Source organism: Paludibaculum fermentans (genome assembly GCF_015277775.1).
Taxonomy (GTDB): Bacteria; Acidobacteriota; Terriglobia; order Bryobacterales; family Bryobacteraceae; genus Paludibaculum; species Paludibaculum fermentans.
On sequence record NZ_CP063849.1, the window covers coordinates 3,861,993 to 3,977,335 of the forward strand.

General features: G+C 64.0%; 85 protein-coding genes and 2 pseudogenes (2 of these 87 cut by a window edge). 49 read left to right on the plus strand and 38 right to left on the minus strand.

Features of this window, described 5'->3' with window-relative positions; genetic code table 11:
• The 7 genes from IRI77_RS15115 to IRI77_RS15145 all read left to right on the plus strand — a co-directional run.
• Positions 1-454, plus strand: partial view of an enolase C-terminal domain-like protein gene (locus tag IRI77_RS15115; protein WP_194452876.1) — the 3' end only. The gene continues 881 nt to the left of window position 1, outside the view; the window shows 454 of its 1,335 coding nt (coding positions 882-1,335); its start codon lies beyond the left edge, outside the window; its stop codon occupies positions 452-454.
• 61 nt (positions 455-515) lie between these two features.
• Complete coding sequence (locus IRI77_RS15120) at positions 516-1,544, plus strand: class I SAM-dependent methyltransferase (protein WP_194452877.1); 1,029 nt, start codon at positions 516-518, stop codon at positions 1,542-1,544.
• Positions 1,545-1,593: 49 nt separating this feature from the next.
• Positions 1,594-2,475, plus strand: coding sequence for a phosphotriesterase family protein (locus IRI77_RS15125; protein ID WP_194452878.1), 882 nt, complete (start codon positions 1,594-1,596; stop codon positions 2,473-2,475).
• A gap of 54 nt (positions 2,476-2,529) precedes the next feature.
• Positions 2,530-3,093 carry a GyrI-like domain-containing protein gene (locus IRI77_RS15130; protein ID WP_194452879.1) on the plus strand — a complete coding sequence of 188 codons (564 nt, stop codon included), beginning with the start codon at positions 2,530-2,532 and terminating at the stop codon, positions 3,091-3,093.
• Positions 3,090-3,869, plus strand: a complete 780-nt coding sequence (locus IRI77_RS15135) for an AraC family transcriptional regulator (protein ID WP_194452880.1) — start codon at positions 3,090-3,092, stop codon at positions 3,867-3,869. The genes IRI77_RS15130 and IRI77_RS15135 overlap by 4 nt, the downstream gene beginning before the upstream one ends.
• A gap of 64 nt (positions 3,870-3,933) precedes the next feature.
• Positions 3,934-5,949 (plus strand): alpha-ketoacid dehydrogenase subunit alpha/beta, encoded by a 2,016-nt coding sequence (locus IRI77_RS15140; protein WP_194452881.1) that lies wholly within the window; start codon positions 3,934-3,936, stop codon positions 5,947-5,949.
• Between the two features lie 73 nt (positions 5,950-6,022).
• Entirely contained in the window at positions 6,023-8,482 is a 2,460-nt protein-coding gene (locus IRI77_RS15145) for a glycoside hydrolase family 127 protein (RefSeq protein ID WP_194452882.1), read from the plus strand.
• Positions 8,483-8,505: 23 nt separating this feature from the next.
• Here IRI77_RS15145 and IRI77_RS15150 read toward each other — a convergent pair whose 3' ends face one another.
• Positions 8,506-10,551, minus strand: coding sequence for an alpha/beta hydrolase domain-containing protein (locus IRI77_RS15150; RefSeq protein WP_194452883.1), 2,046 nt, complete (start codon positions 10,549-10,551; stop codon positions 8,506-8,508).
• A gap of 76 nt (positions 10,552-10,627) precedes the next feature.
• Between IRI77_RS15150 and IRI77_RS15155 the strand changes: the two genes are divergently transcribed.
• From IRI77_RS15155 to IRI77_RS15190, 8 genes are all read left to right on the plus strand, one after another.
• Complete coding sequence (locus IRI77_RS15155) at positions 10,628-11,560, plus strand: LysR family transcriptional regulator (protein ID WP_194452884.1); 933 nt, start codon at positions 10,628-10,630, stop codon at positions 11,558-11,560.
• A gap of 114 nt (positions 11,561-11,674) precedes the next feature.
• Positions 11,675-13,054, plus strand: coding sequence for an acyclic terpene utilization AtuA family protein (locus IRI77_RS15160; RefSeq protein ID WP_194452885.1), 1,380 nt, complete (start codon positions 11,675-11,677; stop codon positions 13,052-13,054).
• Positions 13,047-13,364, plus strand: a complete 318-nt coding sequence (locus IRI77_RS15165; protein WP_194452886.1) for an AtuA-related protein — start codon at positions 13,047-13,049, stop codon at positions 13,362-13,364. The genes IRI77_RS15160 and IRI77_RS15165 overlap by 8 nt, the downstream gene beginning before the upstream one ends.
• Before the next feature lie 20 nt (positions 13,365-13,384).
• Entirely contained in the window at positions 13,385-14,638 is a 1,254-nt protein-coding gene (locus tag IRI77_RS15170) for a CaiB/BaiF CoA transferase family protein (protein WP_194452887.1), read from the plus strand.
• Positions 14,638-15,936 carry a CitMHS family transporter gene (locus tag IRI77_RS15175; protein WP_194452888.1) on the plus strand — a complete coding sequence of 433 codons (1,299 nt, stop codon included), beginning with the start codon at positions 14,638-14,640 and terminating at the stop codon, positions 15,934-15,936. The genes IRI77_RS15170 and IRI77_RS15175 overlap by 1 nt, the downstream gene beginning before the upstream one ends.
• A gap of 163 nt (positions 15,937-16,099) precedes the next feature.
• Complete coding sequence (gene bglX, locus IRI77_RS15180) at positions 16,100-18,379, plus strand: beta-glucosidase BglX (RefSeq protein WP_194452889.1); 2,280 nt, start codon at positions 16,100-16,102, stop codon at positions 18,377-18,379.
• A gap of 38 nt (positions 18,380-18,417) precedes the next feature.
• Positions 18,418-19,977: a carboxylesterase/lipase family protein gene (locus tag IRI77_RS15185; RefSeq protein ID WP_194452890.1), complete on the plus strand. Its 1,560-nt coding sequence runs from the start codon at positions 18,418-18,420 to the stop codon at positions 19,975-19,977.
• Between the two features lie 34 nt (positions 19,978-20,011).
• Positions 20,012-21,610, plus strand: a complete 1,599-nt coding sequence (locus IRI77_RS15190; protein ID WP_228486750.1) for a glycosyl hydrolase family 79 N-terminal domain-containing protein — start codon at positions 20,012-20,014, stop codon at positions 21,608-21,610.
• Here IRI77_RS15190 and IRI77_RS15195 read toward each other — a convergent pair.
• From IRI77_RS15195 to IRI77_RS15210, 4 genes are all read right to left on the minus strand, one after another.
• Positions 21,607-22,440 carry an FRG domain-containing protein gene (locus IRI77_RS15195; protein WP_194452891.1) on the minus strand — a complete coding sequence of 278 codons (834 nt, stop codon included), beginning with the start codon at positions 22,438-22,440 and terminating at the stop codon, positions 21,607-21,609. The genes IRI77_RS15190 and IRI77_RS15195 overlap by 4 nt on opposite strands.
• Positions 22,441-22,714: 274 nt before the next feature.
• Positions 22,715-23,167 carry a DUF6496 domain-containing protein gene (locus IRI77_RS15200; protein WP_194452892.1) on the minus strand — a complete coding sequence of 151 codons (453 nt, stop codon included), beginning with the start codon at positions 23,165-23,167 and terminating at the stop codon, positions 22,715-22,717.
• Positions 23,168-23,169: 2 nt separating this feature from the next.
• Positions 23,170-23,598, minus strand: a complete 429-nt coding sequence (locus IRI77_RS15205; RefSeq protein WP_194452893.1) for a PRC-barrel domain-containing protein — start codon at positions 23,596-23,598, stop codon at positions 23,170-23,172.
• Between the two features lie 372 nt (positions 23,599-23,970).
• Entirely contained in the window at positions 23,971-26,418 is a 2,448-nt protein-coding gene (locus IRI77_RS15210) for an ABC transporter permease (protein WP_194452894.1), read from the minus strand.
• 232 nt (positions 26,419-26,650) lie between these two features.
• Between IRI77_RS15210 and IRI77_RS15215 the strand changes: the two genes are divergently transcribed.
• Positions 26,651-27,547 (plus strand): amidohydrolase family protein, encoded by an 897-nt coding sequence (locus tag IRI77_RS15215; protein WP_194452895.1) that lies wholly within the window; start codon positions 26,651-26,653, stop codon positions 27,545-27,547.
• A gap of 7 nt (positions 27,548-27,554) precedes the next feature.
• Here IRI77_RS15215 and IRI77_RS15220 read toward each other — a convergent pair whose 3' ends face one another.
• Both IRI77_RS15220 and IRI77_RS15225 read right to left on the minus strand, forming a co-directional pair.
• Positions 27,555-30,383, minus strand: a complete 2,829-nt coding sequence (locus IRI77_RS15220) for a M16 family metallopeptidase (RefSeq protein WP_194452896.1) — start codon at positions 30,381-30,383, stop codon at positions 27,555-27,557.
• Positions 30,384-30,570: 187 nt separating this feature from the next.
• Positions 30,571-31,236, minus strand: coding sequence for a hypothetical protein (locus tag IRI77_RS15225; RefSeq protein ID WP_194452897.1), 666 nt, complete (start codon positions 31,234-31,236; stop codon positions 30,571-30,573).
• 758 nt (positions 31,237-31,994) lie between these two features.
• On the opposite strand from IRI77_RS15225, the gene IRI77_RS15230 reads away from it, so the two are divergent.
• On the plus strand, positions 31,995-32,249 hold the full coding sequence (locus IRI77_RS15230) for a type II toxin-antitoxin system RelB/DinJ family antitoxin (RefSeq protein ID WP_228486751.1): 255 nt from the start codon (positions 31,995-31,997) through the stop codon (positions 32,247-32,249).
• Positions 32,250-32,252: 3 nt separating this feature from the next.
• The gene (locus IRI77_RS15235; RefSeq protein WP_194452898.1) at positions 32,253-32,519 is read left to right on the plus strand and encodes a type II toxin-antitoxin system YafQ family toxin; all 267 of its coding nucleotides are present in this window, start codon (positions 32,253-32,255) and stop codon (positions 32,517-32,519) included.
• 134 nt (positions 32,520-32,653) lie between these two features.
• Here the strand turns inward: IRI77_RS15235 and IRI77_RS15240 are convergent, their stop codons facing one another.
• Positions 32,654-35,137 (minus strand): erythromycin esterase family protein, encoded by a 2,484-nt coding sequence (locus IRI77_RS15240; RefSeq protein WP_194452899.1) that lies wholly within the window; start codon positions 35,135-35,137, stop codon positions 32,654-32,656.
• Positions 35,138-35,740: 603 nt separating this feature from the next.
• Between IRI77_RS15240 and IRI77_RS15245 the strand changes: the two genes are divergently transcribed.
• From IRI77_RS15245 to IRI77_RS15290, 10 genes are all read left to right on the plus strand, one after another.
• Positions 35,741-36,811 carry an IS110 family RNA-guided transposase gene (locus tag IRI77_RS15245; RefSeq protein WP_194452900.1) on the plus strand — a complete coding sequence of 357 codons (1,071 nt, stop codon included), beginning with the start codon at positions 35,741-35,743 and terminating at the stop codon, positions 36,809-36,811.
• An 833-nt stretch (positions 36,812-37,644) separates the two neighbouring features.
• The gene (locus IRI77_RS15250; RefSeq protein WP_194452901.1) at positions 37,645-39,345 is read left to right on the plus strand and encodes a carboxypeptidase-like regulatory domain-containing protein; all 1,701 of its coding nucleotides are present in this window, start codon (positions 37,645-37,647) and stop codon (positions 39,343-39,345) included.
• A gap of 265 nt (positions 39,346-39,610) precedes the next feature.
• Entirely contained in the window at positions 39,611-39,769 is a 159-nt protein-coding gene (locus IRI77_RS15255; protein WP_194452902.1) for a hypothetical protein, read from the plus strand.
• Positions 39,770-40,253: 484 nt separating this feature from the next.
• On the plus strand, positions 40,254-40,991 hold the full coding sequence (locus tag IRI77_RS15260) for a hypothetical protein (protein ID WP_194452903.1): 738 nt from the start codon (positions 40,254-40,256) through the stop codon (positions 40,989-40,991).
• 69 nt (positions 40,992-41,060) lie between these two features.
• Positions 41,061-42,179, plus strand: a complete 1,119-nt coding sequence (locus IRI77_RS15265) for an RNA ligase RtcB family protein (RefSeq protein WP_194452904.1) — start codon at positions 41,061-41,063, stop codon at positions 42,177-42,179.
• Positions 42,176-42,805 carry a peptide chain release factor H gene (prfH, locus tag IRI77_RS15270; protein ID WP_194452905.1) on the plus strand — a complete coding sequence of 210 codons (630 nt, stop codon included), beginning with the start codon at positions 42,176-42,178 and terminating at the stop codon, positions 42,803-42,805. Before IRI77_RS15265 ends, prfH begins: the two co-directional genes overlap by 4 nt.
• 927 nt (positions 42,806-43,732) lie before the next feature.
• Positions 43,733-47,548, plus strand: a complete 3,816-nt coding sequence (locus IRI77_RS15275; RefSeq protein WP_194452906.1) for a VWA domain-containing protein — start codon at positions 43,733-43,735, stop codon at positions 47,546-47,548.
• A gap of 95 nt (positions 47,549-47,643) precedes the next feature.
• Entirely contained in the window at positions 47,644-47,985 is a 342-nt protein-coding gene (locus IRI77_RS15280) for an ArsR/SmtB family transcription factor (RefSeq protein ID WP_194452907.1), read from the plus strand.
• Positions 47,982-48,488 carry an SRPBCC family protein gene (locus IRI77_RS15285; protein ID WP_194452908.1) on the plus strand — a complete coding sequence of 169 codons (507 nt, stop codon included), beginning with the start codon at positions 47,982-47,984 and terminating at the stop codon, positions 48,486-48,488. Before IRI77_RS15280 ends, IRI77_RS15285 begins: the two co-directional genes overlap by 4 nt.
• A gap of 463 nt (positions 48,489-48,951) precedes the next feature.
• On the plus strand, positions 48,952-50,313 hold the full coding sequence (locus IRI77_RS15290) for a histidine-type phosphatase (protein WP_194452909.1): 1,362 nt from the start codon (positions 48,952-48,954) through the stop codon (positions 50,311-50,313).
• A gap of 74 nt (positions 50,314-50,387) precedes the next feature.
• On the opposite strand, the gene IRI77_RS15295 is transcribed toward IRI77_RS15290, so the two are convergent.
• Entirely contained in the window at positions 50,388-50,639 is a 252-nt protein-coding gene (locus IRI77_RS15295; RefSeq protein WP_194452910.1) for a hypothetical protein, read from the minus strand.
• A 117-nt stretch (positions 50,640-50,756) separates the two neighbouring features.
• On the opposite strand from IRI77_RS15295, the gene IRI77_RS15300 reads away from it, so the two are divergent.
• Positions 50,757-51,431, plus strand: a complete 675-nt coding sequence (locus IRI77_RS15300; RefSeq protein ID WP_194452911.1) for a hypothetical protein — start codon at positions 50,757-50,759, stop codon at positions 51,429-51,431.
• 90 nt (positions 51,432-51,521) lie between these two features.
• On the opposite strand, the gene IRI77_RS15305 is transcribed toward IRI77_RS15300, so the two are convergent.
• Positions 51,522-52,514 (minus strand): sugar phosphate isomerase/epimerase family protein, encoded by a 993-nt coding sequence (locus IRI77_RS15305; RefSeq protein ID WP_194452912.1) that lies wholly within the window; start codon positions 52,512-52,514, stop codon positions 51,522-51,524.
• A 172-nt stretch (positions 52,515-52,686) separates the two neighbouring features.
• Here IRI77_RS15305 and IRI77_RS15310 point away from each other — a divergent pair, with 172 nt between their 5' ends.
• Genes IRI77_RS15310 through IRI77_RS15325 form a run of 4 tightly spaced genes read left to right on the plus strand, consistent with a single transcriptional unit; the run spans position 52,687 to position 56,360 of the window.
• Entirely contained in the window at positions 52,687-53,502 is an 816-nt protein-coding gene (locus IRI77_RS15310) for an IclR family transcriptional regulator (protein ID WP_194452913.1), read from the plus strand.
• Positions 53,486-54,331 carry a GNAT family N-acetyltransferase gene (locus tag IRI77_RS15315; protein WP_194452914.1) on the plus strand — a complete coding sequence of 282 codons (846 nt, stop codon included), beginning with the start codon at positions 53,486-53,488 and terminating at the stop codon, positions 54,329-54,331. The genes IRI77_RS15310 and IRI77_RS15315 overlap by 17 nt, the downstream gene beginning before the upstream one ends.
• Before the next feature lie 8 nt (positions 54,332-54,339).
• The gene (locus tag IRI77_RS15320; RefSeq protein WP_194452915.1) at positions 54,340-55,335 is read left to right on the plus strand and encodes an NAD-dependent epimerase/dehydratase family protein; all 996 of its coding nucleotides are present in this window, start codon (positions 54,340-54,342) and stop codon (positions 55,333-55,335) included.
• Entirely contained in the window at positions 55,335-56,360 is a 1,026-nt protein-coding gene (locus IRI77_RS15325; RefSeq protein WP_194452916.1) for a dihydrodipicolinate synthase family protein, read from the plus strand. Before IRI77_RS15320 ends, IRI77_RS15325 begins: the two co-directional genes overlap by 1 nt.
• A gap of 380 nt (positions 56,361-56,740) precedes the next feature.
• Here the strand turns inward: IRI77_RS15325 and IRI77_RS15330 are convergent, their stop codons facing one another.
• The 7 genes and pseudogenes from IRI77_RS15330 to IRI77_RS15360 all read right to left on the minus strand — a co-directional run bounded on the left by IRI77_RS15330 (position 56,741) and on the right by IRI77_RS15360 (position 63,253).
• A complete protein-coding gene (locus tag IRI77_RS15330; RefSeq protein ID WP_228486752.1) occupies positions 56,741-57,409 on the minus strand; it encodes a nitroreductase family protein in 669 nt (222 codons plus the stop codon).
• A 108-nt stretch (positions 57,410-57,517) separates the two neighbouring features.
• The gene (locus IRI77_RS15335; RefSeq protein ID WP_194452917.1) at positions 57,518-58,456 is read right to left on the minus strand and encodes a phosphatidate cytidylyltransferase; all 939 of its coding nucleotides are present in this window, start codon (positions 58,454-58,456) and stop codon (positions 57,518-57,520) included.
• Positions 58,453-59,067, minus strand: coding sequence for a lysophospholipid acyltransferase family protein (locus IRI77_RS15340; RefSeq protein WP_194452918.1), 615 nt, complete (start codon positions 59,065-59,067; stop codon positions 58,453-58,455). Before IRI77_RS15340 ends, IRI77_RS15335 begins: the two co-directional genes overlap by 4 nt.
• Positions 59,057-59,485, minus strand: coding sequence for a hypothetical protein (locus tag IRI77_RS15345; protein WP_194452919.1), 429 nt, complete (start codon positions 59,483-59,485; stop codon positions 59,057-59,059). Before IRI77_RS15345 ends, IRI77_RS15340 begins: the two co-directional genes overlap by 11 nt.
• Positions 59,482-60,843 (minus strand): phosphatase PAP2/dual specificity phosphatase family protein, encoded by a 1,362-nt coding sequence (locus IRI77_RS15350; RefSeq protein WP_194452920.1) that lies wholly within the window; start codon positions 60,841-60,843, stop codon positions 59,482-59,484. The genes IRI77_RS15345 and IRI77_RS15350 overlap by 4 nt, the downstream gene beginning before the upstream one ends.
• Positions 60,840-62,608, minus strand: a pseudogene (locus IRI77_RS15355) (bifunctional alpha/beta hydrolase/class I SAM-dependent methyltransferase). Before IRI77_RS15355 ends, IRI77_RS15350 begins: the two are co-directional and overlap by 4 nt.
• Positions 62,609-62,617: 9 nt before the next feature.
• Positions 62,618-63,253 carry a CDP-alcohol phosphatidyltransferase family protein gene (locus IRI77_RS15360; RefSeq protein ID WP_194452921.1) on the minus strand — a complete coding sequence of 212 codons (636 nt, stop codon included), beginning with the start codon at positions 63,251-63,253 and terminating at the stop codon, positions 62,618-62,620.
• A gap of 235 nt (positions 63,254-63,488) precedes the next feature.
• On the opposite strand from IRI77_RS15360, the gene IRI77_RS15365 reads away from it, so the two are divergent.
• Positions 63,489-63,686 (plus strand): hypothetical protein, encoded by a 198-nt coding sequence (locus IRI77_RS15365; RefSeq protein WP_194452922.1) that lies wholly within the window; start codon positions 63,489-63,491, stop codon positions 63,684-63,686.
• Positions 63,687-63,753: 67 nt separating this feature from the next.
• Here the strand turns inward: IRI77_RS15365 and IRI77_RS15370 are convergent, their stop codons facing one another.
• The 3 genes from IRI77_RS15370 to IRI77_RS15380 all read right to left on the minus strand — a co-directional run bounded on the left by IRI77_RS15370 (position 63,754) and on the right by IRI77_RS15380 (position 67,822).
• The gene (locus tag IRI77_RS15370) at positions 63,754-66,006 is read right to left on the minus strand and encodes a DUF4339 domain-containing protein (protein WP_194452923.1); all 2,253 of its coding nucleotides are present in this window, start codon (positions 66,004-66,006) and stop codon (positions 63,754-63,756) included.
• Positions 66,007-66,185: 179 nt separating this feature from the next.
• Complete coding sequence (locus IRI77_RS15375; protein WP_194452924.1) at positions 66,186-66,704, minus strand: GNAT family N-acetyltransferase; 519 nt, start codon at positions 66,702-66,704, stop codon at positions 66,186-66,188.
• Between the two features lie 95 nt (positions 66,705-66,799).
• Complete coding sequence (locus IRI77_RS15380) at positions 66,800-67,822, minus strand: DNA glycosylase AlkZ-like family protein (protein ID WP_194452925.1); 1,023 nt, start codon at positions 67,820-67,822, stop codon at positions 66,800-66,802.
• Positions 67,823-67,893: 71 nt separating this feature from the next.
• On the opposite strand from IRI77_RS15380, the gene IRI77_RS15385 reads away from it, so the two are divergent.
• The 4 genes from IRI77_RS15385 (at position 67,894) to IRI77_RS15400 (ending at position 71,948) form a co-directional block, all read left to right on the plus strand.
• Positions 67,894-69,798, plus strand: a complete 1,905-nt coding sequence (locus IRI77_RS15385) for a tetratricopeptide repeat protein (protein ID WP_194452926.1) — start codon at positions 67,894-67,896, stop codon at positions 69,796-69,798.
• A 140-nt stretch (positions 69,799-69,938) separates the two neighbouring features.
• The gene (locus IRI77_RS15390) at positions 69,939-70,736 is read left to right on the plus strand and encodes a hypothetical protein (RefSeq protein ID WP_194452927.1); all 798 of its coding nucleotides are present in this window, start codon (positions 69,939-69,941) and stop codon (positions 70,734-70,736) included.
• A gap of 86 nt (positions 70,737-70,822) precedes the next feature.
• Positions 70,823-71,494 carry a methyltransferase family protein gene (locus IRI77_RS15395; RefSeq protein ID WP_194452928.1) on the plus strand — a complete coding sequence of 224 codons (672 nt, stop codon included), beginning with the start codon at positions 70,823-70,825 and terminating at the stop codon, positions 71,492-71,494.
• A 100-nt stretch (positions 71,495-71,594) separates the two neighbouring features.
• On the plus strand, positions 71,595-71,948 hold the full coding sequence (locus tag IRI77_RS15400) for a hypothetical protein (RefSeq protein ID WP_194452929.1): 354 nt from the start codon (positions 71,595-71,597) through the stop codon (positions 71,946-71,948).
• 9 nt (positions 71,949-71,957) lie between these two features.
• On the opposite strand, the gene IRI77_RS15405 is transcribed toward IRI77_RS15400, so the two are convergent.
• A complete protein-coding gene (locus tag IRI77_RS15405) occupies positions 71,958-73,391 on the minus strand; it encodes a serine hydrolase domain-containing protein (RefSeq protein WP_228486754.1) in 1,434 nt (477 codons plus the stop codon).
• Between the two features lie 53 nt (positions 73,392-73,444).
• Positions 73,445-74,356 carry a LysR family transcriptional regulator gene (locus IRI77_RS15410; protein ID WP_194452930.1) on the minus strand — a complete coding sequence of 304 codons (912 nt, stop codon included), beginning with the start codon at positions 74,354-74,356 and terminating at the stop codon, positions 73,445-73,447.
• A gap of 71 nt (positions 74,357-74,427) precedes the next feature.
• Here IRI77_RS15410 and katG point away from each other — a divergent pair, with 71 nt between their 5' ends.
• Both katG and IRI77_RS15420 read left to right on the plus strand, forming a co-directional pair.
• Complete coding sequence (gene katG, locus IRI77_RS15415) at positions 74,428-76,641, plus strand: catalase/peroxidase HPI (RefSeq protein WP_194452931.1); 2,214 nt, start codon at positions 74,428-74,430, stop codon at positions 76,639-76,641.
• A 161-nt stretch (positions 76,642-76,802) separates the two neighbouring features.
• Positions 76,803-78,149: a carotenoid oxygenase family protein gene (locus tag IRI77_RS15420; RefSeq protein WP_194452932.1), complete on the plus strand. Its 1,347-nt coding sequence runs from the start codon at positions 76,803-76,805 to the stop codon at positions 78,147-78,149.
• A gap of 1,405 nt (positions 78,150-79,554) precedes the next feature.
• Here IRI77_RS15420 and IRI77_RS15425 read toward each other — a convergent pair.
• From IRI77_RS15425 to IRI77_RS15460, 8 genes are all read right to left on the minus strand, one after another.
• Positions 79,555-80,034 carry a hypothetical protein gene (locus tag IRI77_RS15425; protein WP_194452933.1) on the minus strand — a complete coding sequence of 160 codons (480 nt, stop codon included), beginning with the start codon at positions 80,032-80,034 and terminating at the stop codon, positions 79,555-79,557.
• A 722-nt stretch (positions 80,035-80,756) separates the two neighbouring features.
• On the minus strand, positions 80,757-81,134 hold the full coding sequence (locus IRI77_RS15430; protein ID WP_194452934.1) for a type II toxin-antitoxin system VapC family toxin: 378 nt from the start codon (positions 81,132-81,134) through the stop codon (positions 80,757-80,759).
• Entirely contained in the window at positions 81,131-81,388 is a 258-nt protein-coding gene (locus IRI77_RS15435; RefSeq protein WP_194452935.1) for a ribbon-helix-helix protein, CopG family, read from the minus strand. The genes IRI77_RS15430 and IRI77_RS15435 overlap by 4 nt, the downstream gene beginning before the upstream one ends.
• Positions 81,389-81,700: 312 nt before the next feature.
• On the minus strand, positions 81,701-83,311 hold the full coding sequence (locus IRI77_RS15440; RefSeq protein WP_194452936.1) for a restriction endonuclease: 1,611 nt from the start codon (positions 83,309-83,311) through the stop codon (positions 81,701-81,703).
• Between the two features lie 56 nt (positions 83,312-83,367).
• Complete coding sequence (locus IRI77_RS15445; protein ID WP_194452937.1) at positions 83,368-84,420, minus strand: TIR domain-containing protein; 1,053 nt, start codon at positions 84,418-84,420, stop codon at positions 83,368-83,370.
• A 69-nt stretch (positions 84,421-84,489) separates the two neighbouring features.
• Complete coding sequence (locus tag IRI77_RS15450; protein WP_194452938.1) at positions 84,490-85,518, minus strand: hypothetical protein; 1,029 nt, start codon at positions 85,516-85,518, stop codon at positions 84,490-84,492.
• 206 nt (positions 85,519-85,724) lie between these two features.
• Positions 85,725-86,354: a hypothetical protein gene (locus tag IRI77_RS15455; RefSeq protein WP_194452939.1), complete on the minus strand. Its 630-nt coding sequence runs from the start codon at positions 86,352-86,354 to the stop codon at positions 85,725-85,727.
• A 222-nt stretch (positions 86,355-86,576) separates the two neighbouring features.
• Positions 86,577-87,602 (minus strand): DUF4365 domain-containing protein, encoded by a 1,026-nt coding sequence (locus IRI77_RS15460; RefSeq protein WP_194452940.1) that lies wholly within the window; start codon positions 87,600-87,602, stop codon positions 86,577-86,579.
• Positions 87,603-88,315: 713 nt separating this feature from the next.
• Between IRI77_RS15460 and IRI77_RS15465 the strand changes: the two genes are divergently transcribed.
• Positions 88,316-89,179: a hypothetical protein gene (locus IRI77_RS15465; RefSeq protein WP_194452941.1), complete on the plus strand. Its 864-nt coding sequence runs from the start codon at positions 88,316-88,318 to the stop codon at positions 89,177-89,179.
• A gap of 517 nt (positions 89,180-89,696) precedes the next feature.
• Complete coding sequence (locus IRI77_RS15470; RefSeq protein WP_194452942.1) at positions 89,697-89,981, plus strand: hypothetical protein; 285 nt, start codon at positions 89,697-89,699, stop codon at positions 89,979-89,981.
• Between the two features lie 1,372 nt (positions 89,982-91,353).
• Here the strand turns inward: IRI77_RS15470 and IRI77_RS15475 are convergent.
• The 3 genes from IRI77_RS15475 to IRI77_RS15485 form a co-directional block, all read right to left on the minus strand.
• Positions 91,354-92,016 carry a hypothetical protein gene (locus IRI77_RS15475; protein WP_194452943.1) on the minus strand — a complete coding sequence of 221 codons (663 nt, stop codon included), beginning with the start codon at positions 92,014-92,016 and terminating at the stop codon, positions 91,354-91,356.
• A 33-nt stretch (positions 92,017-92,049) separates the two neighbouring features.
• Positions 92,050-92,859, minus strand: a complete 810-nt coding sequence (locus IRI77_RS15480) for a terminase large subunit domain-containing protein (RefSeq protein WP_194452944.1) — start codon at positions 92,857-92,859, stop codon at positions 92,050-92,052.
• Between the two features lie 489 nt (positions 92,860-93,348).
• A complete protein-coding gene (locus IRI77_RS15485) occupies positions 93,349-94,395 on the minus strand; it encodes a M91 family zinc metallopeptidase (RefSeq protein WP_194452945.1) in 1,047 nt (348 codons plus the stop codon).
• Positions 94,396-95,096: 701 nt separating this feature from the next.
• On the opposite strand from IRI77_RS15485, the gene IRI77_RS15490 reads away from it, so the two are divergent.
• Together IRI77_RS15490 and rsmG are read left to right on the plus strand one after the other, a co-directional pair.
• On the plus strand, positions 95,097-96,074 hold the full coding sequence (locus IRI77_RS15490) for a VWA domain-containing protein (RefSeq protein ID WP_194452946.1): 978 nt from the start codon (positions 95,097-95,099) through the stop codon (positions 96,072-96,074).
• 160 nt (positions 96,075-96,234) lie between these two features.
• Positions 96,235-96,873: a 16S rRNA (guanine(527)-N(7))-methyltransferase RsmG gene (rsmG, locus tag IRI77_RS15495; protein ID WP_194452947.1), complete on the plus strand. Its 639-nt coding sequence runs from the start codon at positions 96,235-96,237 to the stop codon at positions 96,871-96,873.
• Between the two features lie 171 nt (positions 96,874-97,044).
• On the opposite strand, the gene IRI77_RS15500 is transcribed toward rsmG, so the two are convergent.
• Positions 97,045-98,445 carry a hypothetical protein gene (locus IRI77_RS15500; protein ID WP_194452948.1) on the minus strand — a complete coding sequence of 467 codons (1,401 nt, stop codon included), beginning with the start codon at positions 98,443-98,445 and terminating at the stop codon, positions 97,045-97,047.
• Positions 98,446-98,506: 61 nt separating this feature from the next.
• Between IRI77_RS15500 and IRI77_RS15505 the strand changes: the two genes are divergently transcribed.
• Positions 98,507-100,720 (plus strand): ABC transporter permease, encoded by a 2,214-nt coding sequence (locus IRI77_RS15505; protein WP_194452949.1) that lies wholly within the window; start codon positions 98,507-98,509, stop codon positions 100,718-100,720.
• Positions 100,721-100,722: 2 nt separating this feature from the next.
• On the opposite strand, the gene IRI77_RS15510 is transcribed toward IRI77_RS15505, so the two are convergent.
• Entirely contained in the window at positions 100,723-103,713 is a 2,991-nt protein-coding gene (locus IRI77_RS15510; protein WP_194452950.1) for an FG-GAP-like repeat-containing protein, read from the minus strand.
• A gap of 142 nt (positions 103,714-103,855) precedes the next feature.
• Between IRI77_RS15510 and IRI77_RS15515 the strand changes: the two genes are divergently transcribed.
• Positions 103,856-105,280: a glycoside hydrolase family 140 protein gene (locus IRI77_RS15515; protein WP_194452951.1), complete on the plus strand. Its 1,425-nt coding sequence runs from the start codon at positions 103,856-103,858 to the stop codon at positions 105,278-105,280.
• Positions 105,281-105,315: 35 nt separating this feature from the next.
• On the opposite strand, the pseudogene IRI77_RS38050 reads toward IRI77_RS15515, so the two are convergent.
• Positions 105,316-106,410, minus strand: a pseudogene (locus IRI77_RS38050) (PepSY-associated TM helix domain-containing protein); the annotation flags it as partial.
• Between the two features lie 2 nt (positions 106,411-106,412).
• Positions 106,413-109,088 carry a TonB-dependent receptor gene (locus tag IRI77_RS15520; RefSeq protein WP_194452952.1) on the minus strand — a complete coding sequence of 892 codons (2,676 nt, stop codon included), beginning with the start codon at positions 109,086-109,088 and terminating at the stop codon, positions 106,413-106,415.
• A gap of 237 nt (positions 109,089-109,325) precedes the next feature.
• On the opposite strand from IRI77_RS15520, the gene dgoD reads away from it, so the two are divergent.
• The 3 genes from dgoD to IRI77_RS15535 all read left to right on the plus strand — a co-directional run bounded on the left by dgoD (position 109,326) and on the right by IRI77_RS15535 (position 113,276).
• The gene (gene dgoD / locus IRI77_RS15525; protein WP_194452953.1) at positions 109,326-110,507 is read left to right on the plus strand and encodes a galactonate dehydratase; all 1,182 of its coding nucleotides are present in this window, start codon (positions 109,326-109,328) and stop codon (positions 110,505-110,507) included.
• A gap of 85 nt (positions 110,508-110,592) precedes the next feature.
• Positions 110,593-111,810 carry a Gfo/Idh/MocA family protein gene (locus IRI77_RS15530; protein WP_194452954.1) on the plus strand — a complete coding sequence of 406 codons (1,218 nt, stop codon included), beginning with the start codon at positions 110,593-110,595 and terminating at the stop codon, positions 111,808-111,810.
• 47 nt (positions 111,811-111,857) lie between these two features.
• Entirely contained in the window at positions 111,858-113,276 is a 1,419-nt protein-coding gene (locus IRI77_RS15535) for a hypothetical protein (protein WP_194452955.1), read from the plus strand.
• A 29-nt stretch (positions 113,277-113,305) separates the two neighbouring features.
• Here the strand turns inward: IRI77_RS15535 and IRI77_RS15540 are convergent, their stop codons facing one another.
• Positions 113,306-115,343, minus strand: partial view of a heavy metal translocating P-type ATPase gene (locus IRI77_RS15540; RefSeq protein ID WP_194452956.1) — the 3' portion only. The gene runs 299 nt beyond the window's last position; the window shows 2,038 of its 2,337 coding nt (coding positions 300-2,337); the start codon falls outside the window, past its right edge; its stop codon occupies positions 113,306-113,308.

Below are 115,343 nucleotides of genomic sequence, written 5' to 3' on the forward strand. Positions count from 1 at the left end.
ACTGTTCAACAGTCCGCACGAATGGACGCCGCTGATCGCGGAGCGGCTCATTGACTTCATCCGGATCCACGTCACGCAGGCCGGCGGCCTGACGCCTTGCCGCAAGATTGCGGCGATGGGCGAGATGATGGGCGTCAAGACGGCCTGGCACGGTCCGGGCGACGTGTCCCCCATCGGCCACGCGGCGAACATCACACTCGACCTGGTTTGCCAAAACTTCGGCATCCAGGAAAGCTATGAGTTCCCCGAGCGGGTGAAGGAAGTCTTCTCGGGCTGCCCCGAGATCCGCAACGGCTACTACTACATCACCGAGGCGCCCGGCTGGGGCATCGAAGTGAATGAAGCAGCCGCCAAGAAGTATCCCTTCGGGTACGGCGAACGCGGCGAACGGCAGAAGATGAACGGCGGTTGGGGCGAAGTCCGGCGGCGCGACGGAACCGTTATCAAACAGTAAAGATTTCTTGGAAACCAGGGGATCCGTGGCGCTATCCTGTCCTCAATAGAGGAGGCTTGCCATGCAACCTGGGATTGCCATGGATCCCGCCCCCAATCCGGGGCTGATTTTCGAGAACCTGAATGCGCACCAACGTTCCGCCGCGTTGCGCACCGCAATCGAACTGGATTTGTTCCGCGCGGTCGGACAGGGTCCAGCCGACGCACTCACCCTGGCCGCACGCTGCTCGGCGTCGCCGCGTGGCACGCGCATCCTCTGCGACTTCCTGGTGATCATGGGCCTGCTGCAGAAGGCCGACGGGATTTACAGCCATACGCCTACCAGCGCGTTGTTCCTGGATCCCAATTCGCCGACGTCGCTCCATTCCACAGCCCGCTTCCTGGGACTGTCCGAGATGAAGGCCTCGTACGACAATCTCACGGAGATCGTACGTAGCGGACGAACGACCCTGCCAGGCGAAGGCAGCGTCGAACCGGACAATCCGATCTGGGTGGAGTTTGCGCACAGCATGGCGCCGATGATGGCGCCACTGGCCGGGCCGCTGGGCACCGTTGTCCTGAACGGACGCACTGGACCTTTGCGGATTCTCGATATTGCCGCGGGCCACGGACTATTCGGCATCGAGATCGCGAAAAGGCATCCCGAGGCGAAGATTGTCGCCTGCGACTGGCCCAAGGTGCTCGACGTAGCGGAGGAGAATGCGCGGAAGGCCGGCGTGGCCCACCAGTTTGAACGGCTGCCGGGCAGCGCATTCGACGTGGACTTCGGCGGACCGTATGATGCCGTTCTCCTCACCAATTTCCTGCATCACTTCGACACCCCCACGTGTACGGAGTTGCTGAAGAAGGTGCGGGCGGCGCTCAAGCCGGGCGGCCTCTCCGCGACGCTGGAGTTCGTTCCGAATGAGGATCGGGTGACTCCGCCGATGCCGGCGGCGTTCAGCATGGTCATGCTGATCTCCACGCCGGGCGGAGACGCCTATACGTTTAGAGAGTACGAGGCCATGCACCGGGCCGCGGGTTTCACCCAGATCGAGGCGCACCCCGTGCCGCACTCGCCGCACACGGTGGTCACAGGGATCGCACGATAGGCGATACAATCGCCGCATGCGCCGGCGAGAGTTCATTATGGGGGCCGTGATGGCACAATCCGGGCCAACGGTCCCCGGCAATGTGTTGGTCCACGAACACATTCTGGTTGATTTCATTGGAGCCGCGAAGGCGTCGCCGTCGCGATATGACGCGGACGAGGTGTTCCGACTCGCCAAGCCGAAGCTCGAGGAGCTGAAGCAATTCGGCTGCGTGCGGCTGCATGAGTGTACGCCCAACTATCTGGGCCGGGACGGGCGGCTTTGCGCGCGACTGCAGGAGGCCTCCGGCATCGAGATCTGGACCAACACGGGCATCTACGGGGCCGCGAACCGTTCGGGTGTGCCGGAGTTCGCGAAACAGGAATCCGCTCGTGAGCTGGCGAAGCGCTATGTGGCGGAGTGGAAGGGCGGGATCAACGGGCTGAAGCCGCGGTTCATCAAGACGGCGGTGAACGGCTACCCTCTGGAGCCGCTCGACCGGAAACTTGTGGAGGCGGCAGCGATCGCGTGCCTGGAGACCGGACTGCCGATCGCCTCGCATACGAATGGCGGCGGACCGGCGGCCGAAGCTCAACTGGAGATCCTGGCAGGCCTGCATTGCCCGGCCTCGAAGTTCATCTGGGTGCACGCCCACAGCGAGAAGGATCACAAGTTCCACGAAGCCGTGGCGCGGGCGGGCGCCTGGGTGGAGTTCGACGGCATCAGCGAATCCTCGGCGCAGTGGCATCGTGAATGTGTCGAGTGGATGCAGGGCCGCGGCTTGCTCCGGCAGGTGTTGATCTCGCAGGATGCCGGCTGGTATCACGTGGGCGAGAAGGGCGGAGGCGACTACCGGGGCTACACGTATCTGTACAGCGGCTTTCTGCCCCTGCTGCCGTCTCCCTACTGGCGCACGCTGCTGGTCGAAAACCCTGGCCGGGCGTTTGCCTGAGTAGTTCGCAAGAACGGTCAAGACTCCGGCAACGGGAAGCCGTATCGTAGGTGCATGGCTAAGCTGAATTGCTCTAAAAAGCCCACAATCGTCGAGATTCCAGCCACGCACTATCTCTCCATTGCCGGTCACGGTCAACCGGGCGGACCGGAGTTCCAGGACGCTATCGGCGCTTTGTACCCCATGGTGTACACGATCAAGATGACCCGTAAGTTCAGCGGGCGGGAGACGTTTCCGGTGGCGCCGCTGGAGAGTGTCTACACGGCTATCACCGACTGGCAACTACTGATGCCGGTGCCGGCTGCGATCGGTAAACAGGAGGTGCGGCAGACCGCCGCCCAACTCATCGGGAAAGGCAAAACGGAGACCGTCCAGCGGGTCGAACTGGTCACCCGCAGGGAAGGCCGCTGCCTGCAGGCGCTTCACGTTGGTCCTTACGACCAGGTGGCGGAGACGATTGCCGTGCTGAAACAGCATGCGGATGCGAACGGACTGGAACTGGTAGGCCCGCACCACGAGATCTACCTGTCGGACCCGCGGCGAACCGCTCCTGAGAAGCTCAAGACCGTGGTCCGCTATCCGGTGAAGAAGGCCTCGGCGCCGGTCCAGCTTGCATGAGCTACCAACAGCGGGTACTGCGCGTGATGCGCTACATCGAAGACCACCTCGACGAGGAGCTGTCACTGGATCATCTGGCCGGGGTGGCCTGCTTCTCGCCCTTCCACTTCCACCGCATCTTCCGCGGGATGACCGGCGAACCGGTGAAGGAGCACGTCCGGAGGCTGCGGTTGGAGCGCGCGGCCGGCCGGCTGCAGCAGGGCGCCGGGCCCATCATCGACATCGCCCTGGAGGCGGGCTATGAAAGCCACGAGGGCTTCACGCGCGCGTTTCATGCCCGCTATGGCGAGTCGCCGGCCGAGTTCCGGGAGGCCCAGTCCGTGCACTTGCTGCGCTTGCCGGCGCGCTGGGCCGTTGCCGCCCGCCACACGGGGCCCTACGCCGAAGTGGGCGAAGCGTGGCAGCGCCTGTTCGCGCTGGCGGGCCCGGCGCGGCTGCTGGGTCCGGGGCTGGAATACTTCGGCATCGTTCACGACGATCCGGACGCCACCGAACCGGCCGCGCAGCGCTACGACGCCGCCTTGAAGGTAAAGCCAGGCACGGCGCCGCCTGCCGGACTGGATGTGGTCGAACTGCCGGAGCGGGAATTTGCCGTCCTGCGGCACTCCGGTCCCTACCATCTGTTGGGACTGACCTACGCCCGGCTGTGCGGCGAATGGCTGCCCCAAAGCGGCCGCGAAGCCGCCTGGACCGCCTCGATTGAGTATTACCGCAATGATCCGCGCAGCACGCCGCCCGAGCGTTTGATTACCGATATCTACCTACCGCTGGAGTAGTCCGGCGGGGCTTTGTGACATAAGTCCTATCGCCGGGATACGAATCTGGACAAACTTAGGCTGTATGGCAGCCAGAGCAGATTCCCTCCCCGTGATCGTCCCCCACGACGTCACCCTTGAACTCTACCGGCGTATGCTCACTGTGTCGCTGGTGGAAGCTCGGCTGAAGGTCTTCGCCAAACAGGGCAAGTGCACCTTCCAGGCCTCGACGAGAGGCCACGAGAAGCTGCAGATCGGCATGACCATGCTGCTGCGGCCGGGCCACGACTGGTTCTTCCCCTACTACCGGTCGAAGGCGCTGGCGATTGGCCTGGGCGTGCCGCTGAAGGACATCTTCCTGGCGATGCTGAGCCGGAGCGGCGATCCGAGTTCGAACGGCCGCAACATGCCGGAGCACTTCAGTGATCCCGCTCTCCATCTGGTTGCCCAGACTGCGGTTACCGGCAGCCAGTATCTGCCGGCGGTCGGGCTGGCTCGATCCCTGCAGCTCGACGGCTCCGACCAGGTGGTGCACGTCTCCTCGGGCGAAGGCGCTACGAGCGAGGGCGAGTTCTTCGAGGCCCTCAACTGGGCTTCCCGCGAGAGCCTGCCGGTCGTCTTCACGGTGCAGAACAACGGCTTTGCGATCAGTACCCGCCAGCAAGTGCAGACCGGCTCCACGGTGCGGCAGATCGCACGCGGCTTTGGCGTGCGCACCTTCCACATCGACGGCACATGGTATGAGGACATGTACCGCGACCTGCCCCCAGCCATTCAACAGGTACGCGACGGCGCGGGTCCGATCCTGATTGAAGCAGACGTGGTCCGGCTGGATCCGCATTCCTCCTCCGACGATCACCGGAAGTACCGCGGCGAAGTAGAACTGGCGGCGGTTCAGGAGAGGGATCCGATCCAGCGCACGGAGCTCTATCTCTTGCGTCATGGGGTCATTACCCGGGAAGAGATCGACCGGCAACGCGAAGCCGTCCGCGCGGAGGTGGACAAAGCCGCCCTGGAAGCCGATGCCGCGCCGCAACCAACCGGGGACGACCTGATGGCGCACATCTATTCGCCGGTCCCCACCCCGATAGCCGCTCCACCCCAGCCGATTTCGGCGGAGCCGGTCACAATGATCGATGCCATCAACCACGCGTTGCGCGAAGAGATGGCGGCCAATCCCCGGGTCGTTATGTTTGGCGAGGACATTGCCGACCCGAAGGGCGGCGTCTTCGGAGTGACGCGCGGGCTGGCCGGCGCCTTTCCGGGCCGGGTGGAGAACGCTCCGCTGGCCGAAGCCAGCATCATTGGCGTAGCGAGCGGCATGGCCATGCGCGGCTTCGTGCCCGTGGTGGAGATCCAGTTCGCGGATTATATCTGGCCGGCCATGATGCAGTTGCGCAACGAGGTCCCGACGGTCCGCTGGCGCAGCCAGGGCCAGTGGTCCAATCCGATGGTGGTGCGCGTGGCGGCGGGCGGATATATCAAGGGCGGCCCCTGGCACTCGGCCTGTATCGAGGCGACCTTCGCTCACATTCCCGGTTGGCGCGTGGTGTTCCCCAGTTCGGCCGACGACGCGAAGGGCCTGCTGAAGACGGCCATGCGATGCGGCGACCCGGTACTCTTCCTGGAGCACAAAGGGCTCTACCGGAAGATGCAGGCGAAGGCCCTGGAGCCGGATGCCAACTACGCCATCCCCTTCGGCCAGGGGCGGATCCGCAGGAAAGGCAGTGACCTGACGATCGTCACCTGGGGCAGTACGGTCTACCAGGCGCTGGAACTGGCCCGGCAGATGGAGAGCGAGGGCGTGTCGCTCGAGGTGGTGGACCTGCGGACCATCGCCCCATTCGACGAGGAGATGGTCTATCGCAGCGTCCGCAAGACCAGCCGCGTGGTCGTGGCTCACGAGGATTCGCTCACCGGCGGATTCGGCGGCGAGATCGTGGCGCGCATCGCCCAGAACGTGCTGGATTCGCTGGATGCGCCGGTGGTGAGAGTCGCGGCCAAAGACACATTTGTGCCTTCCGCCGCCAACCTCGAACTGATGGCGCTGCCGAGTGTCCAGGACCTTCGGGATGCGGTGGAGAAAGTGCTGCGCTACTGACGGCGGACCACAGGCTTGGCCGCCCGTGAATGCGGTCGAATTGCGTGTAAGCTGATTCTGGAGGCGCCCAGGCATGAAAGGTAAAACGTCCGGAAAAGGCATCACACGCAGGACTCTTCTCAGCGACGCGGGCAGGACCGCGGTGGCAGGTGCGGTCCTCGCCCCACTCCTGAATACCGCCATTATCTCGTGCGCGTCGGCCGCCGATGCTCCGGCGCTGAACATTGAAGCCGGCCTCGACCGGGTCACGATCCTGCCAGGCAAGACGTACCTGCGCGGCTGGGCCGGCTATGGCCCCGTTCCGCATCCGGGCCGGCCGGTCCGGCGGGGCGCCCCTCCTCCAGCCGCACCGACGGGTCCGCCGGTGACGATTGCCTGGAGCAAGGATTCGGGTCCGGGATCCATCTCGTTTGCCGATCCCAAGGCGCCGATCACCACAGCAACCTTCACGACACCCGGAGCCTACGTCCTAAAACTGACAGCCAACAACGGCCAGGCGCAGTCCATCTCCACCCTGCACGTACTGGTGGAGACGCCGCCTCCGGCGCAGCAGTTGGGCGCTGTCTATACCCGCAACTTCAAGATCTCCAGCCCGCTGTGGAACGCGCGAGCGAAGGCGCTGATCGTCAACTGGATTCCGCACTGCATCGATCAGATCAACCGCACCGACATCCAGGTAGGGCCTGGCGGAATCGACAATTTCGTGGAGGCCGGCAAGGCCTTGCGCGGTGAGCCGCACGGCCTGCACAAGGGCTATGTGTTCTCGAACGCCTGGGTCCACCAGACCGTGGAAGCGATGAGCATCGCCCTGATGGTGGACCCGCAGGGAGACGCCGAAATCCTCGCGGCGCACCGCAAGATGCGCGCCACGCTCGACGACTGGATTCCCAAGATCCTCGCCGCTCAGGAGCCGGACGGGTACCTGCAGACCGCGTTCACGCTGTCGAGGGAAGGCCGCGACGGCAAGGTGGTCGACACAACAGGCTACAAGCATTGGGACCCGGCGCATCGAGGCGACCACGAAGGCTACGTCGCCGGCTACTTCCTGGAATCGGCCATCAACCACTACCTGATGACGGAGCGGAAGGACGCCCGTTTGTACAATGCCGCCAAGAAACTGGCAGACTGCTGGTACAACAATCTGGGCCCCGCTCCGAAGAAACCGTGGTTCGACGGGCATCAGCAGATCGAGCAGGGCCTGGTCCGCTTTGGCCGCTTTGTGAACGACATGGAGGGCGGCGGCAAGGGCGACAACTACATCCAACTCGCGAAGTACCTCTTGGATTCGCGCTATGCCACGGCAACCGGTCCGCGCGAGCAGCAGGAGTACGACCAGAGCCACCTGCCGGTGACCCAGCAGTATGAGGCCGTGGGCCATGCGGTGCGCGCGGCCTACACTTACTCGGGTATGGCGGATGTAGCCGTGGAGACACACGATCCCGATTACCAGAGCGCGGTGAAGTCGCTGTGGCACAACCTGGTGAACCGCAAGTATTACCTGACGGGCGGCATCGGCAGCGGCGAGACCGATGAGGGCTTCGGCCCCAACTATTCGCTGCGGAACCAGGGCTACTGCGAAGCGTGCTCCAGTTGCGGAGCGATCTTCTTCCACTGGAAGATGCACCTGGCCTATCACGAAGCGAAGTATGTCGACGTCTATGAAGACACGCTGTACAACGCCCTGCTGGGCTCAGTCGATCTCTCGGGCAAGTACTTCTACTACGACAATCCGCTCGACGAAGTGGTGCCCAGATACGCGTGGCACGTCTGCCCCTGCTGTGTCGGCAACATCCCGCGCACGCTGCTGATGCTGCCCACATGGACGTATTCAAGGACCCCCGATTCCGTCTACGTCAATCTCTTCGTCGGCAGCACCATTGTTTTGGAGAAGGTCGCCGGCACCGATGTGGAGATGGTGCAGGAAACCAACTATCCGTGGAGCGGCAAGGTGGCCATCACGGTGAATCCCAAGGAGTCGAAGCAGTTCAGTGTGCGCATCCGGATGCCCGACCGGGGCGTGAGCGAATTGTACAAGCCCTCACCGGACTCGAACGGAATCACCTCGATCCTGGTGAATGGCAAGGCGGTGAAAGCCTCGAAGGAGAAGGGCTATGCGGTGATCGCCCGGACCTGGAAGGCGGGCGACCGGATCGAACTGGAGCTACCTCTCAAACCCCAGCGCGTCAAGGCTATCGAGAAGATCGAGGCCACGCGCGGCAAGGTGGCGCTTCGCTACGGACCGCTCATCTACAACATCGAGCGGGATGACCAGGACATCACAAAGAAGCTGGGCCCGGCGTCGCCGCTCACTCCGGAGTGGAAGGGCGACATGCTTGGCGGGATTGTCGTACTGAACGGGAAGTTCGCCGACGGCAGCCCGATGCTGGCGATCCCGAACTTCGCCCGCAAGAACAGGGAGCCCGGCTTGCCGCTGCCTCCAGAGGAGCCCCGGCCCGATGCGAGCGGACGCCGGCCGCAACCGCCGGAGCCTACGTCCATCGTGTGGATCAGGGAGGAATCCGGCAAAGCCTGAGCAGCAGACCGCACCCCACCGACTCATTGCCGGACGTTGCTCGCCGCCGCCTCCCGGATCAGCCGGTCCGCGTCCTCCTTGAGGAGGAATCGGTCGCGGACCAGCCGGGAGGCCGCCGCACGCACGGCCTCGACAAACGACTCATGCGTGGGATAGCGCTCTTCCAGCGATGGGCGCGGATCTCCGGAGGCCGACCGCTCCGCACGAGTCGCGGCAAACGGAACGAAGCCACCCACAAAGCCGCAGCCCCGTCCCTGGTAGAAGCCGGCCGCGGTCACGTTCCAGCCCAGGTACGTACCCAGCGGCGCCTGATGCTGCAAAGATGGCACGCCGCCCACCTCGTTTCCATCCGCATCCACCCTGGGCACCAGTCCCGGAATGATCTGCTTCCTGGCTGGAGGTTGAACGGCAATCACTCCCGAGAGGTCGTTGTAGTTGAACTGCGAGCCGAAGTCATAGTCGTAGAACGTGTTGAGCAACTGGTCTGGCAAGGGACGCCCGGGGATCGCAGGAAAGCCCATGGCCCCGTGCTCGGCGCGCACGAGTTGTCCCTGGTCCAGCCTTGGATAGCGGCTGGGCGGAGGCTCAACCTCCTTGGTCACCCACTCTACCAGGGCGTCGAGCAGGGCGCGCATCGAGTCCGACTGTGGATTGGGATTCTCGGGCAGCACACAGCGCCCACCGCCAGGCGGGATCGAGACATTGAACCCGCCTCGACCTCCACCATGCGTCGTGCCCGGGAAGTAATAACGCCGTACCTGCGGAGGCAGAGGAATGTCCGCCTTCGCTGCCGTGCCTACCAGCCCCGGCGACATCTTCAGGCCCCAGAATTCGGCCGAACCGAATGTCTCGAAGATTTTCGGACACGTCGCCGAGAGACTGCACCGGTGAAGCAGTCCATCGGTCTTCCGGCCGCGCACCGGATCCGGCGTATCCGCCCACCACAGCACAGCCTCGCTGCCCGGCTCAAACATTCCGGCCGACCCTCCGGGCACCGCGAAGCGGAAATTCATCGGAGTCTGGCGGGCGGCGATGTGATCATCCGCGCCGTCCCAGACCCGCCGGCCCTGCTCGTCCTGGTTGAAGCCCAGATGGATAAACGACTTCACAAAGTTGCCCGACTGTGAGATGCCCAGCGACACTACGTTCCGGATCCGGCCGGCCATCGGATTTGCCGTGCCGGCCCCATCTATGGTTTCGCGGCGGAAGAACGAAACCGTATCGCGCGTGGCCGCGAAGCCGATGCCGAGAACCAGCGGGTCCTTCGCGGTGTAGGTAAGTTCGTAGAGCTGGCCGGGCTCAAACCCCTGCTTCAGGCAGAGAAAGCCGGGATCCGGCACTCCGGGAAACGGCTGTGCCGCGCAGTTCGAGAAGGCCCACTCCGTAGGCGCGAGCGGGATCACTGCCCCTTCTTCCGAAGCTCGTTTCGTCAGCAGCGCCTTCGAGGTATCCAGGCTGGCGGCAAGGTAAGGACGCCGCGGCATCTGCCCCGTCACCGGCATGCTGGCCGTGCCGGCCGGCAGGTCGCTGAAGCGCGCCAGCACCGGACCGGTAATGCTGGATCCGTCGGGGTTCTTCGCCACCGGCACAAGCAGGCTCTGCACGCCGGCTCTGGGGAGGACGTCGCCCTGCCAGCCGCTGGCCAGGATGGCGTGCCCGCGGCGGAAGAGAAAACCATCGCCGGGTTCCCCGCCCTGCAGCGCGCCCAGCAACAGGCGGCTGCCGCGATTCGGAACGTCGTAGATCAGGACCCCGCTCGCCTTGGCCGGGTCGATGGGTTGGAGCAGCGTGAAGGTAGCGGAGTACTCCACCATCCCCCGCGCATTGCGCGGCGCGAACTGGAGGTCGGTGATGATCGCGTTCCTTGGGTCCGACGGATCCAACTCGCCGAAGACGTGCCCCGAGAGGCGCTCATAGGGCCCGGCGCCGAAGTCCCTGCCTCCGTAGGCCGGTGATTCCCGCTCTTCGACGGAGATGCGGACGATCTTGGCGGCGGCCTGTGGGCCCAGCGCCAGCAGGAATAGGGCAAACGCCAGGGTCTCGAACCACAAACGCAGGAATCGCAGCATCCCCGCACAGTATCTCAGCGGGGCTGATGAGGCAATTGAATAATTCAGATTGCAGTAATAATGTACGCTGATGGCCATGACGAATCTCAACCTCCGTCACTTTGAAGCGTTCGCCGCCATCGCCGCCGCCGGCAACTTCACCCGCGCGGCCCAGGCACTGCACGTCTCGCAGCCCGCCTTGACCGTGCAGATCCGCCAACTGGAGGAGACGATTGGGGTTCGCCTGCTCGATCGCAACACACGTTCCGTCAAACTGACGCGCATCGGCCAGCAACTGTCCCCGGTGATCCAGCGCCTGCTGCGGGAGATCGACTCGGTGATCCTCAACGCCCGGGAGCTCGCCACAGGCGACCGGGGCTCAGTCAGCGTCACCGGCCTGCCTTCCGTCTGTTCGACCATCCTGCCGCGGATCATCGCGGAGTTCCGCCAGCAACAACCGGGCATCACCGTCTCGCTGCGCGATGCCGTCGCCCAGGTGGTGCTGGCGCAGGTCAAGAACGAAGAGGTGGACTTCGGCATCGGCAGCTTCGCCGATGCCGAGCCGGCCATTCAGGTGGTCCCGCTGTTCAACGACCAGATGCGGGTCGTCTTCCCGCCCGGCTCGCCGCTGGGGAAGCGACGGTCCATCCAATTGAAGCAGCTCATCACCGAACCGATGATCCTCATGAGCCAGCAGAGCAGCGTGCGCATCCTGGTGGATCGCGCCTTCCAGTCGATGGGCCATTTTCCCGTGCCGGCCTATGAGGCGACCTACATGTCCACCGCAATCGGCATGGTGAAAGCGGGACTGGGCATCACCTTCCTGCCGACCTCCGCGTTCGAAGCCTCCGAGTTGGGCGGACTGGGCTCACGCATCCTCAAGGAACCGGGCCTCACGAGACGGATCGTCGCCATCCAGAAGTCGGGCCGCACCCTGTCTCCCGCGGCTACGGCCTTCCTGAGAGCCCTGATCGCCGGCTGCAAGGCGCTGCGGCCGGCGCCGCGAATTCGCCACGTGGATTCCGAGTGATTCATAACACAACCGGATCACTGGGATAGGAATAATTCAATTGTTATAAAGCCACGCCCGCACTATGGTGGAGCTTATGCGTTTTCGACGCGGCCACGACACCGAGTGTGGGCAATGACCGGCGCGGACACGATCCGTGTGGCCAACGCCCAGGGATTCTGGGGCGACTCGCTGGAGGCTCCCCTGCTGCAGATGCGGCAGGGCCCCATCGACTACCTGACTCTCGACTACCTGGCCGAGGTCACGATGTCCATCCTGCAGAAGCAACGCGCGCGGGACGGAAACGCGGGATACGCCCGTGATTTTGTCGAAATGATCGGGCGCGGCGCTCGCGATATCGTCGAGCGCGGCATCAAGGTGGTGGCCAACGCCGGAGGGGTCCATCCAATAGCCTGTGCGGAGGCCGCCGCCTTGGCGTTACAGCGGGCCGGCGTTTCCAACGGCGTGAAGATCGGAGTGGTGCTGGGTGACGACATCTTGCCCCGCTTGGATGAACTGCTCGACCGCGGAGTGCCCCTGTGCAACATGGACACCGGCGAACCCCTCGCGGTCATCCGTTCCCGGGTGCAGAGCGCGAATGTCTACCTGGGGGCGGCGCCCATCGCGGAGGCACTGGGCCGCGGGGCGCAAATCGTGATCACCGGCCGTTGCGCCGACGCAGCGCTGACGCTGGGTCCAGCCATCCACGAGTTCGGCTGGCGGATGGACGACTGGGCCCGCCTCGCCGCCGGCACCGTGGCCGGACACGCGATTGAATGCGGGACGCAGTCTACCGGCGGCAACTGCCAGTACGACTGGGAGTCCATTCCCGAGTTCGACAACATCGGCTACCCCATCGCGGAGATCGGGCGAGAGGGCGGCGTGGTCATCACCAAGCACCAGGGCACTGGCGGCAGGGTGAACGTGCCGGGCGTCACTGAGCAGTTGCTCTATGAGATTGGCGACCCCAGTACCTACATCACGCCCGATGTGATTGCCGACTTCACCTCCATCGACCTTGAACAGGACGGAACCGATCGCGTCCGCCTCAGCGGCGCGGCCGGGCGCCCAGCGACTGACTTCTCCAAGGTCTCCATCAGTTACACCAGCGGGTTCCGGGCCATCGGCCTGCTGGTCTACGGCTGGCCCGACGCAGCCAGAAAGGCACGCAAAGCGGAGGAGATCCTGCGCGCCAGGCTGGACCATCTCGGCCTCACCTTTGATGCCATCCACGCCGAATACATCGGAGCCAACGCCTGCCACGGCGATGCGCTGTCCGGCCCCTCCCATCCGGATACGCCGGAAGTCGCCTTGCGCGTCGGCGTGCGCGGCAAGGATCGCAAAGCAGTGGAGCGCTTCACACGGGAGATCGCACCCCTGGCGCTGAACGGACCGCCCGTTGTAACGTATGTCGGCGGCCGGCCCAAGGTGGAAGAGGTTGTCGCTTACTGGCCGGCGCTGATTCCGAAAGCGGAAGTCTCCTGGAACGTCGTCATGAAGGAAGTCCATGCCTAGAGTGCGCCTGTTGGAGGTGGCCCACGCCCGCTCAGGCGATAAGGGCGACTGTACAAATATCGGCCTGATCGCACTGCGGCCGGAGCTTTACCCACTGCTCGTCGAACAGGTCACCGCCGATCGCGTGAAGGAGCACTTCCGTGAGTTGTGCAAAGGGCGGGTCGATCGCTTTGAGTTGCCCAAGTTGCACGCGTTGAACTTCCTGCTGCATCAGTCCCTGGACGGAGGCGGCACCGTTTCCCTGCGGACCGATGCCCAGGGGAAAACGTATAGCGCCGCCCTGCTGCGAATGGAGATCGATGTCCCGTAACCAGGAGTCCCTGTTTAGCCATGCCCGATAATCCGGCCACTCCGCCCCTCGCCGCGCTGCAGGGCATTCGCGTGCTCGATTTTTCCCACGCCCTGGCCGGCCCGTACTGCACTTTGCTTCTGGCCGATTTCGGCGCGGAAGTCTACAAATTGGAGAGCCCGTCCGGCGGCGACATGGGCCGCGGTTGGGGGCCGCCCTTCGCAGGCACAGACTCGTCCTTCTTCTTCGGCCTGAACCGGGGCAAACGCGGCATCTCCATCGATCTCAAACGCCCGGAGGGCCTGGAACTCTGCCGCCGGCTGATCGACAGGATGGATGTCCTGATTGAGAATTTCCGGCCCGGCACGATGGACCGGCTCGGCCTCGGCTACGCGGCCGTTGCCCTTCGCAACCCTCGCCTGGTCTACTGCTCCATCTCCGGCTACGGCCAGGCCGGCCCGTCCCGCGACGAAGCCGCCATGGACCTGATCGTGGAGTGCTCCAGCGGCTTCCTGAGCATCACAGGCACCGAAGACGGGGAGCAGGTGCGCAGCGGCTACGCCGTCGCCGATATCAATGCCGGGCTGTTCTCGGTCATCGGGATCCTGATGGCCTTGAGAGCCCGGGAACAGACAGGCCGCGGCCAGTATGTCGATGTCTCGATGCTGGACTCAATGATCTCGGCCATGAGTTCGAACTACATGTCGTTCCTGGGTTCAGGCAAGATCCCCGCGCCCTTGGGCAGCGGATTCCCGACAGTTGTGCCTTACCGCGTGTTCCAGGCCAAGGATCGCGCCTTCTCCATTGCGGTCGGCAGCCCCAAGCTTTGGAGTGCTTTCTGCCAGGTCATCGGCCGGCAGGATCTGGAGTGTCATCCAGACTACTCCACGAATGCGCGCCGGGTGGACAACCGGCATGCCCTGGAAGCGATCCTGGCGGCCATCTTTCTCCAACAGGACGCCGCACACTGGGTCGCCCTGCTGCATTCAGTCGGGATCCCCTGCTCCCCCGTTCGCAATTTCCTGGAGGTGTCCCAGGATCCCCAGGCGGCCCTGCGCGGCATGTTTCCTGTCGTGGAATGCCCGAAGGCGGGCGCTCACCGCGTGACGGGTCCACCAGTCAAGTTGTCGGCGACACCGGCGCGCGTAAGCGAACCCGCTCCGGGCCTGGGCGAGCACAGCGCCGCGGTCCTGGCTGAAGTTCTCGGGCTGTCCCAGGGCGAGATTGAGGCCCTCGCCGCCAGTCACATCATTTGGCCTGCGTGCCCGGACGGCTCGCCGGAAGCGCACCCCTGATGCTTGCGCTGGCAGGCCTGCTCACCATCCTCGTTCTGCTCGCGCTGATTATCAGCAAGCGCATGTCGCCCCTGGTGGCATTGATTCTCGTTCCGGTGGGTGCGGCGCTAGTGAGCGGATTTGGCCTGCAGACCGGCTCCTTCATCCTGAAGGGCATCCAGAATGTCGCACCCGTTGCCGGCATGTTCCTGTTCGCGATCCTGTATTTCGGGATCATGACCGACGCCGGAATGATCGACCCGCTCATCGATCGCATCCTGCAAGTGGTCGGCAGCCGGCCGGCGCTCATCGTGCCTGGCACCGCGCTGCTGGCGCTGCTCGTCCACCTGGATGGCTCGGGCGCGGTGACCTTCCTCGTCACGATTCCCGTGATGCTTCCGCTTTACGAACGAGTGGGCATCGACCGGCGGATTCTCGCCTGTGCCGCTTCGCTCGCGGCAGGCGTCAATTTTCTCCCCTGGACCGGTCCCACCTTGCGTGCCTCCGCGGCGCTGCACGTGCCGGTAACAGATCTCTTCAATCCGCTGATTCCCGTCCAACTCGTTGGCCTGCTCTACGTCTTCGTGACCGCCTGGATTCTGGGAGTCAGGGAGGAGCGGCGCCTCCACATCGACTCAACAGTAGCCGGGGTGCTCGTCCTGCGTCGTGAACTCACCCTGGAGGAGCAGGCCCTGCGGCGGCCGGGCAAAGTCTGGCTGAATGCGGGCCTCACCGTGATCCTGATCGGGATCATGATCAGTGGAATCCTGCCACCGGTCGTGGTCTTTATGATCGGAGCCGCGATCGCCCTGGTCCTGAACTACCCGGGCATCGAAGTCCAACGCGTCCGTGTGGAAGCCCATGCGAAGACGGCATTCATGATGGCGGGGATTCTGTTCGCGGCGGGCGTTTTCACGGGCATCCTGAAGGAATCGGGCATGCTCACGGAAATGGCGAAGTTCTCCATCCGGCTGGTCTCGGCCGAGATGGCGAGGCACATCCCCGTCGTGCTGGGGGTCCTCTCCATGCCGCTGAGCCTGCTCTTCGACCCGGATTCGTTCTACTTCGGTGTGATGCCGGTGATTGCGGACGCCGGCAGGATGCTGGGTGTCGCTCCAGTGCACGTGGCGCAGGCCTCGCTGCTGGGGCAGATGACAACGGGTTTCCCGGTGAGCCCCCTGACGCCGGCCACTTTCCTCATCGTTGGTTTGGCCGGGGTAGATCTAGCGGAACACCAGCGATTCACGGCGCCCCTGCTGTTGGGCGCGTCGGTCCTGATGACTCTGGCGTGCCTCGTGTTCGGAGTCTTTCCTCTCTGACACAGGGGGAGGCGGATGGATTGTTTCGCCTCGGTTATTACTGTTATTCGATTGATTCAATTGCCGGAGCAACCTCCGGAGAGTATTATCGGAACGCGCACGCGCACACAGCCCGGCCGGGACGCCGGCGGTAACCGGTTCAACGTAGATCTGGAGCAGTCATATGAAGTACTTCGTCGCAGGAATCGCCCTGATGGCCGCAAGCCTGGCCTTCATGGCGCAGGCACAACCGGCCGGAAGGCCGAACGTCACCGCCAAGGCCGACGCTCTACTGGGACGCATGACGCTGGAAGAAAAGATCGGCCAGCTCGCCCAGATTGGGGGCATTGCCTTTGTACCCGGCTCGCCGAAGCCCGAGGATGCCATTCGCAAGGGACAGGCCGGATCCATCCTGTGGATCTCGAAACCGGGGGATATCAACCGGCTCCAGAAAGTCGCGATGGAAGAGACGCGTCTACACATCCCGCTGATCTTCGGGCTTGATGTCATCCATGGCTTCAAGACGCTGTTTCCGATGCCATTGGCGCTGGCTGCCTCCTGGGACGCCTCACTGATCGAACGGGTGCATGGAGTGGCCGCCAAAGAGGCGCGGGCTTCAGGCATCACCTGGACCTTCGCGCCGATGCTGGACATTGCCCGAGATCCGCGCTGGGGCCGCATGATCGAGGGCGCGGGTGAGGATCCATTCCTCGGCGCGATGGTGGCCCGTGCACAAGTGCGTGGATTCCAGGGGAACGACCTGACCAGCCAGGATCACATCCTGGCCTGCGCGAAGCACTTTGCTGGATATGGCGCGGCGGATGGGGGCCGTGATTACGACTCCTCGTACATCTCCGACTCTGAACTCTGGAACGTCTATTTCCCGCCCTTCAAAGCAGCGCTGGATGCGGGCGTCTCCACCTTCATGAGCGCCTACATGGATCTCAATGACGTACCGGCCACGGGCAATTCCTTCCTGCTGCAGGATGTGTTGCGGAAGACCTGGAAGTTCCAGGGGTTTGTGGTGAGCGACGCCAATTCGATTGGCGACCTGGTAACGCACGGCTTTGCCCGCGACCGCAAGGACGCAGCCTTCCGCGCGTTCACCGCCGGCGTCAACATGGACATGGCCAGCGGAACCTACAACGAGAACCTCCTCGCGCTGGTGAAGGCCGGCAGGATCACTGAAGCCCAGGTGGAGCAGGCGGTGCGGCCGATCCTGGCCGCGAAGTACCAACTCGGCCTCTTCGACCATCCCTATGTGGACGAGGAGCGGTCCAAGGCGGTCGTCGGCGCGGCGGAGTACCGCCCGATTGCGAGAGAAGCCGCACAGAGGACAGCCGTCCTCCTGCGCAACGAAGGCGGTTTGCTGCCCCTGTCGAAGGACGCAGTGAAGTCCATCGCCGTCATCGGTCCTCTGGCCGACGCCAAGCGCGACATGTTGACCATGTGGAGCGGCTTTGACGTCGATGCCAGCACCACCGTCACGGTTCTGGAGGGGATCCGGACCAAGCTCGGCGGCAGTGCCAGGGTCGAGTCCGCCGCCGGCGTTCAGATTGCCAAGCAGTTCCGCTCGATGTTCGAAGATCTCTTCGGCATGAAGAGCGCAGAGCCCTGGACGGAAGCGCAAGCCCGGCAGGAGTTCTCAAAGGCCGTCGACTTGGCCAAGCGCTCTGACGTTGTCGTCCTGGCGCTGGGCGAAGGGGCGATGATGAGCGGCGAACTCGCGTCGCAGAGTTCGCTCGAGATGCCCGGCAGGCAGCAGGAACTGATGGAGGCGGTCGCTGCCACAGGCAAGCCGGTTGTTCTCGTTCTGGTGAACGGCCGTCCGCTGAACATCACCTGGGCATCGACGCACATTCCGGCGATCCTCGAGGCCTGGCATTCCGGCAATGAGGGTGGAAACGCCATCGCCGACATTCTCTTCGGCGACGCCAATCCGGGCGGCAAACTGCCCATCACCTGGCCGCGCAATGCGGGCCAGATCCCCATCTACTACGCCCACAACACAACCCATCAACCGGAAGGAGGCCGCGGCTTCTCCTCCCGCTACTGGGACCAGTCCGGTGCTCCGCTGTACCCCTTCGGCCATGGCTTGAGCTACACGAAATTCGCGGTGTCCAATCTCAAGATCGCGAACACCCAGGTGAAGCTGGGCACGCCGGTCGAAGTCTCAGTGGATATCGAGAACACGGGCGCGCGGGCAGGCACCGAGGTAGTCCAGCTCTACATCCATCAGCGAGCCGGCGGCGCCTCGCGGCCGGTGCGTGAACTGAAGGGCTTCGAAAAGGTAGGGCTCAAGGCGGGCGAGAAGAAGACGGTCCGGTTCTCGCTGGGCAAAGCCGAACTTAGCTATTGGAGCTCGGCGTCGAAAGGCTGGGTTCTTGACGCCGAGAACTTTGACGTCTGGGTGGGCCAGGATGCATCCGCGTCCCTGCATGCGGAGTTCATCGTTCAGCCATGATCTTGTCGCGAACAGATTTCTGGAAAGGTATTCCGAAGATGCGCTCTCTCCTTGTGTTTTCGCTGTTGACTGCGACGGCCGCGTTCGCCGCGTCCGATGAAGTGAAGGTCGATACCGGCCGGCTGAAGGGCTCCGTCAAAGACGGAGTGGCTTCCTTCAAGGGCATCCCGTTCGCCGCGCCTCCGGTGGGCGACTTGCGTTGGCGCGCTCCCCAGCCGGCCAAAAGCTGGACCGGAGTCCGGCCGGCCGTCGAATACGGCGCCGATTGCATGCAGAAGCCGTTCCCGGGCGACGCTGCGCCGCTGGGCGTCACGCCCGCGGAAGACTGCCTGTATGTGAACGTGTGGCTGCCTGAGAAGCCGGCGGCGAAGAAGCTCCCCGTGATGGTCTGGATCTACGGCGGCGGATTCGTGAACGGTGGCAGTTCCCCGGCCGTCTACGACGGGTCACAGTTCGCAAAGCACGGGATTGTGTTCATCAGCTTCAACTACCGCCTGGGCCGGTTCGGCTTCTTTGCGCACCCGGCGTTGAGCAAGGAGAACCCCAACGAGCCGTTGGGCAACTACGGCTACATGGATCAGATCGCGGCGCTGAAGTGGGTTCGCCGGAACGCGGCCGCCTTCGGTGGCGACCCCGGCAACGTCACTCTCTTTGGTGAGTCTGCCGGCGGCGGGTCGGTGCTCACGATGATGACTTCACCCCTGGCTGCTGGTCTCATTCAGAAGGCGGTAATCGAATCCGGCGGAGGCCGCTCGTCGCTGATGGGTGACCGCTATGTCGATCGCCAGGGACCAACCGGAATGCCCTCTGGAGAATCAGTGGGACTCGCGTTTGCCAAGAGCGCGGGCATTGAAGGCAGCGACGCAGCCGCACTCGCCGCGCTAAGAAAGCTCCCGGCGGAGGCCATAGTAGCGGGCCTGAACATGGCCTCCATGGGCACGCCAACCTACGCCGGTCCCATGCTAGATGGGAAAGTCGTGGTCGAGTCGCCCGGCGCAGCCTATGCAGCGGGCCGCGGTGCGAAGATCCCCATCATGGCCGGCGCCAACAGCGCGGACATCGGCTTCCCGCGGGGCCGGACGATGGAGGATCTGCTGGCTCCATTTGGAGCCAACAGCGCCAAGGCCAAGGCAGCCTACGATCCGGACGGCACGGGCAAGGTGATGGAAGTCGGCATCTCGATGGCGGCTGATCAGATGATGGTGGAGCCCGCCCGGTATACTGTGCGATCGCTCGTCCAGGCCGGCCAGAAGGCATATGAGTTCCGCTTCTCCTATGTCGCGGAATCGATGAGGAATCAGTGGAAGCGCGGCGCCCCTCATGCCACTGAGATCCCCTTTGTGTTCGACACCGTCGCTGCCCGCTACGGGAAGGACCTGACAGCCGCCGATCAGGCGATTGCCCGTGCAGCCAACGCTTACTGGGCGAACTTCGCCAAGACCGGCAATCCCAACGGAGCCGGCCTGCCCGAATGGCCCGCCTATAAACCGGAGTCGGATCAGTTGATGGATTTCACCACCGGCGGGCCGGCGGCTAAACCGGATCCGCTGAAGACGCGCCTCGATCTGATTGAGGGCCTCGCTCAGGCAAAGAAGTAACCGCCAGCCAGTGGTTTCGGACTTGGAGGCAACAGTGCATAGAGCAGTAGATTCTGCACGCGGCACCATCCGGCATCATGCCAGGTGGGCCTTGCTGGTGCTGGCAATTCCAGCGCTACCCTTGTCGGCGGCGGACCCAATCGCCATCGCTCCGGCAAAGATGCAGCGCATTGGGTCAGTAGATGAACGCTTCCAGTCGTTCAACGTAGAGATGGTGGAGGTGACAGGGGGACGCTTCTGGGCGCCCTACCGCAAGCCATCCGGAGCGGCGGCGGAATCAGCCGCGGCAGCGCCTTCAGTCCCCGGACTCGACCCCACCGCATTCCGCATGCGGCAACCCATCGACCTGTCCAATCCCAGATTGCGCAAGTTGGCGGCGGCTCTCGGGCCGGCCTATGTGCGCGTCAGCGGCACCTGGGCCAACTCCACTTACTTCCACGACGCCGATACTCCGGCTCCTGCAACGCCGCCCACGGGCTTCGGAGGCATTCTGACCCGTGGCCAATGGCGGGGTGTCGTCGACTTCGCCCGCGCCTCCGATGCGCGCATCATCACCTCGTTCGCCGTCAGCGATGGGGTACGCGACAGCCATGGCGTTTGGACCCCTGACCAGGCTCGCAAGTTCGCGGCGTTCACCAAGGCAGCAGGCGGCCGCATCGCCGCGGCCGAACTCTTCAATGAACCCAACTTCGCAGCCATCGGCGGCGCTCCGAAGGGCTACGACGCGGCGGCCTATGGGCGCGACTTCGCGGCCTTCAAAGCCTTCGCGAAGGAGTCGCTGCCGGAGATGATCATCCTGGGACCCGGCTCGGTCGGAGAAGGAGCACTCGCGGCCACCGGCTTCTCGGGCCTCAGCACGAAGGACATCCTTCAGGCCACGGGCCGTGGTGTCGATGGCTTCTCCTATCACTTCTATGGCGGCGTCTCCAAGCGATGCGGCGCGATGAAAGGCGCGCCCCAGACGAGCCCGGAAGCAGCGCTGACGCCGGAGTGGCTCGCTCTCACGGATCGCGAAGCCGCCTACTACACCAAGCTGCGCGACCAGTTCGAGCCCGGTAAGCCGCTCTGGCTCACGGAAACCGGCGAGACGGCATGCGGTGGGAATCCCTGGGCCGCCGGCTTCCTGGATACGTTCCGCTATCTGAATCAGTTGGGCAGCCTCGCCAAACGGGGCGTACAGGTGGTGGCCCACAATACTCTCGCCGCCAGCGACTATGCGCTCATCGATGAGGAAACCCTGACGCCCAGGCCCAGCTACTGGGGTGCGTTGGCGTGGCGCAAGCTCATGGGCACCACGGTCCTGGAAGCCGGCACCTCCAGTTCGCCCGACGTGCATCTCTATAGTCACTGCCTGCGTGGTCAGCCGGGTGGAGTTGCCGTTCTGGCGATCAATGCGGACCGGGCGACAGCCTTCGAACTGCTTACACCGCTGCCCTCCAGCCGTTATGAACTCAAGGCGGACGATCTCACGGGTTCGGCGGTCCAACTGAACGGCCGCGAGCTCAAGCTCGGGGCGGATGATTCCTTGCCGGCGATCACAGGACAACCTACCGCGGCCGGCAAGATCCGGCTGGCTCCGGCCAGCATCACGTTTCTGGCATTCCCGAACGCCGGCAATGCGAGTTGCCGCTAGCTCTCCCCGTCGGTGGGATCGTAAGCGTAGTGGTACTCCAGTTCGAACGCCAGCGAGCGGGCCAGGCCGTCCAGGTCTGGGAATAGCGTCGCATTCGTGATGTTCATGCGATAGAGTTCGCCCAGTGCCCGCTTTCTGAGGGCACGGCCGCGCAATACGAATTTGGCGATGACCCCCTCCTGACTGGCCAGGATTTCATCGATGGGCCGCTCAATATCCCAGGGGAAGGCGAAGGTTCCGGACTGGGCAATGACGCGGCGGTTCTTGAAATAGGGCTCGCCGATCGCCACGGCATCCTTGCCTCGGACGCCGATGCTGTTCAGCACCTCCTGCGGGCTAGGCGGGCGTTGCGCCGGAGCAAACTCCGGCCCGTACGCGAAGGTGCCCAACTGCGGAGCATTGATGGCCCAGACGGCGGCATCTTCCACGCTCGACTCCAATGCGAAGAACGCCGCCACATAGGGCGACCACGTGAAATCCACAAGACGCGTCGGAGCGCCGTGATGCTGCATCAGCGCCATCCAGTGCGGGGTATCGGCGACGACAGGCAGGTTCTCCAGAAAGCCGCTGGCCTTCCTTTGGAAGATCCAGATCAGGCGGTGTTCCTGCGATGTCCAATAGCGGGGCGCCACGTGCCGGCTGCGCAGTTCGCGGCTGACGGTGGACCATACCTGCCAACTGGCATCGCGTTGCCCACGGAAGGCCCAGTGCCGGAAGGGATCGGCCGAAACGAGCTGGAGAAAGTCTTCCCAGCTATCAACGACCTTCTCAAACAGATAGGACTTCTTTACCCGCCGCCGCGTACCGGCGGTCGATTTCGCCGCACTCATCCGGCTCCTCCTTGGCACTCCGAACCTCTCAGCCAATGCGATCGGTTCGCGATGCCCTCTCGGGATTGTGAGAGGGACCATCCCCATTATCCCCGGTGGGACCGGATTCGGGCGCTGGTGTACGCCAGGGGAAAGGTGCAGTGAGTGAGGGCGGGGGCGGCGGGTATGCACGCGTCACGGGCAGCGGGCCGCTGCTGGGCGCGGCCACCCGATTGGGTAGGTACGTCCAGTATCAGCCCGCTGCCCGTCGACAGGCACAGGATCCTCGATGCCGTTACTCGCCGGCGGTACGCCGCGCTCGTGTTTTGGCCGCTTTCATCGCCGCCTGGTGAAGTCCCTCGGCGCCCTTCGTGCGAACGGCCTTGGCTGCGGCCCGGCTCAGGCTCCCTGGCCCCCGGCGCTTGGCACTGCCGCGGGCCTGCCTGGAAAGAGACTCGTGGGAAGCCGCACTCGTCCCTTCCCGCTCCAAAGCCGCCTGGGTGGCTTTGGAGCGTGCCGGATCCGGCTTCCGCCTGGTCGCTTTCGTGGCCTTCTGTCCCGGCGGGGGCGGAATATCCACTCCAGCCCGGCGGGCCCTCGACAGACCGATGGCGATGATCTGCTTGGCGGAGCGCGCGCCGTGCTCACCTTTACGCACGTGCTCGATCTCCTCCCGCACATACTCGCCAGCCTGCGTGGAGGGCAAGGCCTGCTTCTTCGCCGGTTTTGCTCCGCGTTTCCCAGGCATGGCTACGGCCTGTTGGAGGCGCTCCACTGCTTCGTTTCGGTGTCGTCCCAGTACGGCGTGGCACGGTAGTACTTGAATACTTCCGCACCCCAGGTAGTGTCCGCCATATCGGGCCAGTTGTCCTTGTCGAACCCGGGCGCACTCTCAAGGGTCCGGCTGTCCACATCAAGGATGAAGCACTTCTCGTCCTCATCCACTCTGAGCGCGCTCCAAGGCACCGCGAACAGCTTGTTCCCCATGCGCAGGATTCCGCCGAAGGACAGGACCGCATAGGCGATCCGCCCGGTTGGAATATCGATCATAATCTCGTCGATCTTGCCGAGGTCTTCGCCTACGGCGTTCCGCACCTTGTCTCCGGCGAGTGTACTGGCCGCCAGAACCCGGCGAAACTTCTTGTCTGGATCGATCTTCTTGATTTTGCTTGCTTGCATGGTAAAGCTCCTTATGAAGTTAAACCATTGCAGCTTTGCGGCCTTTCTCGATTTCCCCACACAAATCCAGACCATTTTTATGACCAGCCGGGACGACCAGAATCATGAATATCCGTCGCCACGGCCATCTATCTACCTCAAAACAATCAAATCCTGGCACTGGCTCGAAGGGCTGTGCCGCAGGCGAACAAGCATCTGGCATGGAGGCCCGGCCGGAACCGGACGCCACAGAAATCCTCAAACCAAAAGGCAAAAGCTCCAGGTGCCGCGCTGTGGCTCGACGGTAAAAGGTTCCACCATCGGCGGCAAGAAATGCCGCGATTCGAAAGGGCACGCCCTTTCTTCGTTCCCCCTGTCGCACCTGACTACCCGTCATTCGCTGCGGAGCGCTGTTGTCGGAGCGGTCGTCGCGGCGCGTCCCGCCGGCAGCAAAGTAGCGGCCATTGCGACAACGGCCAGGAAGCCGGCGGCGGCGGCGAAGGTGGGAGGATCCACGGCCGTCATCCGGATGAGCAGCGAGTTCACCCACGGAGCGAGCGCCAACGCACAGCCCGCCCCCAAGCCCAGGCCAGCGGCCGTCAGCGCCAAGCCTTCCTTCAACACTGCGCCCAGGATCTGGGTGGGCCGCGCGCCGAGCGCTACGCGAATGCCCATCTCGCGTGTCCGCTGGCTGACCGCATAGTTCATGACGCTGTAGAGCCCGATGCCCGCCAGCAGCAGGCACACCGTGCCCAGGAACCCCAACAGCATGGCGGCCACCCGCTGCGGATAGAGCGAACCTTCAATCGACTGCGTAAACGAAGTCGTCGTGAAGATCGCATCCCGGTTCAGCTTGAGCGCCTCACGCTGCATCGCCTGCGCGACGGCCGCCTGGTTTCCCGCGGTCTTCACGTAGAAGCTGAAATTGAGACCCGGCTGGAATCGCTGCCGGAATGGCAGATAGAAGAACGGCATGCCGCGTTCGGTCAGGCTGTTGTACTTGCAGTCCGCCACCACCCCGACGACCGTCGCCCACACTTTCTCCACCTGCACCCTGGCGCCGATCGCCGCCCCGCTGCGCAGATAGCGCCGCACGAAGGACTCGTTCACCAGCATCACCAGCGGCGTCTTCTCATCATCGGACTCTTTGAAATCACGCCCTTCCCGCAACGCGATGCCCAGCAGGGACGTGAATCCCGGAGCCACGAACATCCGGCTGACATTCATGTCCTCATCGGGCGGGGCCACATAGCCCGGGATCGTCAGCGGGTGCACCGGCATCGGTCCCAGGCTCATTGGTATCTGGTCTGCATAACTAACCGCCACCACGCCCGGGACGCTCTCCAGGCGCTCCCGCAGCGAGCGGCAGAACTGACGCTGCTCCGGCCCCGTGTATCCGCTGGCCGACAGGTAGAACTGGCTGACGTTCACGTCGCGCGTGTCGAAGCCGGGACTGATCTGAGTCGCATTACGGAAACTGCGCAGGAACAGGCCGGCGCCGATCAGGGCGACGGAAGCCAGCGCGACCTCGCAGACCACCAGCGCCGCCCGCAAATGATGGGTCGAGCGGGAAGCCCCGCCGCGGCCGCTGGACTCCATGCTCTCCCGCAAGGAGGTCCGGATCGCGAGCAGTGCCGGAGCAACCCCGCAAATGACGGTTGCGGCGACACACAGCAAGGCCGTGAAGATCAGAGTCCGCCAGCCCAAATCCGATTCAAACCGGAGCGGCACATCGACAGGCGGCAGCAGGATGCGCAGCATCTGCATCATCCACGGTGAGACCAGCATGCCCGCGCAGGCGCCAATCGTGGCCAGCAGCAGCGTTTCAGTGAACACCTGCCGCAACACCTGCCCAGGCCGAGCGCCCATCGCCAGGCGGATACCAAACTCGCGGCGCCGGGCGACGCCCCGGGCCAGCAGCAGATTGGCGACATTGGCGCACACAATCAACAGCAGCAATACGCTCACCGCGGCCAGAATGCGCAAGGGAGCCTGCAGCAGTTGCTGGGCGCCGGCGTGGCCGGAGTAACTAGGTATCAGGTGCGCAGTCAACCCACGATTCGTGTCGGGATAACCAGCCGCCAGCCGGAGGCTCAGGGCCGACATTTCCGCGCCAGCCTGGGCCAGGCTTACTCCCGGACGCAGCCGGGCAATGGTCGTGGTCAGGTCCCGCGTGCCGCGATAACCCAAAGTACCGGTCCCGGTCCCCATGGCGGTAGCCATGTTCAGCGGGGCCCACAGATCGTACGCGAGCCCCGGCGTGGTGCCCGTGAAATCCTCGGGAGCGACACCGACCACCGTCAGTTCATGCCGGTTCACGCGCAGGCGCTTGCCCAGGACATTGGGATCCGCGCGGAAGTAGATCTTCCACAACGAGTGGCTGATCACCACCACGGGACCGGCGCCGGCCTGTCGCCGGCCTTCCTCGGGCGTGAACGCCCGGCCCAGCGCTGGTTTCACACCCAGCACATCAAAGTAGTTGCCGCTCACGAGTTCACCCCAGGCGCGCCGCGGGCGGCCGTCCCCGCCCAGGCTCAGCGGAGTGAAGCGCGCCACAGCCAGGCCCGCCAGCAGCTTGGCATTGTCCCGATAGTCCAGATAGTCGAGGAACGACATGCCGTTGCGGAACTCGCCGCTGGCGGTATGGATTTCCACCAGCGCCAGCGACTCCGGTTCCGCGATGCCCGGGAAGGGGCGCAGCAGCAGGTGGTCGATCCAACTGAAGACCGTGGTATTCACGCTGATGCCAAGGGCGAGCGTCAGCACTGCGACAAATGTGAAGCCTGGATGATTGCGCAGGATCCGAAGACCGTGCCGAAGATCGGAGAGTACCGCATGCATGACAAACACACTTACACGTCGAGTGCCAAACCGCCCTCCCCGGGCAATCAGGCCCGAAAGGCTGTTATAGTGTCCGATTCCGGAGTAGAATGACCGAATCCGGACGCCGCAACTGAGCCCTCCCGCTGCCCGGTGAAACCGTTAACGCGCGCACAGATTCCACGGGCCGGCGGCGACGGTCCCTTCCACCCAATCACTTCCAAACCACCGGCGGGATAGAATCAGTCCCATTATGACTCGCCGCGAACTGTTGGCCCTGTCAGCCGCTGGAGTGGCGCTGGGCGCTCCCTCCGCACCGCTGATCGACACGCACATCCATCTGTTCGAACCCGCGGCGTTCCCCTACCATCCACAAGGAACCTACCAGGCCCCGCCCGAACTCCTGGCGCCCTATCTGGCCTTCGCCAAAGCGGCCGGAATCTCGCACGCCATTCTGGTCCACCCCGAGCCCTACCAGGACGACCACCGCTTCCTGTGGCATTGTTTCGACAAAGAATCGCCGCGCGGCTTCTTCAAGGGGACGCTCCTCCTCGACCCGATCGATCCTAAGACGCTGGCCCGCATGGAAGAGATGGTCAAGGCACATCCGGGCAGGATCGCCGCCCTGCGAATCCATGCCATGAACGCACCCGGAGAACCGCCCGAGAGGACCGGGGCCATCCGCAACCGCGACCTCTCGGACCCGCGCATCCAACAGGCCTGGCGCAAAGCGGCCGACCTGGACATCGCCATCCAGATGCACTTCCTGCCGCATCACGCACCCGAAATCGGGGCCCTCTGCAAAGCGTTCCCCCAGGTGACCGTCCTGCTCGACCACATGGGACGCACGGGCATGGGCACTGCGGCCGATCTGGACTCCGTGATGGCATTGGCCAAGTACCCGAAGGTCTACTTCAAGTACTCCGGTTGGAGCTACTTCGCGAACCCGGCGATGCCGGTTGGGCCGGTCGTCCGGCGCGCATACCAGGAGTTCGGACCGGACCGAATCCTATGGGGCGGCCTGGGCATGAACGCCAAGGCCCATGCCGAAGCGGAGCGCACCTTTACTGACCACTGGAGCTTCGCCACGGCAGGCGATCGCGAAAAGATCCGGGGCCGCAATGCTGCCCGGCTCTTCCGTTTCGCCTGACCTGTTCCTACTGGTAAACCCCGGCGGCCTTGAAGTCGCCCGCCTTCACAATCGCCAGGCTGCCGGCGTTGATGTGCTTCCGGAAAGCGGCCGTGATCTGCTGCGGCGTCAGGCTCGCGATCTTCTGTTCCAGTTGCTCGTCCCACTTCATCGTGCGTCCAAGTTGCTCGTGGCTGGCCAGCATCGCCAGCAGGGCGGCATCCTGGGAGCGGCTCACCAGCCGCGCATCGAGATAGGCTTTTTTGGCGGCATCCACTTCCTTCGCCGTGAAGCCTTCCTTCAGGGTCCGCGCCAGTTCGTCGGTAAAGCTGAACTCCACCTTCGGACCGTTGGCCGGATTCAGGCTGACCGTGCCGGACAGCAGCGCGGCATCACCCTCGGCCGGAATCGCCACACGCGCATTCGCCCCGTAGCTCAGGCCTTCCCGGTTCCGGATCCGGTCGGAGATGTGCGAAGTGATGGGCCCGCCAAACATATACCCGGCCAACAGCATGGCCGGATAGTCCGCATCGCTGTCGGACAGGCGGAACCGCAAGCCCGCCTCGAACTGCGCGTTTGCCTTGTCCGGAGTCTCAATCTTCGTGTTCAGCGGAGCGGCCTGCTTGAACGCCGGTTTGATGGGCTGGTACGCCATGCTCGTATTCCAGGACCCCAGCAGTTCCGTGGCGGCCGCCAGCACGGCGGCCTTGTCCACGGGGCCCGTCACGGCAAACACCCCGTAGTTCGCTCCATAGAACCTGGCGTGGAACTGCTTCACGTCCTCCAGGGTCACCTTGTTCGTCTCGGCCAGTTGATCCTCGCGCGTCGCGGGATACAGTACATCGCCCGGCTTCCAGGGCGACAGGTGCCGTTGCAGATTCTCCGCCGCAAGTTGGGTTGGCTCCGTCTGGACATTCTCCAGCGCCTTGATGCGCGGCAGCCGGATCCGTTCGAACTCGTCCTGCGCAAAGGCGGGCTCCTTCAACATCTCCACCGCCAACCGCAGCGCGGCCACAAACTTATCCGCCGGAGCCGTGATGCTGGCCACGGCCGAATTGGGCGCACTCGACGGCCCGGCGGGCCCACGGCCGCGGCCGCCGGCAAAGCCGCCCCCACCGCCGCCGCTCACCTGGATGCGCGCATTCAGCACACGCATCTCATCCGCCAGTTGTTCCCGGTTCTTCGACCTGGTCCCGCGACTCAACAGCGCCCCGGCGAATTGCGCCGTCGTGTTCTTTCCGGCCAGCGTGGACTGGTCTCCAAAGCGCAGCTCGATGATGGCGGTCACCATCCCGGCATCGGTCTGCTTGGGCAGCATCACCACCCGCATCCCGTTGGGCAGCTTGGACCGCACCACCCGGCTCTCAATGTTCGCCGGAGCCGGATCGAAGGCCTCGCCCTGCTTCACGCTGATCGTGCTCCTGTAATCCTTCAGGATGCTCGACAGGTCGGGCGTGGCGGGGACCACCGTGCGGTCCGGCGCAGCCTCGGGGATGAAGTAACCCACGGTCCGGTTCGACGCCTTCAGATAAGCCTTGGCGACACGAACCACATCCGTCGCGGAGATATCCTTCAGCCGGTCGTGCTGGAGGAACATCAGCCGCCAGTCGCCCTGCGAGATCGCCGTATTCAGAGCCCCGGTCGCGATGGATTGCGGATCCGACAGGCTGTTCTCGAGGTTGCGCAGCAGCGGCGTGGTGACCCGCTCAATCTCCTCCTTGGAGGGTGGATTCGTGATGACCCCTTCCGCCGTGCTGATGAGCAGTTTGCGAACCTCGTCCAGCGACTGATCCTTATTCAGGCTGGCGGAGAGCGTGATCAGGCCGGGGTCATACAGCAGCGCCACTGACATGTTGGCCGCATCCGCCTTGTGCGTATCGACGACCGCCTTGGTCAGGCGCCCTTCGCTCCCGCCGCCGCCCCGCGGACCCCGTCCGCCGGCCCCGCTCATGATCCCGGCCAGCACCTGCAACGCCGCCGAATCAGGATGCCCGGCCGCCGGTCCGTGATAGGCAACGACGACGCTCTGCCCCTCTCCAACCCTGCGCAGTTCGACATACCGCTCGCCGTCCTGCGCGGGCTCCACGGTATAGGTCTGATCCAGCACGCGGGTGGGCCTTGGAATCCGGCCAAACGCCTCGTTCACCGCCGCCAGAGTAGCCGCTTCCTCCAACCGGCCCGTTATCACCAGCACCGCGTTATCCGGCTGGTAGTACTTCCGATAGAACGCCGCCAGCCGATCGACCGGAACCTTCTCCAGGTCGTCCTTCGACCCAATGGTCGACTTCCCGTAGTTGTGCCAGAGGTAAGCGGTCGCCTCGACCCGCTCGCGCAGGATGCTCTGCGGACTGTTCTCGCCGCGCTCAAACTCATTCCGCACGACCGTCATCTCCGTATCGAGAATCTGCTTCGTGAACTTCACGTTGACCATGCGGTCCGCTTCCAGGCTCAGCGCCCACTTGAGATTCTCAGGCGTGGCAGGAACGGTCTCGAAATAGTTGGTGCGGTCGTTGGACGTGGTGCCATTCCACGCCGCACCCCGGCTGACGATCTCGTTCTTGATCTGCCGCCCGTTGGTCGTTTCGATGAAGTTCATGTGCTCCAGCAGGTGCGCCATGCCGGTCTCGCCATACCCTTCATGCCGCGAACCCACCAGGTAAGTCACGTTGATCGTGATCTTCGGGCTGGCCGGATTCGGGAACAGCAGCACGCGCAACCCGTTGGGATAGGCATACTCCGTGATCCCGCCCACGGACGCCTTATTCTGGACACCGGGCGGCAAAGACTGGGCGAACGAAACTGCCAGGGTGGCCGTCGAAGCAAGGGCGAAAGCGGCGGTAAGGATTCTGGTACGCATGGTTGGGGCTACCTCAATTGCAGACAAGGCGGTCGGAAGCAGGAAAGGCGTCGTTTGCGCAACAGATGTAACGCCGGGACCGGGAAATCCGCTCGGCCCAGCCGCACCCATCACGACATGTCCCAGCGGGCATTCCCCGCACCGGGCAGCTTTCAGCGGGCAACTGGGTTTGTTTCGGCGAAACCGGCTAAACCGCTGCTTCGGCCGCCAGCCGCTCTTTGCCGGCGACCTGGATCCAGGCGTCGGTCCAGGATTTGCTGAACTTGATGGCGGTTTTCGGTCCCGAAGTAAACCGGACTTGCGCCTGGACCTGCTCTGCGTTGTGTCCGGTGAAACATTCGCTGAGCCACGGCTGCAGTTTCGAGACTTCGGCCATGGGGGCGGCTTCGGTGAGGGCGTGGACAGCAAAGGGGCTCTGGAGTTGGAGCAGGGCACGTTCGGTCTGGAGTTTGCGGAGCTCGTTCATGGCGCGATAGAGGGCGCGTTCGAGGTCGCGGCGGTAGCGGGCGAAGTGGTTCAGGCGGGCGGCGTCGGTTTCGGAAAAGTCGATTGGGTCCGTTTCGGCGAGGATGGCGGACTCAAAGGTTTCGATGCGGCGGAGGTTCCAGGTATGGCTGAGGATGCGATGGAAGACCTCTTCCTCGAGGCAGGACTTGGGGTGGGTCTCGCGGAGGAGGCGCGCTTCGAGGGCGGCGAACTCGGCGTGGTCTTCTTCCGAGATGTGGGGGTTGCGAGCAGTGAGTCCGTGGCGGCGGGCGTTCTGAGCGGTGCGAGCTTTGCCCTGGGCGGTGACAGGCCCGGTGGACAACTTGGCATTAGCCTGGTTGGCGGTGATCTGAGCAGCGGAAGCCATGATGATGAATCTCCTTGGAAATAAAAAAGCCGGCGTGGAAGCCGGCGCGATTCCAGGGTAAGGGGTGCGTCAAGGGGGAAAGGGCTGTTTGGGAGAGTGTCGTGTTGAAAACAAAGAGAAAAAAGAGTTTGAGATCTGGTGATGAAGAAAGCGCAATGGTGGAAATGGGGGGGGGGAGAAATGGGGGTGAGGCGAGGGGAAGAGTGTCGCTGGAGGTGGCATCCGGGGTAGCGGCGAAGGGCTCTCCTCTGGGGATTCCGGGCGATCGGCAGTGGGTAAATAGGATCAGCGCAGTGTTGAGGAAGGCTGGAGTTCTGGTAAGAGAGTTCGGGGCGGTCGCATGGCTGATCCCGCTCCTGGACGGCTCGCAAGGCTGGTGCGGCGGCGAGGAAGCGCGGGACACGTGCACCCGTCCCAACGGGGTTTTCGCCGTAGTGATTACGGACTCTCGAGTACGGCTTGCGGGATATGACGCAGAGTTCGCCTTGTAGAGGAGTTGGCAGGGTGCTGTCGTGGGTTCGGCGCCAATTGGCACGACGGAATTGCAGCGACGGCCGAAGGTTGCAGGCGGGATTTGGTGTGATTTGCCCCAAGTTGAGGCCGGGTTTTGGTGATTCGCAGTGGGACGGGTCAGGCTGTCGGCGTCCCGTAGGATCAGGGCGGGTGGGGGCGGCTCGTCGCTATTGCGGTGGAATGTGGGTTGAACTCGTGGAGAGGCGCGCCTGCTTGTGAGATACAATGTATCTCAGAAGGCAATCATGTCGACCACGATGATCCACGTTCGCGTGGACGAGAAGACAAAGCAAAGAGCCACGAAGACACTTGCGGCCATGGGCATCTCCGTATCCGATGCGGTCCGCATGCTGTTGGTCCGGGTGGTGGCGGAGAAGGCGCTGCCCTTTGAAGTGAAGGTCCCGAACGCGACCACGGTGAAGGCGATGCGCGCTGCCGACAAGGGCCAGGGCAAACGCCAGAAGTCCGGCGATACGCTGTTCAAAGACCTGGGCATCTAGCTCGTGCGGAACCCGATCACGGGCGCACAGTTCGGGCGCGATGTGAAACTCGCTCGAAAGCGCGGCAAGGACATGGCGAAGTTGCACGACGTCATCCTGCTGCTGATTGAGGGAAGTCCGTTGCCGTCGCGCTACAAGGACCATACTCTTGGCGGAGAATGGAAGCACTTCCGCGACTGCCACATCCAACCGGATTGGCTGCTGATCTACAAGATTGAGGGCGAGGACCTTTACCTCGTTCGCACGGGAACGCACTCGGATCTGTTCTGAAGGAGTCCCCGAGGCCCAGGTGCAGGGTAGGTACTCGTATAGCGACGGATGCGATGTTAAGGTGGAAGTCCTATTTTCGCAACTGATGCGGCCGCGGCCTTTACCGGGTCGGCTGAGTCCCACGGCATATCTTGTCAGGGCAGCAGCTTGGACGGTGTCGTGTGTTCGAAGAAGATGACCGCGTCAAAATCACATGTCAGCGTGCCCGTCTGAGTCCAGAGCTGGGAGGGGTACAGGCCGGTACTGCGGATTTCCATATCTCGCAACAACCACGAAGATGCCGGATCGTCGGTGGCGACTTTTCGCAGGTCGAGTGCCAGCATCGGCATGCCGGTGGAATGCAGTACGTATTCCAGAGTGCCAGGGGTGGAAAGCTGGGCATAGTACGCACCCGGGTCGCCCTCCGCCTTGGCGTTATAGTACCCGGAATGGAGGAGTTGAGCAATGGGTAGATAGTCGACACCGTGGGCTCGGTCCAGATAAGCCCCCAAGCGGGGCCCATAGGAACTCCTGGCAATGTGATTGTTGTGTGCCCACACCACCATTTTCGCACCGGGGTTCTGTTGCAGAATCCACTCAATATTCGCAGCCATGGCCTGTTCGCGCGATATCCCGCCGTATGCGATCTGCGTTGCCTGTTCGACGATGATCGCGTTTTGAAGGGCCCAATCGACGGTGCGGGCATCGAAGTTCATCAGGTAGTCCGAACGGTGCTCCTGGAGATGTTGCCGGACCGAGATAACCGCGGCCGCGACGGGAATTCCTCTGGTGCTGGAGATGACTTCCCGGTAGAAGGCGTCATTTAGCACCTGCGCTTCCGCATAGGCAGAGATGGCCGTCGAATAGAAAGCGGGGTCAGCCCGTTCCAGGAACGGCAGCACATTCCGGATGGCGCCCGAGACGAGTTGCATATCAAACCCGGCAAACTGGAGCCGCCCTTTGCCAGATTCATTAAACTCACGCATCCACCGGACCATGTCCAGGATTTCCTCTGTGTTCCACCTCCAAACCTGCATCCCCCGAATCAGGCTCACCGGATCGCCGACGCCGTTGAGGAGGTAGTCGTTGAGCCGGTATGCCTCGGGCATGCCGGCTTCGACGGCCAGGACGGTGAAGCCCATGTTGGTTGCCAGGTACTCAAATAACCTGTGCTTCATGCGGAAGAACTCGCTGGTTCCGTGCGTGCTTTCTCCCAGGCCCACGATTTTGGCGTCTCCCACCAACCCCTTCACCCAGGCCAAGTCGTCGAAGCCGTTTCCGGCGTCGGCGGTCAGAAACGGACTTGCCGTCGATTGCACCCACTCCAACTGGTTGGTAGTAGGCTCGCCGCTGAGGGGTGGATTATCGGGGTACACCACATCGTCGACGGAGAATTCCAGATCGTCGAACCACGCCGTGCCGTCGCCAGTTTGCGTAAGCACCAAATACCAGAAGGCCGCCTCGGGATCGACGATCCGCTCAATCGTGCAGAATTGCCAATCCGAAGTTCCGCTGGCACACGCGGCAGTGTCAGTCGAGAGCCGCTCGGAAGGACCGTCGATGAGGAGCATAAGCCCGGCCGAGCCTCGTGTCATTTTGGAGGTCTTGATCCAGGCGCTGACGCGAAGATTCTTGCCGCGCGCCGCAACAATCGTGTTGTCCAGCGGCAGCACTTCATAGGCAAAGCCCATCGCGGGTTCGTTCGCGAAGGTGTTCTTGATCCGCAAGCTCTTCTTACCGGAACGATGCACGGAGCTGTCGAACGCCAGGCTATAGCCAGTTCCCGCATAGTTCCAATACCATGGTGTTCCGTTGAAAGTCACGTTCTCGAACCCGAGATTGGCGTACTGGTAGTGCAGCGCCGAGAGGGTCACGGAATTGGATGGCACGCCGTCGGCCGTCAACTGGAGGGAGGCCGTGCCGCGATTCGCCAGGCTGGGCGGAATGAGAATATCGACCTTATCCATGCCGGGGTGCCCGTCATAGGGAGCAAAGGCGATCACTTCGACATCTTGGACGCCCAGCTTCGCCGTCAGTGTCTCGGCCGCGCGTGCGCCGGTCCCGTAGAGGGAGACAGTGATGCCTCCGTCCGAAGCGGTGAGATCCAGAGGGACGGTCCGGTATCGCCGATACGTCTCGTCGAACTGAACCACTGGCAGCGAGGTCTGCACCCCGCCGACGGAGCCGGTAGCATCGGCCATCGCCGGGCCTCTGCCGTTTTGATTGGCGGAGAAGAGCCCCGGCGCCACTTTCTGGACGAGCAGCGAGCCCTGAAGGGAGTCGCCGGCCGCGTTTCGCAGCACAATGGTGGCGATCCCGATGCTGGTCTCACTCGGGAGGACGAAGTCGACCTGAGACGGGGACGCGAACAGGATGCCAGCCATCCGCACGTCGCCGGCAGCGTCTTCCACTGTCACCGAGGTCCCCGCAAGCGATTCCGCCAGTTGCGCGTGCGTTGCGGATTCCGTGGAAGCGGCAAGGTTCGTGCCGAAGGCGCTAACCCGGGAATCTGGAGCGGCGGTGGGCTGAAAGCTAGCTGCGGAGAGACAGGTAAGCCTGTTCGGCGCGTCATCGGCATGCGCGGGCGCCGCCAGCAGCAAGGCGACGGTGAAGAGGCAACTCTGTACCTTTTGAATCATGCTGATCTCAGCTTGGATAATATCAGGCCTGATTATAGTCTATTCAGAAGCATTAATCGGATACTCCCGTCATCGGCATCCTTGTCAACTCACCAGCCTCCTGCCAAGGGTGGCGGAACCGATTGCGCCCCAGAAGTGATTTGGTGAGCATTCCGACAACTCAGCTCTTCCACAAAGCTTGAGTCAGCGGTTCCACCGTTTTCGTTCCCATGACCGGAGAATGCGTGATTGAGGAGGATACGAGGACAGCCGGAGCGGCGGGCGAGTGCTGTGTGTGTTTGGGTGATCCGTCCCAGCGGCAGTTGGGCTTCAGGGAATGAGTACTCGCAGGCTCGGTATCGCGATTGGGCGGGACGCTTGCGGGACCGACAAGCGGCTTATATTCTGCTGGTTACGCAAGAAAAACACGGCAAGTGGTGGTACCGGTTCAGTTGTCAATGCATCATCGATTGAGCGGAGTCTCCACTGATAAGATACGTGCTTACAGCCATTTAGAATAGGTGTGCGTCATGGATGTTTGAATGAATAAGTAGGGGGCTTCCTGCGGCAAAATGCTGAGACCGGCGTGAAGCCGACTCAGAAACCGAAACGAGGAGAACCCCCATGAATACCTTGTACTATCTCGGCCTCGATGTGCACAAGAAGACCATCGGCTACTGCCTCAAACTTGTCGACGGCTCCATCGTCGCCGAGGGCACGGTGAGCACACAACGGAAATCACTGGAGGCTTGGCTTCGCCAACTCCCCAAACCTTGGTGTGGGGCGATGGAGGCAACCTTGTTTACGGGCTGGATCTACGACTTCCTGCTGCCTCATGCCAAGTCGCTCCAGGTCGCGCACCCGGCCATGCTGAAGGCAATTTCTGCTTCCAAGAAGAAGAACGACAAAGTCGATGCCCGCAAGCTGGCGGACCTGCTGCGATGCAACCTCCTGCCGGTATGCTACATGGCGCCACCGGGGTTGCGGGAACTGCGCCGTCTGCTCCGGTACCGGAGTTTGATGGTACGCCAGGCGGTCCGCATGAAGAACAAGACGGCGGGCCTGCTGATGGAAGTGGGGGCCGAGTACAACAAAGAAAAGCTCCATCAAGCCGGCTATTTCCGAGACTTGCTGGAGACTGTCGAAGAAGTGCCCGATTCCGTGAAAGATCTGCTGAAGATCAGTCGCGGGGCTGCCGAGCTATTCGATGAGGCGCAACGGCGGCTGGTGCTGGGCCTTTTGCGCAATCCGCTTCTCAAGCAACGAGTCGAGCGGCTGAGGAGCATCCGCGGCGTCGGAGAGATTCTGGCATTGACCTGGGCGGTGGAGGTAGGGGAACCGAGCCGGTTCCCGACGGTGGGGCATGCTCTCAGTTACTGCGGGCTGACGAGCGCACAGATCAGCTCGGCCGGCAAAGAGCAGCGGGCTCCGATTTCGAAACAGCGCAACAAACATTTACAGACGATTTTGATTGAAGCCGCCAAGGTGGCCCCGCTGTGGAACCCGCAGCTCAAACTGGTGCACGAACGGGAAAAGAACCGGGGCAATCCCAACCGAGCCACGTTGGCCGTGGCTCGGAAGCTGGTGGCCTACCTGTTGGCGGTGGATCGCAGCGGCCAGCAATTCCAGCCGCGCGCGATCGCGGAGAAAGAAAGCAGATGCCTGGAGGAGCAGGTTGAGATGCCAGCGAAATAACAACCATTGAAGAACGAACAAAGAATCTGCTGTTGATGAGAGCCAGCACCGGCCGTTCCTCCCGGAACTCAGGACTGCGCAATGGGCCGCAAGGTTCGGATGCGCCACACAGGCTGTTTGAGGCCGGCCGGTAGTCCAAACTCAAACTTCCGCGAAGGCCCGAGACGGGCACGGATGTGGCCAATGGATGTCTGGCCACGCCGGCATTCGGCGATGGTCCAACTTGAAGCTGGGGACGTCGACAGGGGAACGGACGGCACGAAAGAAGTTCCACCAAAGGGAGCGCGGGGGAGGGTGTGTTTTCCCTTGACAACTACTTATCATGGATCTCGCCGTCCGTCGCCGTCCCGTGCCTCGCTTTTTGTGGGCTTGGCCTTGCAGCCGAGGACAGGCCTGTTCGGATACAAGGGACAATTCCGGACTACACCGGTGGCAGTACGGAGCTTAAAGCATCGGTGACAGTCAGAAATGAGTCGACGCGACCAATTGTCGGCCTAGTTATTACCCTTCGAGAGGTCGGTGCCAAGAATCCGTTCGTTGCGCACAGGGAATTGTATGAGTCTGACGGTGCAAGGCGATGGCTGCGGCCGGCGGAGGGCAGGCAGGTGTTTATCCGTGTTGGCCGTAGCAAACATCGCCGAGCGTTTTTGCCGCCGGAGGTTGATTTAGTTCTCTTTGCAGACAATACAACATGGGGACCTGATCGCCAACATAGCGCGGAATTTATGAAAGGTCTGCTGGCCGGTGTGCGAGTATCCTCATCGACGCCGGCACGTTCTCCGATAAACTGAGGATGCGTGCATCCTGGAGCAGTCTAAATCTTCGATCAATTTGTGATCCGCTTCATCTCCAACTTTGCCGTGCTGCTGCCAGTGGTCGTCTGCTGCGGCTTCCTCACCTCCGCGGAGGTGGTCGAAATCTCCGGCCGTGTCGTCGAATCCGGATCCGGAACCCCCGTCGCCAACGCCCGCGTCGCACTCTTCCGCGTCACCCCGCGCAGCATCCAGGTGCCGGGCGGTTGGATGTCGCAGGTGCCGGCGGACGACGCCAACCCCGAGGGCAATGTCTTTCTCGCCGACACCGCCGTCGACGGCAGCTTCCATTTCCGCGTCTCCAGCCCCGCGCTGTTGCTCCCACTCGCCTACGCCAAGGGTTTCGCCATCTCCAGCGACTTCACTGACCGTTCAAAGGTCGTCGAGATCCCCGGCGCCGGAGCCGCGCCCTCTTCCCTCCTTCTCTCTCTGGAGCGCGAGTCCTCCCTCTCGGGCCGCGTTCTGGACAAGGAGACTGGCGATCCCCTCTCCGGCTTCGCCGTCACCGCCCGGCTTTGGGCCCACGGAGCCGGTTGGGGTGGCCGCACGGTCGCGGCCGCCACTACCGATTCCTCGGGTGCCTACGTGCTCACCGGTCTCCGGGCCGGCCGGTACGCGCTCCTGGTCCGGCCGCCCGCGAAGCCGGCCTTCACCGAGCCCCTCGACGACCAGGAGTTCCGCGATCGCGTCTCCACCGGCTACGGCCGGGCCATCTACCCCGGCGTGGACGACTTTGCATTAGCCACCCCCCTGGACATCTCGCCGGGATCCACCCTCGAAAAGCTCGACTTTCGCCTTCGCCGGAGTCGGCGCGGCGCGCTCCGCGGTTCCATATCGGTGCCCGGCGACGCCCGCGGAGCCGCCTTTGAACTCCAACTCTTCGAGGATCAATCCACTCTCTCGTCGCTGCAATTCGACCCGCTGGCCCGCCGTCCCGCTCTCGGTGGGGAGCGTTTTCTCATCGAGGATCTCTCTCCGGGAGCGTACACACTGTGCGCCTCGACCCCGCAGGGCGGGCGCACCGCGCCGCTTATGGCCTGTGTGAACCTCTCCATGGACCACACCACCCGCGAAACCGCCGACCTTCGGCCCTTGCCGGATGTCGAACTGCAGGGCGCCCTCCGCTTCGTGGAGCAGCCGCCGCCCACCCAAGCCAAAGGTTATGCGCTGTTGGCCCTGCGGCCGGTCGGGCGCCCCTCCTTCTGGTGGGACAGTCCGGTGAGTGTCCCTCTCGGCGCCAGCCCCGAAGGCCTCTTCCCTGTGCCGCCCGCCATGCCCGGGCGCTACGACGTCGAAGTGAGCGGCCTGCCGCCCAGCCTGGCCGTAGCCGGAATCCGTTGGAACGGAGCAGCCGTCACCGGGCGCCGCATCACCATCGACGGTGCGGCGCCGCGACAGCAACTGGAGCTCGTGCTAACGGCGGCTCTGGCCACGCTCAAGGTCACGCTCAAGGAGGGAAGAAAGAGCGCGGGCGATTGGGTCCTACTGGTACCGGATTCCACCCCACCAGAGCGCATCCTCTGGGAAAGCCGCTCCGCCAATGCCGATCTGGACGGCCGTGCCGTCTTTGCCGCTCTGCCGCCGGGCCGCTACCGTCTCGTGGCGCTCCCCAACGATGGGCGTCCGCTCAGAGACTATCCGATGGACGACCGCTTGCGCGCGGCCCGTGTCGTCGAACTCCGACCCAGCGAAACCGTCCAGGTCGAAGCATCACCCCATTAGGTGGAAGAAAAGGACGGCCCTGAACCCGGAATGCAGCGTGGCCAGCATTAGGCTGCGGCCGCGCACGGAAAGACGCCAGCCTGAGAGCCTGCCGGAAACAGAGTACACTCCACCATCGATTCGCTGAGGCCACTTTGACCTTGGTTGCATCCATGCCGTCTCTCCATGACGTTATTCAGATCTTGTAATTCTGATTCACCCTCTCTGCTTCTTGCGTCACTCGAGGATTGGCTCCCGAGGGCCTCTCGCCCGCCTTGTCGCGAATGTGGTCGACACCCTGGATCTGAGCTTCGTCCTTGTCGCGCAAACGCGGAAGGACGGCCGCGGTAAGGCCGCCTGCCACCCGATCCTGCCGGTCCGCCTTCTGGTCTACGGCTACGCCGTGGGGAAGCGGAGTTCTCGTCAGGTGGAGCGCGCCACCTAGGACGAAGTGCCCTTTCGCTACCTTGCCCGCCGATCAGCATCCCGATCAGGACACGATCTCCGCGATCCGGCGGGTCCACCTACAGGAGCTCGCGAAATTGATTCTGCAGGTTCTCGCTCTACGCAGGAAGGCCGGCAGGAAGGTGGACGGCCCTTTTCCCCGTCCCCTTTTCCACTCCTGAACCGGCTCCTCCCCCAGGTAAGGCGGACGCCCTCGTCCCCAACCGCCCACCTGGCCACCCCTCCTCAATGCCACCGTATTTCCCTGCAAATTCCAACAAATCCCCGCAATCCCACACCTTCTCGTTGACAGCACCACCTTCACGTGGTACTCTGCTTCTGGAAAGGAGCCATCGTGCGACAATTCAACTCGAATTTATCCACATATCCACGCCTTGGAAACGGCGCGGTGCCTGATGGCTCGTCTACGTTCCGTCTCGCCCGCGCTTAACCCCTCAACCTCTCACAACCTGATTGAGGAGTTTATGACGACCACAGACTCGCTGTGTCGGCATTTCTCCCGTATGGGCGCACGGCTCAAACTCCGACAGCCGGATGCGCGCCAGGGAGAGAAGATCCGCATAGACGTCGGCAGGGATCGTGTCGGCGAATTCTTCGATATTCGCTACCATGCCGGGATCATCCCGGAAGTCCTGGACGTCCGGCCCGATATCCATCATCTCGTCTTGATGGTCCGGGACGGCCGCGCCAAGTACAAATACCTGCTCGGCCGCGATGAACGTCACTGGTTCGCCGCCGCGGTGCCCGGTGACGGTGTTCGCGATGTACGTTCCGCCATGGCTAGCCTTCTACCCGCTGAGGTCGAAGGCCGCAGCTACACCCGGCAGGGTGAGTGGTTCTTTGTTCGGGTACGGGATGTCCCTCCGGATGCCCTGTACTTTCGCCATGAACCGCTCAGCCGTGGCGCCGGCAGCAAGCCTCACCTCTGCGAAGAGCTCATGAGGCGCGGCGGCACCACCGTGATGGTCTCCCCGGCTCATCCCAATGGGATCGATGCCGTCGAATACCAGACGCTGATCGCCTCCGACCCCGACGCCTGGCGCCTGAACTGGCGGCAAATGGTGCGGGATGCCGAGGTATTTGCCCGTGGAGACATCCGCCATCGCGATCACAGAACCATCCGTCTCAACGGATGGCATCGCGTCTACCTGAACCGGGAACGCTTCGCGGCCCACGCGCCGCAGATCGCGTTCCTGGACTAACCCCGGGGGGGTGCCCGCCATCCGGTGGGCGCCCCCCACCCCACAACGGAATCTGACGGAAGGGATTGCTTGACTCACGAAACGTGTGAAGTCCGGCTCGTCGCCTCGCCATCCAATTGGATCGAAGGCGCAGCCGTGCAGCAGTTGGAAAAGACGGCCACACTCCCGGGCATGCGGCTCGCAGTGGGCCTGCCGGATTTGCATCCGGGCAAGGGGAGCCCCATCGGGGCCACCTTCTTCGCCGAGGGATGTCTCTACCCGGCTTTGGTAGGCAATGACATCGGGTGCGGCATCGGTCTGTGGCAGACCGGGCTCAGCGCCCGCAACCGAAAACTCGAAACCTGGGCGGACCGCCTGCGCGACCTCGACCGGCCCTGGGATGGCGGCATCCCGCAGCTCCTCGCCGCGCGGGGCATCGCGCCCGGCCCGCAGGATCACACGCTGGGCACCATCGGCGGAGGCAACCACTTCGCCGAACTCCAGCAGCTCGAGAATCTCGTCCATCCGGCCGCCTGCGCGGAGCTCGGCCTGCAAGCGGGCGCGCTGTATCTGTGCGTGCACAGCGGCTCGCGCGGCCTGGGCGAGGCGATCCTGCGCGAGCACGTCGACCGGCACGGTTTCGGAGGGCTGCCGGAAGGCACCCCCGAGGCCGCGGCCTACCTCGCTCGGCACGATCAGGCCAGGCATTGGGCCTCGGCCAATCGCGAGGTCATCGCCGCTCGCATCCTGGAGTGCCTGCGCACCGAAGGAACCCGCCTGCTCGATCTCAGCCATAACTGGGTGGAGCGCGTGGATCTCGCCGGCACGTCCGGCTGGCTCCATCGCAAGGGCGCCGCGCCGTCCACGCAAGGCCCGGTCATCATCCCGGGCTCACGCGGAGCGTTCACCTATCTCGTCCGGCCGCTCCATCCCAGCGCAACGAGCGGCTACTCCCTGGCCCACGGAGCCGGCCGCAAATGGTCCCGCTCCGACAGCCGTGGACGGCTCGAGAAACGCTTCACCGCGAAGGACCTCACCCGCACGGAACTCGGCAGTCAGGTGATCTGCGAAGACAAGGAGTTGCTCTATGAAGAAGCGCCGCAGGCGTACAAGAACATCAATGTCGTCATCCAGGATCTGGTCGACGCCGGGCTGGCCGAGGTGCTGGCCATCCTGCGTCCTGTGATCACGTACAAGGTGCGCCGATGACGCCCCATCCCTCTCACGCCTGGTTCCAGGTCAGCGCCGGCCAAGGCCCGGCGGAATGTGCCTGGGCCGTCGTCAAAACACTGGAAACCATGCAGGCTGAGGCACAAGCCGCCGGCCTCCAATGGAACCTCGTCGAACTCGAGGCGGGCCCCCAACCGGGAACCGCCTCTTCCGCCCTCGTCGCCCTCTCCGGCGAGCGCATCGACACCTTCGCCGCCGCCTGGTGCGGCACCGTTCAGTGGATCGCCCGGAGCCCGTTCCGCCCGGCCCACAAGCGCAAGAACTGGTTCGTGGCCATTGAACGGCTCCAACCGGTGGAGGAGTCCAGCCTCGACCCGAAGGACGTCCGCTGGGAGACCATGCGCGCCAGCGGTCCGGGCGGACAACACGTGAACCGCACGGAATCCGCGGTTCGTGTCACGCACCTGCCGACGGGCTTGCAGGCGGTCTCCGCCAATGAACGCTCGCAGCACCGCAACCGCCAGTTGGCGCTGGCCCGGCTCTCCGCCAGGCTCGCCGCCCTGGAGCAGGAGCGCCGCGCCCGCACTGGCCAACTGCGCTGGCAGGCCCACCAGAGCCTCGAGCGCGGGAACCCGGTCCGGGTTTTCCGAAGCCCCGGTGGCTGAGGCCCGGCCCGCCGGCTCGCTGCGTTCGCGCGCCGGCGGGCTTCGACCAGGTGGCTGCGGAGGGGGCGGTCCCTGGCCGGCCGCTTTCCATCGCCGCTGCGCCTGGTGTGGTGGAGGTCTGGTTCGCGGCACTTCGCGGGCTCCAGCATCGGGAGGTCGGCTGCCGGCAGGCCAGCGGCGACACGCTGTGGAAGACGCGCGAGTTGGAGTATGGGCCTTTTCGCTGGTTGGTTCGAGGCTTGCCGTTGCTCCCCCGCTCCTTTTAGTCGCGGCTCTGAACTTGGCGTCCTCGGCCTTGGCGGGGCGGGGGCCATGGGTGGGGGACTCGATTGAAGACACGCTGGCAAAGGGTCGTGATCCTGCACTGAGTGGAATCTTTCGGTGGCTATCCGCTCATTTACATTCGCGGCTCAATTTGCGCTTCCTCCACTTTGGCGGCCCACTGAGGCATGGTGAGACGCCGTTGAAGACGCGCTGGCCCAGGGTCGCGAGACTGCCGGTGGGAGGCTTGCCGTTGCTCCCCCGCTCCTTTTAGTCGCGGCTCCGAAAGCGGCTTCCCTCGCTCTGGCGGAGAGTCGGGCCATGCGGGATTCCCTTGAAGAGGCGCTGGTAACGGCTCGTCCGGAGGGGGTCGTTGCAGCTCTTCAGCGGGCTATCCGCTCATTTACATTCGCGGCTCAATGTGCGGCTTCCTCCGCTTTGGCGGCCAGGAGGGCCATGGGGACTCCTTCCCGGTCGCGGTTCTCAGCGCGGTGGGGCCCCCTCCGTTGAAGACGCGCTGGCAAAGCGTCGCGATACTGCCAAAGTGGAGCCTTTCGGTGGCTATCCGCTCATTTACATTCGCGGCTCCATGTGCGGCTTGCTTTGCTTTGGCGGCCCATGGGGCCATGAGGGGACTCCGTTGCGGTACGCTGTTGTACTAACAACGTGCCGCCTCGAGTTCACGTTCTCCTCATTCCGGTTCTGGCTGGACTTGCTTTCCCCTTCCCGGCCAGCGCGCAGCATGATGTCTACCTGCGCGGCAAAGTCGTCATGGAAGACGGTTCCGTCCCGGAATACATGGTGACCGTCCAGCGCATCTGTTATGGCATGCAACAGCCTGTGCGCGAAGGCCTCACCTCCCGCAAGACCGGCGAATTCGTACTGCGCCTCTTCGTGAACGAGTTGGGCCAAGTCTATTCCGGTACGAACGGCTACGCTGGCCTGCCGTGCAGCCTGGAAGCTTCCCATCCGGGTGTCATCTCATCCCGCATCGACCTCACGGACCGCCGCATCACCCTCAATCCGCGCCTGCCCGATCTCATCCTGACACCGAAATCCCAGAGCGCCACCCTCCTCGTCAAGGCCAACGTCTCACTCCCGCGAGCCGCCTCCCGCAGTTGGGAGCTGGCCGTCAAACGCCTCACCTCGAACGACTGGGATGGCTCCGAAGCGCCGTTGCGCGCGACCGTGCAGGCGGCGCCCAAGTTCGCGCCCGCCTGGGCCGCGCTGGGCGGTGTCTCTTCGCGCCAGGGCAAGATGGACGAGGCACGCCGCACGCTGGAGCGCGCCGTCGAACTGGATCCTAAACCGATCGCTCCTTACCAGATGCTGGTGCAGGCCCAGGCTGGCCTGAAGGACTGGCCGGCCGTCGCGGCCACCTGCGATAAGCTCTTCGCGGTCGATACCAAGCACGCCTATCTGGAAGCCTACCTATACAGCGCCACGGCCCTCTACCAGTTGCACAACTACGATCAGGCCCTGGCGCGCATCGACGACGCGATCCGCTTCGATCGCCTGCACGAATTCAAACGAGCCGAGTACATCCGTGGCATCGTTCTCGAAGCCAAGGGCGACTATGACGCCGCCGCGAAGAATCTCCGCAGCTACCTCGCCGCGAACCCTCGCGCCAAAGAGGCGGCCGCTATCCACCAGAGAATCGAGAACCTCGGCAAGGAACCACCCGCGGACCTCTCAGAGGAACTCAGCAGCCTCGATCTCAACATGGCGGCTACGGGCGAGACCCAGGTGCCCGGCGGCATCAAAGCGTTCTCCACCATCGCGCAGTTACCCGCCACGCCAACCCCGCACGATTTCTTCCTCGAGTACTGCCGTGCCATCACGGCCAGCCGTCTCGATCTGCCCAACAGGACCCTCGAGGACCAGGAGACCATCGTCGACTTCATCCCGACCATCGCCGCGCTGGAAAGCCTGGGCGAACGCACCGAGCGCGGCTCGGTGATCCGCCTCTCCACCACCGGCGACGCCGCCCTGCGCAGAACCCGCGCCATTCTGGCGGAACTCGGCTGGAAGCTGGTCCCTTCCGGCGAAGGCTACGCCCTGGAAGAGGGTATCCGGAAAGACGGCGCGCTGCGGCAACGAGCCCTGGCCGGCCTGGGCGTGGAAGAACTGGATCTGCGCAACGCTCTCCTCCACGCGCGTGAGTTCACTTTTGAAATCCCCAGGGAGACCGCCCGGCTGGTGGGTGGCGCCGCCTGGAGCCTGCTGCTGAAAGGTGTGCCCGAGGCTGCCGGCGGCCCCGCCGAAATCTTCCTCCGGGACAGGCGTTTCGCCAGGGTCTACGCCGGTCTCGGCGGCATGGATGGTGAATCGGCCGCCGCCCTTGTGTCGTCGGTGGGCCTGGCGAACCTGATCGTGAAATACTCCGCCATCACGGCCGCCTTTGCTGACTCCGTGGAGATCAGCGGCACGAAGGTAGTGGTCCCAGGCGGCGTCAAAGCCGAAGCGCTGTGGGCGAAACTGGCCGGTGCAAAACCGCAGGCCATCGCCCCGTTCCTGCGGGGGCTCTTTGAGAAGGACCAGGGCCGCCTGCTGGCCTTCTATCACGCCCTGGCGCATGCCGATGAGCGGCATCAGCAATTCTTCACGCAGACACCCGAACGCGTGGAGGCTTTCTACAAGTGGTATCACGACACTGCGCCTGTGCCGGGCTCCGTTTTGGCCTCCAAAGGCTGGCACGAAGAGATCCTGCAGTCGATACCGGTTGACGCTTCCGGCCGGGTTCAGTTCCCGGGCGGCCGCACCGCGTGGGGCAAGGACTCGGAGACAGACGACGAGATCCTGCTGCGACGCGCCCCACTGGAAGCCCTTGCGGCCCTGGTGCACCTGGAGCAGAAGCGCGGCACACCCCTCAGCGGCCCGGCCGCCCAGTTGCTGGCCCGGAACTACGGCGAGTGGCGCAACCTCTTCGGCTACTTCGAGAAACTACCCGCCTTGGACGAGGCGGCATTCCATGCCCTGGAGACGTTCGCGACAGAGGCGGCCAAGGCGCCGGAGCGCGACCGCAATCTGATGCTCGGTGAATGGCATTCCCTCGTCCAGATCATCGTGCTCGCCAGCAAAGCCGGGTCCCTCAGCGCCGGCCAGGCAAGCCAGGCCTTTCAACAGGTTTGCGGAGCGTTACGCCCGCCCAATCCTTCCGCCGGCGCGTTGAGTGCATTGCGTTCGATCGCGGGTGTTGCGCCGGACCTCGACGAAGCCCTCATCAGCCACCTTCTCCATCTGACCGGCCGCCGCCGGGAAGCCTTTGAGGAGCTGCGGAAACTCCAGGACGTGCCTCGTCTCAATGGAGTCGCAACAGAACCCGGTTCCAGCGCGCCCCTGCATGCCCTAAGCGGCGCAGTCTACGCGGCCATGCTCGACCCTGGATATCTGCTGACCGCCGAAGACCAGCAACTCCTGCGGAAACACCGCTTCGCCGCCGGCGGCAGCGCCCCGCAGATGTTCCCGCCGTCGTCCCTGCAAGTCTCCAGCGGACCCGCGGGCAGCAACTTCGAGGGCGGCTTTGCCACGTTCGAAGAAGCCGCCCAACCCTTGCGCGGCCGGACGGCCGGTGTACCGCTGATGGAGACGGAACCAGCCAGCGGGGCACCGGCTGCCGTGCCGGGCCCACGCCAGGAGGCCGCGGCAGCGTCGGAGACTGCCCCCGCGGGCGACGCCGATCTCGTTTTCCAGGCGCGCGGACGCGTAGTGGAAGCCTATGCCACCGTCACCGACAGCCATGGCCGCTACGCGGACGACCTCAACCCTGAGCAGTTCAGCGTCCTCGAAGAAGGGGAAAGCAAACCCGTCTTCGCCTTCGAGAGCCGGATGGCGGGCGTATCCGTGGCCATGGTCTTTGACACCTCCGGCAGCATGGTGTCCACGCTGCCGAAGCTGAAGAGCGCCGCCCTGCAACTGCTCGACGATCTCCGCCCCGTGGATTCAGCGGCGGTCTACACCTTCGACGACACAGTGACCGCACGGGTGCCCTTCTCCGAGGACAAGGAAGCCGCCAAGCGCGCCATTCTCAAACTGCACGCCTGCGGGGTCACCGCGCTCTACGAAGCCCTGATCCGCGTCAATCACGATCTGGCGGCGCGCGCGGGCAAGAAAGCCATCATCGTCTTCACCGACGGCGCCGACAACGCCAGCATGTTGTCCGCCGGGTTGGCCATCCAGAAAGCCAAGCAGCGCGGCGTGCCCATCTTCACCATCGCCCAAGGCGGCGCCCTGTTCCATCCGGAACTGGTGAGCGAACTCCACAACATCGCCCAATCCACGGGCGGAGTCCCGTTCCTGATTCACAAGACAGCCGAAATCGCGGATGTGTTCGAGAGGATCTCGCAGGACCTGGCGCACGGCTACATGGTCGCCTTCCAGCCCACATCCGGCGAACACCGCGGCTGGCGCAAGATCAACGTCGAAGTGAAAGGCGCGAAAGGCCTCCAGGTCCGGGCCCGCCAGGGCTACTACGCCGAATAGCCGGCGGGCACGGCCTGCCTGGGACTTTGCCGGGAGAAGCGGCCACCAACAGTTAGGCATTGACCTAACCATTCACGTCCGGTATAGTTAGCCGTGTGCCTAACCAACAGGCCTCTCAACTGGACCGCGTCTTTCACGGCCTGGCCGATCCAACCAGGCGCGCCGTACTCAACCGCCTGAGCAGCGGGCCCGCGGCGGTAAGCGAGCTCGCTAACCCTTTCCGCATGTCCCTACCCGCATTTCTGCAGCATCTCGATGTACTGGAGGAGTGCGGGCTGGTGAAATCTCGCAAAGCAGGGCGTGTTCGAACCTATCAGCTCACTCCGCAGCCTTTGAAAGCGGCGGAAGGCTGGCTCGAACAACAGCGCTCGCTATGGAGCCGCCGGCTGGATCAACTGGATACTTACCTTTCCGATCTAAAGGAGCAGCAACCATGACCACTGCATTCGTGAAGACAAACCCAAAGCTCGACCTGGTGCTGGAACGGCTGGTCGATGTGCCAAGGGAACTCGTCTGGGCCGCCTGGACGCAGCCCGAACACATCAAGACGTGGTTCACGCCCGCGCCGTGGAGCACCGTCGATTGCGAGATTGACCTGCGGCCCGGCGGCATCTTCCGGACCGTCATGCGCTCGCCCGAGGGCGAGGAGACGCCCCACGTTGGTTGTTATCTCGAGGTCGTACCCAACGAGAAGCTCGTCTGGACTTCGGCGCTTGGACCAGGCTACCGGCCGGTCCTCAAGTCCACCGGCACGGGCTCGTGCGACGAGCTGTACTTCACGGCCATCATCACGCTGGAAGCGCAGGGCAACCAGACGAAGTACAGAGTGATCGCGGTGCACGGTGACGAAGCGGCGGCGAAGCAGCACGAAGAGATGGGCTTCCACGAAGGCTGGGGCGCCACGCTGGATCAGCTCGTAGCCCTGGTCAAAACGCTGTAGGCGGCTGTGGCGGGCTCGCGGTCCTCAGCAGAACCCCCGCGAGCCCCCTGGCTAGACCGTGCGATCCCAGGGCGGCAGACCCAGTCGGCTCAGTACCCGCCAACCCGGACCGAGCTCGCTCACGCCGGGAGCCTCATCACCCCTTAGCCCCCTCCACTAGCCCCTCAGCCCCAACCGGCCCGGGGCGTGGACGCCTCTCGACCGCCGCCAGGTGATTTCCGGCGCTGCTCGCCCCGGTCTCCGGTGAAGTCTCCATTAACATTGCTTTCTGATTTTTAAGAATAATCGGGTCTTGAGATCTTTAGTCCGAGCCGATGAGTTAGAGATGAGGTCTCACACGAGAGGCCCGGAAACGACATCCTCGGCACTTTGCTGTGGCGAGCCGCTCGAAGCCGAAACCTCACGCACGCCCTGGGCCACGCACTGGCCAACCCTTGAACCCCCTCAACCAGGAATGTCCTCCATGAACAAGCTCACAAGTCTCCCAATGAAATATTGCCCGATTCCAGCCATTGGACTGCTTCTCGCCTTGTCGCTCTCCTCCGGACTCGCGCTGGCGCAGTCCCGCGCTGAGGCTGTCGACGATACCCAGCTCAAGCAAGTGATCATCTTTGGCCGTCACGGTGTACGGACACCCGTCCTGCCGAATGCCATTCTGAACACGTACTCCTCACAGCCCTTCCCGGACTTCGCCGTGCCCGGCCTGGCCGTCCTGACTCCGAACGGCAGCAAAAACGAAACGCTCCTCGGCGCCTACTTCCGCCTGCGGCTGATCCAGGAGGGACTCCTGACCGGCCAGGACGAAACCGACGCGGCGTCAGTCTACCTTCGCGCCAACGCAACGCCGCTGATTCTCGGTACCGCCCAGGCCTTCGCAGCCGGCATGCTCCCGGCGGCCACAGTCGACATCCACTCCTACGCCGCACCGGCCAACGATCCACTCTTCAACCCCCTGAACGCGGGCGTTGCCACGTTGGATTACCGCAAGGCGGTTGCCGCCGTGAACGGACGTCTCGGCGATAATCCTCAAGCGCTGGCCACCGCCTATGCACCCGAACTCGCCCTCACGCGCTCGCTCCTGTTCAACTACCCCGTCAGCCAGGTGCCGGCCCCTGCGGCTCCTGCAGGCAAGACAGACGTCACAGCCCTCCCCATTACCGTCGCGGTGGGCACCCCCGCTCTGCCCGTCGATCTGGGTGGATTGACCGCTGTCAGCTACGCCATCGATCCTCTGCTGATGCAGTACGCCGACGGCTTGCCCGCGGCCCAGGTCGGCTGGGGCCGGATGTCGGCGGGCGACCTCCTCCAGACCTTCCGCCTGTACAACCAGCTCCTCGACCTCGAATTCCGCACACCTTATCTGGCCAAGATCCAGAGCTCCAACGTCGCCTCCCACGTCGTCCGCTCGATGCTGCAGGCCGCCACCGGCAGCACGATGCCCGGCGCGCTGGGTACGCCCTCTACCAAAGTGGTTGTCCTGGTTGCTTCGAACACCAACGTCACAGGACTCGCAGGCCTGCTCCACCTCGACTGGCTTCTGCCCGGTTACCAGCCCGACGTGTGCGCGCCCGGCGGCGCCTTGGTCTTCGAACTCCGCCAACAGCTAAGCACCGGTGAGTACATCGTCCGGGCCCTCTACATCACGCAGACCATGGATCAACTGCGCAATCTCACAGTCCTGACGCTCGATACGCCGCCGGCCATCGCCCCCGTGTTTATCCCTGGCTGCAGCATTCGAAATTCGACCTTTGACTGCCCACTCGAGAAGTATGTAGAGCTGTCAAAACAAGTGATCGACCCGCACTCGGTCGATCTGATCAACTGAACCTGGTTCGGAAGAGACGACCGCGAACCGCGCACGGACTGGGTGGATTCCGAGACACGCTGAATACACCACCCCTAGCGCGATAAGGCAATCGTCTCCAGCCAGGTGGCTTCGTGGGACTTATCGCCGCTGAGCGCGCGGCTGGTGCTCTCGAGCTTGTAGCCGACCGCCAGCAGTGCCAGCAGGGCAACGATCAGGAGACGAGCCGTCTTCAGGCGCTGCTTCGGTTTGGAGCGATCCCTCTTCTCCGGAGGCACGGAGTTGTATTTCAGATAGAGCAGGCCGAAACAGGCCGCTGCGCCCACGATGAGGCTGAACGACATCACTTGGAGCGTATCCGGTTGTGGCGCGGCTGGCGATCAGGCCTTCGCCCGGTTCGGCTCAGAGGTTTGCCCGATGGCCGCGCCGCCTATTTTGAGGCCATCTAGTAAGCAGGAGGTCGTGTGCATCTGCGGCTCGCGGTGGTTGGTCTCTTCAGTCTGGCGGTGGGCACCTGGGCCCAGTCGGGCCCCCAGCCGTTCGTGATCCCTGAAATCAAGGTCCGCTACCTCTGCGAGAAGACCGGCCGTTATTGGGTCTCCTACGGGAAGAATTCGAAGGACCGCCACTACTGCTGGGATGGAACCCACTACAGCCGGGCGGAAGGCGGCGTACCTGCGTTCGTCCTGGACTATTGGGCGCAAAAAGAGCAGGAACGCGGGCAGATCCGGCGCGAGATCGACGAGCGCGGCGGGGAACTGCGCGCCCAGGTTGCGGCCAACCAGGCGAGGCTGGATGCGGACCGGCGGGCCATGGGTCTCCCCACCCATGAGGAAATCAGAAGGAACCCCGAACTGGCGCGCTCAGTCCGAATGAGACCCGGGCCAACCGGCGCGAGCCCGGGCGTGGAGTCGAGTTCCAGACCCAAGGCGCAGCCAGTCGAGCTCGCCCTTTTCGACGGACTCACCGCTGGAATCGACCGCGGCGAGGTGGTGAAACGGCTGGGTGAACCGCATGGCCAGATCGGGAACCTCGGCTCCGATGGAGACGAGGAATCCCTCACTTATCTGCTGGCCGGCGGAGGACAGGCCCGCCTGCGGCTCAAGGGCGGGAAAGTGGTTACGCTGAAATTGCCCTGAAGGACGCAAGAGGCCTGGGGATCTCCACCGCTCCACCAAGGCACGACCAGGAAGCAGGTTCCTCGCCGCAGGCCACGGCCACGCGCGTCCTCATCGCGGCACTAAAGCCATCCTCCCGCGAACGAATGCAAGACAGCCGGGCACCTGCTCCACGCTCAACCCATGTAGCAGGAGCGGCCCTTTGAACTCATACTTGCGGAGCAGCCGCAGATACCGGACGTAGTCGAGCACGCCCTGGCCCGCGGGCTTGTGTCCCGCCTCTCCGTCGCGGTCGATGTCCTTGGCGTGCGCCAGCACCATATCCTTGCCTACGAGCGAGAACGCCTCGTCGAGGATCTCCGCCATGCGAGGCAGTTCCCCCGCATGAAAGAGATTCGCCGGATCGATCGTGACTTTCAGGTGCGGCGAGCCGATCTCATCCAGCAGCCGGCGGGCCTTCCGTGCGGAATCGACGACGTTGCTCATCTCGGGCTCGAACGCCAAGACCACCTTTGCCTGCCTGGCGATGTCGGCCGCCTCGCGCACACAGGCCGCCATGTCCCGCCAAGCCTCGGGTGTACCGTTGTCCGGATGAATCCTCCACATGCTCGCCGGGTTGCGTGTGCCGGTGCAAATATGAATGAAGGATGTACCCATCCGCGGGCAGGCTTCCGCCAGGACCCGCAGCCGCCGCAACCCCGCCCGCCGCTGTTCCACATCCGGATGGCACATATTAAAGGTGCCGGTCGCGCTCGCAATTTCGATCCCGCGCGCCGCCGCTTCCCGCCGGATCCGCCCGGGTATCTCCGCGGGAATCTCATCCGGCAACTCCGGCAGGCCGGCGCAGACCATGCTCATCTGCACGCAGGCGAGCCCGGAAGCCTGAACCGCATCCAACCGCTCTTCCAGAGTGCCGGTAGTAAAGGTGGTGGCGATCAGGATGCCGATTCGTGGGAAGTCCGGCTCCGCGGCCAGCACCCGGTCCGGTCCGCAGGCGATCCCGGCCGCGACACCACCGGCTACATTGAGGAAATCACGCCGGCTAGGGCCGCGGTTACCAGCGCGAAAACGTCCTGCCCAACTGGCTTGTCTTGCTTCCCGCATAGTTCCAGATCCCTTTTCAGTCTTGGACTCTCACCAGCCACACTATACTCCGCCGGCCATCTACTTCAGGGAGGCGGCGCCGCACATACCGCAAACCAGCCCGGCCACCCCACCCGTCTCCGCGTTTATGCTAATCTGGCTACCAGAATTGATTCTGCTTGAAGGAATCCTCATGGCTGCGATACGACCCGCCGGCGCCGAGTCCGACCCTCACTACATCGAACTGGTCGGCAAAGTCATCCAGGTGCTCGAGACCCTCCGTGATGAGCCGCGCGGCATCACCCTGCGCGATCTGTCTGAACGCACCGGGCAGATCAAGAGTTCCGTCCATCGCATTGTCAGCAGCCTCAAGCGCCACGGCTACGCGGAACAGGAGATCTCCGGCGGTCCCTACCGCCTCGGCTTGCAGGCAGTGACCCTCGCACGCGGAGCCGTCGACGGCATCAGCCTCCTGCGCGTCTCCAAACCGATGCTCCGCGAGTTGGCCGATCGTTTCAACGAGAGCGTCTATCTGGCCGTGGTCGACGGTCCCCGCGCCATCTTCGTCGACGTCCAGGAGTCGCGCCGCGATCTCATGCTCGTCGGGCCGCTCGGCGCCGAAGTCCACTTCAATGCCACCGCCGCCGGCAAGGTGATCGCCGCTTTCTCCGCGCCGGAAGCGGCCGGCGAAATCCTGCGGCGGCTGCAACTGAAGCAGTTGACCGAAAGGACGCTCACTGACCCGGCCGCCGTGGAACGCGAATGGTCCAAGGTCCGCCGCGCCGGCTACGCTCGTAACGATGAGGAGACCATCGTAGGCGCCATCTTCCTGGCCGCGCCTGTCTTCGACGCCACCAACACAGTGTGCGGCAGCGTCAGCATCGGCGTGCCCAAAGCACGCTACCAGCCCGCTCTCGGCGAATCCATTGCCGTAGCTCTCAAGGAAACCGCCGAGCGGCTGTCCCGTGCCCTCGACGCGGCAGGATACCATCATGCCCGGCGGCGCTGACTCCATCACAATTCGACGCCTGTTGCCCGGCGACATCCCCACCGGGCTGCGCCTGTGCCGGGCCAGCCGCTGGAATCAGGTGGAGCGCGATTGGGCGCACTTCCTTCAACTCAGCCCCCAGGGCTGCCTCGGCGCGCAGGTGGACGATCGCATCGTCGGCACAGTGGCCACGGTTCGCTATGAACCGGACATGGCCTGGATCGGCATGGTCCTCGTCGATCCCTCCGCACGCGGCCGCGGCATCGGCACGGTCCTGCTCAACGAGTCTCTGGAACTGTTGCGGGACGTCCCCTCCGTGTGGCTGGACGCCACGGCGGCCGGCTACGGCTTGTACAAGAACCGCGGGTTTGAGGAGGACTCGCGCCTGGTGCGCATGGAGTGCCTGGCGCCGCCACTCTCCGCCATCGACCAGGCGCTACTGCCCTTGACCTCACCCGGCGCGATCGGGGAACTGGACCGCTCCATCTTTGGCGCGGCCCGCCGGTTCCATCTCGCGTGGCTGATCGAAGGCTGTCCCGAATGCGCCTGGACCTTGCCGGGCAACAGCGGCTACGTCATGGCCCGCCACGGTGAGCACTTCCTTCAGATTGGGCCCGTGGTGGCGCCCGATCCCCCTGCCGCGGAACTTCTCGTGAAGGCGGCACTGCGCCACGCCCAGGGAAGGCCGGTCGTCATCGACGCCACGTTGCACGATCCCGCGTGGCGCCAACGCCTCGAAGCCCTCGGCTTTCTCGAACAAAGGGACTTTGTCAGGATGAGGAAAGGACCGGCCGGCAGCAAGCTGCCGCATCCCTGGGAGTACGCGATCGTTGGGCCGGAATTCGGATAACGCACACTATGCAATCAACGGAAACGCTAGAAGAACTTCTCAGCCGCCCCAGCGCGGCCGACATCGAAGCCCTCGCCACGCTGGACGGCGACATCCTAGTCCTTGGCGCTGGCGGCAAAATGGGACCCACCCTCGTGCAGCGCGCCTGGCGGGCGTCCCAGGAGAGCGGCCGCCCGCGTCAGGTATTTGCCGTCGCAAGATCCGGCGCGTTCCCGGCTGGCGTGCGCCACATCGCTGCCGATCTCCTCGACCCCGCAGCCATCCAACGCCTGCCCGACGCGCCCAACATCATCTATCTCGTGGGCCGCAAATTCGGCTCCTCCGGCAACGAGGCCCTTACCTGGGCCACCAATGCCGCTGTTCCGGTCCTGGTGGGCGCCCGCTATCCCGGAGCGCGCATCGTCGTCCTCTCCACCGGCAATGTCTATCCGTTCGTAGCCCACGATTCCGGCGGCGCCACCGAAGCCACCCAACCCGCACCGGTCGGCGAATACGCACAATCGGCCCTGGCCCGCGAACGAATCTTCGAGTACTACGCTCAGGCGCACAGCACCAAGGTAGCCATCATGCGGCTCAACTATGCGGTCGAACCGCGCTACGGCGTCCTGGTGGACATCGCCACCAAGATCCTCAACCGGACCGCAATCGACCTCACCATGGGCTACGTCAATTTCATCTGGCAGGGCGATGCGAACTCCGTCTGTATCCGTGCCTTGCAGCACTGCGAATCGCCGGCCCGCGTCTTCAATCTCACGGGGACTGAGACCCATTCCGTGCGCTCCCTCGCGCAACAGATCGGTGAGCGGCTGGGCCTGGAACCGGTCTTCTCCGGCCAGGAGGCCGAAACCGCGTTGCTGAGCAGCTCGGCCTCATGCCGGTCGGTCTTCGGACCACCCTCGATGCCGGTGGAGGTGTCGATCCAGCTCACACTGGACTGGCTCGGCGCCGGCGGCACAACCCTCGGCAAGGCGACACACTTCGAAACCCGGAGCGGGAGGTTCTAATGTTCGATTGGCGCAAGGCTCTCAATGGCGGGCTCGTCATCCCCGCCCACCCACTGGCCCTGACAGCGGAACGGAAACTGGATGAACGCCGCCAGCGCGCGCTCTCCCGCTACTATCTCGACGCCGGAGCCGGTGGACTCGCCGTGGGCGTGCACACCACCCAGTTTCAGATTCGCGACCCCAAGGTCGGCCTTTTCCGCGAGGTGCTGTCGCTAGCGGCCGGCGCCATGGACGGGCTGGATGTAGTGCGGGTGGCCGGCATCTGCGGACCCACACACCAGGCGGTCCAGGAAGCGCAGACGGCCCGCTCTCTCGGCTACCACGCCGGTCTCCTGTCGCTCGCCGCCCTGGCCCAGGCGCCGGTGGCGGAACTCGTCGAACATGCCCGGGCCGTCGGCGAAGTGATGCCGCTGATCGGCTTCTACCTCCAACCCGCGGTCGGCGGCCGCCGCTTGCCGCGTGAATTCTGGCGCGAATTCGCAGCCCTTCCCTCCGTGGTCGCCATCAAGATCGCGCCCTTCCATCGCTACCAGACCCTGGACGTCCTGCGCGGAGTGGCGGAATCGGGCCGGGCTTCCGAGATCGCGCTCTACACCGGCAACGACGACCATATCGTGCTCGACCTGCTGAGCCACTGGACGCTGGACGGACACGAACTTCACTTTGCCGGAGGGCTGCTGGGCCACTGGTCCGTGTGGGCCTTGAGAGCCGTGGAACTCCTCGCTCGCATCCAGGCACTCCGCGCTGCGGGCGGTGCAGCGGGCCCCGAATGGTTCGAGCTGGCTGAGCAGACCACGGAAGCCAACGCGGCGCTGTTCGACGCGACGAACTCCTTCGCCGGCTGCATCGCCGGGCTCCACGAGATTCTCCGCCGCCAGGGCCTGCTCGAAGGTACATGGTGCCTCGATCCCGAAGAGGGCCTCTCGCCCGGCCAAAGCGAGGAGCTCGACCGCATCTGCCGCCTCTACCCGCACCTCACCGACGATGAGTTCGTCGCCCGCAATCGCGATAAGTGGCTAAATTAGGGCGTGGTCAACCTGCCCGGCAACCGCCATGGCCGCTCCGCGCTCCATCGTCCCGGCAGGCAGCGTCAATGACCAGGGTGACCCCGCCGACGCCGCATCAGCCTACCCATCTGCCCCCAACGTGGAAGTCCGCCCCAGTGTGGCGTGGGATCTCGCGGCCTTGTCCTCCCTGTAGCCCGAGCTCTCAGGTTTACATCCCGGGCCAGTGGGTGCGACAGTTCTGTCTTCGCCATGACAGAAACCAGAATTAATTCTGATAGTTAGAATTTAGATCGACAGGAGAGCACCGCCCAGCCAACCTTCAGCGAGACTTTGCAGTCAGGTCCGTTCTCCGCTGGCGACGACGGCGGTGCCCCCGCTACGGGCAAGCCTTCCCACTATTACGGCGTCCCCGCCGGATAGCCCACTGTCTGCACAAACAGGATCTGCTGATCCCCACGCAGCTTTAAGGTCTCGGCAAGGCTCTTCGCATCCGGGATGGTCGCCCGGAACCACGCGCCGAGCCCCTCCGAGGCCGCGAACAGATAGACGTTCTGGCCGATAAACCCGGCGTCCACCGCCGCGAAGGCAGGTGCGCCGCCCCCGGCCTTGGCTGCGTCTGCGACATAGAGAATCGTCACGGCCGCCTTCGCCGCGGCCTCCGGACCAGTCCGCGCACGAATGTCCCCCTGAGCCACCATCCGCAAACGGTGCGGTTCCGCGTCATAGACATACACGCCGTCGGACAGCGCAAGGTGAAGGTCAATCTCCTGCCGGTTCCGGGCGGAAGGCGCCGTCCGGCCCAAGCCCGCCTTCTGCGATTGCGTCCGGTTCACGCCAAAGGCTGCCCACAGCAGGTCGGAAAGCGTCTGCGGTGGCAGCGTGCGATCCGTATACAGCCGGATCGTCTGCCGTTCCGCCAGCGCCCGCATCAGCGGCTTGCCGGCCTCGGTGCGCGGTTTCGGCAGCATCACGACACCGGACTGGGCCAGGCAGCCCGCCCCTGCGAACAGGACCGCCAGTACCGCGATGGCCGCCGCCCGCCGGGTTTTCTGGTATTGAGACCTCATAGACTCAATCTATCTCGATAGACGCCGGCCATGGATCGGCCCTCAATTGGCCTCAACCCGCACCGCCATCCTGCGGCACCGCTCCAAGGCCCGGCCCATCAGGGAAGACTACGGTGTGAAGAAGAAGCGCGTCAGGTGGAAGAAGATCGGAGCCGAGAAGGCCACGGAATCCAACCGGTCCAGCATCCCGCCGTGCCCTTCAATCAGGTGGCCCCAGTCCTTCACACCGCGATCGCGCTTGATGGCCGACATGACGAGCCCGCCGAGAAAGCCCATCATCGTCACGACGAAGGCCATGCCCGCCGCCTGCCACCACTGAAACGGCGTCAGCTTCCACAGGCACGCGCCCAACACCGTGGCGCTCAGCACCCCGCCGATCAGCCCTTCCACGGTCTTGGAAGGAGACAACTCCGGCGCCACCAGATGGCGGCCGAACAACTTCCCCCAGATGTACTGAAGTACATCACTGGACTGCACCACGATCAACAGGAAGACGATTAGCAGCGCATCGCGCCCCGCGTAGCCCGGGATGTGCAGCGTCAGCAGAGCCGGCACATGCGAGATGCAATAAACGGTGATCATCAACCCCCACTGCGTCTCCGCCGTCCGGGCCAGGAAGTTTCTCGGATCGCCGAAGACCACCGACGCAATCGGCAGCACGAGGAACCCATACACGGGGATGAGCACGGCAAAGAACCCGAACCAGTCCACGGTTGCCAGCCAATACTGCATCGGCAGCACCACGAAGAAGCTCATGAACAATGCGATGTGATCCGCGCGGTGCGTCGGCGTCAGGGTGATGAATTCGCGCAGCGCGGCAAACGACACGAATGCGAACAGCAACGTCACGGCCAGGGGGCCCGCCAGAAACGCCGCGGCCAGGACAAAGATCATCACCCACCACGCGTTGATGCGCGCGTTGAGATTGTCCAGCACGGCATTTGGCCCCGGCCGCGCCCGCTTGCGCAGAATGAACGAAGTCAGGCTCGCCACGGTCAGCACACCCACCAGGACAGAGAGCGTGACCATTACTTCCGGCGTGTTCATGCGTCCCCCAACTCGACCAGCGCTCGCCTCAGGCGCTCCAGGAACTCCATCTTCCCTTCGTTCTCACCTAACTTCATCGGCGCTCCAAAGGCAACCGAGCACAGCAGCGGCAACGGCAGCAGCGTCCCCTTTGGCATCACCCGATGCGCGTTATCGATCCACACCGGCACCAGTTCCAGCTCCCCGTAAGCCAGCGCCAACTGAAACACGCCGGATTTAAATGGCTGCACCGCTCCGCCCGTCCCGCGCGTGCCCTCCGGAAACAGCAGCAGCGAATCCCCCTCGTCCAGCGCGGCGCACATCGCCGTCAGCGGGTTATGCTCCCGCTCCACCTTGCCCCTCGCAATCAGCACTCCCCGGAACACCTGGTGGATCAGGAACTTCCTCATCCGCCCCCTGTTCCAATAGTCGTCCGCCGCCACAGGCCTCACACGGCGTCTCATCCGAGGCGGCAGGACAGACCAGACGAGCACAAAATCCAGGTGGCTGGCGTGGTTGGCGAAATACAACCGTTGCGACTCACTCGGCGCACACCCCAACCAGCGGCCCTGCACACCCGTCATCAGCCGCGTCGCACCCGTAATCAGCGCCCCCGCGAGCTCAGCCAGCATCCGGCCTCCAGGCCTGCAGCACCAGGCCTGCCGCCAGCGCCGCGAACTGGACCGCCGCCACCACGATCAGCCGGATCCACAGCCGCAGGGCGCCCCGGCTCCGCTCTTCCATCGACCGCTCACGCGCTGGCTGGCCCACTCCTCTCGCCCGCAGCCACTCATCCAACGAGCGGCCACCGTCTTCGGGCTTCTCGGCCAGGTCCCGGAACAACCCCGCGTCAATCGACACGCGTAAGCCCAAATAAACCGCAACCAGCCAGAGAACGGCGGAGGCTGCGAACCACACCCGCCCCGCGCCCGGCCGCCCCAGCAGCAGGCCAACCCCGGCGATCACCGCCGCGCAGTTGCTCGCATTCGACACCACCTGGCCGGACCGCAGAAAACTCGCCGTCACCTTCCCATCGAACTCCAGGGTCACCGCGAGGCCCTCCCCTTGGCCCACACTGCCAGCGCCTGCCTGTGCGCGGCCCCCAGCAGAATGACCGGCCGCCGGATTCTCACCTGTGCGATCGCTTCGTCCACCGACGCCGCACGCCCGGTCGCAATCAGCCACGCCGCCATGGCTGTGGCGCTTCGGGAGTACCCCAGCGCGCAGCACACCAGCGTGGGCCGAGCCGCTGCAAATGCCTCAATCGCGTCCACCGCTGCATCCAGTTGATCCGCTCCAGGAGCCATCAGGTCCAGCATCGGAACACTTCGATACTCGACGCCCCGTCCCGTGAAGGGCAGTTCAGCCGTGACATCCACCACTGAAGCCATACCCCTGGCCGTGAGCTCGCCCGGAGTCGGAAACCGCCCCAGCCACACGCCCTCTACAATTTCGTTCGCAGGCATCTGGCCGCGAGTGAACCACCGCGAGCTCAACCAGGCCAAAGCGATATACGGCGCCAACAGGCTCATCGCCGCTGGAGCCATTCTCCCTCCCGACTTGCCAAACAGCCAGGGTTGCCCGGACCAGTAGATCCCGGCCACCAGCACCAGCGCCGCTGCCAGCCACGCAAGAATCCACCCGCCCCCACCGATACGATGCGCGGCATACGCGCAAAGCAGCCCAGCCGTCACATACGCCATACCCAGCGGAAACCGCTGCTGGTCACCCGACCGCGCATGCCTTGGCGCGATCTCCTGCTCGGGAAACAACGCCATGGCCACCAGTCCCACCCACAATCCCGCCGGCAGGTCGATGAAGTGGTGCTGATACGTCGTCAATGTCGAAACAGCCATCAGCACAAACCAGAGCCGAAGCAGCCACATCGTGACGCCGCTGAAGTGCCGCGCATATCGCGCCCACAGCACCGCAATCAGCGCGATGTGCAGCGAAGGCGCCTGGTTGAACGGCTTATCGAAACTCATCAGTGCATCAAACAACTGGCCGAACAGCCCCTCTGCTGCGGGGCGCTCGAATCCGAATCGCAGCGGCGCCAGCAGGAAGCCGGCCACGCACAGCACCTGCACCGCGATCAACCGGCTGACGTGCGTCCGCAACTCGGCCCGCGTACGGCATAGAAACACCGACACCGCATAGAAGAGGTCTGTCGACCAGTAAGGGATGATCGTCCACGCCAGGAACGGGATCCTGTGCTCCCACGCGAACGCCACCTCCGGCACAGCCCGGCGCAGTCCCGTCACCCAGTTCGCGAACCCGTAACTCAGGAAGAACAACGGCCCCAGCGCGGCCAGCCAAAGCAGGGCCGGCAGCCAGGGCCGGGATTCAGCAGAACTCGTTTCAAAGGGGCCGGGTTCGGCGGATCGGGCCGCGACTTCGGGACTACTCAATCACCCATCCTTTGGGCGGCCGAGACCGTGAAGATCCCCCATTCGTCCGAGAGTTGTTCGGTCTTGCGGAAACCCGCCGCCGCCACCAGTTCATCCATTTCCACCTGGGTCCGGCGCCGCATGATCCAAGGCCGGTGATTGCGGTGGCTCGGCAGGGTACGCGCGATCATTTCCAGTTGCGGATGCCAGGGTTGCCCCGTGTAGATCAGGAACCCTCCTGGAGCGATCGCCTCCGCCAACCCGGCCAGCGACTCGCGGATCGGTCCGTTCTCGGGAAACAACTCATACAACCCGGAGACGATCCCCAGTGTCGGCCGCGGCGTCATCGCCGCCACACTGCCCCGATCGAATGCATCGCCTTGCTCAAACTGCGCAATCCCGTCCAGACCCTTCTGCCGGATTAGTTCCCTACCCTGCCTGACGTTGATCTCGCTGTAATCGCGCAGCAGAATATGCTCCGGCTTCGCCTCCCCCCCTCAATCGCCTCCAGCACATACCGCCCATGCCCCGCCGCGATATCGGCGATCCGCACCGGTTGCCCGGCGGCCTGCAGCGCCGCAATCGCTCCGCGCAGCAGTTGTTCAATATGCGCCTTCCTCACGCGGATGCCGCGCCACCCGATCGCGTTCAAGTAGAACCAGTCGATCAACTTGCCCAACGGTGTGATGCCGGAGGCCTTGTTGCGGTAGATGTAGTCCAGCGTGCTGCCGGAGTCGAACCCCGTCTCCAGCCCCAACCGGATGCCGTCCGAGAGCCGTCCGCCGGTCTTCATGCCGAACCGGGTCATCCCAAAATTCAGCGCCTTCGGATGCAGCGCCGGCAGCGGCTTGCTCAGCCGGTCGAACTCGTCTTTCGTATACCCCGTCTTGTCCGCCTCCAGCAGCGAAGCCCGCGGCGGCGCTTCGGCGAAGCACTTCTGCAGGAACCCGCGTGCCTTCGCAATCGCCGGAGCCCGATCCCGCTCGCCCAGGGTGTCGTGATAGAAGCCCTCGAAAACATGCACCTCTTTCACCTTCGACCCCAGCCGTTCAAAGAACTGGTGCTGCGGCTTGTGGTGCACGACGAAGTCGGCGCCCGAGATCAGGATCTGCGTCGGCACCTGGATCGCCGCGGCGTCTTCAATCAGCCGGTCCGCCGTGCTGTACAGCGCCAGCAGGATGTTCACCGAGATCGGCCGCCGGATCAGCGGGTCCGCTTTATACGAAGCAATCCGTTCGGGATCGTGCGTCAACGCGCTGGGCTTCACATAGGAATTGACGTGGAAGTTGCCGAACAACTGATGAAACAGCCCCAGCGCCGGGCGCGCCAGCGGCACATAGAGCTTCACGCTGAAAGCAGGGGAAGCCAACACCATGCACCGGATCGGCGGGGCATAATCGTGCACCCACGCCGCGGCCAGCACACTGCCCACGCTCTGCCCCAGCAGCGCAATGTCTTCCATGGCGATCGCGAACTCGCCGCAAATGTGCCGTACAAACACATCCACGTCCTTGACCAGGGTGCCCATCGTCGGGACGTGCCCGTTCGCCGGCGTACTCGCAGCGGACTCGACTGACCGCCCATGCCCGCGAGCGTCCCACGCGAACATCGCCGTCCCAGGCAGGTCCAGTTCGTCCACCACGTGCTGCAACCGGCCCGAATGCTCGTGGCCTCGATGAAATAAAACTACGGCTTCCTTGGCTGGTCCCTGTAAGGACGGCCAGTAGCGGTAGAACAGCCGCGTACCATCACTGGTAGTGAAATAGCGCTCTTCCGGAATACGCATAAGGTCTGACTACGAAACGCCCTTCTCCTCCTGGGCGGCTTTCTTTTCACCGAGCCCGCCCAATACTCGATTCACGATGGTAACTGCCAGCAGCAAGGCAAGCAACCGGGGAAAGCCCCACCCCAACCAGCCCGGAACAACGCCGCCGGCCCCAATCCATAGAGCCAGCGCGCCAAACACAAAGGCCCGGTCGCTCTTGCCCATCGGCCCGTCATAACGCCGGCCCGCGCCGGTCATCACCGCGACCGTCCCGGCCATCTCGGAAAGCGCCGAGAGCCAGATCACGCCGCCTATCCAAAGCGCCTCAAATTCCGGCAAATAAGCAAACGGCAGCAACAGAAAACCATCCGAAATTACATCCGCCAGTTCATTCAGATACGCGCCCAAATCCGACTTCTGCCCGAACTCCCGGGCCAGCATTCCATCGACGGCGTTCAGTGCCATGCGTACAAACAGAAACCCGGGCACCACCAGGAACAGGGCCCGATCCTGAATGCGAGCCGTCAACAGCAGCCCCAGCCCGACGGAAAGCAGGCAAGCGGCGACGGTGACGTGGTTGGCCGTAACGCCAGAGCGGGCCAGGAATCGTGCGAGCGGACGAAGCAAACCTTGAAAACGAGGCTTCAGCGAATAAATGCTCGGCACAGGATATCAGTGTACCCAAGCAGGCAAAGAAAGGGGGGGGAAACGCAATCCACTCAGGCCCCAATCCCTGCCAAACCCTCTCGGCCCCCGGTCGCACATCCGCCCGGGGCCTCAGGATTGCGCTACGATCGGGCAGGGGCAAATTCCCTGAGCGCCGTAGTTCAGGTTTCCGAGCGTTAGGATTCTCCGGGGTAACGCAACAGACCGCCGCGATTCGAAAGCAGCAGGAGGACTCATGAGCGACCGCTTCGACTTTGAAGTTGTGTGTCCGAACAACCACAACCAGACCGTTACCTTCCGTCAGGAAGAATTCGAAGAGGCACTGAAGTCCGGTGCGCTGGTATTCCACTGCAATACCTGCGACACCAACTGGCCTCCAACCAGCGACCAACTTGCCATGTTTCGAAAGCAGTTCGCCAAGAACGAGGACTAGCACCTGGCAGGGCAGCCAGCGATCCGTCCGCTACCTCGAACGCCTGGCCTTTAGCCGCCTGAGAAGCTCAGCGCTTGGCTCGCTGGGCATGCCATTCGCTGGTCGCGGCATTGGGCATGACGCCCCAGGCGTTGATGTCGATAGTCCCCTTCAACGCCTCTTTGCCCAGCAGATTGCCCTGGTAGTCAGCGGTGGAGCGGTCTTCCGCCTTCGCGCGCCAGGTCAGCACACCATCCTTATAGGTGGCAATCCCCGTACTGCCATAGCGCTGGCCTTCCTTGTCGCGGTACTCCATCGAGAAGTCATACTTTCCTTCCTCCTGTGCCCGCTTCGTCAGCACGAACGAGAAGGGATTCGTCTCCACGTTCATCTTGATTGAGGCCGCAGCCGCCCCGCGCAGGTCCGCTTCGCTGCGATCCGGCAGAAACGCCCGCAGGACGATGACAACCAGGTCCTCCACGTGCTTCCGGAAAACCTCCGTGCCCCGCACCGTCATCTCTCCGTTCCAGGTCCCGCTCAGGTCGTCATCTCCATACAGAATCCGCACCCTCTTGAAATCGATATACTGCGCCTTACCGTCGGCATCCACCTTGTAGTAATAGAAGCCGAGGTTATTGACACCCTTGTCCAGACTGAAGTTGTAGTAGTATTCGCCCCGCCCATCGAACGCCCCGTTGGCCAACAAGGTGGTGTCCTTGAACAGATCGACCCGGTACTCCGCCGCTCCCGTCGTATAGGGAAACTTGACCTCGAACCGGAGCATCCCTTTCAACCCCGCACCCGGCAGCATCGTAGTGACCTCATCGGTCTTAATCACCTTCGGGACTTCCGGCCACTTCTTGTCCGCGCCCTCCTGGATCAGGTACCGCACCTTCCACTTGGGAAACTTGTCATTGCCGATGGTTCCCGCGGCGATCTCCGCATACCGCGCGCCAACCTTCCCCCAATCGGCTATCGCCGTCTTGCCGATGTAGAGCAGGATCGGGAAGCTGATGCCGTTGCCCTTGTCGATCTCGGCTCTGTTGAGGCCAGAGTTGTAGGGCTGCAGTTCACCGTTCGCGAGATTGATTCTACGGTTCTCGTTGCCGTGGTAGTTTGGGTCGGCGATGTACAACCCGCTGGCATCCGCTTTGTAGACGACCATCGCGTGGCCCGCTTCCACGGGCTGCCCCTTCGCATCGGTCGTCTGCCCCCAGATCTCGATGTACTGCGGTTCTCCCGTCAGTTGAATCGAATAGGCAAAGGCAAACCACGTCAGGCCGGTAGGGAAGCCGTTGATCTTCCGCACAATCCTGCGGCTGAGGCTGTCCCAATCGAGTTCGCTCTGAACCATGGAGGCGAAGCGGTAGCCCCACGAGTCGTCCTCCTGCAGTTGGATCGTGCCCATGCCGTAGTCATTGTTGTCATAGCGGCCGTACAGCGCCCGTTCCCCGGCGGCCTGCTTCTTCTCGAGGTAGTACCACATCGAGGTAATCGACTGGCCCGCGCAGTGCCCGGCCGGTGCCAGCCACGAGCCGAAGTTCGTGAACTGCCAGTCGTCGACACCTGGCAGGTAGCCGCTGGCGGCAGGCAACCCCCGAACAATCTCCGCCTTCTTCGCCTTACTGATCACGAGATCCGAGAAATGCCTGGTGAGAATCGTGATCGACTGGGCATCCTCTCCCACCAGCGGGAGTCCTTCCAGCTTCCCCGTCTTGCGGTCGTAGTAGAACCCCAGCGCAAACTCGTCCCGTGCGATGCTCACGGGGATCTTCACCGCCATCGGGTCGTTCGAGTACACATGACCGTTGTCGATCGTGATCAGCGGAGTGGCCGGATGAAACAACGGGCCCAACTGATGACTGGTGATCTCTGTCGCCTGGATCCGGAAGGGAAGGTCCTTGCCATACGCCTCGGCGCTCACGCTCACGCTCATCCCGTTCAACGGGGAACCCGGCTTGCCGATCGTGATCGAGCCGCCAGTGGAGGGCACGGTTGCCGACGCAAGGGTCGCCGCTGAGCCCAGCCCCATGTTGCCGCTGTCTTTGTACTTCAGCCAGAGAACCAGGCCGCCGATCAGCAGCACAGGAATGAGAATCAGCGTGCCCAGGCAGCCGAGGCATCCAAACCTCCGCTGTCTTTTTCCAGGCGGGACGACTGCAGCAGGCGGCGCCTGCGACGGCCATAGGAAACCAGCCTGCGCGGCCGGAACCCAATTCGGTGAGCCTTCGGCCCAAACCATGTCGGCAGGCGACAATCTACCCTGCGCGATCATGTCCTGCATCGCCTGCCGGTCGTATGGACCGTACTGTTGTCCGTCCCGGACCAGGTACCAGTTCATCGAACTCAACCTCCCGGCTGCGGCCATCCACCCCATGCGACGCCAGTCGCCAAGTTCCGCCCCGTGCGGTGCGCGGAACTGATGCCGCAAGACAGCAGTTTAGTTCTATCGGATCTGAAACGGTGAAATAAACACCAGCCCGGATTCCCCGAGGCGGTCCCGCCGGAGCCGGAAAGCCTTTAAGGCTTCCTCTCGTACATCACGGTGGCGTGCCCTTTGTACGTCGTCCGGCAGTACTCCTGGAATCCGCACTTCTCCGCCACACGAACGGACGCAGCGTTCTCAGGGTTGATCAGGCACACGGTCCGGCCGGCTTTCAGATGCACGTCGCTCCACTCTAGCGCGGCCCGCGCCGCCTCAGTGGCGAATCCTTTGCCCTGCGCCTCGGGCGCCAGTGCCCATCCCAGCTCCGGGATCCCCTGGATCGAGGGCTCAACCTCCCGTTTGAAGTCGGCGAAGCCAACCTCACCCACAAAACGCCCGGTCGCTCGTTCTTCGACCGCCCAATACCCGAAGCCCAGGAACTGCCAGAGGCCCGAGTAGCGCAGGAACCGCGCCCAGATCTCTTCTTCCGTGAACGGCCGTCCGCCGATGAACCGCGTCACTCCGGCATCGGACCACATAGCGGCGGAAGGGAGGAAATCCTCCATGCGATGGCCGCGCATTCGCAGCCGGTCTGTTTCGATCAAAGGAATCATCGGGGCACCTGGAGCTTCAGCAGTCTGTACTGCCGGCTCACCATAATCTAGCAGGCAGACGGCTGGACAGTGGCACGGTCGCGGCCTGGCCCAGCTCAAACCGGCCCATTCCACTGCACACCAATCGACACGCCGCCTGGCAATGGCAGCCCTACCGCCTCCGTCTCAACCGCCGCCCGCTCCTTCGACGTGAGCCTCCGCCAGCAGTCGATCGACACCTCCGCCCCCGCCCGCCGCCATACCCCTGCGATCTCGCCGCCCACCAGCAGCGCACCGGGCCAGACCCGCGACGTCCACAGCTCCGCCCGCCGCCGCTCATCCGGCACGATCAAGGCCCGGTCGGCGCCCCACGCCAGATAGAACGCATCGCCGCTAGGCAGCAGCCGAGCCGCGGCCACCGGTCCGGCCTTGGCCCGGAGCGCCCCCTCATCCTCAGCCAGGATCCAGCCTTCGCCCACCGGAGTCCGCACCGCCGCCAGCGTACCGGCCAGTTCCCGGAACACAGCGTTCGCCGCCGCGCCGCTCACCCCCGCCCAGCGGGAGAAAGACGCAGCCGTACCCGGCCCAAACACGTGCAGATACCGCCGCGCGAGTTCGCGCCGCGCCTCCTCCGGCTGCATCTCCGGGGGCGGCCCAGTCCAGACGACCGGCTGGCGCGCACCCTCCCAACGCATCAGCACCCGGCCCGTCGCCGCACCATACCGGAGACTGTTGGGCGGCACGCCCATGGCCCGCCCGGCTTGCCCGAACGGCATCCGGCCACCGTCCAGGAACGCATGAAGCCGCTCCGCCGTGTCGTGCGCCCGGGCCCGCCGCACCGCATCCGCCGGCAGCCGCCCCAGCGAGAACACAGCCAGGTCTTTTGCCGCCACCACGTAGTCATTGAACCGCGGACCCCACAACTGCACCAGCGACGGATGCTCCCAACTGGCAGGGCTCGTCTCCGCCACGCGGGCATGAATCGAAAGCAGCGCCGCCCGCGGCACCGAATCCTGCAGCCCCGCCCAGGCGGCCGTCCGCAGCGACTCCTCGCCCTCCGGCAACCGTTCGTCCAGTGCGTTCACCCGCCTCCGGAAGCTCAGAATCTGCGATCGCGTCAACACCAGCCGGGTAGTCATCAAAAGCCCAGTTCCTCGAGATATTCTACTTGCTGTCTCGAACCCGCCGGGTGCTGGGCTATCCTTGAGTCTTGCCAGAGCCGAGCGGCCCGACCGAACCACCGAAGGTTGCCCCCACGGAAGACGATATCCGCTCGCAACTGGCGGCGATTCTCGCCAGCGCGCCCTTCACCAACGCCAACCGCTCCAGCCGTTTTCTCGAGTTCTGCGTCCAGCAGGCGCTCGCCGGCGCACAGGACTCCATCAAGGAGTCCGTCCTCGGCGCCGAGGTCTTCGACCGCAGGGTGGATTTCGACCCGCGCACCGATCCCATCGTCCGCGTGGAGGCCGGCAAGCTCCGCGCACGCCTGAAGGACTACTACACCGGCGAGGGGCTCGAGTCGCCGGTCATCATTGAGATGCCCAAGGGGACCTATGTCCCCAGGTTCGCATTGCGCCCGCCAGTCGCCGACGCCCGCCCTGCTGTCGCTCCGGCTCCGAAACCGCGCTGGATTCTGATCGCCTCCACCGTGGCCTTAGCGGCAGTAGTCATCCTCGCACTCGCCGGACTGCTTCGAATCGGGTCCCCCTCCGAGCCCGAAGTCCCCGCTGTCGCCGTCCTCCCCTTCCTGAACCTGAGTTCCGATCCCCGGAACGAGTACTTCAGCGACGGCCTCGCCGACCAGCTCACCGACGCCCTGGCCCAGGTGGACGGACTCCACGTCGCTTCCCGCACCTCCGCCTTCTCCTTTAAAGGCAAGCCGGTCGACGCGGTCGCCATCGGGGCCAAACTGCGGGTGAACGCCATCCTTGAAGGCAGCGTCCAGAAATCCGGCGATCGTCTCAGGATCACCGTGCAGATCATCCGTACCCGCGACGGCTACCACCTCTGGTCCAAGACCTTCGACCGCGAATTCAAGGCCATCTTTGACGTCCAGGATGAGATCTCGCGCTCCGTCGTGCACGCGCTCCAGGTCAGCCTGGCCGACGACTCCAGCCGGAAACTGTTCCGGCGCTATACCAGCGACCCGGAAGCCTTTGACCTCTACCTGCGGGGCCGCCACGCCCTCGATGGACTGCAGCCGGACTCCGCCACCCAGGCCATTGCGCTGTTTCAGCGCGCCATCGACCGCGATCCCAGGTTCGCCCTGGCCTACGCCGGCCTCGCCACCGGCGCGGCACAGGGGATCTTTTCCGAGTCCGTGCCCCCCGATGAGTTACGCCGGCAGGTGAAAGCCGCCGCGGGCAAAGCCCTGGAAATTGACCCTACGCTGGCCGAGGCACAGGCGATCCTGGCCACGGTCGAAGCCCGCTTCGACTGGAACTGGAGCGGCGCCGAACAGCGCTTCCGCCGGGCCATCGCGCTGAGTCCCAGGTCTCCGGCGGCCCACGTCGGACTGGCCCTCAGCGTACTCCTCCCCCTGCGCCGCTTCGACGCAGCACTGGCCGAATGCCGCATCGCCCTCGACCTCGACCCCCTGTCCGCACAGACCGCCTTCTGCACCCCCTGGGTTCACATCTTCCAGGGCAAAGCCGACCTGGCCATGGCGGAACTCCGCAAGCTCCAGGAAGATCAGCCCGCCTCGCCCGCCTTTGGCGGAGGTATCGCGATCGCGGCGGTCCATGCCGGCCATGTGGCGGAGGTCATCTCCCTTTCAGAGAAGATGGAGCCGGATCCGGCCCGCCGCCTGGGCCAGAGTCCCGCCCAGCTGGGATTCCTCGCCTACGCCTACGGCCGTGCCGGCCGCACTTCCGACGCCGCCGGAATCGAGCGCCACTTCAAAGACCTCAGCCGGACCGGGTACGTGCCCCCGGGCGCCCTCTGCCTCCTCTACCTCGGCCTGGACCGCCTGCCCGAGGCTCGCGCCGCCGCCGTCCAGCAGATTCACGAGCACGGCGCTAACGTTCTCTATCTGGCAGTCGACCCGCTGTTCGCGCCGCTGCGTACCGATCCGCAATTCGCAGCCGTATTAAAGTCGACCGGACTCCCGTTCTAACCCCCTTTCTTTGCAGCGCGTATACCGTAACTTACCCACGCGTTAACCCCAGGACACTCCTCCGCGGGCAGCACCGCCCCGCAAACTTGCATCTGTCGCAGGGACACCCTGCCGAACGCCGCGTAAGGAGCGAATCAGCAATGGCCGTCGTCGATCTGAACAACCTCGTGATGACCCGCCCAGTGGTCATCGGCCCCACCGAAATCGACCTTCACCTGGGCCATGCCGTCCAACTGAAGTCGGCCCGCATCCGCGCCGAAGCCGACGTGACCCTCATGGACGGCATTCCGGGCAGCTTCACCGGCAGTTGGAAGTTCGGCTTCATCCAACTGGAGTACAGCGAGACGAACTACGCCCGCTATCGCGGCCGGCAGCAGTCCCACGGCAGTACACTCTCCACCTCCACCCGCCGCTTCCTGGTGCGCGATACCGACGAAACGGCGCCCGATATCTGGTACGACCCACCCAGCGGTGGCGTTGTCGAAGGACGAGGGACCCAGGTTCTCAGGACCACCACCCCGATTCCCTCGGCTGGACGGCTCACCACGCACGTCATGATGGAGGACCGGCCGACCCAACCGTTCTCCACCCGCATCACCAACGGCTCCACCGGATTCTTCAACTTCCTGCACCACATGGAGTCGACCTTCATGTTCTGCACCATCCTGGCCGCCCAGGAACCCGGCGGCCGCTTCCACTTCCTCAAGCACTTCTACTGGAACCTCGACTTCGAAGGCTTCTTCGATCAGGACCTGACAGGCCGCATCCGCCTCAGCCGGGTAGTCCGCCGCGGAGTAAACCTCCAGGGCGCCCTCCACAGCGGCGCTCCGCGCGACCCTCGCTTCCACGGCCGGGAACTCGATCAATCCCTCCGAATTGCCAACAACTTCGGCACCCGCGACGTCTTCAGCCGAACCTGGGACGGCCCGGCCGCCTAAGTGGCCGCGAGGCAGGGACTTCGGGGGCCGGGGCATTCCACGCCTTTCAGGCCCGAAATGCTAAAATACTCAACCGGAGGAAACGCATGCGTCTTCCGGACATCAAGCAGTTGGCCTCGATTGTCTTCAGCCTCGCCATCACGGCAGCGTGTTTGTTCGGGGCAGCGGGCCGGCTCGCCTGGCAAAATGCCTGGGTACTCTTGGGACTCTCTCTTCTCACCGGGTTGGCCTTCACTCTCGGACGCGACCCGGAACTGGCCGCCGAACGCCGCAACGTCAAGGAAGGCAAGAGCTGGGACAAGCTGCTGGTCGGCATCACCGTCCTGCTGGGACCCATGGCCGTCTGGATCACCGCCGGCCTCGACATCCGCTTCCACTGGTCGAAAGCCGTCTCCACCGTGGCCGTTTCCCTGGGCATCGCCGCGGCGGTCCTCTCCGCCGCCCTCATCGCCTGGGCGATGCGCACCAACCGCTTCTTCTCTTCCGTGGTCCGCATTCAAAAGGACCGCGGCCACACCGTGATCGACGGCGGCCCCTATCGCTTCATCCGCCACCCCGGCTATGCCGGCTCGGCCGTCTACCTGCTGGCGACCCCCTTGATCCTCGGCTCCACCTGGGCCCTCCTGCCCGCCGCGGCGACAGCCTTGGTCATGATGCTCCGCACCAGCCTGGAAGACGCAACCCTCCACAACGAACTGGACGGGTACGCCGACTACGCGCGCAGGGTGCGCTACCGCCTCTGCCCCGCCATCTGGTAGCGCCGTCCCTACGAAGCCTCACCCCGGCAGGCGAATCGCAAGCCCGGTCTAGGGCGAATACCCGGTAACCAGCCGCGCTCAATCCGCCGAACTTCCGTGGATGAGCCTGACGATTCTGCCGGCGCTGTTCGCCGTGACACTGTTCCTCTGCATGGCGGTGTTGCTCCACCTCACCAGGAAGAAACTCATCGAGGAGCCTCTCCAGCAGGCCCGGGCCCGCCGCTCCCCCATAGCCGCCTTCGTCGACGACCTGCAACATCATCGCTGGATCGTCATCATCGGGCTCGCCCTGCTGGTCGCCCTGGACAAGCACTTCGGCTTCTCCGGCGGCCTGCTGCAATCGCGGCTCGTCCTGGCGATCCTCATCACCTCGATCTTCCTGGGCCGTCTGCTGCTGCGGCGCAGCCAGGCAGCCCCGCCGCCCACGGCCGGTTCGCCCAACCTGAACCACTAGCCGGTCCCGCTACCGCTCCTTCCGCTTCGCCACGCCCCCATCGGCCAGCAGTTCCATGCCGCCATCCGCCCCCTTCCGGAAGCGCGTCGGCGGCACGTGCCCGTCCATGTCGAAGAACGAAGCCGGCCCGTCCGCCAGCAGCGGAACACCCACTTCGCCGAGCCCCGACGTCAGCCGCCCGTCCTTCACTCGAATATGGACTACCGGCCCGCCCGGAAATGCATAATCCCCCACATACGACGCCAGCACCGCCCCCTCCAGCGCCACCACGGCCCGTTCCACCGGCAGGTAATCCACCCAGCCATACTCCACCGCGATCGACCGCAGAATCTCCATCGCCAGGTCGCTGCCGTTGTCGCTGTTCGTCATGACCACCGCCCCATCGCCCGAATCCCGGTAAGCGAAGTAGTGGCAGCGGTAGCCCTCATTCGCCCCGCCATGTGAGAACGACGCCCGCCCGGCCGTCTCGTTCAGCCCCAGGCCCAGCCCGTAGTTCCCTGCCCCCTTGGTCATCAGCAGCTTCACGGTGTCGGCCTTGAACACGCCGCCCGGCTTCTGGATCGCCAGCACCCACCGCGAGAACTCGCCCGGCGTCGTCCACAACCCCGCCGCCGTCTTCTCCGGATAGGTATGCCACCGCCCCGCGATCGGCTGCCCGCTCTCCTGGTAGCCCACCGCCGCATTCCGCGCCCGCTCCGCCCCCAGCGGCTGCTCATAGGCGCTCCGCTTCATGCCCAGAGGATCCAGCACCAGCGTCCGCGCCAGCTCCGCAAACGGCCGGCCCGTCACATCCTCCAGCAGCAGTTGCATCACCTCGTACCCGCCGCCGGAGTAACTGTACCGGCTGCCCGGAACGGTCGTCACCCGCACCGCCGACGTATTCGCCGGAGCCTTCCCGTCCAGCACCTGCGGCAGCGACGGCACCGCCGCGCCCTCCGCATACCCGGGAAACCCGTGCACCGTCAATCCCGCGCTGTGACTCAGCAGCCGCCGCAGCGTCACCTTCCCGGTCTTCGTGAACTCGTTTTCCGGCACCTGCCAGCTCCGCAGCTTGCCGTTCACGTCCTCATCCAGGTTCAGCTTCCCCTGCGCCACCAGTTGCATCGCCACCGTCGCCGCCACGCCTTTGCTCAGCGAGGCCGCCTGGAACAGCGTCTCGGCGGTCACCGGGGCGCCGCTCGCCGCATCGCGCTGGCCATACCCCCGGGCCCACTCCACCCGGCCCTCGTGGATCACCGCCACGCTCACGCCCGGCACCTTGTAGTGCGCCAGGCGCTCGGCGATCTTCATCCGTTCCGCCGGACTCCCTTTCAACCGGTTCGGCTTCAGCAGCCCGTTCTCCACGCGGGCAATCCGCTCGTCCAACGGCGAGGCAGCCCGCGCCGCCGGCCCCGCGGCCAGCAGGCACACCGCCGCCGCCGCAATCCAAGTGCGTGAGTTCATGCCAGTCAATACGGATCTCCCGACCCCGCGTTCCGGTCTTTTCTTCATGAACCCTACTTCTTCCGCTTCTCGGCCGACTCCCGCAGATACCCCGTGAACGCCTCCAGCGCCTTCGACAGGTAGCGCCGCTCCAGTCGGATATAGCCCACCCGCCGGCTCGCCTTCGGTTCCAGCTCAATCATCCGGCAGCCCGCGCTCAACCCCCGCCCCATCTCCGGCACGATGCTCACCCCAAACCCGGCCCGGATCAGCTCGAAGATCGTCAGGAACTGGTCCGCCTCAAACTGCCCCGAGAACCGCGCCCGCGCCCGGTCGCACACCGCCAGCGTCTCGTCCCGCAGGCAGTGCCCGTCCTTCAGGATCAGCAGCCGCTCCTCCGACACCCGCCGCAACTGCACCTTTTCCGCCCCGGCCAGCGGGTGGCTCTCCGGCACCGCCAGGTACAGAGGATCCCGGAACAGCTCCTTCATCACCAGCCCCGCGCCCTCCACGGGCAGGCTCACCACCGCGACGTCCATCTGCCCTTCCAGCACCAGTTCCACCAACTCCGCCGTCGTCCCCTCCCGCACATGCAGGTCGACATCCTGATAGCGCTCAATGAAGCCCTTCAGCAGCGGCGTCAGGTAGTACGGCAGGATGGTCGGAATCGCCCCCACCCGCAGCGGACCGTGCATCCCCTTCCGCGCCCGTTCGAAATGGTCCGGCAGCGCCGCCGCATCCTCCAGCAGAGCCTGCGCCTTGCCCAGGATCGCCTCCCCCAGCGGAGTCAGCTCCACCCGCCGGTTCAGCCGCTCAAACAGGGCTCCGCCCAGCCCCTCCTCCAGCCGCGCAATCTGTTCGGAAAGCGAGGGTTGCGCGATCCCCAGGTCGTCGGCCGCCTTGGTGAAACTGCCCGTCCGCGCCACCGCGCAGAAGTACTCCAGTTGCCGCAGGTCGAACCCCCGCGCCCGTGTCTTCAGTGCCATAGGAAACTCCGATCAGAACCATAGCCTCAATCGTGTTGACCTATATTAACGCGCGCCCTAAACTCGGTGCCATGAAGCTGTACGCAAAGCCGCTCGTTCTTGCCCTCGCCCTCGCCGTTGCACCCCTCGTGCCCGCGAACCTCGCGTGGGCCCAGCAGCCCCAATCCAACAAATTCTGGTGGCCCGAAAAACTCGATCTCACGCCCCTGCGTCAGAACGCCCCGCAGTCCAACCCGCTGGGCGCGAACTTCAACTACCCCAAAGCCTTCGCAACCCTCGACCTCAAGGCTGTCAAGCAGGACATCCACAACGTCCTGAAAACCTCGCAGGACTGGTGGCCGGCCGACTACGGCAACTACGGCCCCTTCTTCATCCGCATGGCCTGGCACAGCGCCGGCACCTACCGCACGCTGGATGGCCGCGGCGGCGCCGGCGGCGGCCAGCAGCGCTTCGATCCCCTGAATAGCTGGCCCGACAACGGCAACCTCGACAAAGCCCGCCGCCTGCTCTGGCCCGTCAAACAGAAGTACGGCGCCAAACTCTCCTGGGGCGACCTCATGGTGCTCGCCGGCAACGTCTCCCTGGAAGACATGGGCTTCAAAACCTTCGGCTTCGCCGGAGGCCGCGCCGACGACTGGGAGCCCGAGCTCGTCTACTGGGGCCCCGAGCAGAAGATGCTCGACGACAAGCGCTATAGCGGCAACCGCAACCTGGCGAAGCCCCTCGCCGCCGTCCAGATGGGCCTGATCTACGTGAACCCCGAAGGCCCCAACGGCAACCCCGATCCGCTCGCCGCCGCCAAGGACATCCGCGACACCTTCGGCCGCATGGCCATGAACGACGAAGAGACCCTGGCCCTCATCGCCGGCGGCCACACCTTCGGCAAGGCCCACGGAGCCCACCCCGTCGAAAACTGCATGGGACCCGAGCCCGCCGCGGCCTCCGTCGAAAAGCAGGGTCTCGGCTGGGACAACAAGTGCGGCAAGGGCAGCGGCGGCGACGCCATCACCAGCGGCCTGGAAGGCGCCTGGAGCGCCACGCCCACCAAGTGGTCCTCCCAATACCTCGACAACCTCTTCGCCTTCGAATGGGTGAAGACCAAGAGCCCCGCCGGAGCCACCCAGTGGATCCCGGCCGACAACAAGGGCGCCACGCTCGTGCCCGATGCGCACGACCCCGCCAAGCGCCACGCGCCCATCATGTTCACCACCGACATCGCCCTCAAGATGGACCCCAGCTATAACAAGATCGCGACCCGCTTCCGCGAACACCCGGAAGAGTTCCAGCTCGCCTTCGCCAAAGCCTGGTTCAAGCTCACCCATCGCGACATGGGCCCCAAGGCCCGCTACGTCGGCTCGGAAGTCCCGTCCGAGGACCTCATCTGGCAGGACCCGCTGCCCAAGGCCGACGCCAAGCCGATCGACGCCAAGGACATCGCGGCGCTGAAAGCGAAGATCCTCGCCTCCGGCCTGACCGTGCCGGAGCTGGTCCGCACCGCCTGGGCGTCGGCCGCCTCCTTCCGCGGCACCGACATGCGCGGCGGAGCCAATGGAGCGCGCCTGCGCCTCGCCCCCCAGAAGGACTGGGCCGTCAACAACCCCACCGAACTGGCCAAAGTCCTGCCCCGTCTGGAAGCCATCCAGGCCGACTTCAACAAGGGTGGCAAGAAGGTCTCGCTGGCCGACCTGATCGTCCTCGGCGGCACGGCCGCCGTGGAGAAGGCCGCGAAGGATGCCGGCCAGACCGTGCAGGTGCCCTTCAGCCCCGGCCGTGTCGACGCCACCCAGGCGCAGACCGACGTGGCCTCGTTCGCCGTGCTGGAACCCGCGGCGGACGGCTTCCGCAACTACTTCAGCCCCGGCCAGACCGTCTCGCCGGCCGAGAAGCTGGTGGACCGCGCCAACATGCTGGAACTGACCGTTCCGGAGATGGCGGTCCTGGTCGGCGGCCTCCGCTCGCTGAACGCCAACACCGGCGGCGCGGCGCACGGCGTCTTCACCGCCCGGCCCGGCACGCTCAGCAACGACTTCTTCGTGAACCTGCTGGACATGTCCACCAAGTGGACGGTCTCCACCAAGGAGGAAGGTCTCTACGAAGGCGTGGACCGCAAGACCGGCCAGCCCAAGTGGACGGCCACCCCGGTCGACCTGATCTTCGGCTCCAACTCCGAGTTGCGAGCCGTGGCGGAAGTCTACGGCGCTTCGGACGCGAAGGAGAAGTTCGTGCAGGACTTCGCCAAAACCTGGGCCAAGGTGATGAACCTGGACCGCTTCGACCTGCGGTAAACAAGGCACGGGCGGCCCAACCAGCCGCCCTTTCCTCGTGGGGCGAGCCACCAGGCTTGCGGGCCGGCTCTCGGGCCGGCCATCTTTCTCCGCTCCGCAATCCCCTGCCCCGCTGATCACTTTCCACTCCCCGCGCGCCCCTTCGTGAGAGAGGTGCGAACATGACAGCCGACAACGCCAGCCCGGCCTGGGTGAGCGACAACCCTTTTCTCCACGGACCCTACGCCCCCGTCTTCGAGGAGCGGGACGACCGGAACCTGCCCGTCCAGGGCGAGATCCCGCGCGACCTGAACGGGGCCTTCCTCCGCAACGGCCCGAATCCCCAATTCGCACCGGAAATCTACCAGTACCCGATGGACGGAACGGGCATGGTCCACGCCATTTACTTCGAGGACGGGCAGGCCCGCTACCGCAACCGCTGGGTGCGCACCACCGAATTCCTGCAGGAGCAGGCGGCCGGCCACCGCCTCTTCGGCCCCACCTTCGGCCCGCCCCCGGTGGCCAACCTGGCGAACACCCACATCATCCGCCACGCCGGCCGCTACCTCGCCTTGTGGGAAGGCGGGCTGCCCCACCTGCTGGACCGCGACCTGAACACCCTGCATCCGCACGACTTCGACGGCCGCCTGCCGGGCGCGATGTCCGCCCACCCCAAGTTCGACCCGGATACCGGCGAGATGGTCGCCGTCGCCTACGACGCCAACGAGCCCCGTCTCGACTACCTCGTCGTGGACCGCCACGGAGTGCTCACCAAGGCCCTGAGCTTCGACGGCCCCTGGCCGGCGATGATCCACGACGTGGCCATCACCCGCAACTACGTGGTCGCCTTCGTCTGCCCCTACGTGCTGGAACAGCCTCAGCCCCAATGGCGGCCGGCCCTGGGCACGGCGATCGCGGTGATCCCGCGGCGCGGCGGCGGCCAGGCGATCCGCTGGCTGGAGGCGCCGCCCTTCTTCCATTTCCACGTGATGAACGCCTTTGAGCGCGACCACTACATTGAGGTTCAATTGCCGTGGTTCTCGTCGTACGGGACTCCGGGCCGGCTGGAGCTCCACCGCCTGCGGATCAGCCTGGAGAACGGAGCCACCCAGGACGAGCCGCTCGACGACTGCCCCTGCGAGTTCCCGAGGATCAACGACCGCTTCGCGATGCGCGAGAACCGGTTCGGGTACGTCGCCTTCCGGAACCCGCGGCCCAACGAGACGCCGACGCCCGGAGTGTTCGAGGCGCTGGCCCGTTACGATCTGAAGACGGGCAGCCGCGTCGTGCGGACGTTGCCGGCGGGCGAGTTCGTGGGCGAGCCGGTGTTCGTGCCGGCTCCGGGCGGTACGGCGGAGGATGACGGCTATGTGATCACGTTTGTATACAACGCGAGGGACGATCGCAGCAGCGTCCATCTGTATGACGCGCGGGACCTGTATGCAGCCCCGGTGGCGCAGATTCCGCTGCCGGCGCGGGTGCCGGCGGGCCTGCATGGGTCCTGGGTTCCGGAGGGAGGGGCGGCGTAGGCGATCGGCCGCGGGATGGCGGGCGTCGGTGGTTGGCGGGCGGCTGGCGGGCGGGTTGGGGTCCTCGATTGAATGGGTTTGGTCGGCCACACTTTCGAAGAGGCTGGGTTCGGCGATTGCTTGCGGGACTGAGTTGGCGGAGCTTGGGTTTGGCTCGGGTGTCGTTGGAGTTGGGATGGGCCCCCGGCTGCGCCGGGGGTAAGGCTGGGGGCGGCTGGCCGGCTGTTGGGGCGGGGGGTGCAGGTGGGTTTGCTCGGCCAGATTTGCCGAATGAGATTGGCCGGCGGCGAATTCGCTGGGGATGGGATTAGGGATAACTGGCGGCGCTTTGGCGGATGAGTATTCGTTTGGCTCGGGCGTCGTTGGGGTTGCAGCGGGCCCCCGGCTGCGCCGGGGGTAAGGCTGGGGGCGGCTGGCCGGCTGTTGGGGCGGGGGGTGCAGGTGGGTTTGCTCGGCCAGATTTGCCGAATGAGATTGGCCGGCGGCGAATTCGCTGGGGATGGGATTAGGGATAACTGGCGGCGCTTTGGCGGATGAGTATTCGTTTGGCTCGGGCATTGTCGTTGTTGCGGCGGGCCCCCGGCTGCGCCGGGGGTAAGGCTGGGGGTGGCTGGCGTTGGGGTTGGGGATTGAGGCCGCGGTTGGCGCCGTGGAGGGCGGGCTGGACGGATTGAGACTGCGGGGTGAATCGGGGTGGCTGGCGTTGGGGTTGGGGATTGAGGCCGCGGTTGGCGCCGTGGAGGGCGGGCTGGACGGATTGAGACTGCGGGGTGAATGGGTTTGGTCGGCCAAATTGGACGAATGGGTTTGGTCACTCTGTTCCTTGCCGGGGACGGGCGGCTGAGGCGGCTGCGGGGCCGAGGCTATGGGTTGAGTTTGGGCTAGTTCGGCTTCGAGCTTCTTGGGCTCGGCGCTTAGGGCTTGCTCGACTTTGCGGAGGCGGGCCTGGATCCAGCCGGCGTAGCGGTTTAGGGCTTGGAGATAGCCGGTTTGGCGTAGCACCCATTGGGTGGCGATTTCCTCGTTGCCCTCGGCATATTCGAGGCCGGCGTTGAAGAGGCCACGCTCTCGGGTTTCGTGGAGGATGCGGTGGCCTTCGAGCATCCACCAGTCGTAGTGGAGGGCTCGGCGGGCGGGGTCGGCGATGGCCCTGGATTTGGTTTCGGCGATGGCGCGGAAGTGAGTCTCGAGATGGGGCGGCATGCGGTGGACGCGGGCGTAGGCTCGGGTGCGGCAGCCGTTGGCGGAGACGGCGGCTTTGCCGGCGGCGGTACGGGGTCCGGTGGACTTGCGGGCATTGGCTCGGTTGGCAGCGAGGCGTTTTTCCGAAATTGTTTCCAGGGGCATGAGCGGAGCCTTTCTATCGAAGTTCCTGCGCGCGTCGGGGTTTGTGAGGAATTGCCGGTCAATTCGGGTGAAGCCGCTGAACGAGGCGGAGTTCGGCGGCGAGGACGCGGTGGCGGCGCCAGTAGCGCTCCTCGAGCTTGAGGGCTTCCTGGAGCGATTTGCGCTGAATGGGATCCATTGTGAGCCAGCCCTGCAAGGCGTGGATGCCGGGGTTGGCTTTGGGCACGAGCTCATTTGTGTTGTCCCATTGGCGTTGGATCTGGAGCGTGAGGGCATTCGCTTCGAAGGAGGCGTAGCGTTCGGCGCGCCAGATGCAGTCGGCCATGCGGTCGGCGAGGATGTGCTGATAGACGGTGGTGGGTTTGTACTGTTCGTGGACGGCGGCACGAAGCTTTTTGTAGTATTCCTTGCGTTCGCAGAAGGTGAGCGCCCCGGTGGCTCTGGGGCCGGTCAGGATGCCGTCCTCCGCGACGGTGGTGTTGCGCAAGATGCGGTCGGCATCGGTGATAGTGAAGTTTGAATCCTCGTAGATGTTCACGACGAATATTCCTCTATAACCAGCTTAGAGAGGGGTCTCCAAGTCTTACGGGTCCGAAAATCCATAACTGATTGAATCCGTTGAGCGAGATTTTTTTCGAAGTGTGGTGATGAACTTTTCGCAATGTGCGGAAAGGGGGGAGATCCGGGAGTAGGCGAGGCGTGTTTTGGTGGCGGATGGCCTCATCTGCCTTGGGGGACACCTCAATCCGGCCAATGAGGGACACCAAAAAAGCGGCCAACGAAGTTGGCCTTCCAGAGGAGAGTGCGTGGCAAGACGTGGCGCCGAGAATGCCTAGCTTCGGACGTTGGGGACTCTGTCCCCAAACCCCTGGGATTTAACGCTTTAGGCGAGAATGGCGTCGCCTACCGCCCGCTGCTGCCGGAGATTCGCCACTACGTTCGGAAGTGCCCAATAATATAGAGGTTGCGCATTGGCCGGATTTGAGGTGTCCCTCGTTGGCCGGATTCATAGTGTCCCCCGAGGTCATCTGGAACAGCGACGGGGCCTTTCGCTGGGTGATGCCGCCGGGTTCGGGTGGGTCGAACTTTGGGAGCCGGTTGGACAGGATTACCGGTACTGTCGCGGAAGAGGGTGCGCTTGCAACGGAGGGGACCGTCCGCTGTGGGAGGCTGGTGCCCCTGCGGCTGTCTCCTCGCGTCGGGGGCGCGAAATCTCGTGTCGTAAGACTCGCGGGACATCTGCCGCGAACTAACGCCAACTCAGTCGAAGAAGGTGAGGTCCTTCATCGGGTAGTGTTTGCGATTGCGAGTCCAGAGAACGGCGTGTCTTGCCAGAGCACAGGCGGCAATCAGCGCATCGCCGAGCTCCACAGCATGGCTCTTTCGATATAGGCGCAGGAAGTCTCCCGCGTGACGTCCGATGGAGGAATCCACCGGTACGCAGACCAGGGCTTCGAACAGCGATTCAAGGGTGTCGGCCTCGCCTGGCCGCACGCCCGCCCAGAGTTCAGCCACGCTGACGGCGGAGTAGAGAACCAGAGCATCCGAATCGCTTAACGCCATCCATTGAGAGACGACGGACGCGTTTCTGCCCCGGGCGACCTCGATCAGGATGTCGGAATCGACGAGAACCGTCATTCCGTTTCGAGCCGGTCCAGACGCGACCCGCGCCGCAGGTTCCGGATCTCCTCAGTAGCGCTGGCTGCATGGGCCAAAGCCTTGCGGCTGCCTACGAAAGACTGCATGGCCAATCTTCGCTGTTCCCGGCTACCGAGGTACTTTTCGCGCACGGCTTGGCGGACCAGTTCCGAGACGGTTGTTTTCTCATTGCTGGCGCGCGCGTGGAGGGCGCTCCAGAGTTGATCGTCGAGGTAGAGCTGAGTTCTCCTCATGATGTATAGTATACATCGCCGCGGCGGGAGAGTCTTGGCTGAAGGAGACAGGCAGCGCCTGATCGCCATTCGGGCGACAAATGGCTCCTTTGGAGTGCTCCTGCAAAGCGCCTGCCTGCCGAGAATTCGAGTATCTTCCGTGGATGCCCGGCCGGCCTCAGCGAAGATGGCCAGCGTGAGATCCCCATTCTCTTGCCGCGCAACCGCTCCACAGGACCGCCCTCTCCTCAGGAGTTGCGCACCCATTTGCCACGGATCAGATCATTTCCTGCTACCTGGGACCGCTTGACCAGGGTCATCGCCCGGAACGGATTACGCGTCATCTTCGGGGAAGATGATGCAGGCCTTAATGCCAGCTTTCTCCTCGAGATAGTAGAGCAGCCCGGATCCATCAATCAATTCGATTGGCTTCCCCTTGATGAACTCATAAGCATCGACACCATAGTGGCTGGTTGCCACGAGGATTCCCTTGTTTGCCCCCTCATGGCTCATCGTTCCGAACAGATCACGCACAGCGGAAACTCCCACAGTGTTTCGATACCGTTTTGCTTGGATCACGACTTTGCCACCCACCAGGGGCCGAGTGTCAAACGCGACTACATCGACGCCACCGTCGCGGGAGGATCGTGTTTGCTTGCTATCAAGCCCCATTTTGGAGAAGAGGTTTCCGACCAGTTGCTCGAACTCGAAGGGTGTAAGGTCCATGAGGTTCGGGCGGGATTCGAGATCCGCGAGCACGTCTGTGCCTTCGACAAACCTCCGGTCCACCATGTCGAACTCGATCAGTGGTTTCACCGGGCGGAGGTCCGCAGCTTGCGGCGACACTTGCGCTCCAAGGTTGCGAAGGCATGCCCGCTTGTCGATCCTGGCGAGATCTATCTCTTCGAAGTTCTCTTTCGTGGCTCGAACGGAGATCAGGTACGGAGTTATGTCCTTGCCAGTGGAAGGATCGACGGCTTGAACAAAGCCGTTGAATACGACAATCGAGAGGTGACCGCCCTGGTCTGCTTCGAATACCTCATGAATCGTGCGCAGGGTAACAGCGGCAATCACATCCTGGTAGATTTCCTTCACTTCGGCGGTCTTGCGCGGCTTCTCCTCGATCGAGTCCTTGGTCTTCATGTAACGGTACTCCGCAACCGGCGGAATCACACTGAGGGCGGGCAACTCGTAATCGATCACCAACTGCTTGCATTCAGGGTCATAGGCCAAGCGGAACCGTTGCGGGAACCCCTCCGGATAGGAGGAGCGCTCCAAGACCATGGAACAATAGGTTCTGACCGCGCTAGATTCGCCCGAATCGTAGGCCCGAATCAAGGCGTCGACCTCAGAGTTGCGTTGGCGGATCCCGGCAAGCCGCTTCGCGTTCTTCTGCTCATGTTCGATCGCTAACCTGGCTATCGTTGCCTTTCGTTCTTCCTCCGCGGCGATCCGCTGCCGTGTAGCCTCATCGAACCGGGATTCCGCTTCCCGCAACTCAAGCTCATACCGCTGGTGCCGCGACAGAAACCGTTCCAGGAATGTAACCGGGCGGACCCGGAGCATAAAATCCTCCCGCTTCGGGAGGGATTTGCCTTCAAGCAGTTCTGGGGGAGGGGCGAATGGAACAGTCTTCTCAGTAGTTCGTAGGGACGAAAAATCGAGCGTGTCGTCGACTTCGAGCGTATCCTCAAGGATCGTTCGAAGGGCGCAGACCAAGTCTTCGACTTCGCCGGACTTCTCTTCGGCCTCGGCTGCGCGATCCAGCGCATACTGCTGGCGCTCGACTTTGTCGAGTTGCGCACTGAGCCGCAGCTGTTCACGTTGGTAGCGAAGTTGTTCCCGTGCTTGCCGCTGACGGGTTGCCTCGGCGATCCGTTGCTGACGTGCGGATTCTCTTGCGACTTGCCCCAATGCGGCCAAAAAACCACTTCTGCGCGCCATTATCTCCTCCGACCGAGAGAATAATCATATCCTTGGTGCCAGTTGCTATCTTCGATTTAAGCATCTGGCGGCTCGTCCGCCGCATCGAAATTCCCCGCCGTGTGCCAATCCGTTCGGTGCTCCGTTTTCACCCCGCATCCTGCGGTCCTCAGACGGTCCGCAAGGCCCTGTCGCCTGCGGAGCTCGTTCGAAATATACAGTACGTTCCGCCCGACGACATCGCTGAATGGGCGGGTTCGCCCGAGAAGCACCAGTATCGTCCTTTCAGGATACTTACCAAAGGCCATCCCCGCCTCAAAGATCACATTGGGCCGAGCCTGCGGGGTCGACTCTCTTTCTTCCGGGGAATCGTGGGGCTCAATATACCGCGTGCCGAGCCGGGCCACGTCATCGCCAGTAATGAGGACGACGACAGCTTGGGCGGCTGCAAATGCGTGATCGAGCACTTCGCCTGTATATGGCGATCCTTGGCCGGTCAGAGCGAGAGCTTCGCCCCACTCCATCGGTTCCAATCCTATCGCCCGCAAGAACGTGAACATCGCATCGCGGGCGATGAGGTTGCGTCCATGAACAACCCACACCTTGCCCTTGTCTCTGGCTTCCATCTTTACCATGCTTTCTTCTTTGCTGACGGCTTGAAGCGCGTGTTCGCATTTGAGCATTTCGATCTCTCTTCGGGCGTGCGCCTTGAGCGTGGTGGCGTCCAATTCACTTTTCGGGCGAAGGGCATCGACAGCAACATGAAAGCCGAGACGGCTGAGGTGTTGAGGAATGGAGGCAAGTACGCGGTCGATCGTTGAGTAAGCTGAGTCCCGAAGGCGATTGAACTCTTCTTCAGAACCCAATTCCGGCACAGATTGCAAAGTGGCGCGCCGGAGTTCCATCTGTTTGTCCAAGATTCGCTTCGCCCGATCCTGATGGATTGCTGCAATTCGCCCGGCGAACTGTCCGGATTGCAGTGTACCCCGGGCCGCAGCGGCTCTCACGGCCTGCTGCTCATCACGCCGAGATTCCTCGTTGATCGCTTCCGTTGCCTTCGACCAAGCGAGTTTTTCGAGTTCCCGCGCGTGGGTCACCCTGTGTGCGTCGCTTCTGTTCGTCGAAACCATTTTCCGATTATCTCAGAAGGCCATTCGGCCTCGATGCCCCCGTCCTGGGTTTCTTAGATAGTAGTCTGCTTAATCATTGCGACTCTTGAATCTCGTCTGTGAGTTGAGTCTATCTGCCACAATCAGAACACGTTCGTCCTTGATCACGCCTCGCAAGCGGGTTGCCGCATAGAGCGGCCACCACTGCAATGTCGTCGGGTCGAATCGATATACAAGCTTCTCAGGTCCGAATGGGCGGAGGGCGATGAGAAGGGAATGCGCACTAGAAGCGGCCTCGTCAATCTTCGCGGCAGCTGTCCGCAACACGACACGATCTCGTGATGGCACAATGAGTTCCACTCGACAGCCCCCTTCCACGCATTCGAATTCAAAAAGAGCTTCCTTTTCTAATCGGCTGAACGCTCCGAATACCTTGTCCCTGAGCCATGAGGAAAGCGCGAAAGCCGTGTCTGCGGCGTGATCACCAAGCCGTTCAGAAACTTTCTTTGCGAACGGACTGCTTGCGAGCAGCCACAGTGAGGTCGACAGGGCAAGAATCGCAATTGAGTCAGCGCTCTTCCTGCGAGCGACTCCTGGGCGCGCAGCAACCTCGACTGGCCTTTCTTGCAGGAGTTCGTCGATCATTGATTTCGGAATCTCGTGAGAATTGTAGACAAGTGTAATTGTTCCATCGCGGCTTTTGTCGATGGGATCTGATGAGCTTAGTCCGGTTGGGCACTTCTCGGGAATGCATCCAAGGGATGTAAAGGTGGGGTAAGTAGATTGGTCGTAGAAACCAAATACACCAGCGACGAAGTATAACTGTCGTTCCGGCGCATAAAAAGTTCTTGCGGTCAATACGCGACCGAGCGGCATAATTAGCGGATTGTGTTCATGCATGACCCAAAGTGATTGCCGTTGGATTGTCTCAGCCATGTCAGTTAAGCACTCGGGACTGAAGCGCTCATTCTGAAGATCAATTCCGCTTGTAGCAAGTACAGCACCTTGAACTGCGACAAACGTTTCATCCGGAAAGCGCTTGTATTGATCGAAGGTTGTAGCGGTGTCCGCTATGAATTGGCCGGCCTCTGGGGTCTCGTCTATCAGAGTTGTACTCATGCTGCTGGGGAGTTTAGCATGATGGGCGCCCTCGTTCAGCCATCCAGATTGCTGCCTCTGCCAGTAGAGGCCGATCCAGGAATTGCCTCAGCGACGCAATCGTTGAGTATCGGCTGAGAATGCTGGTTCACAGGAAGCAGTCGTCCATTTGAACCAGCCATCAAAGTTGAGCCTAAACCGAAGACGTCCTGTTCGCAGGCGTCACACTATGTCAGTTCTGACGGAGCCTTTCCCTGGACTGGATCCAAGAACACAAATAGGTTGTTACTTGCATCGTAGGTTACCAGAATAGTTCGCGCGACCCGGCGGGCAGCGCCGAGGCGGGCTTCGGATGCCGGATCAAGGTTGCCAGAGTAGTACTTCTGAAGAAAATCAAAGAAGAGAGCGATGGCTGTATTGTAATCGAGTGCGGACATCTCGTCTGGGAACAATAACTTGAAATGTAGGCCTGGGCCGGCCTCTGCGAGAAGTGAGATCCCCAGTGAATACTTGGCTGCTTCGAGAGGGATTTTCCCAGCCGTGCCAACAGCAGTTATCTTGATGAGTCGTTTCTTCCCGAAGAATACGGGCCAAAGCGAGGCAAGGCCCAGCTGGAGAGCCGAATAATGGTTCTTGCCTGCTTCTTTTAGAAACCCATCGAAATATGATTTGCCGACCCAAATAAAAAGCGCAGTCGGTATTAGCCAATGGATGCCAGCGTAAGGACCAGATGGGGGGCGAGGTTCTATGGAAATGGAGAGTCCTGACGCCTCGACGCTATCAATCAATGGCTGAATGTAAGCCATAGAGAGGGGGGGCTGGTAGCTGACGAGGAGGTCCGGTGGTGTCTGCTTCATGACTCATCGCCTCTGACAGATGCTCATATCTTCCCTCATTCCGGCATCATAGCAGGGTCATGAGCGTTTAAGCCTGTGAACGCCGGTCTGACTCCGGAACCATTTCCCGCCTTCTGAGGCTTCGATGACCTCAATCCAATTCATCAGGGGATCTGGATGGCCTGACGTGTGTCCGCTCGAAGGAATCTGAACAGCATAGACCTGCTGCCCGTGACACTCCTTCTAATAGAGGGACAGACGTTCCGTGGATTCCTGAAGAGAGACGGCGATGTCCTGGAACCACTCGTGTTCACGGAGTTCGGGGTACTGGCTAACGAGTAGATCGAATTGCTGTTGTTGATCCTGGGCATGCGTGAGAGCGAGGGTCGCGGCCCTGACGGCTTGGGTGTGGTCTTGATCTTTGAGGAGCAGTGGGATGGCGATATGGATTTTGTCGACGATGGATGGGTCCTCATAGAGGAGGACGTCGAGGCACTCCCCGAGCGTTCCAGGGCCATAGTCACGGTGGTCAACGGCACGGATCATGTGGACGAGCTCTTCGGGCGACCACCGGAATGAAGGTAGGAGCTGTTTTTGGATGTCCGGCGCGATCCAGTTTTCCTTGGTCCAGAAGATGTTTGGGTGCGAGCCCACGTGGGACAAGAGCCAGATTGTGCGTCGAAGTGGTTCCGGCTGGAGGTCCATGATGAATCGACGGAGGATTAGTAGGTACTTGGGCTCTGACCGGCTGAGCGCCCATGCATCGTAAACCGCGCCGGTCTGAAACGGGTCGAGGGCAAGGAGGTTCAGGACGAGATCGCTCGTCCCGCGCGGTCCATATGCGCGTACCGAACCCGTGAACGTTCCATGGAGAGAAAGCTCATCGAGGATTCGCCCGGCTGAGACGGGCACGCTCCCGGTAATCTGCTCAGGGTGCGCACGCAAATAGCCGGTTAGGTCCACCCAGCGAAGTTTGTTATCGACGGGGTCGTGCACGATGCCGAAGACCGGGACCGTGGATCGTCGCCACAGCTCAGTGTGGTCGGCCAACGGTATCAGGTACTCTCCATTCTTTTTCCGGTATGACGCGCCCGCCTTGATCTGGAGCGCGACGCACAACGGCGTAATACCAGCCTTGTCCACAAGGTCAACATAGGCGTCCTTCCCGATATCCTGCTGCTGGTCGACCTCCTGAAACCGGCAACCGTGGTGCTCGAAGAACGAGCGAACAGAATTGACACCATCTCTACTCGTGATCCGCGACCGCATAACTCATTCTCGCGCGCTCCGCACCGAGCAGCACGAAATCGGCGAGGTGCGTGCTGATGGGCTCGGGGGAGTCGCCGATGAAACGGCGTGGTAAGCGCTTCCCAATAGCTTGTCGTTGGTCGGAGCAGTTAGAAAATGCTCCTGCACACGCGCGTTTTTTGCTATAACACTTGGGGAAGGAATACAGTCGTGTGGTACATGTATGGTGCCGTTCGGGAAGAGATTCTGCTGAACCTTGCGCTCATGCATTGGTTGAGTATTGTCGTGGTAATCGCGTTGTTTGCGGGTGTTGCGTTCTGTGAGGCCCGAACGACGGTCCTGAGTGTGCTTTTGTCGCTCTTGGGCATTGCCTGGGCGGCCGCGACGCTTCGGTTCGATTTTCTGATCCACCGACAAGGAGCGTACCTTCGGCAACTTGAATCTGCTCATGTACAGCAAGGCGCATCGATGATGTGGGAAACGTGGAAGCAAGAGCATCGATCACAGAACCTTGCGCTCCCCATTCTCGACCTGCTAGCTGCGCTCCCCATCGTTGCGGCAACTGCGTACCTAGCCTGTCGATCCGCAAGGCTGTACCTCACGAAATGCAGCATCCCCGGCGCACGAGCGTACCCGTGGGTTGTCATGATCCTGCAAATGACTTTGCTTGCTCTACTCGCTATCATCCCAGTAATCGCCGGACGGTGACCCCGCGGACAGAACTAGTCGACCCCATGAGCACACTCCAGCCCCTTAGCCAGGACCAATTGGCGACGTTCCGGAAGGACTTCCAAGACAAGGAAGGAGAGATCAATAAATACATCAGCGTCTACCTCAGTGCTCTTGCTGTAGTCACCGGGTGGATTATTGGGCCAACCAGCAAGAGCGCGATTACCTTGCTCGTTGGGAACAACGCATACAACCTTGTGTTCTGGTTTGCGATCGTCTTCATAAATATCGTATTCAGCACTTTCCTCGCGTACAAAGGACTCATTATCCACGACATCATGCAGTTCGTCACGTACAACTCACCACTTGGTGACGGGCTCCTTGCTTGGGAGTCGTGGCGTCGCAGCACTCAAAGCTCGACAGTACGCGTCAGGACCATGTATACGATCACGATCGCGGCTATTCCCTCCGTGGTCGCCGTCATCCTCATGGTCGTCTTGTTCTGGTTCCTGGTGCAGTCTCCACAGCAACTGATCACTTGGGCAAAGAGCGCTGACGGTAGTGGGAACTATGATCTCAGTCAGGTGACCCACGCGCGTATCCTAGGATGGTGCTTCTGGCTGCTCTTGCTCGCCCTACACGCCGTACCACTGCGGATGTTCATTGAGAGCGCCGGTCCGACGCAACAACGTTGGCAGGAAATCCTCGCGCTAAGACCGGACATCCCGCGATTCGAAAAGCTATGCCCGCATCCATTCGCACCCTCTGTTTTGCAGGCAATGGCCACAGAGCACACCCCTGCAACACAACGTGAATCAATTCCCGAGGGAGCCGCCCCATTGCCGCCCATGCCCACCCCCTTGCCGGCCGAACCTGAGCCACCAAACGCGGCCACACACACCTCTCCCGAGACGACACCCGAAAGGTGACAGGACTACGCAGCTTTTCAGACATGCCCCGATGGCGACTGTTCGCGCACAGTGAACTTACTGTCCGACTTTTGCGATCGGGAGAGAAATCGGACGCTGCGCTCTGGGCGATTCGACCACTTTGTGCGGGCGGGTGGACGAGCACTGCCGGACGGCTGAGTCGGTTTGTCGGCGGCAGGGGCTAGACTCGGGTGATGGACGAGCTAGCCGGTCGATCCCGCGCGGCCGATACCCGGCTCGCGGTGTATGGAAGTTGGCTCCGGGGCGGGTGAATCATGGCCAGATTTCGGCTCTGGGAAGGGCTTGGCGGCGGGGTACGGTCTGGGGCTTTTTGCGGCCCTCGGGCTTAGGCGCGGCATTGGGGTTTCCGGATTTGATGGTGGATGCGGCGGGGCGTGCGGTCGGGGTAGAGGTGTTCGAGTCAGCGGAGTTGCCGGGGCACTGGACGCACCTTCCGCGGATCCTATCACCGTGGGATTTTGTACTTGCGCCCGCGTTATCCTGTGAATTCAAAACTATGGATGTCGGCTCCAATCCTTCTGTCATCGTGCTGATCGTTCTGGTCGCGTTCCTGGCGATCTTTGGCCCGCCCGCCTGGTGGTACACGCGCGGGCGCAGGCCGGGCGAGCGACGGGAAAAGAGATGGGGCGCCATTCTGCTCGGCATCCTGATGATCGTCTCGATCAGCTACGTCCAGCCATCCGTGCGCGGCGATTGGTTCGGCTGGAGTGCCAACATGGCGCGCGTGGTGGGCGGAGTGTGGTTGCTGGCGTGGGGGGCGAAGGGGGCTCGCGTGGCGTGATGGCCAGTGAAGCCGGTATCGTCTGGATCGAGGGCCGGGTTCCCAGAGGTTAGCCTGATGGAGAAACCAAGTACATCGCGTTCAGGTTTTGGAATGCTCTCCGTGTCACTGGCTGTTGCCGCAACTGGCGTTCATTTTTGGGCCGGGTGGGCAGACGCAGGCCATCTCGTCCTTCGTCCGGTTGGGCACATTGCCATTCTCGCTGCGATGGCTTGGCTTGTGGCGATGGTCGTGGCTCTTCTCGTCGCAGCCTTCAGCCGTCGAGGCAGAACCCAGGCATTGGGCGCCTTGGCGGGTTGCGCTCTTGGTATGTTGATGCTCCTGAGTGCCTGATGGCGCACATTTCTTGATGCCGTTCTTCCCGGTGGAGCCCTGAGAGCATGATCCGGCCGAGTTTGAGCCCGGCGGGCTTACTCCACGAGAGTTCTGCTAATTGCATCACGTGACGCTGTCCACCTTCGGCCGGTCCTGGGAGCCCATGAGGTGTCCATTGAAGACTCGTGCGTATCCGCGGCGCGCTCCATTGATGACGCGCGGGTAGCCCGTCGCTGCGCTCTGGGACTGGGAATGCGTGGGCGGCTTCCTTCGCTTGGCGGCCCGTGGGGCCATGCGGGGACTCCGTTGAGGACGCGTGTGTAGCCCGTCGCTGCGGTACGGGGCGGGTGGACGAGTGTGTTGCGCTTCCGAGATTGGACTTGGCGCCTGGCCGCACGCTGCTGGGATGGTTTGGGTTGGTCTTCGGGCGGTTGCTGGGTTGGGGCGGGCCCCCGCCTTCGCCTGCGGCTCCGACGGGGGTAATGCTGGGGGTGGCGGTTCGGGTTGATGCGGGTTTGTGATGCTGGGTGGTCGACCCAGGGGACGGACCAGGCGAGGAGGCGCGGGGGCGCGGCCCGCGCTATCGATGACTCGCGGGTAGCCCGTCGCTGCGGTGCGGGGTGGGTGGACGCGTGTGTTGCGCTTCCGAGATTGGACTTGGTGCCTGGCCGCACGTTGCTGGGATGGTTTGGGTTGGTCTTCGGGTGGTTGCTGGGTTGGGGCGGGCCCCCGCCTTCGCCTGCGGCTCCGACGGGGGTAATGCTGGGGGTGGCGGTTCGGGTTGATGCGGGTTTGTGATGTTGGGTGGTCAACCCAGGGGACGGACCGGGAGAGGAGGCGCGAGGGCGCGGCTTGCTCAATCAATGACGCGCGGGTAGCCCGTCGCTGCGCTCCGGGACTGGTGGTGGGTGGGCGGGCTTTCGAATTTTTTGTTGGGGCGTTTCGTTGGGGTGCCCGCTCATTGACATTCGCGGCTCCATGCGCGGGGTCCCGCACGCTGCTGGGCAGGGCCGGCGGTCTGCCGCCTGCCCTGCCTCTTTTGCAGTTACACCGGCTGCTACACCGGCAGCCTCGGTTTCGGTCCCCCCAGGTGCACGGGCAGCGCTACCGACCGCTCGCCTACCACTGGTTGCGGACGGGCCGACCACACGGCCAGCGCCAAGGCGAACGCCATGTCGTCCGGCGTCCGGCTTTTGGGATCCCCCAACGCCCGCAGCTCCTGCTTCAACTCGCGCAGTAGCCGCAGCCCCGAGGGGATGCGCAGCCCGCCCGTCTCCAACACGACCCGCAGGTTCTGCAGCAGCATCGAGCGCGGCACACTCGCCGCATGCGGCAACTGCCCCACGGACTCTCCGCCCGTGATCACCACCGGCTTCAGCCGCGCCGGCAATTGCGCCAGTTGCAGAAGCTCCACCACCGGCAGGCCCACGCCCGTCGCATCGACCACCAGATGCACCGGACCGCGCCGCGCCAGGCCCTCCAGATAGCGCTCCAGATAGCCCGGCAGCTCCGCATACGGAGTCTCCAGCGGCAACCGCTGCAGGTTCCGCAGCACCAGCACCGTCTCCATCACATGCGTGTAATACACATAGTCGAACTTACCCGTCGGCCGCGTCACATCCTCCACCAGCGCCAGCGCCGTCGGATTCCGCCGCAACCCCAGGTCCAGTCCCAGATGGAACACCGAACCCGCTTTCTGCCTGCTTGCTGTCATCAACATCTCTCGTTCCTTCCGCCCGGCCCAGCCGGCCGGCTAGCCGGCCAGTGGCGTCTCATACAGAGGCTCCTCGTCGTCCGTCACCGCGCCCTCCACCAGGTGCCCGGGGATCATCTGCAGGTCGCTGGGCAGAAACTCGCACAGATACTCCTGCGCGTACATCCGCTCGCCCAGCGCCACGCGTTCCTGCGCCAGCACCTCCGGCCGGAACCGCTCGCACTCCGCCGCCGAGACCTTGAACCGCGCCCAGCCCGCCTCCTCGTCGTGCCAGGCGTCGTGGAAGAACCCGCTCTGCCCGTGCGGCGTCGAGATCAGCCACAACAATCCATCCGACAGCACCCGCATGGGCCGCGTCGCCGTGTAAACGCTGTCCTCGATCAGCGCTGCCTCGTCCAGAATCAGGAACCCCACGTTGTCGAACCCGCGGATCGTCCCCTCCTGGCCCGGCAGCCCGATGATCGACGACCCGTTCGGGAGCTTCACCGAAGCCGCCTCCCGCGGATCCCGCACCACCGGACCCTTCAGGAACCGCTGCACCTTCTCCAGGAACAGCCCGCTCTGCCGCTGCGACGGCGCGACACACAGCACCGTCGTGCCCGGATGATGCTCAGCGAAGTGCAGCGCCCGCAGCGCCGTCACCGTCGACTTGCCCCACTGCCGCGAACAACACAGCAGCACGCGCCGCGCGTCGGTATCCAGAACCTCCTGCTGGCGGGCATCCGCCTCAAAGCCAAACTCCGCCCGCGCCCACGCCGAGGGCGTCTTCACCAGTGCCGGTCCACGCCGCACCCGCTTCAACTGCTCCATCACACTCCGAGCCATGCTCTCCACACTGGAAGCAAACATATGAATGCTCCTCACCTTTCCGGCCGCACTTCGCAGCCGCCAAGAGCATTACCCCAGGCAATTGAATTCCAGCCCCACGTTTCCCCCAAGCCATTGATAACAAACAGAAGATATTCTCTGAATTGCGGAACTGCCGGGGAGCGCACCCCGCAAAACCGCCCGAAACCGGGCTCCGGAGGGCGTGCGGCGGCCGGAATCCCGGGCTTTGGAGCGGACTTTGGTCGAGTGCGCGACGGGCGCGGAGGAGGGGAACGGCGGGTGAGGGAAGCGGAGGGGAACGGCTGCGAGGGGACGAAAGAGAGGTCGAGCGGGCAGAGCTACGCGTGGGTCCAGGATGATCTAGTACTACTTCAGGGCCAATCCAGCCTGGGCTGCCCGGGCGATGGCCGGGTGGCACCCCGTGAGTTCCACTACGAGCGATCCACCCAGGTTGTGCCGGCCAGGCCCATCCGTTGCGAACTCCGCGCGGATGGGCCCGGCCGTCGGCGTTTAAAACATGGTCCCTTTGTAGCCCTTGCTACTCACCTGGCCGTGCATCGTCTGCATCAGCTCAGAGGAGTGCCGGTTGTTGGCGTACTCTTTGCGCTGCTTCAGGCCAAGGTCGGCCCGGAAGGAGTTCTCGGTCATCCGCCAGTTGGTGAACGGCCCGATGCCCGAGGTCATCGCCTCTTCCTCCCAGCCCCCAGCCACCACGCGGCGGCCGGCCATCATGCGCCAGGCGTGGACCAGTTCGTGCGCCAGAATGACGGCGTCCAGGGTCTTGGTCGTTTCCGTCTTGCCCCGCAGCAGCTTCTTCTCGGCCTCAATGTCGTTGCGGAAATCGTACTCGAAGGTCTTCTGGTTCATCACGCGGATCTGCGCGTCGGTCCCGGCTCCTGGCATCGCATAGTCGTAGAGCAGGAAACACAGCGGGTAGTACACCGAGTCCGGCATGTACTTGATGCCGCAGATCATGTCGTCAAATTCGGTCGGCGAAATGTTCAGCTTCGCGGCCAGTTCCTGCTCCGGACGGCGGAACCGCGAGTGCGTGATCCTCGGCTCCAGACTCATCCCCAGGTGGGCCCGGTTCAGCATCGCCCTCATGATCGGCGCAGTCTCCGACTTCTTCGTCGCCTGCCCCAGTTGCTGCATCTGCAGCTTGATCTGCGCCTTCTTGTCGGTGCGGTCGTCCTTGGCGTCCAGGCCTCTCCACGCCGACTCGCTGCCTTTCAGCGCCAGCTCGATGTTGTGGTGCGCCGGCCGGAACGGCTTGATCGCGGCCGCGGTCCCGTTGGCCGTCGTGTTGGGATCCATCTTGGCCGCGTTGTCCTGATAGTCGTCGCCGACGTGAATCTTCACGCGCTTCCCCGTCACTTGCAGGCTCTGGAACAGCATGCGGCCTGTCTTCGTCTTCCTCAGCATCTCCAGCAGGACGACGATCCGGTCGCGGAACGGAACGAACTCCTCCATCGTCAGGACTTTGCCCGTCGTGAGTGCGCTGCCTTGCCATCCAGTAATCAGGATCGACTGGCAGGGAATGTACGTGGATTCAATCATTTTCTGCTTCTCCTCGATAATTCGACCGGATCTCTGCCCCGCCTGCTCGAGCCGCCCAACTGCGCCGGCGCCCGGACGTCCATGCGGGATCTCCGCCCACCTGGGCGGCTTCCCCAAACCTGGCATCGGATTGCCCAGGGCGAGCCGGTTGGCTGGGGAACACGCGCTGCGCGGTTCCGCCGGCCTCGTTATGCCCTGCTCTCTTCTCTCTTCAGACGCGGACTGGGTGATTGCACAACGACGATCCTCGCCTCCGGGTTCGCTCCCAGGTCAGCGTCGATGGCGATCCGCACCGCTGCCGTGGCCGGTAATTCTCCACGACACGCGCGGACTGCGGGCATTCTCCGAGTTGCCCCAGCCACCGGCTCGTCCCCCGGACGGGCGCCGGATGCCCTTGTTTTTCTGTCTTCCTCCCAGCACCGCTGCCATGCCCACTCTTCCACCCTCGATGTGACCTGTCCCCCCGACGCTGGGTTACACCGATTGCCAGTTCAGATTCCAAATAGTATACACAAGGGTGCAAGAACGAGACACCCTTGCTTACGTGACTCTTCGCCCAGTGGTACTACAGCGGGCGCGCGCGTTGCATCTTTCGTCTCATCGGGTACTGTTTGGTCAAGTTTCCAGCGGGCCAGAGCCACCTTCCGGCTACCCCCGGGAACCCAATCGCCCCTGCCCGCATCTGGTACTACGGACCCTTTGTGACCCGAACCATCGCCCCATCCTCGCGGACCCTGACTCGCCGGGCCTGGCTCGCGGCCGCCGGACTGGCCGGAGCCTGCCTGGCCAGCGCCCAGCCGCCCGAGCCGTCGGACGACCAGCCGATCTTCTCCTCCAACGTCCGCGTGGTCAGCCTGCTGGCCACGGTCGCCACGAAGAAGGGCGAGATCGTCCGCGACCTCACCAAGGACGACTTCACGCTGCTGGAGGACGGCCGGCCCCAGTCCATCCGCTACTTCTCGCGCGAGACCGACCTGCCGCTCACGCTGGGTCTGCTCATCGACACCTCGATGAGCCAGGAGAAGGTGCTCGACAAGGAACGCGGAGCCTCGTTCCGCTTCATCGACCAGGTGCTGCGCGACACCAAGGACCAGTTCTTCATCCTGCAGTTCGACATGGGCGTCTATGTCCGGCAGAAGCTGACGGCCTCCCGCAAGGAGCTCGACGAGGCGCTCAACTATGTCGACACGCCCACGCGCCGAGAGCTGAACATGCCCAGCGGAGCCGGCACCCGCCTGTATGACGCGGTGGTCGTCTCCAGCCGCGACGTCATGAAGGACCGGCACGACCGCAAGGCGATCATCATTATGTCCGACGGGGTGGACACCGGCAGCCAGGCCACCTTTGCCGAGTCGCTGGAGGTGGCCCAGCGCAACGACACCCTGATCTACTCCATCTACTTCTCCGACTCTGGAGCCTACTTCGGAGGAGCCCCGGATGGCCGCGGAGTCCTGGAACGCCTGGCCCGCGAAACGGGAGGCGGCTTCTTCGAAGTGACCAGGAAGCGGCCCATTGAGCAGATCTTCGCGACGATCCAGGACGAGTTGAGAAGCCAGTACAGCCTGGGGTTCGTGAGTGATGTGCCGGTGACAGTTCACGGTTTCCGCAAGCTCCAGCTCACGGCCAAGACGAAGGGCCTGCAGGTGCAGGCACGGGACCGCTACTGGGCCGCGCGCTAGCGGGGACGTTATCCCACCGGGGACGTTTATCCCCTGTCCCGAAACGCACGAGATCCGCACTGCCCGGAGGGCCGCCAGGTGGACAGGGCGGAAACGTCCCCCCACCGAAAAGGCCCCAGCAACCCCTGCCCGGTCCCATCCCGGAATGCGAAGATAGACTGTGCAGTTCGAGGACGAATTACAGCAGGTACTCCCGCCCGGCCTCCCCAACCGGGAGGAGCTCATCATCAAGGGCGCAGCCCATCTCCGCCTCATCGTGGAGACGAACGAACAGTTCAACCTGACACGCATCACCACGCCGCGCGAAGCCGCCATCAAGCACGTGCTCGACTCGATTCTGCCGTGGCGCCTGTTCGAAAAGGCCGGCCTGGTGCTGGACGCGGGGACCGGACCCGGCTTCCCCGGCCTGCCCCTGGCGATCGTCCTGCCCCATGTCCGCTGGGTCCTGGCCGAGTCCACCCAGAAGAAGGCGGCCTTCGTGGAAGCAGCCGCCCAGGCCCTGGGCATCGGGAACGTGGAGGTGATGCCGCTGCGCGCCGAGGACGTCCTCAAGAAGGCCCGCATGGACCTGATCACGGCCCGGGCGGTGGCGCCGCTCACCAAGGCCGCCGCGCTGTTCGGGCCGGCCGTTCGGCAGGGTACGCGCGCGCTGCTGTATAAGGGGCCCGACGCCGAACTGGAGATCGCCGAAGCCCTTCCGGAGGCCCGCAAGCGCCGTCTGCTGATGAAGGTGGTGGAGCGGTTCGAGCTGCCGGAGAATCTGGGCGTCCGCTGTATCGTCGAGCTGACCCAGGGGTAGCCGGGCGCCGCTCTCCACGGTGCGAACCGCGACCGGCAGGGCGCGGGCCACTGGCTTCCCTGGTTGGTGGCACTGGCTGGTTGGTTGATTGCTTGGGGCGTTTTGGGGGCTCCTCCGCTCCCTCACGGTCGCGGCTCAAGGCGCGTGGGTCGTGTTGCCTCGTCGGCGGAGTCAGCGCTTTAGCGCTATTACCGTGTGCCGGGCTTGCACGGTGAACGCCACGCCGCGGTCCAGGCCGGTGGCCTTCCACGTCACGTCCGGAGCCCGGGGGATCGAGGCTACCGACACCGTGGCTGAACTCGTCTCCGGCAGAGCCGCCCGCACCCACGCGGGCACCACGAACCGCCCCGCCTCCGGAGCCGCCACACAGAGCGCCATCACCATGGCCCGGTTCTGCGCATCCGAAGCGGTCACCGCCACCAGCGCCAGGCGGTCCGGCCCGATTCCTGTCCACGACAGGCTCAACGGAGCCGCCCCCAGCACGCTGTCTCCGGCCGGCAGCACGGCCGGGAAGCCCGGCGTCATCGTCAGCACAAACGACAGGCCCGCCACCGCCTTGCCGCCCATCGACTGCACCAGCAACCGCCCGCCCTCCAGGAACGGCCCGTTCGGCAGCGGATCCAGCGTCCGCGTATAGAAGCCCGGCGACCGCAGGGCCAGCGCCCGCGCCTGCGGCCCGTTCGCAATGGTGATGCGGGCACCCGCATCCAGTCCCTCCCCAGGCACGCGGCCTGTCATCTGCGCCAGGATCGACCCGCGCGGATCGAAGCCCTCATCCGCCCGGTAGAGCCCGCAACTGCCCGGAAGCAGCGATGGCCAGCTCGCCTCCTCACCGCGCACGGTGAACAGCGCCGCGCCCTCATCCGTCGCCCGGGCTCCCTGATATGACCGCGACAGCACGATGAGCCCTGTCCGGCCGGGCCGCCCGAGTGCGCTTGTCCAAGCATCCGCTGGACACGGCTGCCCCTTCTCGCTGACGGCCATCGCAATCGTATTGCCCGGAACGCCGTCGGCGCCCACCGCCGTGACCGGCACGCCGCAGCCCAACGGGACAGAGGCCGGAACACGCGCCCGCACTTCGTCGGTCCCATCGCCGCGGGAGCGCCGGACCACCGCCACGCGCACCCCGCCCATCCACAACTCGACAGCCGGTGCTCCGGTCGCAACCAGTGAAAGCAACCCGCCGCGCTCCACCGCGGCCTTCTTCGCCGGCTCATACAAGCCTGGAGACGCCGCCCCGATCACTACGGACACCGGCTTGCTCTTCCGGCCATCCACGGTGACGCTGAGCGGCACAACACCGGGCTTCAGGCGGAACGGCAGCGCGACCTCCAACTCCTCCGGAGCGCTGCGCAACATCGGAGCCACCTGCCCGCCCACCTCGACGCGCACGCTGCCGGGACTCAAGCGCAAGCCGCCGATCACCGCGCGGCTACCAGGGTGCAAACCGGAACCAGGCAATCCCGGCGCGATCCGGCTGGCGCCGTTGCGCACGGCATCCGCCGTCACCACAGGGGGTTGCTGCGCGAGGAGCGAGGTGCCGGCCAGAATCCAGAGGCAGTGTCTCAACATGCTGATGGGTCTCTAAACAGGCTACGATGTTCCACAGGCCCGCACGGGCAACCGTTTCCACATGACCCTGCGCCAGGTACTGCGATACACCAGCCGCGACCTGCGCGGAGCACCGTGGCGCTCGCTCGGCGTCATCCTCTCGCTCGCCTCCGCCGTCGCCTCCGTCTACATCGCTGTTGCCTGTCTCTCGTCGTTCCGGCTCTTCCTGGTGGGCGGCTCGCGGCAGTGGCTGGGCGCGGATCTGCAAGTGAATCTGGATCGCGTACCGCTGCCGGAAGACCTCGCTGCCCTGCCCGCGCGGTTGGCGCGCTCGACGGCGGTCATCGAGACCTTGGTCAACGCCCGCTCGCCCGAAACCGGTGAAAGCGCGCCGATCGTGCTGAAGGCGGTGGAACCCGGCGATTACCCCTTCTACGGCGCCTTGTCTGTCGCTCCGCCGCAACCGCTCACGTCGGCGCTAGCCAGTCAGCAGGTGGCGGTGAGTCCGGAACTGCTTGCCGCACTCGGCATCCCGATCGGCGGACTTGTGGAGATCAACGGCCATCGCTTCACCGCCGCCGTCACCATCGTGCGCGAACCCGACCGCTTCGCCGCGTCGCCTTACACGTTCAACCGAGTCCTGATGAGCCGCGCGTCGCTGGAAGACTCCGGGGTTCTGCGCCGCGGGAACAACCTGAACGGACGCCTTCTCTTCGGTCTGCGCGACCCGTCCACCCTGCTGGAAGCACGAGCGCTGTTGGAAGCGCGCTTTCCGGACGCCGACATCGCCGACTACCACCAACCCGACCCGCGCACCGTGCAGACGCTCGACTCCGCCGGCTTCTTCCTGGCGATTGGCCTGATTCTGTCCCTGCTCTCCTCGTTCATCGCCTCCGCGCTGCTGCTGCATCTGCACCTCGACACCCACCTCGACACGATGGCGATCCTGAAGGTGTTGGGCGCGGGTACGCGGCAGCTCTTGCTCCTTTCCGCCGCATACACCGCCGCGCTCGCCGGTGGCGCGTGCGTGCTGGGACTGGCCGCGGGCGAGATTGTGGTGCGCGTCATGCTCCCGTTGTTCGAGCACTGGTTTCGCCTCCAACTGCCGCCGCATCCGCTGCTGCCCGCGCTGGGTTGGTCGCTCGCCGCCTGCCTGCTCGCCGGATTCCTGCTCTTCGTGCGAAATTCGGCGCTCTCCGTCCGCGTGCGTCCGCTACGCCTGTTCCGCCGTCACTTCGAACACGCACACCGTCTGCTGCTGCGACCGGGCCGCCGGCTGGCATCGACGATCAGTGCGCTGGCCGCGGGGGCCGCGCTGCTTGTGCTCATGTCGATTCTCGAACTCGGCCTCACTCCAGCTCTTTCGCACGCGCTGCTGTCGCCCGAATCCGATCTGGGCATCGTCAGCCATCCGCAGCAGCAGTTCGCCGAGTTGCAGGCGTGGCTCGCCGCGCATCCCGAGTACCCACGCATCGAGCGCACCTTTCCGGTGGTTCGCCTGCGGCTGAAGCAGGTAAATGGCCAAGCCTCGCTCGCCGATCGCATGTGGTGGGCAAACTGCCGCGACAACGGCACGCTTGCCCAGGGGGCAGCCGTTCTCTCGCCCGCGCAGGCGCAAGCGTTGGGCGTGAACACCGGGTCGACGCTCGACTTTCAACTGCCTGGGCGCACTTTGCGGGTGCGCGTCGTCGAGATCGAGGATCGCAAAACCCTCATCCAGTCGCTGATCGGCATCGACCTCGCCTGCGCCGACGTGAGTGACGCGCACCTGCTGAAGTACGTCACCTTTCGCGTGGACCGCGCACGGACGCCGGCCTTCCGGCGCGAGCTGTCGAAGGCCTTTCCGACGCTGGTGCACATCTCGCGCAGCGACGTGGAAGATCTGAGCCAGGAGGTCGTTGACCACGGACTGCTGCTCGTTCGTGCGGGATTCAGCGCGGTCGCGTTCTCCTGCGCGCTGATCATGGTGCTGATCGCGGCAGCGGAAGCGCGGCAGCGCCGGCCGGAGACCGCAATTCTGCGAGTGTTGGGTGCAAGCAGGAGCAGGCTGATGCGCCGCGCACTGCGAACGTACGGCGCATCCGGGGCCATCGCCGGAGCAATGGGAGGAATGATTGGCGCGCTGGCGGCGTACCTGTTGATCGCGAGAATGACGCACACGTCGACGGCACTGTCTGTTTACGCACCAGCGCTGCTGGCGGTACCATTGACGAGCGCAGTGGCCGTCTGCGCCGGATGGTTGGCCACCCGGCGCGTGCTGAAGATCCGGCCGATGGAAACGCTGCGCGAGCAGTAGCTTTACTGAACGCGCACTTTCACGGTGTTGGAAGTAGCGCCATCCAAAGTCACCGCGATATCAACATCGCCGCGGCCGATTAATGTCCGAGGCAAAAGAAACCGCATTTCATCGAGGCCTGGATAGCCGGGATTGGCTGCGATGGCCGGGGCTGAGGCCTCCCCGCCCACGCTGACCGAGCCGGCCTCGGGGGCGCTGACGAAGCGGAGGCCGGTGCCGTAGAGGACCAGGAAGACCTGGGTGCCGTCGGGGCCGAGGTCGATCGCGACGGGGTCCTGCGCGCCGGTGTCGGGGTTGGTGACGGCGAATTCCATGGGCGTTTGGGTGCCGTCCGGATCCACGCGTACCAGATAGCCCTGGGCCAGGCCGGTGGCCGCATTTACCGTGCAGAGGCCAGGGCTCACGTTGGCGATCTGCGCGGTCGTGGTCCAGACCTGTCCGTCGGCGCCGGTCAACGTGATGGTGGCCGCGCCGGCCGCGGCATCGGGCACGATGAAGCGGATGGAGGTCTTCGAAGCGGAGTAGAGCTTGGCTGCGAACTCGACTCCGGCCGAATCCACCAGCTTGATTCTGGCGCCGGCGAGGGTCTCCGGCAGACTGGCCGGATCGCCCGTTTCGTCACCCGTCGTGAGGTTCTTGCCTTTGGCGGTGACCATGGATTGGGGAGCGATGGTTGTGGCCGCTGCGCCGGAGGCTGTGTTGGCCAGGGCGAGCGTGTTCACCCGGGAATAGACATTGCGCAGGAATGCGAGGGCGCCGCTGGAGCCGGAACTCTGGGTGCCGATGACGACATCCAGACGGCCGTCGCCATCGTAGTCGATCAGCTTGAGGATATTGGGGGACGAGATCACCGGCAGGAACGTCTCGGCGCCAAACGTGCCGTCGCCCACACCCTGGTAGAAGCCGAGGGAGGTGTCGCCGCAGCAGTGAGGGATGGCGAGATCCGGAATGCCGTCGCCATTCAGGTCGCCGATTCCGATGTCCTGCGGACCGAACGCGGTGGGAATCTGCACGACCGGTTCGAACCCGCCGCCCTGTTTCCCCAACAGCTCGAACAGGCGGAACGAATAGGACGGAGTCTGCCCGCCGGCAATGACATCGGTGATGCCGTCGCCGTTCAGGTCGCCGAGCTGCATACGGGTCGTCTGGCCCGTGGCGGCCAACGAAACCGGGTTCTGGAAGCTGCCGTTGCCGTTGCCGGCGATGAGGGAGATGCTGCCGTTGACGGAGCCGAAGACGCCTTTGTCGAGGGCAAGGAAGTCCAACTTGCCGTCCTTGTTAAAGTCGCCCACCTCCAACTGCGTGACGTTCGTGCCAATCGTGAGGGACCCCGCCGGCAGATAGAAACCGCCCGCCGCGAGGAAGATCATCAGGGTCGAGATGGGCGGGTTCGCACCGGACTGCACGGTGCCGGCGAGATCGAGCTGGCCGTCGCCGTTGAAGTCGCCCACGGCGACGACAGTCACCGGAGCGGGCGTGGGGCGGCTGATGGGCGCGTCGAACGTGCCGTCTCCTTTGCCGTTCAGGATGCTGACACTGGTGCCACCATCCAGGACGAGCGCCAGATCCTGCTTCCCGTCGGTGTTGAAGTCGGCCACGAGAATGGAGGTCACGGTGGGCTTCCGGCCATTGGTGGGCGGCAGTGGAATCGCGGTTGGCGCGGCGGGCACACCAGTGGCGGAGCCGAGAACGATCGAGGCTCCACCGGCTGTACCGTTGGCCATGACGAGATCGGAGATGCCGTCGCCATTAAAGTCGGCGTTTACCATGATTGTGGCGGACCTGGGCAGGGCGAAGGTCGGCATGCCGCTGAAGGTGCCATCACCGTTGCCGAACAGGACCGCGGTGGTGTCGCCGTAATAGCCGCGCGAGAGGACATTGGCGTCGATCGCGCCGGTGACAATGTCGAGGTGTCCGTCGAGGTCGACATCGGTCACGACGGTTTCCAGCGGGTGATATCCGGCCAGACCGGCGCCGCCGGATTTGAAGGTGCCGTCGGGCTGAGCGAGGTAGATGGAGATGGTTTGAGCGTTGACATCCGAGTAGACGATGTCTGGCCGGCCGTCCTCGTTGAAATCACCGGTGGCGATATAGTTCGCGTAGCCCTCCAAACTCACTTTGACCGCGGCCAGGAAAGTGCCGCCGCCGTTGCCAGGCAGATAGTACGCGCCATTTCCGCCGGTGCCGAAGAGCAGATCCTGCTTGCCGTCACCGTTGATGTCGGCCACGACGACGGAGGTCTCATAGCCGAGAGTCTTCAGAGTGACAGGGGCACCCAGCGTGCCGTCGCCGTTGCCGTAGAGGATGTACGCCACGTTGGCGGTGCCGCCGGTGACAATGACGTCCAGCTTGCCGTCGCCGTTAATATCACCCGCGCCCAGGTTGTTGCCGCCGTCTCCGGCCGGATAGCTCTTGCCGGTGAAGGTCCCGTCTCCGTTGCCGAGGAACACGGTGACCTGCGAAACAGGATTGGCGCCTGTGCCGAAGACGAAGACCGCCGCGTCGGTCTGCTGGTCGCCGTTGAAATCGCCGATGACGAGGTTGCCAGGGGAGCCCGGCACATCGTATTGCACCGTGCGGTCGAGGTTGCGCGCGTCCTTGCCGATGAAGACGACCAGCTTCTGGCGTCCGAGGTAGTCGTTGACCATCAACAGGACGCTGCGGCCGTCGGCCAGTTGGAAGACGCGTTGAAAGCGTGCGGCCACGCCGACGGGCTCCGCGCCGAGTTTGTTCGTGAAGTTCGGGGGCAGGCTTGTGGCGAAGGTGCGTACGGGCAAGCCGCTGCACGTGCTCAAACGAGTCTGCGCGTTCGGCGTAGAACTGAGCTTGTTGAACGGAGTTTGCGTCGAGAAGCGCTCGTCCGTCAGGGAGCCATCCGCTTCCCGGGTCAGACCGGATGTGAAGTAGTTATTGTTGCCGACGCCCCAGGTTTTGACCGAGTAACCTGTCGCGAATTGGAAGGGTCCACAGTTTGGATCGGATTGTCCCACCACAAGACACACCGATCCCGAGAGGCCTAATAGAAGTCGAGTCGCCCAGCTCAAGATATTCCTCCAAGAATACTGACATTGTACGGCAGTTTCCAGGAAAGCTAGCCAGGGATTGATATGATGGCCGCCGAGAGAGCCGTACCGTATGCGTTTCACAGCAATCCTGATCGTCCTGAGCCTGACAGCCATGTCAGCACCCCCAAAGGGTTTGCCGCGACTGAAAGTGAGTGAGAACAAGCGTTTCCTGGTGACGGAAGATGGCCAACCTTTCTTCTACTTAGCCGACACCGCGTGGGAGCTTTTCCATCGCCTGGACCGCCAGCAGGCAACGCACTATCTCGATGTGCGCGCCGCGCAGAAGTACACGGCGATTCAAGCTGTCGCACTGGCGGAAGAAAACGGCATCACCGAACCCAACGCCTATGGCAAACTGCCGCTGATCGACGCGGATCCCCTAAAGCCGGCGGTGACACCGGGCAACAAGCCGGGGGATCTGAAGCAGTACGACTACTGGGATCACGTCGATTACATCGTGGACCAGGCCAACGCCCGGGGACTGTATGTGGCGATGCTGCCGACCTGGGGGAGTTGGACCCGGGATGGCGGGGCTCGGGACCATGCCTACATCACGCCGCAGAATGCGCAGGGTTATGGCGAGTTCCTGGGGAAGCGGTATGGGAAGAAGGGCATCATCTGGGTGCTGGGCGGTGACCGGAATCCGGCTGGGGTGGAGAGCACGTGGCGGGCGCTGGCGAAAGGCATTGCGATTGGGGTGAGCGGCAAAGAAGACTACGATGCGGTGCTGATGACGTTTCACCCGCGGGGCGGTCAGACCTCCTCGACGGACTTCCACAACGACATCTGGCTGGACTTCAACATGCAGCAGGACGGGCATGGGATTCCAGGCGTTGCGAAGTCGTGGGAGAAGGTGGCGGCGGACTACAACCGGACTCCTGTGAAGCCGGTGCTGGATGGCGAGCCGCTGTATGAGGATCATCCCCTGGCGTTCCGGGCAAAGGACTTCGGGTATTCCCTGGACGCGCATGTGCGGCAGTACGCCTACTGGGACACGTTTTCGGGGGCTTGCGGGCACACTTACGGGAATCATGCGATCTGGCAGTTTTTCCAGCCCGGGCGGAAGCGGGTGAACGGTCCGCTGATGTATTGGGAACAGGCGGTGCTGCGGCCGGGCGGGGCGCAGATGCAGTATGTCCGGGGGCTGCTGGAGTCGCGGCCGTATCTGTCGCGGGTGCCGGACCCGTCGCTGGTGGTGGATGCCCTGGAAGGCGCGGATCACATCGCAGCGACGCGGGGCGACGGGTATGCGCTCTTCTATAGCGCGCAGGGGCGAAAGATCAAGGTCCGGATGGGCAAGATCTCGGGCACGACGCTGAAGGCGTGGTGGTACAACCCGCGCAACGGCTCGGCAGAGGATGCGGGGACGGCTCAGAATAGCGGCGAAGTCGAGTTCACACCGCCGTCGGAGGGGTTCAGCAGCGATTGGGTGCTGGTGCTGGATGACGCTTCGAAGGGATTCGCCGCACCGGGCACGGCGACGGCGCGGCGCTGAGCCGCCAGACGCTGCCGGAGGACGCGGTTCCACCACATCACTGTGCCTGTCACGAAGAGCAGGGCGGGCGTGAGCCCGAGAATTGTCCACAGGATCCGGACGGGCAGTCCGCCGATCAAGCCGAAATGGAGGGGCACGATCCAGCGGATGAGCTCGTCTGCCGCGGAGGCGCTGATGCCTCGGCGCCAGGTGCTGAGATAGGCGCCGGAGGAGCGGTCGAAGTAGAGGTAGTCGCAGTTCTGCTTCGTGCCTGGTTCGTTCCGCGCCATGAAGACGATGTAGGTGGAGCGTTTGCCGGCGGGTAGCTGCAATCCGAAGAATCGGCCCCGCGGGGCGAGGCGGGCGGCTTCGGTGACCATGGCTTCCAGGTTCGGTTTGGTTTTGCCGGATGCCGGGCGCGACTCGGGCGCGGCCAGGGAGCTGACGGGCGAGAAGCGATGGAGGAAGGCATTGACCTGCTGGGAGAAGCCGAAGTAGGCGCCGGTGAGGGCCCACATGGCGAGGACGGCGGCGGTCCAGAAGCCGGCGGCGGAGTGCAGGTCGAAGTTGACGCGGCGCCAGTTGCGGCGGAAGTCGACGGCAAGGGCGCTGGTCCAGCGGCTCATGCCCGGCCACCAGACGAACAAGCCGGAGACGCAGAGAAGAAACAGCAGGAGGCCGCCGACGCCGTTCACGGTGCGGCCGGTGCGGCCGGAGAAGAGGTTGAAGTGGAGATCCTGCAACCACCGGACCGCCGAGGTGGACGGCGTGGTGGAGGCGAGCAGTTCGGCCGTGACGGGATGGAGATAGGCGTGGAGAACCTCGTCGCCCTGTTTCATGTAAACGACCGGCGTGGGGCGGTGGGCCGTGGGGGCGTAAAGGGCCGTGGCCTGGCGATGGGGGAAGGCGCGGCGGGCAGAGGCGAAGAGGACGGAAGCGGATGCCGGGGGGCCGGCCTGCGGCTCCACCTGCTGGATCGCGGGGTGGAGCCAACCCTCGAGTTCGTCGGCAAAGACCAGCGTGGAACCGGTAATGCCCATGGCCAGCAGGTAGAGGCCGAAGCCCAGGCCCACCCAGAGGTGGACCTGGAACAGCACCTGACGCAGGACGGATCGGCGGGGTTGGTGTAACAGCTGGCTGAACGCGCTCATGGCTAGAAGATGAAGCGGACACCCACTTGCAGCTGCCGGGCGGGGTCGCTGTTGGCGAGGCCGGCCACCGGCTGGAGGAAGGTGGCGAGGGGCAGCGCGGTGTCTCCGTAGGTCGCATTGACCTTGAGGTAGTTGGAGCGGTTAAGCAGGTTGGTGCCTTCGACGCGTAGTTCCGCACGGACTCTTTCCGTGATGGGGATTCGCTTTAGTAAGGAGAGGTCGACGGTGTTCTGGTAGGGAGCGCGGTAGCTGTTGCGGCCCAGGCCGACGGGCCGGTCGAGCACGTTGCCATCGCCGTTGTTGTCGACGCCGGTGAGTGGGTTGACCGGCAGGCCGGAGGCGGCGATGAGGAAGGCACTGAGCTGCAGGCCGTAGGGCAGTTCGTAGATACCCTGGGCGGTGAAGCGGTGGCGCTGGAAGTAGTCATTGGGGCCGCGCTCGTCGATGCTGCGGTTGTTCCAATCGGAGGGCACGCCCGTGTTGGCTCCGCCGGTGAAGAAGACATAGGTGATGGAGGAGCTGTAGAGGTAGTGCGCGTTCATCTGGAAGCGACGGGTGAAGCGCTTGGAGAGCTGAGCGTCGAAGGCGGTGTAGCGGCTGCTGCCGGTGTTCTCGAAGACGCCGACGGTGCGGACCGGGATGCCCTCGTAGGTGGCGTAGGGCCGGGTGGCGTCGGCGGCCGCGGCGGTGCGGCGCTGGCCGGCGGCGGTGCGGAGGAACTGGGTGGGTGCGTTGATGTCGAGCACACGCTGCTGCTTGCGGCTGAGCATGTGGCTGACGTTCATCGAGAGGGTCCAGTCGCGGCCGAGCACCTGCTGGACGCCGAAGGAGAACTGGCCGGTGTAGGGGTTCAGGCGGTTCTCGGGAAAGACAGCCAGGGCCCGGCGGTCACCGGCACCGGTGGGCGGGGCGGTGAGGGAGTTCGGGAAGGTGGGGAAGCCGGCCACGCCGTACGGCAAGGTGTAGGTGGCCTGTTGCGAGGCGGGACCCTGCTGCAGGGCTCCACGAACGACCTGGAGGAACATCTGGTCGTAGTAGAGGCCGGCTCCACCACGAATGACGGTGCGGCCGGAACCAAAAACATCCCAGGCAAAGCCGAAGCGGGGGGCGACATTGTTGAGGTCGCCGGTGGTGGACTGGAAGTCGTAGCGCAGGCCGAGGTTGAGGGTCACGCGGGGGCGGATGCGCCAGTCGTCCTGGATGAAGGCGGAGGCGAGGGTGTCGCCGTAGCGGACGGGCGCGGCGCCGAAGGTCTGGGTGTACTGGACGGGCGTCTCGCCAGGACGGGGGGCTCCGGCGGCCATGCGGTAGCTGCCGTAGAGGCTGGCGGAGATGTCGCGGAACTTGTTGCGGATGAAGTCGCCGCCCATGCGGAGCTGGTGGCGGCCGAGCTGCCAGGTGTAGAGGTCGTTGGCCTGCCAGGTGAGGACGCGTGAATCGAAGTAGTCGGAGAGGCCTTCTGTGGAGTAGGACGGGCGGACGATCTGGGTCTGGGGATTCAGGGCGTAGTAGGAGAGGGGCACGCTCTTGGAGGAGCCGACGCGGAGTTCGTTGACGCGGGTGGGCGACATGATCCAGCGGTGGGTGGCCTGGAAGCCGTAGTTCTGGCCGGCGTCGCGGCGGGCGGCGCTGGGCTGGACGAAGCCGCCGACGGCATCGTTGGAGTTGTCTCCGACGGAGCTGTGGGCGTTCAGGCGGAGGTAGAGCGACTGGGTGTCGCTCCAGCGCTTATCCATATTGACGAGGCCGAACCACTGCTTCTGGTGGCCGGGGTAGAAGGTGGGCGCCGGAGATTGAATGAAGGCGCCGCGGGTCTGCTGGTTGCCTTCGACGCTGGCGAAGATGTGGAAGGTGGGGGTGACGGGTCCGCCGGCGGCGGCGCCCCACATATGGCGTTCGTTGGGCAGGCGGAAGCTGGAGACGGGCGGGGCGGCCTGGATGCCGCTGGGGCGGAGGAAGTAGAAGGACTCGCCGTGCCAGGCATCGCCGCCGGTGCGGGTGATGGCGGAGATGACGCCGGCGCTGGAGCGGCCGAACTCGGCGCTGTACTGGTTCACCAGAACCTTGTACTCAGCGACGGAGGCGATGGAGAGAACCTGCTGGGGGCCGTTGCCGAGGGCCGGCTCGTAGTTGGAGAGTCCATCCATCTGGTATTGGGTGAAGCGGAAGAGCTGCCCGTTGATGGTGAGGCGGGTGCCATAGATGCCGTCGGTGCCGAGGGAGCCGGTGTTGCGCACACGCGGGTCGAGCATGGCGAAGCGGTTGATGTCGCGGATGGAGGACGGCAGTTCGGAAAGAGTGCGGGTATCGATGGCGGTGGAGAGCTCAGGATTCGTATTGACGAGGGGACTGGAGTCGAGAACCGTAACGGTCTGGCGGAGGGGATCGATTTCAAGTTCTATATCGAGCGGCAGGGCTAAGTCAGCCACGGTGGCGGAGGTGGACTGGAAGCCGTCGGCGGAGACGAGCAATCGGCAACTGGGTGTCACATTGGGCAGGCTGAACGAGCCGCGCTCGTCGGTGGAGGCGGAGGAACCTATGCATTCCGCTGAGACTTTGGCGGCGGAAACGCCCAACCCGCCACGCAGGTGAACCACGCCGCGCACCTCTGCGGATTGGGCGGGAAGCAGAATGGGGAGAAGTAGAAGGGTGTAGACACACTTCGCCTGTACGTTCATGACGGGCTCTCTTTCTTTCCAACGGCCGTCAGGCCGGGTGTCGCGGGGCCGAGCCGGACTCAAGCTCGTATTCGCAACTCACTTGCAAAGAATCAGTATAGACAATTCCGAATGAAATGAAAACAGGGCTTTCTTCCGGCTGCCGGGATCATCGCGCGCTCCGGAGGGTGATAGTGAGTTGCGGGCGCCCAGGCGGGGAGCGCAACGGCGCGCGGGTTCACGTACAATTTAGGACGCATGATTATCGAACGCATTGATACGGCCCAGGTTGCTCCGAGATGGGGGCTGCTGCGCGTGGTGACGCGGGATGGGGCGGAGGGATTCGGCGAGTACACGGTGGAGGGGCAGATCGGCAGCGCCGAGGCCGCGGTGCAGCAGTTTGCCGAAGAATTTACAGGGAGGGACGCCAGCGAGATCAAGCGCCTGGTGCGCGGCGCGTACGACCGGAACTTCTATCATGGCGGCGCTCACTACATGAGCGCCCTGGGCGGGATCGAGATCGCGCTGTGGGACCTGGCCGGCAAGGCGGCCGGCCAGCCGATTCACAAACTGCTGGGCGGGAAGGTTCGCGACCGGGTGAAGGTATACCGATGGGCAGGCGGGAACAACAACGCTCCGGGAGCTGCCGCCGAAGAGGCGGCGAAAGTCGTGGCGGAAGGGGCGCGGGCGATCAAGATGAATGCGTGCCCGCCGCTGGCCGCGATCGATACATATGGCGGCATCCAGGCGGCGGTGGCCCGGGCGGCGGCCGTACGCGAGGCGGTGGGGCCGGAGGTGGAGATCGCATTCGACTTCCACGGACGCTGCAACGTGCCGATGGCGCGGAAACTGGCCAAGGAACTGGAGTTCGCCAAGCCGCTGTTCTATGAAGAACCGGTGCGGCCGGACTACAACCGCTGGCTGCCGGAGATTGCCGGGATCACGCATGTGCCGATCGCCACGGGTGAGCGGATGTGTACGGTGGCGGAGTTCAGCGATGTGGTGGCGGCGCGCGGGGCGCATATCCTGCAACCGGATATCGTGCACATCGGGGGGATCTCGAATACGGCGGAGGTGGGGGCGCTGGCGGAGGCGAATGGGATCGCGCTGGCTCCGCACTGCCCGCTGTCGCCGATTGCATTCATGGCCTGCCTGCATGTGGTGGTGCAGTGCCGGGCCGGGTGGATTCTGGAGTGGTCGAAGGGGATCCACTACAACGCCAGCGGCGCGACGGGGGATGTGGATCCGTGGCTGCGGTATCTGGACGAGCGTGACTGGCCGATGTTCGAGGTGGATGCGGACGGTCACCTGACGGTGCCGGAGGGTCCGGGGTTGGGAATCCGTGTGAATTGGGCCGAGGTGGAGAAGGCCGCCAAGACGAAGGTCGCGTGGCGCGATGAGTTGATGTATCTGCCGGACGGTACGGTTTCGAACTGGTAGTCCTGGCGGAGAAGCAGGGCCGCGGTCGGCGTGCCGCGGCCCACTGCTTGACATCATGTGGCCCAGTGGATAGGTTTTGGACCATATGAACCGCCGTGTCTTTCTCGCAACAGCCTTGTCTTCGTCTCGGATATTCGGGGCGAATGATCGTTTACGAATTGGCTTTATCGGACTCGGCGGGCGGGCCCAGTGGCTGCTGAAGAACGAGAAGTTCCCGGGCGCGGAGATTGTGGCGATGGCGGATTGCTTCCTGCCGCAGTGCGACAAGGCGGCGGGGCTACAGCCGGAGTTCGCCCAGGTCACCAAGTATCAGGACTACCGGAAGCTGCTGGAGAAAGAGAAGCTGGACGCGGTGTTCATTGAGACCACGACGCATGCGCGGGCACTGATTGCGCTGCAGGCGATGCAGTTGGGGTTGGATGTCTATGCGGAGAAGCCCCTGACGTTGACGGTGGAAGAGGGCCAACTGCTGGTGAAGGCGGTGGAGCGGTACAAGCGGGTGCTGCAGACGGGGACGCAGCAGCGGTCGATTCCGATCAATGCGTGGGCGAGCAAGTTTATTCGCGAAGGCGGATTGGGGAAGGTGCGGGAGGTGATCGCCTGCAATTTCGAGCCGCCGAAGATGTGGACGGCGCGGGCGGGTCAGCCGGCGCCCGCGGGGCTCGACTGGGATTTGTGGTGCAACCAGACGGAACTGCGGCCGTTTCATGACGAGCTGCGCGGACGGTGGGCGTGGTATTGGGATTACGACGGCGGCGGGCAGAGCTGGGGTGTGAGCGGATGGGGCACGCATGCGCTGGACCAGGTGCAGTGCGCGCTGGGCACGGATACAACGGGTCCGGTGGAGATCTGGCTGGAAGGCGAGGGCGAACGCCCGGCGGTGATGATGAAGTACGCGTCGGGCACCGTGCTGAAGATGAACGGGAAGCCGCGGCCCGACCATTCCGACCTGGGGGCGATCTTCGTGGGTGAGAAAGGGACGCTGGAGATCAAGCGGGGCACGCTGGTGGCGGATGCGGGGTTATTGAAGGACGCACCGCAGGACACGGTGGAGGGTCCGGGCGAGAACAGCTTCCACATCGCGAACTTCCTCGACTGCATCCGGACACGGAAGCAGCCGAATGCTTGGGTGGAGGCGGGCCACCGGTCGACCAGCGTATGCCACCTCACGAACATGTGCAGGGAGTTGGGCCGGAAGCTGCGGTGGGATCCCGTGGCCGAGCAGTTCATTGACGATGCGGAGGCTTCGCGAAAGCTGGCGCGGCCCCGGCGGAAGGGCTACGAACTGCCGAAGATCGCGTAGCAAGGGCGGGCGCTGCCGGTGCGAGCGGCGCGCTACACTAGCACACTATGCGGAGTGCGGGACCGAAAGCATTAGCCCGCCGTCACGAAGAGCTGCTGTTCCAGCGGGCCTACCCGGGGTCTGAAGAAGAGGCGCTTTCGGCCGACCGGCAGTTGTCGCAGATCGCGGGGCGGGTGGAGGCGTTGCGGGCCAGCGGGCGGGATTTGACGCCGCTGGAGGAGTATGACACCTGCGGCATTGCGGGTTCCGGCATCACAGCGGTCTTCAGCTATGGGGTGGCGCGGCATTTAGTGAGGGCCCACGGCGACGCCGTGGACATTGAGTGGGATGCCTACGAGTGCTGGGAGCCGCTGGGCAGGCTGCTGCCGCAACTGTTGCCACTCTCGGCGGAAGATGCGCTTGTGGAGGCGCATGTTCCGTATCGCGATTGGGTGCATGCGGCGGCGGGGACGCGGCCGGACCTGGCGTGGCTGATGGACGCGATTGAGACGCGCTGGCGGGGTTCGCGGCAACGGGCCGAGCGGTATGACGCGCTGCAGCTTCCGCTGCGGTGGAACTTCGGTATTTCCACGGCGACACGCACGTTAATGCGGCTGCCGGGCAAGGATCTGTTTCTACACACGGAGCCGTACCTGACCCGGAAGGATGTGTCGCTGGACGCGATTCCGAAGCTGCCGGCGCTGCCCGTGCGGAAGCTGCCACGGGCGTTGGGCGCGGTGATGCTGGCGCTGGCGCGGGATACCTCGGCGGTGCGGTACAGGGAGCTGCATGGATTCACCTGGGGCGATCCGCGGCATGTGTACGAGATCGACGGCGGGCGGGGCCTCAAATTCTACTTGTCCAGCGTGCTGCCCGTACACAGGCTGCCGCTGCGAGCGTGCCACTCGATGTCGCTGTGGAAGAACGGCGTGCCGGTGGGGTATTTCGAAGGGCTGTCGCTGTTCGAGCGGATGGAGGCGGGGTTCAACCTGTATTACACGTTCCGGGCGGGTGAGACGGCGTACCTGTATACGAAAGTCCTGCAGGCGTGCCACCAGATGCTGGGTGTGACGACGTTCACGCTGGACCCGTACCAGGTGGGGCACGAGAACGAAGAAGGGCTGGCGTCGGGCGCGTTCTGGTTTTACCGGAAGCTGGGGTACCGGTCGACGGATCCGGCAATTCGTGCGTTGACGGTGAAGGAAGAGGCGCGGATCAAGAAGGACGCGCGGTACCGGACGCCCGTGGAGACGCTGAGGACGCTGGTGGCGGCTCCGATGGTGTATGAGTTGCCGGGGCATGAGACCGGGGACTGGGATCAGTTCCAACTGCGGCGGCTGGGGTTGCGGACAGCGGACGGTTCGGCGCCGAAGCTGCCTCGGGCGCTAGGTAAGGCCAAGGCGACACCGGAGGAGATCAGGTATCTGGAGCTCATGCGGAAGGACTCGCGGTTCCGGCAGCAGATTCTGGAGCTTGGGCGGCCGTGAGCGATTAGCCAGGGACCATCCATTCAGCTTCAGTCGTGGGCGATGGCGTTGCGGAGGCGGAACGAATTGCCGATGACGCAGAGGCTGGAAAGGACCATGGCCCCGGCGGCGAGGATCGGATTGAGAACGCCCGTAATGGCCAGGGTGATGCCGGCGGCGTTGTAGAAGAAGGCCCAGAAGAGGTTCTGGCGGACGACGCGGAGAGTGGCGCGAGCGATCTCGAAAACCACCGAGAGGTGGGCCAGGGAGTTGGACATGAGGACGACGGGGGCGGCCTGCATGGCGAGGTCGGCTCCGGAGCCCAGGGCGATGCCGAGGTCGGCCGCGGCAAGGGCGGGTGCGTCGTTGACGCCGTCACCGACCATGGCCACTTTGCGGCCCGACGCTTTCATTTCATCGATGAGCGCTCTCTTGCCGTCGGGCAGGACGGCTCCGCGGAAGCTGCCGGCTCCGATGGCGTCGGCGACCCACTGTGTAGTTTCCACTGCATCGCCGGAGAGCAGGAGCGTGGCGATGTTGTGCTGCTTCAGGCTGAGGAGGGTGTCGCGGGCATCGGCGCGGATGCGGTCTCCAAAGGCGATGGCGCCGATGATTTGGTTGTTCCCGGATACGAAGGCTACCGTGGCTCCGGCGGTTTCCCACTGTTGAGCGAACTGGTTCATCGGGTCAGGGATGGATTGGCCAGGGAGCAGTGTGCGATTGCCGATGGCGAGGGCCCGGCCTTCGACCTGGCCGCTGATGCCCTGCCCCTTGTGGACGGTGACCGCGGTGGCTTCCGGCAGGGATGCGGCACCGGCCCGGCGGACCACGGCGCGAGCCAAGGGGTGTTCGGAGAAGGCTTCGAGGGCGGCCAGCGGGGCAAACGGAAGGGTGGGGGGCAGGCATTCGAGAACGTTGAAGTCACCTTCGGTGACGGTGCCGGTTTTGTCGAGGACAAGGACGTCGATGTTGCCGATCTGTTCGAGGACGGCGGCGTCGCGGATGAGAATGCCGCGGCGGGAGGCGGCTCCGACGGCGGCGGTGATGGCGAGGGGGGTCGCGATGCCGAGGGCGCAGGGGCAGGCGATGACGAGGACGGCGATGGCGCGCATCAGGGCATCGGAGGCAGTGGCCCCGGCCATCAGCCAGCCTGTGAGGGTCATGAGGGCGATGGCGATGGTCACCGGCACGAAGACGCGAGCGACTTTGTCGACAGTGCGCTCGATGGGCGCGCGGCTGGCCATGGCCTGTTCGACCGAGCGGATGATGTGGTGGAGGGTGCTGTCTCCGGCGGTGCGGAGGGCGCGGATGCGGAGGACACTGCCGCCATTGAGGCTGCCGGCGATGACGTTGGAGCCGGGGGTCTTGGGACGGGGCGCGGATTCGCCGGTGAGGATGGATTCGTCGACATCGGATTCGCCTTCCACGACCGAACCGTCGGCGGGGATCCGCTCACCGGCTTTGACGACGAAGAGCGAACCGGGCTGGAGGGCGTCGATGGAAACAAAGGACTCGCGGGCATCGTTGAGGATGCGCGCCTTGCTGGGCATCATGCGGTAGAGGGCGGTGATGGCCTGGGTGGTGCGTTCCTTGGCTCCGCGTTCGAGGAGCTTGCCGAGCAGGACCAGGGTGATGATGGCGCAGGCGGTGTCGAAGTAGAAGTGGCGGCCTCCGACGGCGGCTTGAGCGCAACTGTAGCCGAAGGCGGCCAGGATGCCGAGGGCGAGGAGGGCTTCCATGCGAAGGGTGAACGCCTTCAGACCGAGAAACGCGACGCGGAGGATGGGCCAGGCGGAATAGAAGACGGCAGGCAGAGTGAGCCCGGCCAGTGCGAGGGGCACGATGCGGCGGGCTGTGTCGGAGATGCTCTCCCAGTAGCTGGCGTAGATGACCAGGCTGAGGAGCATGACGTTCATCCAAAGGAAGGCGGCGATGCCGATGCGGAGGAGGAGGTCGCGCTTCTCGCCGCGGTCGCGGTCGGTTTCGCCGGAGTATTCCGAAGCCTTGTAGCCAAGGGCCAGGATGCGGCTGGCAATGCGGCCGGGCGGGAGGTATTGGGGGCAGTAGCGGACCTTCAAGAGGTCAGAG

Coding starts and splice junctions, on each gene's coding strand:
- IRI77_RS15120 (WP_194452877.1), top strand. CDS start 516: ATGCAACCTGGGATTGCCATGGATCCCGCCCCCAATCCGGGGCTGATT.
- IRI77_RS15125 (WP_194452878.1), top strand. CDS start 1,594: ATGGCACAATCCGGGCCAACGGTCCCCGGCAATGTGTTGGTCCACGAA.
- IRI77_RS15130 (WP_194452879.1), top strand. CDS start 2,530: ATGGCTAAGCTGAATTGCTCTAAAAAGCCCACAATCGTCGAGATTCCA.
- IRI77_RS15135 (WP_194452880.1), top strand. CDS start 3,090: ATGAGCTACCAACAGCGGGTACTGCGCGTGATGCGCTACATCGAAGAC.
- IRI77_RS15140 (WP_194452881.1), top strand. CDS start 3,934: ATGGCAGCCAGAGCAGATTCCCTCCCCGTGATCGTCCCCCACGACGTC.
- IRI77_RS15145 (WP_194452882.1), top strand. CDS start 6,023: ATGAAAGGTAAAACGTCCGGAAAAGGCATCACACGCAGGACTCTTCTC.
- IRI77_RS15150 (WP_194452883.1), bottom strand. CDS start 10,551: ATGCTGCGATTCCTGCGTTTGTGGTTCGAGACCCTGGCGTTTGCCCTA.
- IRI77_RS15155 (WP_194452884.1), top strand. CDS start 10,628: ATGACGAATCTCAACCTCCGTCACTTTGAAGCGTTCGCCGCCATCGCC.
- IRI77_RS15160 (WP_194452885.1), top strand. CDS start 11,675: ATGACCGGCGCGGACACGATCCGTGTGGCCAACGCCCAGGGATTCTGG.
- IRI77_RS15165 (WP_194452886.1), top strand. CDS start 13,047: ATGCCTAGAGTGCGCCTGTTGGAGGTGGCCCACGCCCGCTCAGGCGAT.
- IRI77_RS15170 (WP_194452887.1), top strand. CDS start 13,385: ATGCCCGATAATCCGGCCACTCCGCCCCTCGCCGCGCTGCAGGGCATT.
- IRI77_RS15175 (WP_194452888.1), top strand. CDS start 14,638: ATGCTTGCGCTGGCAGGCCTGCTCACCATCCTCGTTCTGCTCGCGCTG.
- bglX (WP_194452889.1), top strand. CDS start 16,100: ATGAAGTACTTCGTCGCAGGAATCGCCCTGATGGCCGCAAGCCTGGCC.
- IRI77_RS15185 (WP_194452890.1), top strand. CDS start 18,418: ATGCGCTCTCTCCTTGTGTTTTCGCTGTTGACTGCGACGGCCGCGTTC.
- IRI77_RS15195 (WP_194452891.1), bottom strand. CDS start 22,440: ATGAGTGCGGCGAAATCGACCGCCGGTACGCGGCGGCGGGTAAAGAAG.
- IRI77_RS15200 (WP_194452892.1), bottom strand. CDS start 23,167: ATGCCTGGGAAACGCGGAGCAAAACCGGCGAAGAAGCAGGCCTTGCCC.
- IRI77_RS15205 (WP_194452893.1), bottom strand. CDS start 23,598: ATGCAAGCAAGCAAAATCAAGAAGATCGATCCAGACAAGAAGTTTCGC.
- IRI77_RS15210 (WP_194452894.1), bottom strand. CDS start 26,418: ATGCATGCGGTACTCTCCGATCTTCGGCACGGTCTTCGGATCCTGCGC.
- IRI77_RS15215 (WP_194452895.1), top strand. CDS start 26,651: ATGACTCGCCGCGAACTGTTGGCCCTGTCAGCCGCTGGAGTGGCGCTG.
- IRI77_RS15220 (WP_194452896.1), bottom strand. CDS start 30,383: ATGCGTACCAGAATCCTTACCGCCGCTTTCGCCCTTGCTTCGACGGCC.
- IRI77_RS15225 (WP_194452897.1), bottom strand. CDS start 31,236: ATGGCTTCCGCTGCTCAGATCACCGCCAACCAGGCTAATGCCAAGTTG.
- IRI77_RS15230 (WP_228486751.1), top strand. CDS start 31,995: ATGTCGACCACGATGATCCACGTTCGCGTGGACGAGAAGACAAAGCAA.
- IRI77_RS15240 (WP_194452899.1), bottom strand. CDS start 35,137: ATGATTCAAAAGGTACAGAGTTGCCTCTTCACCGTCGCCTTGCTGCTG.
- IRI77_RS15245 (WP_194452900.1), top strand. CDS start 35,741: ATGAATACCTTGTACTATCTCGGCCTCGATGTGCACAAGAAGACCATC.
- IRI77_RS15260 (WP_194452903.1), top strand. CDS start 40,254: ATGACGACCACAGACTCGCTGTGTCGGCATTTCTCCCGTATGGGCGCA.
- prfH (WP_194452905.1), top strand. CDS start 42,176: ATGACGCCCCATCCCTCTCACGCCTGGTTCCAGGTCAGCGCCGGCCAA.
- IRI77_RS15285 (WP_194452908.1), top strand. CDS start 47,982: ATGACCACTGCATTCGTGAAGACAAACCCAAAGCTCGACCTGGTGCTG.
- IRI77_RS15290 (WP_194452909.1), top strand. CDS start 48,952: ATGAACAAGCTCACAAGTCTCCCAATGAAATATTGCCCGATTCCAGCC.
- IRI77_RS15305 (WP_194452912.1), bottom strand. CDS start 52,514: ATGCGGGAAGCAAGACAAGCCAGTTGGGCAGGACGTTTTCGCGCTGGT.
- IRI77_RS15310 (WP_194452913.1), top strand. CDS start 52,687: ATGGCTGCGATACGACCCGCCGGCGCCGAGTCCGACCCTCACTACATC.
- IRI77_RS15315 (WP_194452914.1), top strand. CDS start 53,486: ATGCCCGGCGGCGCTGACTCCATCACAATTCGACGCCTGTTGCCCGGC.
- IRI77_RS15320 (WP_194452915.1), top strand. CDS start 54,340: ATGCAATCAACGGAAACGCTAGAAGAACTTCTCAGCCGCCCCAGCGCG.
- IRI77_RS15325 (WP_194452916.1), top strand. CDS start 55,335: ATGTTCGATTGGCGCAAGGCTCTCAATGGCGGGCTCGTCATCCCCGCC.
- IRI77_RS15330 (WP_228486752.1), bottom strand. CDS start 57,409: ATGAGGTCTCAATACCAGAAAACCCGGCGGGCGGCGGCCATCGCGGTA.
- IRI77_RS15335 (WP_194452917.1), bottom strand. CDS start 58,456: ATGAACACGCCGGAAGTAATGGTCACGCTCTCTGTCCTGGTGGGTGTG.
- IRI77_RS15340 (WP_194452918.1), bottom strand. CDS start 59,067: ATGCTGGCTGAGCTCGCGGGGGCGCTGATTACGGGTGCGACGCGGCTG.
- IRI77_RS15365 (WP_194452922.1), top strand. CDS start 63,489: ATGAGCGACCGCTTCGACTTTGAAGTTGTGTGTCCGAACAACCACAAC.
- IRI77_RS15370 (WP_194452923.1), bottom strand. CDS start 66,006: ATGAACTGGTACCTGGTCCGGGACGGACAACAGTACGGTCCATACGAC.
- IRI77_RS15375 (WP_194452924.1), bottom strand. CDS start 66,704: ATGATTCCTTTGATCGAAACAGACCGGCTGCGAATGCGCGGCCATCGC.
- IRI77_RS15380 (WP_194452925.1), bottom strand. CDS start 67,822: ATGACTACCCGGCTGGTGTTGACGCGATCGCAGATTCTGAGCTTCCGG.
- IRI77_RS15390 (WP_194452927.1), top strand. CDS start 69,939: ATGGCCGTCGTCGATCTGAACAACCTCGTGATGACCCGCCCAGTGGTC.
- IRI77_RS15395 (WP_194452928.1), top strand. CDS start 70,823: ATGCGTCTTCCGGACATCAAGCAGTTGGCCTCGATTGTCTTCAGCCTC.
- IRI77_RS15400 (WP_194452929.1), top strand. CDS start 71,595: ATGAGCCTGACGATTCTGCCGGCGCTGTTCGCCGTGACACTGTTCCTC.
- IRI77_RS15405 (WP_228486754.1), bottom strand. CDS start 73,391: ATGAACTCACGCACTTGGATTGCGGCGGCGGCGGTGTGCCTGCTGGCC.
- IRI77_RS15410 (WP_194452930.1), bottom strand. CDS start 74,356: ATGGCACTGAAGACACGGGCGCGGGGGTTCGACCTGCGGCAACTGGAG.
- katG (WP_194452931.1), top strand. CDS start 74,428: ATGAAGCTGTACGCAAAGCCGCTCGTTCTTGCCCTCGCCCTCGCCGTT.
- IRI77_RS15420 (WP_194452932.1), top strand. CDS start 76,803: ATGACAGCCGACAACGCCAGCCCGGCCTGGGTGAGCGACAACCCTTTT.
- IRI77_RS15430 (WP_194452934.1), bottom strand. CDS start 81,134: ATGACGGTTCTCGTCGATTCCGACATCCTGATCGAGGTCGCCCGGGGC.
- IRI77_RS15435 (WP_194452935.1), bottom strand. CDS start 81,388: ATGAGGAGAACTCAGCTCTACCTCGACGATCAACTCTGGAGCGCCCTC.
- IRI77_RS15440 (WP_194452936.1), bottom strand. CDS start 83,311: ATGGCGCGCAGAAGTGGTTTTTTGGCCGCATTGGGGCAAGTCGCAAGA.
- IRI77_RS15445 (WP_194452937.1), bottom strand. CDS start 84,420: ATGGTTTCGACGAACAGAAGCGACGCACACAGGGTGACCCACGCGCGG.
- IRI77_RS15450 (WP_194452938.1), bottom strand. CDS start 85,518: ATGAGTACAACTCTGATAGACGAGACCCCAGAGGCCGGCCAATTCATA.
- IRI77_RS15455 (WP_194452939.1), bottom strand. CDS start 86,354: ATGAAGCAGACACCACCGGACCTCCTCGTCAGCTACCAGCCCCCCCTC.
- IRI77_RS15460 (WP_194452940.1), bottom strand. CDS start 87,602: ATGCGGTCGCGGATCACGAGTAGAGATGGTGTCAATTCTGTTCGCTCG.
- IRI77_RS15465 (WP_194452941.1), top strand. CDS start 88,316: ATGAGCACACTCCAGCCCCTTAGCCAGGACCAATTGGCGACGTTCCGG.
- IRI77_RS15470 (WP_194452942.1), top strand. CDS start 89,697: ATGGATGTCGGCTCCAATCCTTCTGTCATCGTGCTGATCGTTCTGGTC.
- IRI77_RS15475 (WP_194452943.1), bottom strand. CDS start 92,016: ATGTTGATGACAGCAAGCAGGCAGAAAGCGGGTTCGGTGTTCCATCTG.
- IRI77_RS15480 (WP_194452944.1), bottom strand. CDS start 92,859: ATGTTTGCTTCCAGTGTGGAGAGCATGGCTCGGAGTGTGATGGAGCAG.
- IRI77_RS15485 (WP_194452945.1), bottom strand. CDS start 94,395: ATGATTGAATCCACGTACATTCCCTGCCAGTCGATCCTGATTACTGGA.
- IRI77_RS15500 (WP_194452948.1), bottom strand. CDS start 98,445: ATGTTGAGACACTGCCTCTGGATTCTGGCCGGCACCTCGCTCCTCGCG.
- IRI77_RS15505 (WP_194452949.1), top strand. CDS start 98,507: ATGACCCTGCGCCAGGTACTGCGATACACCAGCCGCGACCTGCGCGGA.
- IRI77_RS15515 (WP_194452951.1), top strand. CDS start 103,856: ATGCGTTTCACAGCAATCCTGATCGTCCTGAGCCTGACAGCCATGTCA.
- IRI77_RS15520 (WP_194452952.1), bottom strand. CDS start 109,088: ATGAACGTACAGGCGAAGTGTGTCTACACCCTTCTACTTCTCCCCATT.
- dgoD (WP_194452953.1), top strand. CDS start 109,326: ATGATTATCGAACGCATTGATACGGCCCAGGTTGCTCCGAGATGGGGG.
- IRI77_RS15530 (WP_194452954.1), top strand. CDS start 110,593: ATGAACCGCCGTGTCTTTCTCGCAACAGCCTTGTCTTCGTCTCGGATA.
- IRI77_RS15535 (WP_194452955.1), top strand. CDS start 111,858: ATGCGGAGTGCGGGACCGAAAGCATTAGCCCGCCGTCACGAAGAGCTG.